100 protein-coding genes, 1 rRNA gene and 1 pseudogene (1 of these 102 running past the window's edge) are annotated in these 114,692 nt (G+C 73.4%); 62 read left to right on the forward strand and 40 right to left on the reverse strand.

Going from position 1 to position 114,692, the window contains the following annotated elements:
• Both rrf and ADK86_RS43625 read left to right on the forward strand, forming a co-directional pair.
• Positions 1-95, forward strand: a 5S ribosomal RNA gene (gene rrf, locus ADK86_RS00005); the annotation flags it as partial.
• Positions 96-1,431: 1,336 nt separating this feature from the next.
• Positions 1,432-2,289, forward strand: a complete 858-nt coding sequence (locus ADK86_RS43625) for a tetratricopeptide repeat protein (protein WP_063788903.1) — start codon at positions 1,432-1,434, stop codon at positions 2,287-2,289.
• A 97-nt stretch (positions 2,290-2,386) separates the two neighbouring features.
• Here the strand turns inward: ADK86_RS43625 and ADK86_RS00015 are convergent, their stop codons facing one another.
• The 5 genes from ADK86_RS00015 to ADK86_RS00035 form a co-directional block, all read right to left on the reverse strand.
• A complete protein-coding gene (locus ADK86_RS00015) occupies positions 2,387-4,210 on the reverse strand; it encodes an IucA/IucC family protein (RefSeq protein WP_053694637.1) in 1,824 nt (607 codons plus the stop codon).
• A complete protein-coding gene (locus ADK86_RS00020) occupies positions 4,204-4,776 on the reverse strand; it encodes a GNAT family N-acetyltransferase (protein ID WP_003984802.1) in 573 nt (190 codons plus the stop codon). The genes ADK86_RS00015 and ADK86_RS00020 overlap by 7 nt, the downstream gene beginning before the upstream one ends.
• The gene (locus ADK86_RS00025; protein WP_053694638.1) at positions 4,773-6,095 is read right to left on the reverse strand and encodes a lysine N(6)-hydroxylase/L-ornithine N(5)-oxygenase family protein; all 1,323 of its coding nucleotides are present in this window, start codon (positions 6,093-6,095) and stop codon (positions 4,773-4,775) included. The genes ADK86_RS00020 and ADK86_RS00025 overlap by 4 nt, the downstream gene beginning before the upstream one ends.
• Before the next feature lie 86 nt (positions 6,096-6,181).
• A complete protein-coding gene (locus ADK86_RS00030) occupies positions 6,182-7,768 on the reverse strand; it encodes a pyridoxal phosphate-dependent decarboxylase family protein (protein ID WP_030604638.1) in 1,587 nt (528 codons plus the stop codon).
• Between the two features lie 227 nt (positions 7,769-7,995).
• On the reverse strand, positions 7,996-9,255 hold the full coding sequence (locus ADK86_RS00035; protein WP_053694639.1) for a DUF1015 family protein: 1,260 nt from the start codon (positions 9,253-9,255) through the stop codon (positions 7,996-7,998).
• Between the two features lie 142 nt (positions 9,256-9,397).
• Here ADK86_RS00035 and ADK86_RS00040 point away from each other — a divergent pair, with 142 nt between their 5' ends.
• Positions 9,398-10,432: an HAD-IIA family hydrolase gene (locus ADK86_RS00040; protein WP_053694640.1), complete on the forward strand. Its 1,035-nt coding sequence runs from the start codon at positions 9,398-9,400 to the stop codon at positions 10,430-10,432.
• A gap of 138 nt (positions 10,433-10,570) precedes the next feature.
• On the opposite strand, the gene ADK86_RS00045 is transcribed toward ADK86_RS00040, so the two are convergent.
• Together ADK86_RS00045 and ADK86_RS00050 are read right to left on the reverse strand one after the other, a co-directional pair.
• Positions 10,571-11,461, reverse strand: a complete 891-nt coding sequence (locus tag ADK86_RS00045; RefSeq protein ID WP_053694641.1) for a siderophore-interacting protein — start codon at positions 11,459-11,461, stop codon at positions 10,571-10,573.
• A gap of 94 nt (positions 11,462-11,555) precedes the next feature.
• The gene (locus ADK86_RS00050; RefSeq protein WP_053694642.1) at positions 11,556-12,581 is read right to left on the reverse strand and encodes an ABC transporter substrate-binding protein; all 1,026 of its coding nucleotides are present in this window, start codon (positions 12,579-12,581) and stop codon (positions 11,556-11,558) included.
• A 185-nt stretch (positions 12,582-12,766) separates the two neighbouring features.
• Here ADK86_RS00050 and ADK86_RS00055 point away from each other — a divergent pair, with 185 nt between their 5' ends.
• The 3 genes from ADK86_RS00055 to ADK86_RS00065 all read left to right on the forward strand — a co-directional run bounded on the left by ADK86_RS00055 (position 12,767) and on the right by ADK86_RS00065 (position 15,811).
• The gene (locus ADK86_RS00055) at positions 12,767-13,810 is read left to right on the forward strand and encodes an iron chelate uptake ABC transporter family permease subunit (protein WP_107088372.1); all 1,044 of its coding nucleotides are present in this window, start codon (positions 12,767-12,769) and stop codon (positions 13,808-13,810) included.
• Positions 13,807-14,913: an iron chelate uptake ABC transporter family permease subunit gene (locus tag ADK86_RS00060; protein ID WP_053694643.1), complete on the forward strand. Its 1,107-nt coding sequence runs from the start codon at positions 13,807-13,809 to the stop codon at positions 14,911-14,913. Before ADK86_RS00055 ends, ADK86_RS00060 begins: the two co-directional genes overlap by 4 nt.
• Positions 14,914-14,995: 82 nt before the next feature.
• Positions 14,996-15,811, forward strand: a complete 816-nt coding sequence (locus tag ADK86_RS00065) for an ABC transporter ATP-binding protein (protein WP_053694644.1) — start codon at positions 14,996-14,998, stop codon at positions 15,809-15,811.
• A gap of 42 nt (positions 15,812-15,853) precedes the next feature.
• Here the strand turns inward: ADK86_RS00065 and ADK86_RS00070 are convergent, their stop codons facing one another.
• Positions 15,854-16,201: a sterol-binding protein gene (locus tag ADK86_RS00070; protein ID WP_030604616.1), complete on the reverse strand. Its 348-nt coding sequence runs from the start codon at positions 16,199-16,201 to the stop codon at positions 15,854-15,856.
• Positions 16,202-16,277: 76 nt separating this feature from the next.
• Between ADK86_RS00070 and ADK86_RS00075 the strand changes: the two genes are divergently transcribed.
• The 3 genes from ADK86_RS00075 to ADK86_RS00085 are packed head-to-tail and all read left to right on the forward strand — an operon-like array spanning position 16,278 to position 18,527.
• Complete coding sequence (locus ADK86_RS00075) at positions 16,278-16,718, forward strand: hypothetical protein (protein ID WP_053694645.1); 441 nt, start codon at positions 16,278-16,280, stop codon at positions 16,716-16,718.
• A gap of 7 nt (positions 16,719-16,725) precedes the next feature.
• On the forward strand, positions 16,726-17,541 hold the full coding sequence (locus tag ADK86_RS00080; RefSeq protein WP_030604610.1) for a TlyA family RNA methyltransferase: 816 nt from the start codon (positions 16,726-16,728) through the stop codon (positions 17,539-17,541).
• Positions 17,538-18,527 (forward strand): NAD kinase, encoded by a 990-nt coding sequence (locus ADK86_RS00085; RefSeq protein ID WP_078951648.1) that lies wholly within the window; start codon positions 17,538-17,540, stop codon positions 18,525-18,527. Before ADK86_RS00080 ends, ADK86_RS00085 begins: the two co-directional genes overlap by 4 nt.
• A 231-nt stretch (positions 18,528-18,758) precedes the next feature.
• On the opposite strand, the pseudogene ADK86_RS45565 reads toward ADK86_RS00085, so the two are convergent.
• The 3 genes and pseudogenes from ADK86_RS45565 to ADK86_RS00100 all read right to left on the reverse strand — a co-directional run.
• A pseudogene (locus ADK86_RS45565) lies at positions 18,759-19,361 on the reverse strand (type II CAAX prenyl endopeptidase Rce1 family protein); the annotation flags it as partial.
• Complete coding sequence (locus tag ADK86_RS00095; protein WP_053694647.1) at positions 19,358-20,776, reverse strand: S41 family peptidase; 1,419 nt, start codon at positions 20,774-20,776, stop codon at positions 19,358-19,360. The pseudogene ADK86_RS45565 and the gene ADK86_RS00095, both read right to left, overlap by 4 nt.
• A gap of 186 nt (positions 20,777-20,962) precedes the next feature.
• Positions 20,963-22,420, reverse strand: a complete 1,458-nt coding sequence (locus ADK86_RS00100; protein WP_053694648.1) for an ABC transporter permease — start codon at positions 22,418-22,420, stop codon at positions 20,963-20,965.
• A 177-nt stretch (positions 22,421-22,597) separates the two neighbouring features.
• Here ADK86_RS00100 and recN point away from each other — a divergent pair, with 177 nt between their 5' ends.
• The 4 genes from recN (at position 22,598) to ADK86_RS00120 (ending at position 27,328) form a co-directional block, all read left to right on the forward strand.
• A complete protein-coding gene (recN, locus tag ADK86_RS00105) occupies positions 22,598-24,325 on the forward strand; it encodes a DNA repair protein RecN (RefSeq protein ID WP_053694649.1) in 1,728 nt (575 codons plus the stop codon).
• Positions 24,326-24,377: 52 nt separating this feature from the next.
• The gene (locus ADK86_RS00110) at positions 24,378-25,160 is read left to right on the forward strand and encodes a hypothetical protein (protein ID WP_053694754.1); all 783 of its coding nucleotides are present in this window, start codon (positions 24,378-24,380) and stop codon (positions 25,158-25,160) included.
• 263 nt (positions 25,161-25,423) lie between these two features.
• Positions 25,424-26,566 (forward strand): glycosyltransferase family 4 protein, encoded by a 1,143-nt coding sequence (locus ADK86_RS00115; RefSeq protein ID WP_053694650.1) that lies wholly within the window; start codon positions 25,424-25,426, stop codon positions 26,564-26,566.
• Between the two features lie 111 nt (positions 26,567-26,677).
• A complete protein-coding gene (locus ADK86_RS00120; RefSeq protein ID WP_053694651.1) occupies positions 26,678-27,328 on the forward strand; it encodes a LysE family translocator in 651 nt (216 codons plus the stop codon).
• A 22-nt stretch (positions 27,329-27,350) separates the two neighbouring features.
• Here the strand turns inward: ADK86_RS00120 and ADK86_RS00125 are convergent, their stop codons facing one another.
• Together ADK86_RS00125 and ADK86_RS00130 are read right to left on the reverse strand one after the other, a co-directional pair.
• Positions 27,351-28,976: a PucR family transcriptional regulator gene (locus ADK86_RS00125; protein WP_053694652.1), complete on the reverse strand. Its 1,626-nt coding sequence runs from the start codon at positions 28,974-28,976 to the stop codon at positions 27,351-27,353.
• A gap of 438 nt (positions 28,977-29,414) precedes the next feature.
• Positions 29,415-30,452 carry a LacI family DNA-binding transcriptional regulator gene (locus ADK86_RS00130; RefSeq protein WP_053694653.1) on the reverse strand — a complete coding sequence of 346 codons (1,038 nt, stop codon included), beginning with the start codon at positions 30,450-30,452 and terminating at the stop codon, positions 29,415-29,417.
• A gap of 174 nt (positions 30,453-30,626) precedes the next feature.
• Between ADK86_RS00130 and ADK86_RS00135 the strand changes: the two genes are divergently transcribed.
• Together ADK86_RS00135 and ADK86_RS00140 are read left to right on the forward strand one after the other, a co-directional pair.
• Entirely contained in the window at positions 30,627-31,592 is a 966-nt protein-coding gene (locus ADK86_RS00135; RefSeq protein WP_053694654.1) for a glycoside hydrolase family 16 protein, read from the forward strand.
• The gene (locus tag ADK86_RS00140) at positions 31,589-32,761 is read left to right on the forward strand and encodes a beta-1,3-glucanase family protein (RefSeq protein ID WP_053694655.1); all 1,173 of its coding nucleotides are present in this window, start codon (positions 31,589-31,591) and stop codon (positions 32,759-32,761) included. Before ADK86_RS00135 ends, ADK86_RS00140 begins: the two co-directional genes overlap by 4 nt.
• A gap of 61 nt (positions 32,762-32,822) precedes the next feature.
• Here the strand turns inward: ADK86_RS00140 and ADK86_RS00145 are convergent, their stop codons facing one another.
• On the reverse strand, positions 32,823-34,634 hold the full coding sequence (locus ADK86_RS00145; RefSeq protein WP_053694656.1) for a glycoside hydrolase family 15 protein: 1,812 nt from the start codon (positions 34,632-34,634) through the stop codon (positions 32,823-32,825).
• Between the two features lie 435 nt (positions 34,635-35,069).
• On the opposite strand from ADK86_RS00145, the gene ADK86_RS00150 reads away from it, so the two are divergent.
• From ADK86_RS00150 to ADK86_RS00200, 11 genes are all read left to right on the forward strand, one after another.
• Entirely contained in the window at positions 35,070-36,749 is a 1,680-nt protein-coding gene (locus tag ADK86_RS00150; RefSeq protein ID WP_053694657.1) for a CTP synthase, read from the forward strand.
• 138 nt (positions 36,750-36,887) lie between these two features.
• Positions 36,888-37,514 (forward strand): NUDIX domain-containing protein, encoded by a 627-nt coding sequence (locus tag ADK86_RS00155; RefSeq protein ID WP_030604276.1) that lies wholly within the window; start codon positions 36,888-36,890, stop codon positions 37,512-37,514.
• A 253-nt stretch (positions 37,515-37,767) separates the two neighbouring features.
• Positions 37,768-39,978, forward strand: a complete 2,211-nt coding sequence (locus ADK86_RS00160) for a tetratricopeptide repeat protein (RefSeq protein ID WP_053694658.1) — start codon at positions 37,768-37,770, stop codon at positions 39,976-39,978.
• A 165-nt stretch (positions 39,979-40,143) separates the two neighbouring features.
• Positions 40,144-41,259: an alanine dehydrogenase gene (gene ald, locus ADK86_RS00165; RefSeq protein ID WP_030604282.1), complete on the forward strand. Its 1,116-nt coding sequence runs from the start codon at positions 40,144-40,146 to the stop codon at positions 41,257-41,259.
• 489 nt (positions 41,260-41,748) lie between these two features.
• Positions 41,749-42,765, forward strand: coding sequence for a ParA family protein (locus ADK86_RS00170; RefSeq protein WP_003987109.1), 1,017 nt, complete (start codon positions 41,749-41,751; stop codon positions 42,763-42,765).
• The gene (locus tag ADK86_RS00175; protein WP_063788901.1) at positions 42,762-43,358 is read left to right on the forward strand and encodes a hypothetical protein; all 597 of its coding nucleotides are present in this window, start codon (positions 42,762-42,764) and stop codon (positions 43,356-43,358) included. The genes ADK86_RS00170 and ADK86_RS00175 overlap by 4 nt, the downstream gene beginning before the upstream one ends.
• A 619-nt stretch (positions 43,359-43,977) precedes the next feature.
• On the forward strand, positions 43,978-44,862 hold the full coding sequence (locus ADK86_RS00180; RefSeq protein ID WP_053694659.1) for a segregation and condensation protein A: 885 nt from the start codon (positions 43,978-43,980) through the stop codon (positions 44,860-44,862).
• A 5-nt stretch (positions 44,863-44,867) separates the two neighbouring features.
• Positions 44,868-45,548, forward strand: coding sequence for an SMC-Scp complex subunit ScpB (scpB, locus tag ADK86_RS00185; RefSeq protein ID WP_053694756.1), 681 nt, complete (start codon positions 44,868-44,870; stop codon positions 45,546-45,548).
• Positions 45,548-46,681, forward strand: coding sequence for a pseudouridine synthase (locus ADK86_RS00190; RefSeq protein WP_053694660.1), 1,134 nt, complete (start codon positions 45,548-45,550; stop codon positions 46,679-46,681). Before scpB ends, ADK86_RS00190 begins: the two co-directional genes overlap by 1 nt.
• A gap of 83 nt (positions 46,682-46,764) precedes the next feature.
• Complete coding sequence (locus ADK86_RS00195) at positions 46,765-47,781, forward strand: ADP-ribosylglycohydrolase family protein (RefSeq protein ID WP_053694661.1); 1,017 nt, start codon at positions 46,765-46,767, stop codon at positions 47,779-47,781.
• A complete protein-coding gene (locus ADK86_RS00200) occupies positions 47,774-48,574 on the forward strand; it encodes a DNA polymerase beta superfamily protein (RefSeq protein ID WP_053694662.1) in 801 nt (266 codons plus the stop codon). Before ADK86_RS00195 ends, ADK86_RS00200 begins: the two co-directional genes overlap by 8 nt.
• Here the strand turns inward: ADK86_RS00200 and ADK86_RS00205 are convergent.
• On the reverse strand, positions 48,527-49,255 hold the full coding sequence (locus tag ADK86_RS00205) for a DNA polymerase beta superfamily protein (RefSeq protein ID WP_053694663.1): 729 nt from the start codon (positions 49,253-49,255) through the stop codon (positions 48,527-48,529). The two genes, ADK86_RS00200 and ADK86_RS00205, sit on opposite strands and share 48 nt — an antisense overlap.
• A gap of 121 nt (positions 49,256-49,376) precedes the next feature.
• Between ADK86_RS00205 and ADK86_RS00210 the strand changes: the two genes are divergently transcribed.
• The 6 genes from ADK86_RS00210 to der all read left to right on the forward strand — a co-directional run bounded on the left by ADK86_RS00210 (position 49,377) and on the right by der (position 54,506).
• Positions 49,377-49,868 carry a YidB family protein gene (locus ADK86_RS00210; protein ID WP_234345607.1) on the forward strand — a complete coding sequence of 164 codons (492 nt, stop codon included), beginning with the start codon at positions 49,377-49,379 and terminating at the stop codon, positions 49,866-49,868.
• Between the two features lie 140 nt (positions 49,869-50,008).
• Positions 50,009-50,371 (forward strand): chorismate mutase, encoded by a 363-nt coding sequence (aroH, locus tag ADK86_RS00215; RefSeq protein WP_030370900.1) that lies wholly within the window; start codon positions 50,009-50,011, stop codon positions 50,369-50,371.
• Entirely contained in the window at positions 50,368-51,453 is a 1,086-nt protein-coding gene (locus tag ADK86_RS00220) for a prephenate dehydrogenase (protein ID WP_053694665.1), read from the forward strand. The genes aroH and ADK86_RS00220 overlap by 4 nt, the downstream gene beginning before the upstream one ends.
• 143 nt (positions 51,454-51,596) lie before the next feature.
• Complete coding sequence (cmk, locus tag ADK86_RS00225; protein WP_234345608.1) at positions 51,597-52,310, forward strand: (d)CMP kinase; 714 nt, start codon at positions 51,597-51,599, stop codon at positions 52,308-52,310.
• Positions 52,259-52,981: a lysophospholipid acyltransferase family protein gene (locus tag ADK86_RS00230; RefSeq protein WP_394297201.1), complete on the forward strand. Its 723-nt coding sequence runs from the start codon at positions 52,259-52,261 to the stop codon at positions 52,979-52,981. The genes cmk and ADK86_RS00230 overlap by 52 nt, the downstream gene beginning before the upstream one ends.
• A gap of 64 nt (positions 52,982-53,045) precedes the next feature.
• Positions 53,046-54,506, forward strand: a complete 1,461-nt coding sequence (gene der / locus ADK86_RS00235) for a ribosome biogenesis GTPase Der (RefSeq protein ID WP_003986579.1) — start codon at positions 53,046-53,048, stop codon at positions 54,504-54,506.
• 96 nt (positions 54,507-54,602) lie between these two features.
• On the opposite strand, the gene ADK86_RS00240 is transcribed toward der, so the two are convergent.
• Together ADK86_RS00240 and ADK86_RS00245 are read right to left on the reverse strand one after the other, a co-directional pair.
• Entirely contained in the window at positions 54,603-55,001 is a 399-nt protein-coding gene (locus ADK86_RS00240) for a hypothetical protein (protein WP_003986580.1), read from the reverse strand.
• Between the two features lie 225 nt (positions 55,002-55,226).
• Positions 55,227-56,057: a hypothetical protein gene (locus tag ADK86_RS00245; RefSeq protein WP_053694667.1), complete on the reverse strand. Its 831-nt coding sequence runs from the start codon at positions 56,055-56,057 to the stop codon at positions 55,227-55,229.
• Between the two features lie 589 nt (positions 56,058-56,646).
• On the opposite strand from ADK86_RS00245, the gene ADK86_RS00250 reads away from it, so the two are divergent.
• Both ADK86_RS00250 and ADK86_RS45365 read left to right on the forward strand, forming a co-directional pair.
• On the forward strand, positions 56,647-57,309 hold the full coding sequence (locus tag ADK86_RS00250) for a transglycosylase family protein (protein ID WP_030590881.1): 663 nt from the start codon (positions 56,647-56,649) through the stop codon (positions 57,307-57,309).
• 177 nt (positions 57,310-57,486) lie between these two features.
• Positions 57,487-57,939: a transglycosylase family protein gene (locus tag ADK86_RS45365; RefSeq protein ID WP_053694668.1), complete on the forward strand. Its 453-nt coding sequence runs from the start codon at positions 57,487-57,489 to the stop codon at positions 57,937-57,939.
• Between the two features lie 3 nt (positions 57,940-57,942).
• On the opposite strand, the gene ADK86_RS00260 is transcribed toward ADK86_RS45365, so the two are convergent.
• The 3 genes from ADK86_RS00260 to ADK86_RS00270 are packed head-to-tail and all read right to left on the reverse strand — an operon-like array spanning position 57,943 to position 61,837.
• The gene (locus ADK86_RS00260; RefSeq protein WP_053694669.1) at positions 57,943-58,623 is read right to left on the reverse strand and encodes an ATP-binding cassette domain-containing protein; all 681 of its coding nucleotides are present in this window, start codon (positions 58,621-58,623) and stop codon (positions 57,943-57,945) included.
• The gene (locus tag ADK86_RS00265; protein WP_053694670.1) at positions 58,620-61,331 is read right to left on the reverse strand and encodes an ABC transporter permease subunit; all 2,712 of its coding nucleotides are present in this window, start codon (positions 61,329-61,331) and stop codon (positions 58,620-58,622) included. The genes ADK86_RS00260 and ADK86_RS00265 overlap by 4 nt, the downstream gene beginning before the upstream one ends.
• Entirely contained in the window at positions 61,328-61,837 is a 510-nt protein-coding gene (locus ADK86_RS00270) for a hypothetical protein (RefSeq protein ID WP_199834320.1), read from the reverse strand. The genes ADK86_RS00265 and ADK86_RS00270 overlap by 4 nt, the downstream gene beginning before the upstream one ends.
• Positions 61,838-61,950: 113 nt before the next feature.
• On the opposite strand from ADK86_RS00270, the gene ADK86_RS00275 reads away from it, so the two are divergent.
• From ADK86_RS00275 to ADK86_RS00295, 5 genes are all read left to right on the forward strand, one after another.
• Positions 61,951-62,502: a hypothetical protein gene (locus tag ADK86_RS00275; RefSeq protein WP_053694758.1), complete on the forward strand. Its 552-nt coding sequence runs from the start codon at positions 61,951-61,953 to the stop codon at positions 62,500-62,502.
• Complete coding sequence (locus ADK86_RS00280; protein WP_053694671.1) at positions 62,480-63,811, forward strand: ABC transporter substrate-binding protein; 1,332 nt, start codon at positions 62,480-62,482, stop codon at positions 63,809-63,811. The genes ADK86_RS00275 and ADK86_RS00280 overlap by 23 nt, the downstream gene beginning before the upstream one ends.
• A 425-nt stretch (positions 63,812-64,236) precedes the next feature.
• Positions 64,237-65,247, forward strand: coding sequence for a hypothetical protein (locus ADK86_RS00285; protein ID WP_234345610.1), 1,011 nt, complete (start codon positions 64,237-64,239; stop codon positions 65,245-65,247).
• A 72-nt stretch (positions 65,248-65,319) separates the two neighbouring features.
• On the forward strand, positions 65,320-65,490 hold the full coding sequence (locus ADK86_RS00290) for a hypothetical protein (RefSeq protein ID WP_053694672.1): 171 nt from the start codon (positions 65,320-65,322) through the stop codon (positions 65,488-65,490).
• 52 nt (positions 65,491-65,542) lie between these two features.
• The gene (locus ADK86_RS00295; RefSeq protein WP_053694673.1) at positions 65,543-66,553 is read left to right on the forward strand and encodes a helix-turn-helix transcriptional regulator; all 1,011 of its coding nucleotides are present in this window, start codon (positions 65,543-65,545) and stop codon (positions 66,551-66,553) included.
• Here the strand turns inward: ADK86_RS00295 and ctaD are convergent.
• The 11 genes from ctaD to ADK86_RS00350 all read right to left on the reverse strand — a co-directional run bounded on the left by ctaD (position 66,471) and on the right by ADK86_RS00350 (position 73,567).
• Positions 66,471-68,192 (reverse strand): cytochrome c oxidase subunit I, encoded by a 1,722-nt coding sequence (ctaD, locus tag ADK86_RS00300; RefSeq protein ID WP_053694674.1) that lies wholly within the window; start codon positions 68,190-68,192, stop codon positions 66,471-66,473. The two genes, ADK86_RS00295 and ctaD, sit on opposite strands and share 83 nt — an antisense overlap.
• 157 nt (positions 68,193-68,349) lie before the next feature.
• Positions 68,350-68,625 (reverse strand): gas vesicle protein K, encoded by a 276-nt coding sequence (locus ADK86_RS00305; protein WP_003986596.1) that lies wholly within the window; start codon positions 68,623-68,625, stop codon positions 68,350-68,352.
• Positions 68,622-68,867: a gas vesicle protein gene (locus tag ADK86_RS00310; RefSeq protein ID WP_050501027.1), complete on the reverse strand. Its 246-nt coding sequence runs from the start codon at positions 68,865-68,867 to the stop codon at positions 68,622-68,624. Before ADK86_RS00310 ends, ADK86_RS00305 begins: the two co-directional genes overlap by 4 nt.
• Positions 68,864-69,694: a GvpL/GvpF family gas vesicle protein gene (locus ADK86_RS00315; protein WP_234345612.1), complete on the reverse strand. Its 831-nt coding sequence runs from the start codon at positions 69,692-69,694 to the stop codon at positions 68,864-68,866. Before ADK86_RS00315 ends, ADK86_RS00310 begins: the two co-directional genes overlap by 4 nt.
• Complete coding sequence (locus ADK86_RS00320) at positions 69,691-70,014, reverse strand: gas vesicle protein (RefSeq protein ID WP_003986599.1); 324 nt, start codon at positions 70,012-70,014, stop codon at positions 69,691-69,693. The genes ADK86_RS00315 and ADK86_RS00320 overlap by 4 nt, the downstream gene beginning before the upstream one ends.
• Positions 70,011-71,144 carry an SRPBCC family protein gene (locus tag ADK86_RS00325; RefSeq protein ID WP_053694675.1) on the reverse strand — a complete coding sequence of 378 codons (1,134 nt, stop codon included), beginning with the start codon at positions 71,142-71,144 and terminating at the stop codon, positions 70,011-70,013. Before ADK86_RS00325 ends, ADK86_RS00320 begins: the two co-directional genes overlap by 4 nt.
• Complete coding sequence (locus tag ADK86_RS42890) at positions 71,137-71,781, reverse strand: hypothetical protein (RefSeq protein ID WP_053694676.1); 645 nt, start codon at positions 71,779-71,781, stop codon at positions 71,137-71,139. The genes ADK86_RS00325 and ADK86_RS42890 overlap by 8 nt, the downstream gene beginning before the upstream one ends.
• A gap of 51 nt (positions 71,782-71,832) precedes the next feature.
• The gene (locus ADK86_RS00335; RefSeq protein WP_053694677.1) at positions 71,833-72,078 is read right to left on the reverse strand and encodes a gas vesicle protein GvpG; all 246 of its coding nucleotides are present in this window, start codon (positions 72,076-72,078) and stop codon (positions 71,833-71,835) included.
• A 3-nt stretch (positions 72,079-72,081) separates the two neighbouring features.
• Positions 72,082-72,822, reverse strand: a complete 741-nt coding sequence (locus ADK86_RS00340; RefSeq protein ID WP_053694678.1) for a GvpL/GvpF family gas vesicle protein — start codon at positions 72,820-72,822, stop codon at positions 72,082-72,084.
• On the reverse strand, positions 72,819-73,250 hold the full coding sequence (locus tag ADK86_RS00345; protein ID WP_003986604.1) for a gas vesicle structural protein GvpA: 432 nt from the start codon (positions 73,248-73,250) through the stop codon (positions 72,819-72,821). Before ADK86_RS00345 ends, ADK86_RS00340 begins: the two co-directional genes overlap by 4 nt.
• Positions 73,247-73,567: a gas vesicle protein gene (locus ADK86_RS00350; protein WP_030590920.1), complete on the reverse strand. Its 321-nt coding sequence runs from the start codon at positions 73,565-73,567 to the stop codon at positions 73,247-73,249. The genes ADK86_RS00345 and ADK86_RS00350 overlap by 4 nt, the downstream gene beginning before the upstream one ends.
• 399 nt (positions 73,568-73,966) lie before the next feature.
• On the opposite strand from ADK86_RS00350, the gene ADK86_RS00355 reads away from it, so the two are divergent.
• Positions 73,967-74,182: an I78 family peptidase inhibitor gene (locus ADK86_RS00355; RefSeq protein WP_030640125.1), complete on the forward strand. Its 216-nt coding sequence runs from the start codon at positions 73,967-73,969 to the stop codon at positions 74,180-74,182.
• Positions 74,183-74,294: 112 nt separating this feature from the next.
• Here ADK86_RS00355 and ADK86_RS00360 read toward each other — a convergent pair whose 3' ends face one another.
• Entirely contained in the window at positions 74,295-75,338 is a 1,044-nt protein-coding gene (locus tag ADK86_RS00360; protein ID WP_053694679.1) for a phosphatase PAP2 family protein, read from the reverse strand.
• Between the two features lie 289 nt (positions 75,339-75,627).
• On the reverse strand, positions 75,628-76,806 hold the full coding sequence (locus ADK86_RS00365; RefSeq protein ID WP_053694680.1) for a hypothetical protein: 1,179 nt from the start codon (positions 76,804-76,806) through the stop codon (positions 75,628-75,630).
• A 212-nt stretch (positions 76,807-77,018) separates the two neighbouring features.
• Here ADK86_RS00365 and ADK86_RS00370 point away from each other — a divergent pair, with 212 nt between their 5' ends.
• On the forward strand, positions 77,019-78,635 hold the full coding sequence (locus tag ADK86_RS00370; protein ID WP_053694681.1) for an MFS transporter: 1,617 nt from the start codon (positions 77,019-77,021) through the stop codon (positions 78,633-78,635).
• 181 nt (positions 78,636-78,816) lie between these two features.
• Positions 78,817-80,013: an acyl-CoA dehydrogenase family protein gene (locus ADK86_RS00375; protein ID WP_053694682.1), complete on the forward strand. Its 1,197-nt coding sequence runs from the start codon at positions 78,817-78,819 to the stop codon at positions 80,011-80,013.
• Between the two features lie 67 nt (positions 80,014-80,080).
• On the opposite strand, the gene ADK86_RS00380 is transcribed toward ADK86_RS00375, so the two are convergent.
• Positions 80,081-80,533, reverse strand: a complete 453-nt coding sequence (locus tag ADK86_RS00380) for a cell division protein SepF (RefSeq protein WP_003984521.1) — start codon at positions 80,531-80,533, stop codon at positions 80,081-80,083.
• Between the two features lie 936 nt (positions 80,534-81,469).
• Between ADK86_RS00380 and ADK86_RS00385 the strand changes: the two genes are divergently transcribed.
• The 10 genes from ADK86_RS00385 (at position 81,470) to ADK86_RS00430 (ending at position 93,385) form a co-directional block, all read left to right on the forward strand.
• Positions 81,470-83,323, forward strand: a complete 1,854-nt coding sequence (locus ADK86_RS00385; RefSeq protein WP_053694683.1) for an FAD/NAD(P)-binding protein — start codon at positions 81,470-81,472, stop codon at positions 83,321-83,323.
• 22 nt (positions 83,324-83,345) lie between these two features.
• Positions 83,346-84,386, forward strand: a complete 1,041-nt coding sequence (locus ADK86_RS00390; protein WP_053694684.1) for an LLM class flavin-dependent oxidoreductase — start codon at positions 83,346-83,348, stop codon at positions 84,384-84,386.
• Positions 84,383-85,729: an NtaA/DmoA family FMN-dependent monooxygenase gene (locus tag ADK86_RS00395; RefSeq protein WP_053694685.1), complete on the forward strand. Its 1,347-nt coding sequence runs from the start codon at positions 84,383-84,385 to the stop codon at positions 85,727-85,729. Before ADK86_RS00390 ends, ADK86_RS00395 begins: the two co-directional genes overlap by 4 nt.
• A gap of 4 nt (positions 85,730-85,733) precedes the next feature.
• The gene (locus ADK86_RS00400; RefSeq protein ID WP_053694686.1) at positions 85,734-86,540 is read left to right on the forward strand and encodes a DUF1684 domain-containing protein; all 807 of its coding nucleotides are present in this window, start codon (positions 85,734-85,736) and stop codon (positions 86,538-86,540) included.
• A 253-nt stretch (positions 86,541-86,793) separates the two neighbouring features.
• Positions 86,794-87,702, forward strand: coding sequence for a S1 family peptidase (locus ADK86_RS00405; protein ID WP_053694687.1), 909 nt, complete (start codon positions 86,794-86,796; stop codon positions 87,700-87,702).
• A gap of 187 nt (positions 87,703-87,889) precedes the next feature.
• On the forward strand, positions 87,890-88,810 hold the full coding sequence (locus ADK86_RS00410; RefSeq protein WP_053694761.1) for a slipin family protein: 921 nt from the start codon (positions 87,890-87,892) through the stop codon (positions 88,808-88,810).
• Positions 88,811-89,256: 446 nt separating this feature from the next.
• Positions 89,257-90,321: a S1 family peptidase gene (locus ADK86_RS00415; protein ID WP_053694688.1), complete on the forward strand. Its 1,065-nt coding sequence runs from the start codon at positions 89,257-89,259 to the stop codon at positions 90,319-90,321.
• An 814-nt stretch (positions 90,322-91,135) separates the two neighbouring features.
• Positions 91,136-91,969, forward strand: a complete 834-nt coding sequence (locus ADK86_RS00420) for a GNAT family N-acetyltransferase (RefSeq protein ID WP_053694689.1) — start codon at positions 91,136-91,138, stop codon at positions 91,967-91,969.
• A complete protein-coding gene (locus ADK86_RS00425; RefSeq protein ID WP_199834321.1) occupies positions 91,966-92,772 on the forward strand; it encodes a lysophospholipid acyltransferase family protein in 807 nt (268 codons plus the stop codon). The genes ADK86_RS00420 and ADK86_RS00425 overlap by 4 nt, the downstream gene beginning before the upstream one ends.
• Entirely contained in the window at positions 92,765-93,385 is a 621-nt protein-coding gene (locus ADK86_RS00430; protein ID WP_053694690.1) for a DedA family protein, read from the forward strand. The genes ADK86_RS00425 and ADK86_RS00430 overlap by 8 nt, the downstream gene beginning before the upstream one ends.
• 128 nt (positions 93,386-93,513) lie before the next feature.
• Here ADK86_RS00430 and ADK86_RS00435 read toward each other — a convergent pair whose 3' ends face one another.
• Complete coding sequence (locus ADK86_RS00435) at positions 93,514-93,939, reverse strand: subtilase-type protease inhibitor (protein WP_030590960.1); 426 nt, start codon at positions 93,937-93,939, stop codon at positions 93,514-93,516.
• A 439-nt stretch (positions 93,940-94,378) separates the two neighbouring features.
• Between ADK86_RS00435 and ADK86_RS00440 the strand changes: the two genes are divergently transcribed.
• Positions 94,379-95,704: a DUF2254 family protein gene (locus ADK86_RS00440; protein ID WP_053694691.1), complete on the forward strand. Its 1,326-nt coding sequence runs from the start codon at positions 94,379-94,381 to the stop codon at positions 95,702-95,704.
• 114 nt (positions 95,705-95,818) lie between these two features.
• On the forward strand, positions 95,819-97,753 hold the full coding sequence (gene htpG, locus ADK86_RS00445; protein ID WP_053694692.1) for a molecular chaperone HtpG: 1,935 nt from the start codon (positions 95,819-95,821) through the stop codon (positions 97,751-97,753).
• A gap of 122 nt (positions 97,754-97,875) precedes the next feature.
• On the opposite strand, the gene ADK86_RS00450 is transcribed toward htpG, so the two are convergent.
• Positions 97,876-98,559 carry a TetR family transcriptional regulator gene (locus tag ADK86_RS00450; protein WP_053694693.1) on the reverse strand — a complete coding sequence of 228 codons (684 nt, stop codon included), beginning with the start codon at positions 98,557-98,559 and terminating at the stop codon, positions 97,876-97,878.
• 128 nt (positions 98,560-98,687) lie between these two features.
• On the opposite strand from ADK86_RS00450, the gene ADK86_RS00455 reads away from it, so the two are divergent.
• Positions 98,688-99,452 carry an SDR family NAD(P)-dependent oxidoreductase gene (locus ADK86_RS00455; RefSeq protein WP_053694694.1) on the forward strand — a complete coding sequence of 255 codons (765 nt, stop codon included), beginning with the start codon at positions 98,688-98,690 and terminating at the stop codon, positions 99,450-99,452.
• 24 nt (positions 99,453-99,476) lie between these two features.
• On the opposite strand, the gene ADK86_RS00460 is transcribed toward ADK86_RS00455, so the two are convergent.
• Positions 99,477-100,556 (reverse strand): ABC transporter permease, encoded by a 1,080-nt coding sequence (locus ADK86_RS00460; RefSeq protein ID WP_053694695.1) that lies wholly within the window; start codon positions 100,554-100,556, stop codon positions 99,477-99,479.
• Between the two features lie 219 nt (positions 100,557-100,775).
• Here ADK86_RS00460 and ADK86_RS00465 point away from each other — a divergent pair, with 219 nt between their 5' ends.
• Positions 100,776-104,486 carry a DNA polymerase III subunit alpha gene (locus tag ADK86_RS00465; protein ID WP_053694696.1) on the forward strand — a complete coding sequence of 1,237 codons (3,711 nt, stop codon included), beginning with the start codon at positions 100,776-100,778 and terminating at the stop codon, positions 104,484-104,486.
• Between the two features lie 5 nt (positions 104,487-104,491).
• On the forward strand, positions 104,492-105,559 hold the full coding sequence (locus ADK86_RS00470) for a helix-hairpin-helix domain-containing protein (RefSeq protein WP_078951665.1): 1,068 nt from the start codon (positions 104,492-104,494) through the stop codon (positions 105,557-105,559).
• Here ADK86_RS00470 and ADK86_RS00475 read toward each other — a convergent pair.
• Together ADK86_RS00475 and ADK86_RS00480 are read right to left on the reverse strand one after the other, a co-directional pair.
• Complete coding sequence (locus tag ADK86_RS00475; RefSeq protein WP_053694697.1) at positions 105,523-106,146, reverse strand: pyridoxamine 5'-phosphate oxidase family protein; 624 nt, start codon at positions 106,144-106,146, stop codon at positions 105,523-105,525. The genes ADK86_RS00470 and ADK86_RS00475 overlap by 37 nt on opposite strands.
• A gap of 138 nt (positions 106,147-106,284) precedes the next feature.
• Entirely contained in the window at positions 106,285-106,869 is a 585-nt protein-coding gene (locus tag ADK86_RS00480) for a TetR/AcrR family transcriptional regulator (RefSeq protein WP_053694764.1), read from the reverse strand.
• Positions 106,870-106,977: 108 nt separating this feature from the next.
• Here ADK86_RS00480 and ADK86_RS00485 point away from each other — a divergent pair, with 108 nt between their 5' ends.
• Entirely contained in the window at positions 106,978-107,520 is a 543-nt protein-coding gene (locus ADK86_RS00485) for a hypothetical protein (protein ID WP_053694698.1), read from the forward strand.
• A gap of 310 nt (positions 107,521-107,830) precedes the next feature.
• Here ADK86_RS00485 and ADK86_RS00490 read toward each other — a convergent pair whose 3' ends face one another.
• Positions 107,831-108,841 (reverse strand): lytic polysaccharide monooxygenase, encoded by a 1,011-nt coding sequence (locus ADK86_RS00490; protein WP_053694699.1) that lies wholly within the window; start codon positions 108,839-108,841, stop codon positions 107,831-107,833.
• Positions 108,842-109,129: 288 nt separating this feature from the next.
• Here ADK86_RS00490 and ADK86_RS00495 point away from each other — a divergent pair, with 288 nt between their 5' ends.
• The 4 genes from ADK86_RS00495 to ADK86_RS00510 all read left to right on the forward strand — a co-directional run.
• Positions 109,130-110,398 carry an ATP-grasp domain-containing protein gene (locus tag ADK86_RS00495; RefSeq protein WP_078951655.1) on the forward strand — a complete coding sequence of 423 codons (1,269 nt, stop codon included), beginning with the start codon at positions 109,130-109,132 and terminating at the stop codon, positions 110,396-110,398.
• Positions 110,399-110,505: 107 nt separating this feature from the next.
• Positions 110,506-112,407 carry an IucA/IucC family protein gene (locus ADK86_RS00500; protein WP_078951667.1) on the forward strand — a complete coding sequence of 634 codons (1,902 nt, stop codon included), beginning with the start codon at positions 110,506-110,508 and terminating at the stop codon, positions 112,405-112,407.
• Positions 112,408-112,485: 78 nt separating this feature from the next.
• Positions 112,486-114,249, forward strand: a complete 1,764-nt coding sequence (locus ADK86_RS00505) for an IucA/IucC family protein (RefSeq protein WP_053694700.1) — start codon at positions 112,486-112,488, stop codon at positions 114,247-114,249.
• A protein-coding gene (locus ADK86_RS00510) for a type III PLP-dependent enzyme (protein WP_053694701.1) crosses the window boundary here: on the forward strand, positions 114,246-114,692 show its start. Its footprint extends 834 nt past the window's final position; only the first 447 of its 1,281 coding nucleotides appear in the window; it begins with the start codon at positions 114,246-114,248; its stop codon lies off the right edge, out of view. Before ADK86_RS00505 ends, ADK86_RS00510 begins: the two co-directional genes overlap by 4 nt.

Below are 114,692 nucleotides of genomic sequence, written 5' to 3' on the forward strand. Positions count from 1 at the left end.
AAACGCCCGGTTACATTTCGAACCCGGAAGCTAAGCCTTTCAGCGCCGATGGTACTGCAGGGGGGACCCTGTGGGAGAGTAGGACGCCGCCGAACAATCTTTGACAGGACCCTTGGTCCCAGCGTTCACGCTGGGACCAAGGGTCCTTTTTGTTTTGCCGAAGCGCGCCGAAGTGGTCGGTGCGCGAGAATGTTCGCAGTACCGAAGACAGGAGTCACGTCGATGTCCCCCAACTCTTCCGACGATCGCTCGGAGCGCCGGCCTCAGCGGCGCGACGGCGGCGATCGTGGCGGCTTCCGGCGTGACGACCGTGGCCCGCGCCGGGACGACCGTGGCGGCCGCTCCTTCGGTGGTGGCTTCGGCGGCGGGCGCCGGGACGACCGTCGTGATGACCGCGGCGGTTTCCGTCGCGACGACCGCGGCCCGCGACGTGACGATGACCGTGGCGGCTTCCGCCGCGACGACCGGCGTGACGACCGCCCGCGCGGCCCGCGTCGCGACGACGACCGCGGCGGCTTCCCGCGCGACGAGCGCGCTCCGCGCCGCGAGGGCGACCGCGGTGGCTTCCGCCGTGACGACCGCCCCGGTTTCTCCCGAGACGACCGCGCACCCCGTGGCCCGCGCCGCGACGACGACCGCGGTGACTTCCGGCGCGACGACCGTGACCGTGGTGGATTCCGCCGGGACGACGACCGTGGTGGTTTCCGCCGCGATGACCGGCGTGACGACCGTCCGCGCGGCCCCCGCCGCGACGACGACCGCGGCAGCTTCCGTCGCGATGACGACCGCGGTCCGCGCCGCGATGACCGCCGCGACGACCGTGGCGGCTTCCGCAGGGACGACCGCGCCCCCCGCCGTGACGACCGTCGCGATGACGACCGCGGTGGTTTCCGGCGTGACAATGACCGCGGTGGCTTCCGTAGGGACGACGACCGTGGCGGCTCTTTCCGCCGTGACGACCGCGCCCCCCGCCGTGACGACCGTCGCGATGACCGCGGCGGCTTCCGCCGGGACGACGACCGCGGCCCGCGCCGTGACGACCGCCGTGACGACCGTGGTGGATTCCGCCGCGATGACCGCCGTGACGACCGTCCGCGCGGCCCGCGCCGTGACGACGACCGCGGCGGCTTCCCGCGCGACGACCGCGCTCCGCGCCGCGAGGGCGACCGTGGTGGCTTCCGCCGTGACGACCGCGCCCCCCGCCGTGACGACCGTCGCGACGACGACCGTGGCGGCTACCGACGCGATGACCGCCGCGACGGTGACCGCGGCGGTTTCCGTCGCGACGACCGTGGCCCCCGCCGTGACGACCGCCGTGACGACCGCGGCGCCCGCCGCCCGTACGGCGCCGGCCGCGGCCGGGACGACCGCGGCGGCTACCGCGACGACCGTCGCGACGACCGCCGGGACGACCGCCGCGACCGCGAGCCGATCAAGCGGCTGCCGATCCCGGAGGACGTCACCGGTGAGGAGGTCGACAAGGATGTACGGCAGGAGCTGCTGAGCCTGCCGAAGACGCTCGCCGACGATGTCGCCCGGAACCTGGTCATGGTGGCCAAGCTGCTCGACGAGGACCCGGAGCAGGCGTACGGCTACTCCCGGGTGGCGCTGCGGCTGGCGTCGCGCGTTCCCTCCGTGCGTGAGGCGGCCGGCTTCGCCGCGTACGCCGTCGCGAAGTACGGCGAGGCGCTGGCCGAGTTCCGGGCGGCGCGGCGGATGACCGGCAGCGTGGAGCTGTGGCCCGTGATGGCCGACTGCGAGCGCGGCCTCGGCCGGCCCGAGAAGGCGCTGGCGATGGCCGGTGAGCCCGAGGTGCAGAAGCTGGACCGTGCGGGCCAGGTCGAGATGCGGCTGGTCGCGGCCGGTGCGCGCCGGGACATGGGCCAGAGCGACGCGGCCGTGGTGACGCTGCAGAGCCCCGAGCTGGCGTCGAACTCCGTACAGCCGTGGACCGCCCGGCTGCGCTACGCGTACGCCGACGCGCTGCTGGAGGTCGGCCGCGAGGACGAGGCGCGCGAGTGGTTCGCCAAGGCGCTGGAGGCCGACCAGGGCGGCACCACGAACGCCTCGGACCGGCTCGCCGAGCTGGACGGCGTGGAGTTCACGGACGTACTGGAAGACGCGGACGAGGACGAGGACGCGGAGGCGGAGACGGACGAGGACGAGCGCAAGGACGAAGCCGTGACCGAGGCCCCGGCCGCGGCGGACGCCGCTCCCTCCGACGATGCGCCGCGCGACGACACGCCGCGCGAGGACACCCCGCGCGACGGCCGTCCCGAGCAGAGCTGATCCACAGCCCGGCTGACGCCACATGACTGAAGGGCGGGACCCCACCGGGGTCCCGCCCTTCAGTCGTACCGGGCCTGCGGTCATACAGGAGCGGAGATCACGCCTTCCCGCCCGGCGCGTACCGGGCGATCGGGTTCTCCAGCGTGCCGATCAGCTGGAGGGCACCCGCCGGGTCCTGGAGGTCCACCATCTCCTTGTTGTTCCGCAGCTGGAGACGGTTCAGGCAGGACAGCGCGAACTCGTCGGCGAACATGTCGTACTGCCGGAACTTGTCCGCGAGCTGCGGGTTGGCCTCCTGGTAGGCGGTCACGCAGTCGGCGACCGTACGCCAGAAAGTGTCCTCGTTCAGCACGTCGTTCGTGACCAGGATGCCGCTCAGGAAGCGGAAGAAGCAGTCGAAGACGTCCGTGAAGAGGGAGAGGAGCTTCTTGTCCTCGGGGACGTCGGCGCGGATGCGCTCGACGGCCGGCGGCAGCACCGCGTCCGGGTCCATCACCGCGATCTCCTCGGCGATGTCCTTGAAGATCGCGCGCTGTACGGTGCCGTCCTCGATGACGAGGATGACGTTCTCGCCGTGCGGCATGAAGACCAGGTCGTAGGCGTAGAACGCGTGCAGGACGGGCGTGAGGTAGGCGTCCACGTAGCGGCGCAGCCAGTCCGCCGGCTCCAGGCCGGACTCCTCGATGAGGGCGGCGGCCAGTGAGCCGCCTTCGGGGTCGGTGTGCAGCAGGGACGCCATGGTGGCGACCCGCTGGCCCGGTTCGAGGGTGGGCACCGGGCTCTCGCGCCACAGGGCGGCGAGCATCTTCAGGTACGGGGAGCCCTTGGCGGTGGCGGCCTCGTACTGGCGGTGGTGGTAGCCGATGGCGGCGCGTTCACGGATGATCGAGAAGCGGGCGGCCCGGAAGGTCTCGTCGCGCTCGATCAAGCCCGCCAGCCAGTCGTTGATGGCGGGGGTGGCCTCCATGTACGCGGCGGACAGGCCGCGCATGAAGCCCATGTTGAGGACCGACAGCGCGGTCTTGACGTAGTGCTTGGCCGGGTCGCTGGTGTTGAAGAACGTACGGATGGACTGCTGCGCCAGGTAGGCGTCGTCACCGGGGCCCAGGCAGACCAGGTGCTGCTGGGCGACCTCGGCCGCGAAGGTGACGGAGAGCTTGTTCCACCACTGCCACGGGTGGACGGGGATCAGGCGGTAGTCGGCCAGGTCCAGGCCGAGGTCGCGCAGGGTCGCGGCGAACCGGTCCAGGGTCGGGCCGCCCAGCTCCTCCGTGATCAGCCGGTCGTAGTCCAGGCCCTCGCCCGCGGTGAACGTGGCGCGGTCGCGGCGCGCGGCCAGCCAGATGAGCTGGACGGGGTTCGCGGCCTCGGGCGCGTAGGAGTGGTATTCGTGCACGCCGAAGCCGAGGCGGCCGTTGTTGGCGACGAAGCAGGGGTGGCCCTCGGACATCCCCGTCTCGATCGTCTGGAAGTCGGCCTTCGCCAGCTCGGCGGCGGACGCGGGCCCGGCGGCCAGCTTGTACGCCGTACCGGAGAGGGTGGAGCTGATCTCCTCCAGGTACACCGGGAGGATGTCGTCGCCGAGGGCGAGCGTGCGGCGCAGTTCGAGGAAGAAGTCGAGCGCGTCGAGGGGGACCTCGGCGCCGTCGCGCCGGCGCGTGATGGCGTCGGCGTCGATGTGCCAGTGGTCCAGGCTCAGCCGGCGGGCGGTGAAGCGGTACTCCACGCGGTCGTCGTCGCTGCGTACGACGTAGTGGCCGTCCTCGGGCAGCCGCTGCGGCGTGAGCAGGCGCTCGTGCGCGAATTCGGCGAGGGCCTTGCGGACGAGGAGGCGGTTGGCGCGCGCCCACAGGTCGGGGGTGAGGTGGCGGACGGCGTCGCGCGCCGCGGTGCCGGAGGGGTCCGCGGTGGGGTTCAGCATGGGTTTTCTCCTCGGGCGGCCAGGAACTGGCCGCGGGTGCAGGTGCTCAGGTACGCCTCGCCCTTGGGCAGCGTGACGGTGCGGACGATCTCGAAGCCGACGGCCTTGTTGAGGGCGTGCACCGCGGTGTTCTGGACGGCCGGTTCGACGACGACGCGCTGGTTGCCGGGCTCGGCGAACAGCATGTCCATGACGGTGGTGATCACGGCGAGGGTGAAGCCGTGCACCGGGGTGTCGGTCGGCGCGGTCAGGAAGTGCATGCCGACGTCGCCGGGCGCGGCCTCGTGGACCTCGGTCACCTCGCGGTGCGCCGGGTCGTAGCGCTCCATCAGGAACGCCGGGACGCCGTTGTGCAGGCCGAGGAAGGCGTCGTGGTACGGGTCGGCGTCGATGCGCGCGAACTCTTTCTCCACGGCTGCGAGGTCCGCGTCCTGCATCATCCAGTAGACGGCTTTGGGGTGGGTGACCCAGCCGTGCAGCAGTTCCGCGTCGCCGGCCGGGTCGACCGGGCGCAGCGCGAACTCGCCGAGCGAGGCGTGGGTGCGGGTGAAGACGGGCGCGGTCATGCGGGGGAGACCTCCACGGGGTGGTGCGGTCCGGCCGGGGCGGCGAACTCCTGGAAGGCGATGGACTTCTCGACCGGGTAGTACTCGCGGCCGAGCAGCTCGCGGATGATGCAGGAGTTGCGGTACGCGGCCATGCCCAGGTCCGGGGTGACGAAGCCGTGGGTGTGCAGTTCGGCGTTCTGCACGAAGATGTCGCGGCCCGCGGTGTCGATGCTGTAGTTGCGCTTCACCGCGTAGCGGCCGGCGTCGTCCCAGGCGATGCGGTCCGTCAGCGGCGCGAGGAACTCCGGTGTGGCGTAGCGGTATCCGGTGGCCAGCACCAGGCCCTGGGTGGCGAGGGTGAAGTCCTGGCCCTGCTCCTCCTGGCGCAGCCGGAGGGTGTACGTGCCGGAGGCCGCGTCGTGAGCGGCGCCGTCGAGCGCGGTGTTGGTCAGCAGCCGGGTGGGGCAGGGGCCGTGCAGGTTCTTCTGGTAGAGCAGGTCGAAGATCTCGTTGATCAGCTCGGAGTCGATGCCCTTGTAGAGGTTCTTGTGCGAGGCGTTGAGCCGGTCGCGGGTGGCCGCGGGCAGCGCGTGGAAGTAGTCCACGTACTCCGGAGAGGTCATCTCCAGCGTGAGCTTGGTGTATTCGAGGGGGAAGAACCGCGGGGAGCGGGTGGCCCAGGTCAGGTGGTAGCCGTGGCTGTCGATGTCCTGGAGGAGGTCGTAGTAGATCTCCGCGGCGCTCTGGCCGCTGCCGACGATGGTGATGGAGTCCTTGGCCTGGAGGGCGGCCTTGTTGTCCAGGTAGTCGGCGTTGTGCAGGAAGTCGCCGCCCAGGCCCTGGCACGCCTCGGGGATGTGCGGCGGGGTGCCGGTGCCGAGGACGAGTTTGCGGGCGCGGTAGGTCTTCTTCTCCCCGCTGGGCAGGTGGTCGGCGTGTACGACGTAGACCTGCCCGGCCTCGTCGTACTCGACGGTGGTGACCTGGTGGCCGAAGCGTACGGTGTCCAGCTTGGCGGCGGCCCAGCGGCAGTAGTCGTTGTACTCGGCACGCAGCGGGTAGAAGCTCTCGCGGATGTAGAAGGAGTACATCCGGCCCGATTCCTTCAGGTAGTTCAGGAAGGAGAACGGCGAGGTCGGGTCGGCGAGGGTGACCAGGTCGGCCATGAAGGGCACCTGGAGGGTGCTGGTCTCCAGCATCATGCCGGGGTGCCAGTCGAAGGACGGTTTGTTGTCCAGGAACAGGCCGTCGAGCTCGTCGATGGGCTCGGTCAGACAGGCGAGGCCGAGGTTGAAGGGCCCGAGGCCGATGGCGATGAAGTCGTGAGGGGCGGACACGTGGGGTCTCCGTTTACGGGGTGTCGGTCGGCCGCGGGGCTGTCGGCTCGTCGGGGACGGGGCCGCTGGGCCGGTCGGCGGGACGGTCAGCTCGCGGCGCTGAGGGCCGGTACGGGGCGCTCGGCGAGGTAGCTGCCGGCGTGCTCGGCGATCAGGTCGAGGACCGTGGCGATGTCGGCCAGCGTGGTCTCGGGGTTGAGCAGGGTGAACTTCAGGTAGTGGCGGCCGTCCACGACGGTGCCCGCGACGATGGCGTCGCCGGAGGCGAACAGCGCTTCCCTGGCGTGCAGGTTGACCTCGTCGCTCAGCACCGGGTCCCGGTCGTCGGGGTACGGCAGGTAGCGGAAGACCAGGGTGCTCAGCTGCGGCTCGACCACGACCTCGAAGCGCGGGTCGTCGTTCAGGAGCTTCCAGGCGTCGGCGGCGCGGTCCACGACCTCGTCGAAGAGTTCGCCGATGCCGTCGGCGCCCATGGTGCGCAGCGTCAGCCACAGTTTGAGCGCGTCGAAGCGCCGGGTGGTCTGGATCGATTTGTCGACCTGGTTGGGGATGCGCCGCTCGGCCATCCGTGCCGGGTTGAGGTAGTCCGCGTGGTACGTGACGTGCCGCAGGGTGGCGTGGTCGCGGACGAGTACGGCGCTGGAGCTGACCGGCTGGAAGAAGGACTTGTGGTAGTCCACCGTCACCGAGTCGGCGCGCTCGATGCCGTCCAGGAGGGCGCGGCGGCGGGAGACCAGCAGGCCGCAGCCGTACGCGGCGTCCACGTGCAGCCAGGTCCCGTACTGCGTGCACAGGTCGGCGATCTCGGGCAGCGGGTCGATGCTGCCGAAGTCGGTGGTGCCGGCGGTGGCGACGACCGCCATCGGGATCAGGCCCTCGGCAGCGCAGCGCGCCAGCTCGTCGGCGAGCGCGTCGGCCCGCATCCGCTTGTCCGGGCCGCACGGCACCGCGATCACGGCTTCCGCGCCGAGGCCGAGCAGGGTGGCCGCCTTCTCGATGCTGAAGTGGCCGACCTGGGAGGCGAGGATGCGCAGGCGGGGCAGGATGTCGGTACGGCGTACCGGAGTTGTGGCGCCTTGCGGGTCGGTGTCCGGATCGTTCTCGCGGGCGAGGGCCGTGCGGCACGCCTCGTCGCGGGCCAGCAGCATGGCCTGGAGGTTGGACTGCGTACCGCCGCTGGTGAAGATGCCGTCGGCGCGCTCGCCGAGGCCGATGCGGCGGGCGGTCCAGTCGATCAGGCGGCGCTCGATGAGGGTGCCGCCGGCGCTCTGGTCCCAGGTGTCCAGCGAGGAGTTGACCGCGGAGAGCACCGCCTCGCCGACCAGGGCGGGGATGACGACCGGGCAGTTGAGGTGCGCGAGGTAGCGCGGGTGGTGGAAGTAGACGGCGTCGCGGAGGTAGACCTCTTCGAGCTCGTCCAGCGCGGCGGCGGGGTCGTGCAGCGGCTGGTCGAGGTCGATGCCGGCCACGGTGGGGGTCAGGCCGTCGACCGTGACGCCGGTGAAGGGGCGTTCGGTACGGGATATTTTGTCGGCTATGCGGTCGACGCCGTCGGCTACGGAGCGGCGGTAGTGCTCGGCGGTGCTGTTGTTGAACAGCTGGGACCGGCTGTCCGGCGTCCCGGTACCTGCGGCGGGTGACGGGTCCTCGGCGGAGCGCGCGAGGGGGCTCATGAACGTGTCCTCCCTGATGCGGACTAGCTCACGTGGGGGGATGCGCATGGAACGCCCGCGCCTGGGCAGGAGACCCGTCGGCGCAGGGGGAACGGCTCCATCCGCTTACGTGATGTGAGGTAAGCCTAACCTAACTTGTGTGGCGCCAGGGAAAGGGGTGCCGAGACGCCGGCGCGGGACACGCGCGCCGGGCCGTCATCGGGCATCAGGGGGCGTACGGCCGCAAATCAGGCTTCTTCGTCCAGGACGCGCAGCACCAGACCGGTGGCCGGCTTGGGGCCGAACGACGTCGACTTGCGCGGCATCGTCACGCCCTTCAGCGCGAGTTGACGCACCGTTTGCTCCGGGACCGGGCGCAGCAGGACGGCCGTACCGCCGTGCTTCGCCGCCTGCTCGACGGCGTCCCCGGCCCGGTGCAGATAGCTGATCTCGGACGGGTGGTCGCGCACCCGCCACACCTCGTCCAGCAGGACCGAGTGCAGCACGGTGGCGTCCAGCTCGCGCCACGCCTCGGGGCGGTCGCGGCGGATCGTACGGTCGAGCAGGTCCGGATCGGGCCGGTCCAGCAGGCAGAACCGCTCCGGGCCCGACGCCAGCAGGAAGGCGCTGCCGGGTGTCTCCGCCAGCTCCGCCAGCGCCGTATCGAGCGGGCCTTCCACCGGCCGGGCGCGGAACGCGCCGCCCAGCCCGGCCAGCGCGTCGTCCAGCGGCAGATGCGGCAGGACGCGGTGGATGGCCCGGACCTGGAGCGGGTGGCGGGCGGAGTCCACGAGCAGCACCAGGCCGCTCGCCCAGGGACTGGCCGCGCCGTTGCCGGAGTGCTCCTGGTGCAGCCGCTGATAGGTGGCCCAGCGGTGGTGTCCGTCGGCGATCAGGGCGTGCCGCAGGGCCAGGTCCTCGTTGACGGTGGCCAGCTCGCCGGGGTCGGTGACCGCCCACAGCCGGTGGGAGAAGCCGTCCTCGGTGGTGGTGGCGAGCAGCGGGGTGGTCAGGACGGTACGTTCGATGACGCCGGTGGCGCCGTTGCCGGTGCCCTGGCCGACGTAGGAGAGCAGCAGCGGCTCGAAGTTGGCGGCGGCCTCGCGCATCAGGGCGGCGCGGTCCTCGACGACCTCGGGGATCACGTCCTCGTGCGGCAGGACCGGCCCGTTCAGTTCGAGGGCGCCGATCAGCCCGCGCTGGAGGAGGCCGCCCTTGCTCTGCTCGTAGACGTAGAGCGCGGGCCGGTCGTCCGTGGCCAGGACGCCCTGCGCGCGCCAGCGGCGCAGTGTCTCGGCGGCCTGGAGGTGCCGGGTGGCGGGGTCGGGTGCCTGCGGGAGGATGAGCCGCACGATGTTGTAGGGGTCGGCGGTTTCCAGGTGGCGCACGCCGTCCGGCCGTACGACGACGTCGTACGGCGGCGAGGTGACGGCCGTGAGGCTGCTGACGCGGTCCGTGGCGTAGCGCAGTCCGCGGAAGGGGTGGAGGCGAAGGCCGTCGGTGGTCATTGGGGAATGCTATGCCGCCTTTCCGAGTGCGGGATGATCGGGGGGAAACCCTTGTCCTGCTGGATATATCGGTATGTGAGGTTCCGCTTCGCGTACCGCTGTTACCCACTTCTGTACCTGTGTGAATAGGGAGCGAAACGGCATGAGCGAGCGGGTGCTGCGGGAGCGGCCCGGACGGTGCGAGCGGGCACTGCGCGAGGCGTACGACACGGCGCTGCTGGACCTGGACGGAGTCGTGTACGCCGGCGGCTCGGCGATCGAGCACGCCGTCGCGTCGCTCGGCACGGCCCGCGACGCCGGGATGCATCTGGCGTATGTGACCAACAACGCGTCCCGGACGCCGGACGCGGTCGCCGATCAGCTCACCGGGTTCGGGCTGCCGACCGCGCCGACGGACGTGATCACCTCGGCGCAGGCGGTCGCCCGGCTGATCGCCGGGCAGGTGCCCGAGGGCGCGCGGGTGCTGGCGGTCGGCGGCGAGGGGCTGCGGGTGGCGCTGCGCGAGCGCGGCCTGGTGCCGGTGGAGTCCGCGGACGACGGCCCGGCGGCGGTGGTGCAGGGCTTCGACCCGAAGCTGAACTGGGAGCGGCTGGCGGAGGCCGCCTACGCCGTGCAGCGCGGCGTGCCCTGGTTCGCCTCCAACACCGACCTGACCATTCCCAAGGAGCGCGGGATCGCGCCGGGCAACGGGGCGCTGGTGGAGGTCGTACGGACCGCCACCGGCGGCGGCAGGCCCCAGGTGGCGGGCAAGCCGGAGACGCCGATGCACCGGGAGACGGTGCTGCGTACCGGCGCGCAGCGGCCGCTGGTGGTGGGCGACCGGCTCGACACGGATATCGAGGGTGCTTACAACGGCGGCGTGGACTCGCTGCTGGTGCTGACCGGCGTGACCACCGCCGCCGAGCTGCTGGCCGCGCCGCCGCAGCACCGCCCGACGTACGTGGACGCGGATCTGCGCGGCGTGCTCGGCCCGCAGCCGGAGGTTTCCGGGGATGCGGAAAGCGGTTTCCGGTGCGGCGGCTGGACGGCGTCCGCACGCGACGACGTACTGGCGCTGGACGGCGAGGGCGCAGCGCTGGACGGCCTGCGGGCGCTGTGCGGCGCGGCCTGGACATTGGCGGGCGACGGCAGCTGCGGCGCGGACGCGGGCAAGGCGCTGGCGCGGCTCGGGCTGTGAAGCGCGCGCGGCACTGCTGACGCGCGAAGACGGGAGGGGCCCCGCTCGATGGGTGAGCGGGGCCCCTTCCTGTGGTGCGGTACGGACCGTCGTACGCGCACGGTATGGGGGCCGGGCCTGGCCGCGGCCCGGACCGGTTCAGTCCTCGTCGGTGGCGGACGCCGTGCCCGCCACGTACTCCGCGAGCAGGTCCTCCTCGCTGGCGCCGCGCCGCCAGTAGCCGGTGAACTTCACGGCCCGGCGGTCGAAGGCGCGCTCCCGCACGAGGTGCCGGCGCAGCAGCTTCACGTTGCCCGCCTCGCCCGCGATCCAGGCGTACGGCGTGCCCTCGGGCAGTTCGGCGGCGCGCACCGCTTCGAGGAGGGCGTCCGCACCGTCCGCCGGGCGCTCGTCGGCGACGAGCCAGGTGATGTCGGCGTCCGCGAAGGTGGGCAGGTCCTGGCGGTCGGCCGCGTGGGCGACGGACAGGAAGACCTTGGCCTGGGTGCCGGGGGAGAGCCAGGCCAGGATGCCGGCCACCGCGGGCAGCGCCGTCTCGTCGCCGGTCAGCAGGATCCAGTCGGTGCCGGGCGGCGGGCGGAAGTCGACACCTCCGTTGTCCTCGACGGCCGGGCCGAGGATCGAGACACGGTCGCCCGGTACGGCGGCCGCCGCCCAGCGGGAGGCCGGGCCGCCGGCCGCGCCGCCCGGGGCGTCCGCGCCGTGCAGCGCGAAGTCCACGTCGACCTCGGCCGGTTCGTGGCGCTGCTCGCGGATCGTGTACGAGCGCATCAGCGGCCGCTCGGCCGGGTCCTGGGCGCGCCAGGCCGGGTACCAGTTCTCGCCCTGGTCGGCGAAGACCGGCTCGGACTGGTGGGCCTGCGGGAGGAACAGTTTGAACCGCTGGTCGCGACCGCCGGAGGCCAGTTCGCCGAGCCGTTCGCCGCCGAAGGTGATCCGGACCATGGAGGGCCCGAGCCGGCGGGTGCGCACGACGTGCACATCGAAGAAGCGGAACGGGGTGGTGGCGGGTGCGGCGGTCGTGGTCATGCGGAGGAACCTCCCGGAACCGTGACTCGGTGACTGGCGGTGGGGGCGGGCGCTCGGCCGGGCCGGCCGGTGCGGCGGCCGGCCCGGCGTCGTGTCAGGCGACCTTCTTGGCGTTCTGGATGGCCTTGGTGAGTTCTTCGATCAGCGGGGCGGCGCCCGCGTAGGAGAAGCGCGGCTCGCTGGACCAGCCGGTGACCTGGCCGGCCTTGACGGCGGGCAGCTTGTTCCAGGCGGGCTTGGCGGCCAGGTCCTTGGGCTGGAGGGCGGAGGTGCGGTTGTCCAGCATCAGCACGTCGGCCGGGTACTTGTCGGCGTTCTCCCAGCTCAGGTTCTCGAAGTAGCCGCCCTTGTCCAGGTTGTCCGGCACGATGATGTCCACGCCGAGCGACTTGTAGTACATGATGTCGGAGTTGATGCCCGGGTTGGAGGCGTAGAAGAGGTCGGCGCTGCCGGAGCAGGCGAGCACCCGTACCGGGTTGGACTTGGCGGCCTTGCGCAGCTCGGCCGCGGCCTTCTCGAAGCGGGCCTTGGCGTCGGTGACCTTCTTGGCCTTCAGATCGGCGCCGAGGGACTGCGCCAGCTCGGCGTACCGCTCGATGATCTTCACCAGCGGGACCCGGGCCGAGGTGATGGCCACCTGCTCGGCCAGCTTGGTGATCTTGTCCTTGCTCTGCTCCGGCACGAACCACAGGGCGCCCGGCTCGTACATGTTGGTGATCAGCAGATCGGGGTTGAGGGCCGCGTACTTCTCGACCGCGAACTGGTTGTACGCGTTGCCGATGATGGTGACCCGGTCCACGTCGATGTCCCCGGCCTGCGGGTCCGGCTTGCCGTTCTTGAGCTTGGTCGGGCCGAAGACGCCGACGACCTGCTTGTCGATGCCGAAGTCGTACAGGGCGGCGGCGGTGCCGGTGAAGGCGACGATGCGCTGCGGCGTGTGGTCGAGGGAGACCTTCTTCTTGCGGTCGTCGGTGAAGGACCAGGCGCCGCCCTTGACGTCGCCCTTGGAGCCCGAGTCCTTGCCGCCTCCGCAGGCGGCCAGCAGGGCGCCGATGCCGACGGCGCCACCGGCGGCGAGGACGCCGCGGCGGGTGAGGGATACGCTTCGGGAGGTGCTCATGGCTGCAGTGCTTCTCTCTGGGCTGGGCCTCGGCACGGCCGGCAAGGCTTGACGGGACTTCAGCCGGTCGTTCACGGTCTTCAGTACGGTTTCGGACGGACGTCAGGACGTACGGCAAAGGGCCGGTAAAAGGCCCTGCAGAACGACTTGATGTCTGATCGTGAGGGTAGGCTAACCTAACTCTCGTGTTGGTTGACAGTCCCCCCGAAGCAGCAAACGCCCCCGTGGCACCGCGACGGCGGCAGATCACTCGCTCGGCGGGGCTCGTCGCCGCCGTCGGCGCGCTCGCCGTCATCACCGTCCTGGGCATCGCCGTGGGCGCGAAACAGGTACCCCTCGACCAGGTGTGGCACGCCCTCTTCCACTACACGGGCAACGACGCCGACGTGGTCGTACGGGACGTCCGCCTGCCGCGCACCCTCCTCGGCCTGCTGGCCGGCGCCGCCCTGGGCCTGGCCGGCACCGTGATGCAGGCGCTCACCCGCAACCCGCTCGCCGACCCCGGCGTCCTCGGCATCAACGCGGGCGCCTCGGCGGCCGTCGTCTCCGCCATCAGCTTCCTGGGGATCACCTCACTGACCGGGTACGTCTGGTTCGCCTTCCTCGGTGCCGCGGTCGTCTCGGTCGCCGTGTACGTGCTCGGCGGCACCCGCAGCGCCACACCCGTACGGCTCGCGCTCGCCGGCACCGCCCTGTCCGCCGCGCTGATCGGGTACATCAACGCCGTCAACATCATGGACACCGCGGCGCTGGACAAGATGCGCTTCTGGACGGTCGGCTCGCTGGCCTCCGCCACCATGACCACGGTGCAGGAGGTCGCGCCCTTCCTCGCGGCCGGCGCGGTCCTCGCGCTCGCCGTCGGACGGCCGCTGAACGCCATCGCGCTCGGCGACGACCAGGCCCGGGCGCTCGGCGCGCGGCTGACCCGCACCCGGGCGCTGGCCATGATCGCCGTCACCCTGCTGTGCGGCGGCGCGACCGCCGCCTGCGGCCCCATCGTCTACGTCGGCCTGATGGTCCCGCACATTGTCCGCGCCGTCACCGGACCCGACCTGCGCTGGATCCTGCCGTACTCCGCGGTGCTCTCGCCGGTCCTGCTGCTCGGCGCGGACGTCCTGGGACGCGTCGTGGCCCGGCCCGGGGAGATCCAGGTCGGCATCGTGACGGCCGTCATCGGCGGCCCGGTCTTCATCTATCTCGTACGGCGTCGGAGGATGGCCCAGCTGTGAGTTCCACCGTCAAGACCGACACCGGCGCGGCATCCGGCACGGACGGCGCGGCGGCCGCGCGGACCGGCGGGCCCCTGCGGGCGGTGCGCACCGCCGGCGGCCTGTCCGTGCGCCTGGACGTGCGTACCCTCCTCGTCACGGTGCTGCTGGCCGTGGTGGCGCTGGCCGCGAGCGTGCTGCTGATCGGCACCGGCGACTTCCCGATGAGCCCCGGCGACGTCCTCGCCACCCTCACCGGCTCCGGCACCACCGCACAGGAGTTCATCGTCAATGACCTGCGGCTGCCGCGGGTCCTGGTCGGGCTGCTGGTCGGCGCCGCGTTCGGAGTGGCCGGCGCGATCTTCCAGGCGGTCTCCCGCAACCCGCTGGGCAGCCCCGACGTCCTCGGCTTCTCCCAGGGCTCGACGGTCGGCGCGCTGCTGATCATCGTCTTCTTCCAGGGCGGCGCCGCCGCCATCGCGGCCGGCTCGGTCGTCGGCGGCGTCGTCACCGGAGTGGTGATCTTCCTGCTGGCCTGGAAGGGCGGCATCCACGGCTACCGCTTCGTGCTCGTCGGCATCGGCGCCGCCGCGATGCTCTACGCGATCGTCCTGTACCTGATGACCAAGGCGAACATCGTCGAGGCGTCCCAGGCCACCACGTGGATGGTCGGCACGCTCAGCGGCCGGGACTGGGACCAGGTGTGGCCGCTGGCCCTGGTGTGCGCCGTGCTGATCCCGCTGGCCCTGGTGTACGGACGGCCGCTGCGCATGCTGGAGATGGGCGACGACGCCGCGTACGCGCTGGGCGTCCCGGTCCAGCGGGTACGCATGGTGCTGCTGGTGGCGGCCGTGGTGCTGGTCGCCGCTTCGACCGCGGCGGCCGGGCCGATCGCCTTCCTCGCGCTGACCGCGCCGCAGCTCGCGCGCCGCCTGACCCGCGCGCCCGGCCCCAACCTGCTGCCCGCAGCCCTCATGGGCGCCGCCCTCCTGGTGAGCGCCGACTGGATCTCGCAGCAGGTCTTCGGCGCCGACCAGCTGCCGGTCGGCGTGCTGACCGGCGTACTCGGCGGCTGCTACCTGCTGTGGCTGCTGGCCTCCGAGCGCAAGGCGGGCCGGATATGAGCCGTACCGTCACCGGCCACCGCGCGCCGCCCGGCGCGCCGCACCGGGCCCCCACGACGCAGACCCGACAAGGAGCAACGCAGTGAGCCGTCTCACGGCCGAGAACGTGACCCTCGCCTACGACCAGCGGGTCATCGCCGAGGACCTCTCGGTGGCCATACCGGACCAGTCCTTCACGGTGATCGTCGGGCCGAACGCCTGCGGCAAGTCCACGCTGCTGCGCGCGCTGTCGCGGATGCTCAAGCCGGCCGCCGGCTCGGTGCTGCTGGACGGCGCGGCCATCTCCTCGCTCCCCGCCAAGAAGGTCGCCCGTACGCTCGGGCTACTGCCGCAGTCCTCCATCGCGCCCGACGGGATCACCGTCGCCGACCTGGTGGCCCGTGGCCGCTACCCGCACCAGGGGCTGCTGCGCCAGTGGTCGGGCGAGGACGAGCGGATCGTACGGGAGTCGATGGACGCGACCGGCGTCGGCGAGCTGGCCGAGCGCTACGTGGACGAACTCTCCGGCGGCCAGCGGCAGCGCGTGTGGATCGCCATGGCGCTCGCCCAGCAGACGCCGCTGCTGCTCCTGGACGAGCCCACCACATACCTGGACATCCAGCACCAGATCGAGGTGCTGGATCTGTGCGCCGAACTGCACGAGGAGCAGGGCCGCACGCTCGTCGCCGTTCTGCACGACCTCAACCACGCCGCGCGCTACGCCACCCACCTGATCGCGATGCGCGGCGGCGAGATCGTCGCCGAGGGAGCGCCGCAGGAGGTCGTCACCGCCGACCTCGTCGAGCGGGTCTTCGGCCTGAAGTGCCAGGTCATCGACGACCCGGAGACGGACACCCCGCTGGTGGTCCCGGCGGCGCGCAAGGCGCGTGCGAAGGAGACGGCCGCGGCGGCGTCCTGAGCCCGCGGCGGACCCGGCCGCCTTACACGGCCGGGCCCGCCGTCACAGCAGCGCCCGCAGGCGCAGCAGGTCGCGGAAGCCCGCCTCCAGCTTGACCCGGCCGCTGCCCCACGCCTTGGCGAAGTGCAGCTCGCCGTCGACCAGGGCCACCAGGTCGTCGCCGCGCATCGACAGACGGATCTGGGCCCGGCCGGGCGGCGGGCCGGGGACGCTGGTGACGTCCTTGAGGGCGCCGTTCGCCAGCCGTCCGACGAAGGTCACGTCCAGGTCGGTGATCCGGCAGCTCAGCGACCGGTCGAGCGCGGCGGCACCGCGCACGTCGCCGTCGGCGGTGGAGAGGTTCTGTGCGAGCCGGCCGAGGGCGGCGCGGCACTCTTCGAGGGTTGCCATCGCGATCGACGATACGCCGCTGCGGGCCGGGCGTCCGGTGGCCCGGACGACGGCCGGTTCGAGGTAGCGTCAAGGCATGGAAGAGCCGAGAGAGCCGGTGGCGGGCGCGGTGCCGGACGGTACGGATGCCGGCCGTACGGAGCCGGGTGTTCCGGATGCGGGTGCTTCGGATGCGGGTGCTCCGGATGCGGGCGGGTCGGGCACGGCCGGGCTGCATCCGGACGGACCGGGACCGGACGGACCGGAGCCGGACCGGCGGGTGCCGGACGGGCCCGCCGCGCCGCAGCCGCTCGGCGTCGCCGTCACGCCCACCGGGAACGCCGACGTCGACGCCCAGCTGCGGCGCCTCGCCGACGCCGACCACCTCGCCGCGAGCGGGCACCTGGAGGTGTACGAGGATGTGCACCGGGGACTGCGCGACGCGCTGGCCGCTCTCGACCAGCGCCCCGGTCCCGCCGGCCCGCCCGGCGCACCCCGGTCCCCGCAGCCGTCCGCAACGTACGACAACAGGAGCTGAACCACAGGTGGCAGGTGTGGCACGACGCCGACTCGACGCGGAGCTGGTGCGTCGCAAGATGGCCCGGTCCCGCGAGCACGCGAGCCAGCTGATCGCCGCGGGGCGGGTGACCGTCGCCGGGGCGACGGCGACCAAGTCCGCCACCCAGGTGGAGACCAGCGCGGCCCTGGTCGTGCGCGCCGACGACAGCGACCCCGACTACGTCTCGCGCGGCGGCCACAAGCTGGCCGGGGCGCTCGCCGCGTTCACCCCCCTCGGCCTGAAGGTGGCCGGCCGCCGCGCGCTGGACGCGGGCGCCTCCACCGGCGGCTTCACGGACGTGCTGCTGCGCGCCGGGGCCGGGCACGTCGTCGCCGTGGACGTCGGGTACGGACAGCTCGCCTGGTCGCTGCAGAGCGACGACCGGGTCACCGTCAAGGACCGTACGAACGTCCGCGAAATGACGCTGGAGCAGATCGACGGCGTACCCGTCGACCTCGTCGTCGGCGACCTGTCCTTCATCCCGCTCGGCCTGGTGCTGCCCGCGCTCGTGCGCTGCGCGGCGCCCGACGCCGACCTGGTGCTGATGGTCAAGCCGCAGTTCGAGGTCGGCAAGGAGCGGCTGGGCAGCGGCGGCGTGGTGCGCAGCGCCGAGCTGCGGGCCGAGGCGGTGCGCGGCGTCGCGGAGCGGGCCGCCGCGCTGGGCCTGGGCGTGGCCGGGGTGACCGCGAGCCCGCTGCCCGGTCCCTCCGGCAATGTCGAGTACTTTCTGTGGCTGCGTGCCGGGGCGGCTGCACTGGACCCGGCGGATGTCGACCGAGCAGTGGCGGAGGGGCCCCGTTGACCAGTTCTGAAACATCCGGAGCGGCCGGGACGGCCGATACGGCCGGCGCGCGTACCGCGGCGTCGGCACACGGCACCGGCCGGACAGCGGCGGACGGGCAGCGCACCGTCTTCCTGCTCGCGCACACCGGCCGCCCCGCGGCCGTGCGCAGCGCCGAACTCGTCGTCCAGGGGCTGCTGCGCAGCGGCATCGGCGTACGGGTGCTGGCCGAGGAAGCGGCCGACCTGCCGCTGCCGGCGTCGGTGGTACGCGTCGAGTCCGAGCAGTGCGCGGCCGAGGGCTGCGAACTGCTCGTCGTCCTCGGCGGCGACGGCACACTGCTGCGCGGCGCGGACTTCGCCCGGACGTCCGGGGTGCCGATGCTCGGCGTCAACCTCGGCCGGGTCGGCTTCCTCGCCGAGGCCGAACGCGACGACCTGGACAAGGTCGTCGACCGGGTCGTCACCCGCTCCTACGAGGTCGAGGAGCGGATGACCCTCGACGTGCTCGTCCGCAACAACGGCAGCATCGCGCACACCGACTGGGCGCTGAACGAGGCGTCGGTGGAGAAGGCCGCGCGCGAACGCATGCTGGAGGTCGTCACGGAGGTCGACGGGCGGCCCGTCTCGCGCTTCGGCGGCGACGGCGTGGTGTGCGCGACACCGACCGGCTCCACCGCCTACGCCTTCTCGGCGGGCGGCCCGGTGGTCTGGCCCGAGGTCGAGGCGCTGCTGATGGTGCCGATCAGCGCCCACGCGCTGTTCGCCAAGCCGCTGGTCACCTCGCCGGACTCGGTGCTGGCGGTGGAGGTGCAGCCCAAGACGCCGCACGGTGTGCTGTGGTGCGACGGCCGCCGCAGCGTCGAACTCCCCGCCGGCGCCCGCGTCGAGGTCCGCCGCGGCGCCGTCCCCGTACGCCTCGCCCGCCTGCACCACGCCTCCTTCACGGACCGTTTGGTCGCCAAGTTCGCCCTGCCGGTGGCGGGGTGGCGGGGGGCACCGCAGTAGGGGGTTTGTGGGCTTCGTCCGGGGCAGGGGCCCGGGTTCACAGCGGTTTGTACGGGTCGTGGTCCTGGGCCTTGCGCGCAGGACCACGGCCACGGCCGCGAGCGTCGCCAGCAGGCCGTAGATCAGTGCAGGCGTGGGCTGTTCCGGGTAGCCGGGGAACAGTGACTGGGCGAGGTTGATCGTGGTGTGTACGACGACCGCGATGAGTACCGTGCCGCCGGCGTTGGCGACCAGCCGGACGATCAGGACCCGCACCGCGACCGACCCGAGCACCTGGCCGGCGATCCACGGGGCCGACCTGCCCGCCTGGACATACGCGACCAGGTGCCAGGCCGCCCATGTCAGCCCGATCACCAGCCCGGCGCCGAGCGCCCCGTAGCGCTCCTGGACGGGCCGCAGGAGGTAGCCCGTCCAGCCCGCCTCCTCGGCCAGTGCGGCGAGGAGGTACAGGGCGAGCAGCAGCGGTATGGACGCGAGCGGGGAATGCGACCCGCTGGGTGGTCTCCCGGTCAGCGTTATCAGCCCGTATGTCACGAGCAGCAGGGCCGGGACCAGGAGGACGGCGGTGACCCAGCAGGCCCGACGCGTGGTTCCGGCTCCGGAGAGGGTCCGCTTCATCAGCCGCCGCACCCCGGCCCCGCCCTCCTCCCGGAAGACGAGGAGCGCGGCCACCGTGACCGGCAGGACGAACTGGAACGCGCTCACCGGCATGCCCATCGGCAGCGAGCCGGTCCGGTCGACGGCAGCCCCGGCCAGCCAGAACGGGACGGAGAGCACGGTCAGCAGCGTGACGAACGCCAGCGGTGCTCTGCCGTTCGCCGGGGTGCTGGTCATGGCTTCGCCGGACGGTCGGCGGACAGCAGGGCGCGAGCCCGCGCGAGGGCCGGATCGCGCCGGGACGCCAGGTCCGCGGGGGCGAAGACCGGCGTGCGGACGGTCGGGGGTATGCCCGTGCCGTCGAAGGTGCGGCCGTCGGCGGTCAGGAACTCCTCATTCGGCAGGGCGAACTTCCAGCCGTTCGGCAGCGTGCGGTCCAGGGTGTCGGAGAAGACGCCTTGGGTGTTCTCGCCGATCCGGGCCGGTGCGGGCGTACGGCCCAGCAGGGACTGGGTGAAGGTCTCGCCCGCGCTGATCGTCAGCGGCCCGGTCAGCAGCGCCAGCGGACCCGTGTAGCGCGGGCCGTCGTGCGGGCGTATCCGCGCGGGCTGGTCGGGGGTGAACTTCCGCGCGTCAGCGGGGTCGTTGCGGGCGTGTTTGCGGTAGGCGAGGTACGAACGGCCGGTCAGCCGGGCGGCGACGCGCAGCCCGAGCCGGTCCGAACCGCCGCCGTTCAGCCGCAGATCGACGACGAGGCCGCGCAGCGCCTTCGGGCCGGAAGTACGGGCTTTGGTGAACACCGCGTCCAACGCGCGGTCCAGCTCCGCCACATCGCTGTCATGATCCTCCCGGTCCGTGTAGCCGTGGAAGGACGTGATGCGCAGATAGCCGAGCCGGTCGGGGAGGTCGGCGTACGAGAGGGCTCCGCCGGCCCATTGCTGACGCGTGACACCCGGGCCGAGCCCGGCGGCGATCGCCGCGTCCACCTGCTTGAGGAACGCCGGGGTGGGGACGGTCGTCCCGGGCCGCGCGCCCGCGTACATCCGGCCGGGGCCCGCGGACAGGCGGGTGTGCCCGTCGTGCAGCGGCGCGATCATTTCGCGCAGGATCGCGAAGAGTTCGTCGTCCGTGGTCCGCGCCGTGACACGCGGCCGGTAGCGGTCGCGGACCGCGGACCAGTCGGTCTTCTTGGCGGCGAAGAACGGGTAGTTCTCGGCGTAGGTGCGCCAGAAGACGTCGAAGACCGTACGCGGGTCCTTCGCCGGGCGCTGGTGGCAGCGGGCGGGCAGCCCGGCGATCCGGTGCAAAGTGCGGTGGCCGACGTTGTCCTGAATGCTCAGACGGGCTGCGTCGCCGCCGCGCGGTACGACCGTGATGCGCGCGCCGTCCGGCACGGCGAAGTCGGCCCGGCCCCTGGCACCCGGCGGGCCCGTACGGACGCCGCGCACGGAGCCGGGGAGGCAGCTGACGGCCGTGGTCTCATACGTACGCAGCTGACGGCCGTCGATCGTGACGAGGGTGCCGTATCCGTCCGTCCGCCATACGCCCTCCAGGGAGGCCGATGCGGGCGGCTGGGCTGAGTGGCCCGGCTGGTCCGTGTGTGCCGAGGCGGGAGGCGTGCAGGCGGCGGTCAGGGTGGTCAGGGCGGTCACGGTTGCCAGGGCGGCGAGGGTGGCTCTGGAGGGCCGTGAGCGGGTGGTGCGGCGGGTGGTCGACCACGTCGGTCCCGGCCGGTGCGGGTGCGGGTGAGAGGGCAGGTGCTGGTGAGTGTGCGGGCGCGTGGCCATGATTGTGTCCCCGATGGTGTTTCGCAGTTCGTCGGTGAGGCGCCGGGCCGGTCAGGCCGCCGCCAGCGTCTCCGTCGCGCGGCGGCGCAGGGTCGCGTGGACCGGGAGGCCGGTGGCGAGCAAGGTCAGCAGGAGTACGCCGCCGGATATGCCGAGGGCCGTCGTCCAGGGGAGGTACGGCAGCGCGCTTCCGTACGCGGACCGCAGGAGCGGGGCCAGGGTGCAGAGCGCGATGGCGGTGCCCAGGAGCAGGGCCGTGGCCGCGACGACGGCCGACTCCCAGGCGGCCATGGACCGCAGCCGCAGCGGATGGGTGCCGATCAGGCGGAGCAGCGCCAGGTCGCGGCGGCGCTCGGTGGTGATCATGGCGAGGGTGTTGGCGGCGGCGATGGCGGCGAAGCCCGCGTACAGACCGGTGACCGCGTAGTCCATCCAGACCGACGGTGCCGGGCCCGCGGAGCCGGTGCGGTGCAGGGCGGTGGTGTGCATCGCGATCTTCGTCGTGCCGAATGCGACGACCAGCACCAGCGGGACCACGGCGGCGGAGAAGCGGCGCGACTGGGTCGTCACGTTCAGCATGGCCAGTTCGGCGGAGCTGCCGAGGCGGCCCGCCGACCGGGCGACCAGCCAGGCCACCGGGCCGATGATGCGGGGCCCGAGCAGGCCGACGCCGAAGCAGAACAGCAGCAGCACGAGGAACGAGCCCTGGCCCGCCTTCTCCGGCCGCCCGGACAGGACCGAGGAGACGACCACGCCGCCCGCCACCGCGGCCAGCCCCAGCGGCAGCCGCAGCAGCCCCAGCTCGCGCCGGCCCGCCGCGGCCTCCTCCAGGGCGCGCGCGGGACGCAGCCCGGCGAAGCGGCTCGCCGCGAGCACGCCCGCGAGGGCCGAGGTGACCGTCGCCACCGCCAGGCACACGGGCAGCGCCACCCAGCTGAACGTGAAGACGACGCCGGGCGGGACCAGGCCGTGGTCCGCCATGCCCGCGAACCACCAGCGCGCCAGCACCCCGCCGAGCGCGAACCCGGCCACCGCCGACGGCACCGCGGCCGCCACGGCCTGCGCCGCGACCGCGCGCCGGATCTGCCACGGCCGGGCGCCGATCGCGCGCAGCATCGCGAATTCGCGGTGCTGCTGGGTGACGGCCGTGCCCATCGTCGAGGCGATCACGAACACCGACAGATAGACCGAGACGATCAGGAAACCGGCGGCCATGATGCCGATCTCGGAGGCGGCCATGGCGCGCCGGGCGGCGGGCGGGACGCCTTCCGCGCCGGTCGCCGCCAGCAGCATGGTCGAGGCGCTGACCACGGTGGCCGCGAACAGGGCCGCGAGCGCCGTGCCGGTGAAGGACGCCCGGTGCCCGCGCAGCGCCGCCCGCGCCAGCCCGCTGGTCGCCCGGCCCTTGGCCGGCGGGCCGGGCCGGTCGGCTCCGGCCCCCGCCCCGCTTCCCGTCCCGGCGCGGAACCCCGCCCCCGCACGGGGTCCCGCCCCACTTCCCCCGGACATCTGCACACCCTTCCGATCGTGTTCTCTTTCCAGCGTGACGGGCGGGGCGGGGGCTCCACCATGAGGTATCCACCCGTTCCTGGGGTGGGGTTTTCCGCAGGACGCAGGGCCGGGGCGAGGGGCGGCCGTCGCGGGGCGGGCCCGGGACCTCGTAAGGTCGTATCCGTGTTGGAGGAGATGCGGATCAGGTCCCTGGGCGTCATTGACGATGCCGTCGTCGAGCTGTCGCCGGGTTTCACGGCGGTGACCGGCGAGACGGGCGCGGGCAAGACCATGGTCGTCACCAGCCTCGGGCTGCTGCTCGGCGGGCGCGCCGACCCCGCCCTGGTGCGGATCGGCGCCAAGTCGGCGGTCGTGGAGGGCCGCATAGCGGTCGGCCCCGCGGCACCGGCCGCGGTGCGCGCCGAGGAGGCGGGCGCCGAGCTGGACGACGGGACGCTGCTGATCAGCCGCACGGTCTCGGCCGAGGGCCGCTCGCGCGCGCACGTCGGCGGGCGTTCCGTACCGGTCGGACTGCTGGGGGAGTTGGCGGACGACCTGGTCGCCGTGCACGGCCAGACCGACCAGCAGGGGCTGCTGCGCCCGGCCCGCCAGCGGCAGGCCCTGGACCGTTACGCGGGCGACGCGGTGTCCCTGCCACTCGCCGAGTACACCGCCGCCTACCGCCGTCTGCGCGCCGTCACCGCCGAGCTGGACGAGCTGACCACCCGGGCCCGTGAGCGCGCGCAGGAGGCCGACCTGCTGCGCTTCGGCCTGGAGGAGATCGCCGCGGCCGGACCGCAGCCCGGCGAGGACACCGAGCTGGCCGCCGAGGCCGAACGGCTCGGCCACGCGGAGTCCCTGGCCTCCGCCGCCGCGGCCGCGCACGCCGCGCTGGCCGGCAACCCCGAGGACCTGGAGGCCGTGGACGCCACCACCCTGGTCGCGGGCGCGCACCGGGCGCTGGGCGCCGTACGCAGCCACGACCCGGCGCTGTCCGCGCTCACCGAGCGGCTGGGCGAGATCGGCATCCTGATGGCGGACGTGGCGGGCGAACTGGCCAGTTATGCGGACGGGCTGGACGCGGACCCCCTGCGGCTGGCGGCCGTGGAGGAGCGCCGCGCCGCCCTCACGCACCTGACGCGCAAGTACGGCGAGGACATCGCCGCCGTGCTGGCCTGGGCCGAGGAGGGCGCGGCCCGCCTCGCCGAACTGGACGGCGACGACGACCGGATCGGCGAGCTGACCGCCGAGCGGGACGAGCTGCGCGCGGAACTGGGCCGCCTGGCGCAGGCGTTGACGGACGCCCGCGAGGCGTCGGCGAAGCGATTCGCCGACGCGGTGACGGCCGAGCTGGCCGAGCTGGCCATGCCGCACGCCCGGGTGAGCGTACGGATCACCCAGACCGAGACCGCCGACGAGGACGACGGCATCGAGGTCGGCGGCCGTACGGTCGCCTTCGGCCCCACCGGCGCCGACGAGGTGGAACTCCTCCTCGCGCCGCACCCCGGCACCCCGCCCCGGCCGATCGCCAAGGGCGCCTCGGGCGGTGAACTCTCCCGCGTGATGCTCGCGGTGGAGGTCGTCTTCGCCGGTTCCGACCCGGTACCGACGTATCTGTTCGACGAGGTGGACGCGGGCGTCGGCGGCAAGGCGGCCGTGGAGGTCGGCCGCCGGCTGGCACGCCTGGCCCGGTCGGCGCAGGTCGTGGTGGTCACCCATCTCCCGCAGGTCGCCGCGTTCGCCGACCGCCAGCTGCTCGTGGAGAAGACCCACGACGGCTCGGTGACGCGCAGCGGCGTCACGGTCCTGGAGGGCGAGGAGCGGGTCCGCGAACTGTCCCGCATGCTCGCGGGCCAGGAGGACTCCGAGACCGCCCGGGCCCATGCGGAGGAACTCCTCGAAACCGCCCGTGCCGGACGCTGAACCGGCAGGGGAAACCATCCCCCTGACCGGTACCGGCCCTAGCCTGACGACCATGATCGCAATGCTGCCCAAGGCCCTTCCCCTCGGTACCGCCGCGGCCGTCACCCGTGCCGCGTACGGCCTGCTCCGGCGCCGGGCGCCCGGCGGGCGTGGACGCTGGGAGCGGACGAACTACGCAGGCCGCACGGTCGACCTGTACAGCGGCCCGGCCGTTGTGCTGGGCACCGCCGCCGCTGCCGTGACCGCGCCGGGGCTGCCCGCCCGTACGCGCGGCGCGGCGGCGCTGGCCGTCCTGGCGGCGGGCGGCTGCGGCCTGTACGACGACCTCGCCGGGGCGGGCGACCCGCGGCGCGGCTTCCGGGCGCATGTGTCGGCCCTGCGCGACGGGGAGTTGACCAGCGGTGCGGTGAAGCTGTTCGGCATCGGCGCGGCCGGGCTGGCCGCCGGGGCGCTGCTCAAGGACCGGCCGCTGGACAAGGTGCTGGCGGGAGTGGTGATCGCGGGCGCCGCGCACTTCGTGAACCTGGTGGACGTACGGCCGGGCCGGGCGCCCGCCGCCACGCTCGCCGCCGCGGCGCCGGGTCTGCTGCGCAGCGGACCGGCCGGGGCCCTGTCCGCCGCCCCGGCAGGGGCCGCGGCCGCGGTCCTCGCGGACGACCTGGGGGAGCGCATCATGATCGGCGACGCGGGCGCCCACGCGCTGGGCGCGGGCCTCGGCCTCGCCATCGCCGCCGGATACGGCCGTACGGGGCTGGCCGCGCACGCCGCCGCCCTGGTCGTGGCCGCCGCGGCCGGTGACCGGATCAGCCGGGCGGCGGGTGCCGCCGGCGCGTAACGGCCGGACCCCGCACCAGGTCACTGCCGCTGGGCCAGAGGAGTGGCCGGTTTGTCGCCCATATGGGTGGTCGCGTGAGTGTATGGGCGATGTGCGCCTTTGGAACGGCCCGTCGGCGGTGCCGCATTCACGGCCGGGGCTGGCATCCTGGGCCCAGCGTGTGCGGCGCACGGCCGCGCGCCGCCCCCCACGGGCCTCGCCCCGGGCGGCGGCGGGCCCCGCGGCGCCGCCCGACCTGCCACCGATCCTGGAGCCCCGCCCACGTGACCAGTACCCCGGCCCCGCCGCACGGACAGTCGCCGCTGCGCACGGTTCAGGTGCTGGGCCGCGGCGGCGCGGGCAGCGCCGCCCACGTCCGTTCGCTGGCCGCCGGGCTGGTGGCCCGTGGGGTCAGGGTGACGGTGTGCGCCCCGCCCGATACGGATGGCGCGTACGACTACACCGACGCGGGTGCCCGGTTCGTGCCCGTACCGCCGCGCGCCGACCCGGCGAGCGTCACCTCGCTGCGCGCCGCCTGCGGGGACGCCGACCTGGTGCACGCGCACGGCCTCCGGGCGGGCCTGCACGCGTCGTTGGCCCTCCAGGGCACGCGGGGCCGCCAGGTGCCCCTCGTGGTCACCTGGCACACCAAGGCACCCACGGACGGGCCGGGTGCCCGCCTCGTCCGCCTGCTGGAACGGCGCGTGGCGCGGGCCGCCGCGGTCGTCCTGGGCGCCTGCTCCGACTTGGTGGACCGGGCGCGCGAGCGCGGCGCCCGGGACGCGCGCCTGGCGCCCGTCGCCATTCCGGCGCCCCGTCCGGGCGGCCGCCCGCTCACCGCAGAGGACCGCCCGGCCCACAAGCTGCGTGCCGAACTGGGCGCCGTCGACCGCCCCTTGGTCCTCGTCGTCGGCCGCCTGGAGACGCATCAGGGACACGACCTGCTGCTGGACGCGGCGCACGCCTGGTGCGCCCTGGACCCGCAGCCGATGGTCGTGGTCGCGGGGGAGGGCGGGCTGCGGGCGTCGCTCCAGCGGCGTATCGACGTCGAGGGGCTGCCGGTACGCCTGCTGGGCCGCCGCGACGACGTGCCCGAACTCCTCGCCGCCGCCGACCTGCTGGTGCTGCCGAGCCGCTGGGAGGCCCGCTCGCTGATCGCCCAGGAGGCGCTGCGGGCCGGGGTCCCGCTGGTCGCCACCGATGTCGGCGGCACCCGCGAACTGGTCGGCCGCGCCGCCGAACTGGTCCCGTACGGAGACGCCGCCGCGCTGGCCCGTACGGTCCTCGGCCTGCTCGCCGACCCCGCCCGCCGGGACGCGCTCGCCGCGGCCGGACGCGCGCAGGCGGCGGGCTGGCCGACCGAGGATGCGACGGTCGCGCAGGTGTTGAGTGTGTATGACGAGTTGATGCAGCGGCGGGAGGGCTGAGTGCCCGCGAAAAACGGGGCGCCCCCGCAGGGCGGCGGTGGGTAGAGTCGCCCGGCACCGCGGGTGATCATCGGCCGCGGTCCGGTACATCCCGTACGACAGGAGGCCCCAGTGACCGCCGCTCTTCTCGGCTTCGCGCTCTTCGCCCTGCTGGTGTCGATGGCCCCCGGGCCGGACACCCTGCTGGTGTTGCGCAACTGCCTGCGCGGCGGCAGACGGGCCGGGGCGGCCTCCGCGCTCGGTTCCGCGGCGGGCTCGCTGGTCTGGGCGGCCACCGCGGCGGCCGGGCTGGCGGCGGCGCTGCAACGCTGGGACGCGGCCTTCATGGCCGTACGGCTGGTGGGTGCGGCCTACCTGGTGGTGCTGGGTGCGCAGGCTCTGTGGACGTACCGGAAGGCGGCCACGGGCGCGACGGAGGCGATGAGGGAGCACACCGGAGGCGACGCGGCGGCGCTCGGCCCGCTGCGCGCGTTCCGGCTGGGGCTCTTCGGCTGCCTGCTCAACCCGAAGGTCGGGATCTTCTTCGTCGCCGCCGTCCCCCAGTTCCTGCCGGAGGGGCACTCGGCGTTCGCGGTGACGCTCCTCTTCGGAGCGGTCGACGCCGTGATCGCGGGGACTTGGCTGCTGCTGGTCGCCGTGTGCGCCGGACGGCTGCTGGAGTGGCTGCGGCGGCCCAAGGTGCACCGCAACCTGGAGCGCGGCACCGGCGGCGTCCTGCTGGCGCTGGGCATCGGCACGGCGGCCGAGACGCTGCGGGCCTGAGCGGGCGCCTTACGGGACGCCCTCACCCCCGGTCCGTATGGCGCCGCGCCCGCAGCGCCAGCCGCAGCCCGAGGACCGTCTGCGGGTCGTCCAGGTCCGTGCCCAGCAGTTGGGCGATCCGGGCCAGCCGGTCGTAGAGCGTCTGCCGGTTGACGTTGAGGTCGCGGGCCGTCTCCGCCTTGCGCCCGGCGCTGGCCAGGTACGCCTCCAGCGTCGGCAGCAGCGGCTGGCGGGCGGACCGGTCGTGGAGCAGCAGCGGGCCGATGGCACGGTCCACGAAGTCCGTCAGCACGCCCTGTTCACCGTGTTCGCGCATCCGCCAGAGCAGCAGCTCGATGTCCAGCCGGCGCGCGTCGTACCAGGGCTGCTCCGGCAGGCCCTGCGCGGCGGCCGACGCCTCCGTCGCGTGCGCGAGCCCCGGGCCCGCCGCCGCCCAGTCGCCCGCCGCGCCGACCACGACCACCGGGCGCCGCGCCGCCGGGCGGTCGGCCCCGGCCCGTACGACACCTGCGCGCAGCGCCTCGGCGACCCGGTCGGCGACGGCCGTACGGTCCTGGCCCGCGCGCGGCGCCACGAGCAGCGGCACCCGGCCCTCCACCGGACGCACCCCGAGCAGGACGGGCACGCCCAGGGCGGACAGTTCCTCGCGCAGGGCGCGGGCCAGCACCGCCCAGCTGCCCGGCGCGGGCAGCTGTGAAGGCAGCCGCATGACCACGGGCACGATCGGTTCACCACCCGGCCGGAAGCCCAGCAGACGGGCCTGCGCCGGGGCCTCGCCCGCGGTGATCCGGCCCTCCGCCAGGTCGGCCAGGAAGTCGCCGCGTCCGCGCGCCGCCAGCATCTCTTCCTGCCGGGACTGGAGCATCACGACGGCGAGCAGGTCGGCCAGGCGTTCGGCGGCGATCCGGTGCACCGGCGCCACGGGCCCGTTGACGGGCAGCAGGACCAGCCGGGCCCGTACGGCGTCCGGGCCGGGCCCGCCACCGGGCACGTCCACCCGCAGGCCGGTCTCCCGCAGCCCCTCCCACGCCTGGAGGGGATCGGCGTCCGCGGCTCCGCCGTCGTCCGGGCCCGCCGCGTAAAGGGGGCTGCCATCGGGGGCCTCCAGGCAGAGCGGGTTGCCCGTGAAGGCGGCCAGCCGCCGCAGCACCTCGGGGGCGCCGCCGCCGCGCAGCAGCACGTCCGTACAGCTGCGCAGCAGCTCGTCGGCCTGGCGCAGCAGCAGGTAGTGGCTGTTGACCAGCTCGGTGTGGATCTCCTCGGTGACGACGACGTACGGCACCTCGCGGTGCAGCTGCACCAGGGGCAGGCCGCAGGCCCGCGCGCTGTCGACGACGGCGGACGGCAGCGCGTCGAAGCGGGAGCCCAGCTCCACCACGAGGGCGGCGATCTCGCGGTCGGCCAGCTCGCGGACGAAGGCACGCTGCTCGGAGGGACGGGCGCCCAGGCCGAGGCCGGTGGTCAGCAGCAGCTCACCGCCCTTGAGCAGCGAGGCGATGTGCGGCACCTCGCCCGCGTGCACCCAGCGCACGGCGCGGTCCAGGCGGTCCTCACCGGCCAGCACCTCGGGCAGCCCACGCCGCAGCGCGGGCAGCTCCAGCGCCCTGCGCACCGTGATCACCGCTTCGATCTTCGCTTCCGGCCCCATGGCGTCGAACGGTACCCGCAGCCCGCTATCCGGACGTACCGAGCCGCGGACGACCCGGCCGGCGCCCCGGGTCCCGCCCCGTCCCCCACCCCCGGTCTCCGGCTTACCCGGACTCCCGCACCACCAGCGTCGCCGCTGTGACCACCGGGGCTGGCTCGTCCCGTGCGGCTCCCGGCCCGGCTCCAGGCGGCGCAGCAGTAGCCGTGCCATCAGGCGGCCCTCGCCCCCGGTCTCCAGCTCACCCCGACTCCCGCACCACGAGTGTCGCCGCCGTGACCACCGGGGCCAGCTCGCCCCGCGAACCCCCGGGCCCGGCGCCAGGCGGCTGCCATCATCCGGCCCATCACCTCCACGTCCTGGCGCACAGTGATCAGCGGTGGGTCCGCTACCCGGACGTACCAAGCCGCGGACGGCCCGGCCCCCGCCCCCACCCCCAGCTCACCCCGACTCCCGCACCACCAGCGTCGCCGGAGTGACCACCGGAGCCAGCTCGGCCCGCGCAGCCCCCGGCCCCGGCGCCAGACGCCGCAGCAGCAGCCGTGCCATCAGCCGCCCCATCTCCTCCACGTCCTGGCGCACGGTGGTCAGCGGCGGGTCCGTCCACGCCGCGGGGTCCAGGTCGTCGTACCCGACCACGCCCACGTCCTCCGGCACCCGCCGTCCGTGCGCCCGCAGTGTCCGCAGGGCGCCGGAGGCCATCAGGTCGGAGCAGACGAAGACGCCGTCCAGGTCCGGGGCCGCGGCGAGCAGTTCGGCCATGGCGCGCTCGCCGCCCTGTGCGGTGAAGCCGCCGTCCGCGATCAGCCGGGGGTCGGCCGCGGCGGGGGCCAGGGCGTCGCGGTAGCCGTCCAGGCGGTCCTGGGCGGAGGTCTGGTCGAGCGGGCCGGTGATCACGGCGATCCGGCGGCGGCCGCGGGCGCGCAGATGGCGTACGGCCTGCCGGGCGCCGTCGCGGTTGTCGGTGTCCACGTACAGCGCGTCCTCGGCGCCCGCCCAGCCGGGGCGGCCGCCGTAGACCGTGGGCAGGCCGGACGCCTCGGCCATGGCGGGCAGCGGGTCGTCGCGGTGCAGCGAGAACATCAGCACGCCGTCGGCGTGCCCGGCGGACAGGTAGCGGCCGGTGCGCTCGTGGTCGGCGCGGGTCTCCTGGAGGAGGAGCAGCAGCTGGGTGTCGGCGGCGGACAGTTCCCGGCTGATGCCGCGCAGTTGGCGGCCGAAAAACGGGTCGGCGAAGACCCGGGTCTCCGGTTCGGCGATCACCACGGCGACCGCGCCGGTACGCCGGGTCACCAGTGAGCGGGCCGCGCTGTTCGGTACGTATCCCAGGTCGGTGACCGCGCGCCGGACCCGTTCGCGCACCTCACCGCGTACGCCGGCACCGCCGTTGACCACGCGTGAGACCGTGGCGCGCGAGACGCCGGCCCGGGCGGCGACGGCTTCCAGCGTCGGCCGCCGCCCATTTGATGCGTGCACCATTCAACCCCCGAAGTCGGAATCGGGCCAACTCCTGCGACGATGCCAAGCCTTGACGGCTCGCCGGGAAGTCGGCACTGTGTGCCCCTACACGGCGTGAGAGCGCTCTCAATCCTTTCAGGCCGCGTGCGTGAACGGAACTCCTCATCACCCCCACCCCGTCGAGGAGCACATGTCATGAACACGAAAATACCGACAGGGAGGCGGCTGCGGGCGAGAACCGCGGCAGTGCTCGGTTCGCTCGGCGCCGCCCTCGCCCTCGTCGTCGCCTGGCCCACCGCCCAGCCCACCGCCACGGCCGGCGAGCCGGCGGCCAAGTTCGCGGAAGTCTGGCGCACCGATTTCAACGGCCCGGCCGGCTCCCGCCCGTCGTCCGGTGACTGGATCACCGACACCGGCACCGGCTACCCGGGCGGCCCCGCCAACTGGGGCACCGGCGAACGCCAGACCTACACCGACCGCCCCGAGAACCTCCAACTCGACGGCGCCGGGCATCTGAAGATCACCGCCCTGAAGAAGAACGGCGCCTGGACCTCGGGCCGCATCGAGACCCGCCGCAGCGACTTCGCCGCCCCGGCCCGCGGCAAACTGCGCATCGAGGCGCGCATCAAGATGCCGGACGTCTCCGGCGACGCGGCCCTCGGCTACTGGCCGGCGTTCTGGACGCTCGGCGACAAGTTCCGCGGCAACTACTGGAACTGGCCGGGCATCGGCGAGTACGACATCATGGAGAACGTCAACGGGCACAACCGCGTCTGGGGCGTGCTGCACTGCGGCGTCAACCCCGGCGGCCCCTGCAACGAGTCGCAGGGCAAGGGCAATTCCCGCGTCTGCCCGGGCGCCTCCTGCCAGGCCGGTTTCCACACCTACGCCCTGGAACTGGACCGCACCGGCCCCACCGAATACCTGCACTGGTCCGTGGACGGGCAGCGCTTCCACACCGTCAGCTCCGCCGACATGGACGCCGGCACCTGGGCGAAGACCACCCACCACGGCCACTTCATCCTGCTCAACCTCGCGATGGGCGGCGCCTTCCCGGACGGCGTCGCGGGCCGCGCCACCCCCACCGACGCGACACGCCCCGGCGGCTCCCTGCTCGTCGACCACGTGTCCGTCTCCGTACAGCAAGGAGCCACCGCATGATCTCCCGTCGTACCCTGCTCGGCGGCCTCGCCGCGAGCGCCGCCGCCGGAGCGGGCGCAAGCGTCCTCCTGAACAGCACCGCCGGGGCCGCACCGGTCATCGGCGCGGCGGCGGCCGGACTGCCGCTGCATGTCGTCAACCGGACCGGCCGTTACGCCAACAACGCCATCTGGATCTACATCGTCGGCAACACCGGTGGCCAGCAGGTACGGGTCACCGCGAACGGCGACATCAAGCCCATCGCCCTGTCGGACAACCGCCCGGACGGCTTCACCGACTACGGCATACCGCTCGCCGCGAACGGCGACACCACCCTGCGCATCCCGCGGATGTCCGGCCGCATCTACGCGTCGCTCGGCAGCAAGCTCAAGTTCAAGGCCGTAAAGGACGGCAACGGCCGGCCCGCGCTGGCCTACCCGGCCGGCTGGGTGTCCGGCGACCCCAACTACCAGATCGTGCACGACTGCGCGGAGTTCACGTACGACCAGGCCGGCATGCACTGCAACACCACGGCCGTCGACATGTTCAGCGTCCCGATGTCCATCCGCCTCGTCGGCGCCCGGGACCAGACGGCCGGGGCGCTCAAGGCCGGTGCCCGCTCCCGCATCTTCTCCGAGATCGGCCGCACGCCGGGCTTCGGCAAGCTCGTCGTCGGCGACAAGCGCGTCATCGCTCCCAGCCACGGCCTGGACGCCGGGCTGTTCGACGGGAACTACTTCGCGTCGTACATCGACCGCTCCTGGAACGCCTACACGTCCAAGGACCTGAAGGTCACCACCAACAGGGGCACCTTCACCGGCCGGGTCAGCGGCAACCAGTTCACCTTCCGCGGCCCCGCCCAGTTCTCCATCGCCAAGCCCTCCACCCGCGATGTGCTCTTCTGCCACGGCGCCCTGCAAGCCCCCAACGACGGACTGCGCGGCCCGGTCGCCGCGGTGCTCGGCGCCGCCCTCAACCGCGCCACCCTCGCCGACCACGCGGCCCAGCCCACCACCAACCCGGGCACCTTCTACAAGGGCCGGCTCGCCAACCACTACGCGCGCGTACTGCACGAGCAGTCCGCCGACGGCAAGGCGTACGGCTTCGCCTTCGACGACGTGGGCAACTTCGCCTCGTACATCGAGGACGGCGCCCCGCGCGAGATGACGCTCACGCTGACGGCGTTCTGACCGGCGCGAATACGCGAAGAGGGGTCACGGCCGGTGCCGTGACCCCTCGTCCGTGCGCCGGCTACCCCCCGTACGCCCCACTGGCCGTCAGCCGCAGCGCCGTGTCGATCAGCGGAACGTGGCTGAACGCCTGCGGGAAGTTGCCCACCTGCCGCTGGAGGCGGGAGTCCCACTCCTCGGCCAGCAGACCCAGGTCGTTGCGGAGCGAGAGCAGCTTCTCGAAGAGGATGCGTGCCTCCTCGACGCGGCCGATCATCGCCAGGTCGTCGGCCAGCCAGAACGAGCACGCCAGGAACGCGCCCTCGTCGCCCTCCAGGCCGTCCACGCCCGCGTCCTCGCCCGAGGTCGGGTAGCGCAGGACGAAGCCGTCCTCGGTGCCCAGCTCCCGCTGGATGGCCTCGATGGTGCCGATCACCCGCTTGTCGTCCGGCGGCAGGAAGCCCATCTGCGGGATCAGCAGCAGCGAGGCGTCCAGCTCCTTGGAGCCGTAGGACTGGGTGAAGGTGTTGCGCTCCGGGTCGTAGCCCTTCTCGCACACCTCGCGGTGGATCGTGTCGCGCAGCCGCCTCCAGCGGTCCAGCGGGCCGTCCACGTCACCGGACTCGATCAGCTTGATCGTGCGGTCCACCGCGACCCAGGTCATCACCTTGGAGTGCACGAAGTGCCGGCGCGGCCCGCGCACCTCCCAGATGCCCTCGTCCGGCTCGTCCCAGTGCTTCTCCACCCACTGGATCAGCTTCAGCTGGAGCAGCGAGGCGTAGTCGTTGCGGGCCAGGCCGGTGTTGTGCGCCAGGTGCAGCGCCTCGGTGACCTCGCCGTACACGTCGAGCTGGAGCTGTCCGGCGGCGCCGTTGCCGACCCGGACCGGCCGCGAGTCCTCGTACCCGGTCAGCCAGGTCAGCTCGTTCTCGCCGAGCTCCCGCTCGCCCGCGATCCCGTACATGATCTGAAGGTTCTCCGGGTCGCCGGCCACCGCGCGCAGCAGCCACTCGCGCCAGGCGCGGGCCTCTTCCCGGTAGCCGGTGCGCAGCAGCGAGGACAGGGTGATCGCCGCGTCGCGCAGCCAGGTGAAACGGTAGTCCCAGTTGCGCGAGCCGCCGATGTCCTCGGGCAGCGAGGTGGTGGGCGCGGCGACGATGCCGCCGGTCGGCGCGTACGTGAGCGCCTTGAGCGTGATCAGCGAGCGCACCACCGCGTCCCGGTACGGGCCGTGGTACGTGCAGTGGTCCACCCACTCGCGCCAGAAGTCCTCGGTCGCCTCCAGCGCCGCCTCCGGCTCCGGCACGTGCGGCGGGCGGCTGTGCGAGGGCTGCCAGCTGATCGTGAAGGCGATCCGCTCGCCGGGCCCGACGGTGAAGTCCGCGTACGTCGTCAGGTCCTTGCCGTACGTCTCGGCGTCCGTGTCCAGCCACACCGAGTCGGGCCCGGCGACCGCGACGGTGCGCTCGTCCACCTTGTGCACCCACGGCACCACCCAGCCGTACGAGAACCGCATGCGCAGCGCCGAGCGCATCGGCACCCGCCCGCTGACGCCCTCGACGATACGGATCAGCTGCGGCGTCGCGTCCTCGCGCGGCGGCATGAAGTCGATCACCCGCACCGTGCCGCGCGGGGTGTCCCACTCGGACTCCAGGACGAGCGAGTCGCCCCGGTAGCGGCGGCGGTCGGCGGGCACCGGCGCGCCGTCGGGGCCGTGCGCGGGCCCCATCCGCCAGAAGCCGTTCTCTTCCGTGCCCAGCAGTCCTGCGAAGACCGCGGGTGAGTCGAAGCGGGGCAGGCACAGCCAATCCACCGTGCCGTCCCGGCACACAAGAGCGGCGGTCTGCATATCGCCGATGAGTGCGTAGTCCTCGATGCGCCCGGCCACGTGCATCTCCCGTCGAACTGGAGTGACGCCCCCCATGGGACGTGTGATCTTGTCCGTCCTGCCCATGAAACTCCGCCGAGCAGCGAGTCCGGAAATCGGGCGGGGGTGGTGCCTTGCCGGACGGCCCTAGCGAGTGTCCGAGCAGGATACGACGGAGGACAGTGATCCGCTTGCCGCTGCGGGAGAACGGCACTGCGCCGAACGGGTGGCCTCGGTCACGTGGGGCGCCGTGAACCCCGCGGTGAGCGGCGCGGCCCGTGCGCCGCGAGCGTCGCCGGGCGCGACCATGCCCGGTCGCTGATAGCCTGGTACCCCGTGGACCGGTGGGCCCGGCGCAAGTCACACGGCACCCCCGACCGCAGCGAAGGCACCCCTGACCAGCGCAGGGCGCGGCCGACTCGCACCTCTTCACCACGCGACCACGGGAGCCCCCTCTTGGCCATGCCGCCCAAATCCACGACGACCAAGCACCTCTTCGTCACCGGGGGCGTCGCCTCCTCGCTCGGCAAGGGCCTGACCGCCTCCAGCCTGGGTGCGCTGCTCAAGGCGCGGGGCCTTCGGGTCACCATGCAGAAGCTCGACCCGTACCTGAACGTCGACCCCGGCACGATGAACCCGTTCCAGCACGGTGAGGTGTTCGTCACCAACGACGGCGCCGAGACCGACCTGGACATCGGCCACTACGAGCGCTTCCTGGACGTCGACCTCGACGGCTCCGCGAACGTCACCACCGGCCAGGTCTACAACACCGTGATCGCCAAGGAGCGGCGCGGCGAGTACCTGGGCGACACCGTGCAGGTCATCCCGCACATCACCAACGAGATCAAGCACCGCATCCGCCGGCTGGCCCACGAGGACGTCGACGTCGTCATCACCGAGGTCGGCGGCACCGTCGGCGACATCGAGTCGCTGCCGTTCCTGGAGACCGTCCGCCAGGTCCGCCACGAGGTCGGCCGGGACAACGTCTTCGTCGTGCACATCTCGCTGCTGCCCTACATCGGCCCCTCCGGTGAGCTGAAGACCAAGCCGACCCAGCACTCGGTCGCGGCGCTGCGCAACATCGGCATCCAGCCGGACGCCATCGTGCTGCGCGCCGACCGCGAGGTGCCCACCGCCATCAAGCGCAAGATCTCGCTGATGTGCGACGTGGACGAGGCCGCCGTCATCGCCTGCCCGGACGCCCCCTCCATCTACGACATCCCCAAGGTCGTGCACGCCGAGGGCCTGGACGCCTACGTCGTGCGCAAGCTCGACCTGCCGTTCCGCGACGTGGACTGGACCGTGTGGGCCGACCTGCTGGACCGGGTGCACAACCCGGACCACGAGGTGAAGGTCGCGCTGGTCGGCAAGTACATCGACCTGCCCGACGCCTACCTGTCGGTCACCGAGGCGCTGCGCGCCGGCGGCTTCGCCAACAAGGCCCGCGTGAAGATCAAGTGGGTCACCTCCGACGACTGCAAGACCCCGGCCGGCGCCAAGCAGCAGCTCGCCGACTGCGACGCGGTCTGCATCCCCGGCGGCTTCGGCGACCGCGGCGTGGACGGCAAGGTCGGCGCCATCACCTACGCCCGCGAGAACAAGCTGCCGCTGCTGGGCCTGTGCCTGGGCCTGCAGTGCGTGGTCATCGAGGCGGCCCGCAACCTGGCCGGCATCGAGGGCGCGAACTCCACCGAGTTCGACCCGGCCGCCGCCGACCCGGTCATCTCCACCATGGCCGAGCAGATGGACATCGTCGCCGGCGAGGGCGACATGGGCGGCACCATGCGGCTGGGCATGTACCCGGCCAAGCTGGCCGAGGGCTCGATCGTGCGCGAGGTCTACGACGACCAGCCGTACGTCGAGGAGCGCCACCGCCACCGCTACGAGGTCAACAACGCCTACCGCGGCGAGCTGGAGAAGAAGGCCGGTCTGCTGTTCTCCGGCACCTCCCCGGACAACAAGCTGGTCGAGTACGTCGAGTACCCGCGCGAGGTGCACCCCTACCTGGTCGCCACCCAGGCGCACCCGGAGCTGCGCTCCCGCCCGACCCGCCCGCACCCGCTCTTCGCCGGCCTGGTGAAGGCGGCCGTCGAGCGCAAGACCGGCGCCGCCGCCGGCAAGAAGGGCGCCGCCACGGCGTGACCCAAGGGCGATCGGCCCTCCCACCTGCGGACGGGCACGGATGAGCCGATCGCCGGCGGGTACCGTTGACCGGGGTACGTGGTCCGATTACGGGCCGGGTACCCCGGTCGACTGCTTTGCGGAAGGACATCCACGTACATGGCCATCCAGGACACCCCGGAAGCGTGGCGGGTCACCTCGACCGCGACGCCCTTCACCGGCAAGAAGACCAGCATGCGCACGGACCGGGTCGTCATGCCGGACGGCTCCACCGTCTCCCGCGACTACCAGGTCCACCCCGGCTCGGTGGCCGTCGTCGCGCTCGACGAGGAGGACCGGGTGCTGGTCCTGCGCCAGTACCGCCACCCCGTCCGCCACAAGCTCTGGGAGATCCCCGCCGGGCTGCTGGACGTCCCCGGCGAGCACCCGCTGCGCGCGGTCCAGCGCGAGCTGTACGAGGAAGCGCATGTCAAGGCCGAGGACTGGCGGGTGCTGACCGACGTCTACACCACCCCCGGGGGCTGCGACGAGGCCGTACGGATCTTCCTGGCCCGCGATCTGTCCGAGGTCGAGGGCGAGCGCTTCGAGGCGTCCGAGGAAGAGGCCGACATGGAGCTGGCGCGGGTCCCGGTCGCCGACCTGGTCCGCGGCGCGCTCGCCGGCGAACTGCACAACAACTGCCTGGTGGTCGGGGTGCTCGCGCTGGCCGCCGCCCGCGCGGGGGAGGGCCTGGACGCCCTGCGCCCGGCCGACGCGCCGTGGCCGGCCCGCCCGTTCGAGGCATAGTCCGGAACAGACGCCCGGGGCCGGACGCACGCTCGGGGCCCGCCGCTCCCACCCGTCCGCACCCCCGCGGTCCGATCATGATCTGATCCGGACGGGTGACCCCACCGCCGTGCTCCACCCGGCGCGTGACGGGTCGTGAACTACGCTCGACAGCGTTCCCGTTGGCGACCGCGGCGGGCTCGGCAGAGCCTGTGTCCAAAACCCGGTCGGGGTTCAGGCACAGACTCTTCGCGCAGGTGGACGGGAGCGACCCGTGACGGATCAGGCGGTGGGCGGGGGACACGTCCCGCCGGGGAAGGCGGGCGGGCCCGCGACGGCGGCACGGCAGCGGCCGGGACCGGACGCGGACGGCGCGGCCGCTGACGACGGCGCGCGCGCCGCCGCCGGCCGCCCCGGCACCCGCCGCCCGCCCACCCGCCGGACCGTGCCGCCCGCCGCCACCGCGCCCGGCGGCTTCGTCGGCCGCCGCCGCGAACTGAAGGCCCTGCGCGCCGACATCGCCCGTACCGGCCTGGACACCCTCTCCGGCCGCCGGGGCGCCCGCAGCCGCGTCCTGCTGATCGCCGGGCGGCCCGGTTCCGGACGCAGCGCCCTCGCCGCCGAACTGGCCCGGCAACTCGCCGACGATTACCCCGACGGCGTACTGCGCGCCGCGCTGACCAACCCCGGCGGCGGCCCCGTCCCCCTCGACCTCGTCGCCCGCGACCTGCTCACCGAACTCGGCGCCCCGGTCCAGCCCGGCGCCGCCGAGGACGAACTGACCGAGGCACTGCGCGCGGCCCTCGCCGAGCGCCGCGCGCTGCTCCTGCTGGACGACGCGGCCGGTGCCGAGCAGGTCGAGCCGCTGCTGCCGGACGCCGCCGGCTGCCTCGTCGTCGCGGTCTCCGAAGGCCCGCTCACCGGCATCACGGACGTCCGGCCGTGCACCCTGGGCGGCCTGGACAACGCGTCCGCCGTTGCCCTGCTCAGCCGATACGCCGGCCCCACCCGCATCACCGTCGACCCGCGCTCCGCCGACGCCGTCGCCGAGGAGTGCGGCGGCCGTCCCGCCGCGCTGGTGCTGGCGGGCGGCTGGCTCGCCGAACGGCCCAAGTCCTCCGTCGCCGACCTGCTCCAGGCGCTGCGCGAGGTGCCGGAACAGGCCGGCGAACCGACCGGCGGCCGTCCCCTGGCCCGCGCGTTCCGCCTCGTCTACGACTCCCTGTCGCCGGTCGCCGCCCGTACGCTACGGCTGCTCAGCCTCGCCCCGGCCGGTCTGGCGGACGCGCATATCGCCTCCGCCCTGGCCGGCTGCTCGGTCGCCGCCGCCGAAGCGGCCCTGCGGGACTTCGCGGCCCGGGGCCTGATGCGGCCGGTTCAGGAGGACGGGGCGGAAGCCGCGGAGCCCGACCCGCGCGGGCACGGCTCCGGGTACGCCGGGAGCGCCGGACTCCAGGCGCAGTACGCGATGCCCGGCTGCCTGGCGCCGCTCGTGCGCGCCGCGCTCGACGCGAAGGAACGGCCCGCCGAGATCCAGCTCGCCCGTGCGCGGATGCTGGAGCGCACCGTACGGCTGCTCCAGTCCTGCCGGGCGCTCGGGGAGCCCGCCGGATCACCGGCCCGGCAGAAGGTCGCCGGACTGCCGCGCTCGCTGCGCTTCGCCTCCGCCGCGTCCGCCGCCGCCTGGCTGCGCAGCCGCCGGCCCGCCCTTCTGGAGGCGGCCCGGATCGCCGTCGAGGAAGGCGAGCTGGACACCCTGGACCGGCGGCTGATGGCCGCCATCGTCCGTACGCTCATCGCCCACCAGGGCGCCGAGGCCGCCGCCCCCGATCTCTACGGGCTGCACGGGCTGGTCCTGGAGGTCGCCGAGCGGCGCGGGCTGGCGCGGGAACAGGCCGCCGCGCTGCTCAACCTCGGCGACCTCGACGCGCAGGCCGGGCGGACCACGGACGCGATGGCCCGCTACCGGGGCGCGCTCAGCGCGGCGCGCGAGGTCAGGGACCCCATCGCGACCGTACGGGCACTGGAATCGCTGGGCGGCACCTACACGGAGCTGGGGGACTGGCAGCGGGCCGCCGACTGGTACGGGCGCGCGCTGGAGCTGCGGCTGACCCGCGGCGAGAACGCGGACGGGGCGCGGCTGCACGGCCGCATCGGCGCGGTGCACACCTACGCGGCCCGGTGGGGCGCGGCACTCAAGGAATGGCGGGCCGCCTACGGGGCGTACCGGCGGCTCGGGGATGTGGCGGGCCAGGCACGCGCGCTGGGGGAGGTCGCGCGGGTGCAGGAGTACGCGGGACGGCCCGAGGAATCGCTGCGGACCTGCACCGCGGCCCTGTCCCTGGCCGCGGAGGCCCGGGACGGCCGCCTGGAGGCGGCCCTCCAGCTGCGGATCGCGGACACCCTCGACCGGCTCGGCGACCCGGCCGCCGCCCGGCTGCATCGGGCCATAGGGGAACGTCTCCTCTCAGATCACCCACAGTGACCTACGAAATCGGTGGTGCTCCTCTCAGTAATGGATGCTTTGCAAGGCTAGACAACAGAGAATCCTTAAATAGACTGGCCAGGCCGCGGACACCGCGGTCAGTCCCGGCATGCCTCGCATGCATGGATTTTTCCTGCAAGCTCTCTTACAAGGACCGTGATCGACGTGAAGGTCGGCATCCCCCGCGAGGTCAAGAACAACGAGTTCCGGGTGGCGATCACGCCTGCCGGTGTGCACGAGCTGGTCCGCAACGGCCACCAGGTCTTCATCGAGAAGGACGCCGGCCTCGGCTCCGCCATCCCGAACGAGGAGTACGTCTCGGCCGGCGCCGAGATCCTCGGCACCGCCGACGAGGTCTGGGCCACCGCCGACCTGCTCCTGAAGGTCAAGGAGCCGATCGCGGAGGAGTACCACCGCCTCCGCAAGGACCAGACGCTCTTCACCTACCTGCACCTGGCCGCCTCCCGCGAGTGCACCGACGCCCTCCTGGAGTCCGGCACCACCGCCATCGCCTACGAGACGGTGGAGACCGCGGGCCGCCAGCTGCCGCTGCTCGCCCCGATGTCCGAGGTCGCGGGCCGTATCGCCCCGCAGGTCGGCGCGTACCACCTGATGCGCCAGGCCGGCGGCCGCGGTGTGCTGCCGGGCGGTGTGCCGGGCGTGGCCGCCGGCAAGGCCGTCGTCATCGGCGGCGGCGTCTCCGGCTGGAACGCCGTGCAGATCGCCGTGGGCCTCGGCTTCCACGTCACCCTGCTCGACAAGGACATCAACAAGCTGCGCGAGGCGGACCGGATCTTCGGCACCAAGGTGCAGACGATCGTCTCCAACGCCTACGAGCTGGAGAAGGCCGTCGTCGAGGCCGACCTCGTCGTGGGCGCGGTGCTCATCCCGGGCGCCAAGGCCCCGAAGCTGGTCACCAACGAGCTGGTCGCCAAGATGAAGCCCGGAAGTGTCCTTGTCGACATCGCCATCGACCAGGGCGGCTGCTTCGAGGACTCCCGTCCCACCACCCACGCCGAGCCGACCTTCCAGGTCCACAACTCGGTCTTCTACTGCGTGGCCAACATGCCCGGCGCGGTGCCCAGCACCTCCACCTACGCGCTGACCAACGCCACGCTGCCGTACATCGTGTCGCTGGCCAACAACGGCTGGGTCGAGGCGCTGCGCCGCGACGCCGCCCTCGCCAAGGGCCTGAACACCCACGACGGCAAGGTCGTCTACGGTCCGGTCGCCGAGGCGCACGGCCTGGAGGCCACCGACCTGACCACGCTCCTCGGCTGAGACGTCAATAGCGCGCGTCAATGACGCACTGCCGGCCGGGCCTTGTCCTCAAGGCCCGGCCGCGGCCGTTCGCCGACACGCCGCACGCCCGAAACCGCACGGGCGGTCCTCAACTCGCCGAGAACGTAACCGTTTAACCGATTCGCACACCCTCGAAACCTTGCGCTGATACCGCTTGCACCCTTGACATCGGCATGTTCGATTGCCGACACATCGGGCCGGGTCCGGCGGATTGTGTTGCTGCGAACGCCCGACACGCCATAGAGTCGCCAACCGTCGGCATAGTGCCACGCTGACCTATCGATAAGTTTCCTGGTCACATCCAAGGAGGTAAGACGACTTGTGAATGAGTCGACATTTACTCCCGGAGGTGGTCGACCAGGAGCGGTTGCACGGGGCCAGGGTCCCTCGGGGCTCCAGGCTGTCGGCTCCGTCGCTGTCCACACCTTCGCGACCCAACAGAGCACCACGACGACAGCCCACCAGAGCATGGACGGCCATCACGTGAACGCCATGGCCGGCGACCGGGGCGGCTCCGAACCCACCCGGCTCGCCGACTACGACGACCTGCCCGAGGGGCACTTCTACGACCCGGACGCGGAGTACGAGCCGGACCCCGAATACGCGGCCACGCTCGCGCCGGACGCCGCCCGGCAGCGCCGCGAGCGCGTCGGCCCCACGGGACGCCCGCTTCCCTACTTCCCGATTCCAGGACCGTTGACGGACCACGGACCCGCCAAAATCATCGCGATGTGCAACCAGAAAGGCGGGGTGGGAAAGACCACCTCGACCATCAATCTGGGCGCCGCACTCGCCGAATACGGACGACGGGTCCTGCTCGTCGACTTCGACCCCCAGGGCGCGCTGTCCGTCGGGCTCGGCGTCAACCCGATGGAACTCGACCTGACGGTCTACAACCTGCTCATGGAGCGGGGCATGTCGGCCGACGAGGTGCTGCTGAAGACCGCGGTCCCGAACATGGACCTGCTCCCCAGCAATATCGATTTGTCAGCCGCCGAGGTGCAGCTGGTCAGCGAGGTCGCACGCGAGTCGACCCTCCAGCGTGCGCTGAAGCCGCTGATGGCCGACTACGACTACATCGTCATCGACTGTCAGCCGTCCCTCGGCCTGCTGACCGTCAATGCGCTGACGGCCGCTCACAAGGTCATCGTCCCGCTGGAATGCGAGTTCTTCGCCCTGCGCGGTGTGGCGCTGCTCACCGAGACGATCGAGAAGGTCCAGGAACGGCTCAACCCCGACCTGGAACTCGACGGCATCCTGGCGACCATGTACGACTCGCGGACCGTACACAGCCGAGAGGTCCTGGCGCGCGTCGTCGAAGCCTTCGACAACCACGTCTACCACACCGTCATCGGCCGTACGGTGCGCTTCCCCGAGACCACCGTCGCGGGTGAACCCATCACCACGTACGCGTCCAACTCCGTCGGTGCCGCCGCCTACCGTCAACTGGCCAGGGAGGTGCTCGCCCGGTGTCACGCCGAGTGAGTCTGCCCGGAGCCGACGAATTGTTCCGCACGACCGGGGGGTCGGGGCTGCAGTCCCCGACGCCCCGCAAGACCAGTGGGCCGGCCGCGGCCGGGGGCGGTCCTGGGGCCGCCGTCAACGGGGATGCGCCGCGGGTGCCTGCGCCGGGCGGGCCCGTGGGGCCCGCGGAGACCACGGAGCCCTCGGAACCCTCGCGGGTCGAGGAAACGAACCCGCGGCGGGGTGAGCCGGATGGTTCGGCGCCGGCCGAGCACGGTGGCCGCGGTGCGGAGGCGGCTGCCCCGAAGGGGCGCCGCCGGCAGGAATCCGCGTCCGCCGACGCGGCCGATGGCGGTGCGGTGCCGGCTCGGCGCCGGGGGCGTGGTGCGAACCGTCGTCCCAGTGGGCGTGAGCGGCACGACGAGAAGATCACGGTGTACGTGTCCGCCGAGGAGCTGATGGACCTGGAGCATGCCCGCCTCGTTCTTCGTGGTGAGCATGGGCTTGCGGTCGATCGTGGGCGGATCGTTCGGGAGGCGGTGGCCGTGGTGCTGGCGGATCTGGAGTCTCGGGGGGATGCGAGTATTTTGGTGCGGCGGTTGCGGGGCCGCTGATCGCGGCGAAGCCGCGGGTTTTGGGGGGCCTGGCCCGCGCTTCGCGCGGATACGCATTGGCTGGTCTGTGGGGCGGGGGTGCCCAGGGGGCCATCTCCTCGGCGCCTGGAGCGGCCGTCATGTATGGACGCAACCGGGGCTTCGGTCGCCTGCGGGGAGTGTCCCCCTGCACACCCCCTCCCGTCGGTTTGGCGAGTGCGGGCCGGTGGGGGGAGGGGGTAAAGAAGCCGGGTGCGCGCCCCCCATGTGGTGACGCTCGCCTGGCGTAGGCGCAGGGCCCCGGGCGGCTCCGCCTCGTGCGTAAGGCGCCGCCGGGGTCTGTAAGGACCCCCGCCACGGTGGCGGGAAAGTCGCCTACGGCGCGGGCTCGGGGACACGTAGGGGTCTCCCCGCAGGCGACCGAAGCCCCGGTTGCGTCCAGACTATTCGGCCGCTCCAGGCAACGAGGAGAGACCCCTGCGGGGCCCCGAGCCCCCACCACCGAACCCCGAGCGTCAAGGCGCACCCCCACCGGGGCAACCGCAAACCCACCGGCCAGAACCGCGCGCGCCTTGAGATTCGGCTGCCCCCCGGGAGGGCTACGCTTTGGGGGCTCGTCCGAACCCTTCCCTGGACCATGATGACCACCACCGAAGACCATGCCCCGTCGCTCGCGGACGGTGAGGCCGGTGACGGGAAGTTCACTGTTCGGCTGGAGAACTTCGAGGGGCCGTTCGATCTGCTGCTTCAGTTGATCTCGAAGCACAAGATGGATGTCACCGAGGTTGCCCTGTCCAAGGTGACGGACGAGTTCATGGCGCACATCCGGGCGATGGGGCCGGACTGGGATCTCGATCAGACCACCGAGTTCCTGGTCGTCGCGGCGACGCTGCTCGACCTCAAGGCGGCCCGGCTGCTGCCCGCGGCGGAGGTGGAGGACGAGGCGGATCTCGCGTTGCTGGAGGCGCGTGACCTGTTGTTCGCGCGGCTGCTGCAGTACCGGGCGTACAAGCGCATCGCGGACATCTTCAGCGAGCGGCTGGAGGACGAGGGGCGCCGCTATCCGCGTACCGTCGGACTGGAGCCGCACCACGCCGAGCTGCTGCCCGAGGTCGTGATCAGTATCGGGGCCGAGGGGTTCGCCGGGCTGGCCGTGAAGGCCATGCAGCCGCGGGCGAAGCCGCAGGTGTATGTGGATCACATTCACGCGCCGCTGGTGAGCGTCAGGGAGCAGGCGGAGATGCTGGTGGCGCGGTTGCGTGCGGCCGGTTCGGCCGTGTTCGCGGAGTTGACGGAGGACGCGCCGGACACGCTCACCGTCGTCGCGCGGTTCCTCGCGCTGCTGGAGCTGTACCGGGAGCGGGTGGTGGAGCTGGACCAGGAGCAGGCCCTGGGGGCGCTGACGGTCCGGTGGACGGGTGGTGCGGAGGCCGAGCCGGTGGTCACGGACGAGTTCGACCGGGGGCCGGAACAGCGGGACACGCGGACCGGTGAGAGCGAGGGAGAGCAGGTGGAGCCGGGGTGAGCGGCGTGGAGCAGGAGAGCACGACCGAGGCCGGGTCGGCTGCGGCCCGTCCGGCCGAGGACACGGCGCCGGTGGGCGCGCTCGGCGTCGCGGAGCTGGAGCTGCGGCCCGCGCTGGAGGCGGTGCTCATGGTCGTGGACGAGCCTGCGACGGAGGAGCACCTGGCCAGGGTGCTGGAGCGGCCCCGCCGCGAGGTGGCCCTGGCGCTGCGGGAGCTGTCGGAGGAGTACACGCGGCAGGGGCGCGGGTTCGACCTGCGGCTGGTGGCGGGGGGCTGGCGGTTCTACAGCCGGGGCGCCTACGCGGACGCCGTGGAGAGCTTTGTGCTGGACGGGCAGCAGGCCCGGCTGACGCAGGCCGCGCTGGAGACTCTGGCCGTGGTCGCGTACCGTCAGCCGGTCAGCCGTTCCCGTGTTTCGGCCGTACGTGGTGTGAACTGTGACGGCGTGATGCGCACCCTCCTTCAGCGGGGTCTGGTGGAGGAGGCGGGGACGGAACCCGAAACAGGTGCGATCCTGTACAGGACGACGAACTACTTTCTGGAGCGGATGGGCCTGCGCGGCCTGGACGAGCTCCCGGAGCTCGCTCCTTTCCTCCCGGAGGCGGAGGCGGTCGAGGGGGACTCCCGGGAAGGTGTTCCGTCGTTCGACGTAGACGACAGCGGCGACTCTCAGACGGATCATTGATGCGAAGCAGCGGCAGGAACAACAGGGACGCCGGTAGGGGCAACTACCGGGGTGCGGGCAACAAGAAGGACGAGAAGCAGCAGCGCGCCGGCCGGCCCCGTCCCGAGGAGCGCCGCTACGACGTGGGCGAGGGCGCGGGCCGGGGCGGCTCGGGCGGCCAGGGCGGCTCCGGCGGCCGCGGCGGCTCCGGCGCCCCCGAGCGCAAGGGCCGCGGCGCGGCGGCCCGCGGCGGCGCCAAGGGCGGTCCCCGTACGAGTCCGAAGGGCGGCGGCAAGCCCGGCGGCAAGGGCCAGCAGCGCGGTCGGGGGCAGGCTCCGGCGCGGCCCCGTGAGTACGACGCGCAGGTGGAGGAGCGTAATCGCGCCCGGCACAACAAGCCGCAGATCAAGACGCCGAAGACATTCGGCGACCAGGAGGGGGAGCGCCTGCAGAAGGTGCTGGCCCGGGCCGGTATGGGCTCGCGCCGCGCGTGCGAGGAGCTGATCGACCAGGCGCGTGTCGAGGTCAACGGGCAGATCGTCACCGAGCAGGGGGTGCGGGTCGACCCGGAGAAGGACGAGGTCAAGGTGGACGGCCTGACGGTCGCCACGCAGTCGTACCTCTTCTTCGCGCTGAACAAGCCGGCCGGCGTGGTCTCGACCATGGAGGACCCGGACGGGCGGCAGTGCCTGGGCGACTACGTGACCAACCGCGAGACGCGGCTGTTCCACGTGGGGCGGCTGGACACCGAGACCGAGGGCATCATCCTGCTCACCAACCACGGTGAGCTGGCCCACCGGCTGACCCACCCGCGCTACGGCGTGCAGAAGACGTACCTGGCCGCGATCCAGGGCCCGCTCCCGCGCGACCTGGGCAAGCAGCTGAAGGACGGCATCCAGCTGGAGGACGGCTACGCGCGCGCGGACCACTTCCGCGTGGTGCAGCAGACCGGCAAGAACTACCTGGTCGAGGTGACCCTCCACGAGGGCCGCAAGCACATCGTGCGCCGCATGCTGGCCGAGGCGGGCTTCCCGGTGGAGAAGCTGGTGCGGACGAGCTTCGGGCCGATCTCGCTGGGCGACCAGAAGTCGGGCTGGCTGCGCCGGATGACGAACACCGAGGTCGGGATGCTGATGCGGGAGGTCGATCTGTAGGCGCCGGACGCCTGGCACCGGCCTTGCGAGGTCGTCGGACCACCCCTTATTGTCACTGTGACGATTAAGGGGTGGTTCTTTTCATGGCGTCCGCCGCTACCGGATCGCTCATCGGGCTCGCGCTCGGTGACGCGCTCGGGTATCCGACCGAGTTCCTGGATGTGTCCGCGATCGAGGCCATGTGCGGCCCGTGGCGGGAGATGGCGCTGCCATCGCCCGCGTACGTGACCGACGACACGCAGATGACGATCGCCCTCGGGCTCGGCCTGCGGAAGGCCGCGGCGGGCGCGGGCGGCGCCGGCCGGCTGGACGCCGCGCATCTCGTTCCGCCCGTACGGGAGAAGTACGTCGAGTGGTGGCGTTCCCCGGACAACAACCGGGCGCCGGGCAACACCTGCCTCAGGGCGTGTCAGCTGCTCAGTGACCCCGCGCGGCCGTGGGTGGAGGCCGCCCAGGTCGGTTCGAAGGGGTGCGGTGCGAACATGCGGGTGGCGCCGGTCGGGCTGGTGCCGGAGCTGGGCCCGGAGCAGCGTTCCGGTGCGGCGCAGCTCCAGTCCGCGCTCACGCACGGGCACCCGACCGCGCTCGCGGCCGGCGACCTCACCGCGTACGCCGTACAGCTGCTCGCGGAGGGCGCCCGGCCCGAGGAATTGCCCGGTCTGCTGCGCTCGTACGCGGTCGGCAGCCGTACGGTCTACCGGGGCGACTGGCTGGGGGAGCTGTGGCGCCACGCCCAGGACCCGTCCCCGGAGCACTTCATCGCGCGCGGCTGGGACGACTGCCTCGGCGTGCTGGACCGGCTGGACGCCGCGCTGCGCGCCCCCGACCCGGAGGCCGACCCCTGCCTGGCCACCGGCGCCGGCTGGATCGCCGAGGAGGCGCTCGCCACCGGGCTGCTGTGCTTCCTGCTCTTCCCCGGCGAGCCGCTGACCGCGCTGCGCCGCGCCGCCTGCTCGTCCGGCGACTCCGACTCGATCGCCTGCCTCACCGGCGCCTTCGCGGGCGCCCACCTGGGGGCCGGGGCGTGGCCCGAGGAGTGGGCGGGCCGGATCGAGTACCGCGACGAGCTGCTGGCGCTGGGGAAGGTGTGGGATGTCTGACGGGGCGCGGGGCGGTGCGGTGCTGCGGGCGGCCGGGCTGCCCGATCTGGATCTGGGCGAGGTGACGGACGGGGAGGGCGATCCGCTGGTCTTCGCGACGGTCTCCGGCGCGCACCTGTACGGCTTTCCGTCCTGCGACTCGGACGTGGACCTGCGCGGGGCGCACCTGCTGCCCGCCGCCGCGCTGGTCGGCTTGCGGGAGCCGGACGAGACGCGCTCCTGGATGGCGGACCGGGACGGTGTCGAGGTCGATCTCGTCACCCACGATCTGCGCAAGTTCGCGCGGCTGATGCTGCGGCGCAACGGCTATGTGCTGGAGCAGCTGCTGTCGCCGCTGGTGGTGCGCACGAGCGCGCTGCACGAGGAACTGCTCGCGCTGGCGCCCGCCGTTCTCACCAGCCATCACGCCCACCACTACCGGGGCTTCGCGAACACGCAGTGGCGCCTCTTCGAGAAGACCGGGGAGCTGAAGCCGCTGCTGTACACACTGCGGGTGCTGCTGACCGGCATTCACCTGATGGGCAGTGGGCAGGTGCTGGCCCATCTGCCCACGTTGACCGAGCTGGTGGCGGCGCCCGCGTACGTACCGGAGCTGATCGCGGCCAAGGCCGAGGCGGAGCACGGGTCCGCCGCCGAGCTGGTGGACCCGGAGCGGCTGCGGGCGGACGTGGCGGAGCTGCACGGGCGGCTGGACGCGGCGCAGGCCGCCTCCGCGCTGCCGGACGCCCCCGGCGGCCACGACGCGCTACACGACCTCCTCGTACGCGCCCGCCTCGGCGCAGCGGAGCGCTGACGCGCGCCGGGTCCGGAACAGGAAGTCCTCGACGCGGCGGCGGTCCGGCTCCGGCGGCAGCGGGGAGCCGGGCTCGGCCGCCGCGGCCTGCTCGGCCAGTACGGTCATCCGGCGCTCGACCTCGGGCCAGGGGACCTCGCCGCGCTTGACCGCGAGCAGGTCCTCGCGCGCCTCACCGACGTCCAGCGTCAGTACGCCGGTACGCAGCAGGTCGCGGACGCCGTGCAGGAGCCGCAGCAGGTGCATGGCGTGCTTCCAGCGGGGCGCGCCGTGCTGCCGTACGTCCGCCTCCAGCTTCTTGAGCTGGCCGGCCGCGTAACCGGTGAAGGTGCGGTGCACCTCGCGGGAGAGGAACGCGCCGCGCAGCGCGAGGAGTTCGCGGCCGGTGGCGTCGGCGTGCTCGACGAGCGGGGAGTGGAGGCACTCCAGGATGTTCGGGTTGGCGCGCAGCGCCAGCTCGCAGAAGCGTTCCAGCTCCCAGGAGAACTCCTCCTCGCGCGGTCCTTCCACATGGGTCGGCGGCTTTTCGAAGCGCCAGAACAGCGGGGTGGGCGCGAGGTAGACGCCGCGCCGGTCGGTGTCGCTGGCGCCGGTGGCGAGTCCGAAGGCGCGCGAGCCCATGACACAGGCGTAGACGGTGTGTCCTGTGACCAGGGCGTGGCCTGCGGCGGAGGTCGGCATGCAGGGGATTGTGGCTGGTGGGAGAGGTCGGCGCCAGTCGGTTTCGGGTGGCGGAAACCCCGGGCGTCGGTACGTTTGAATGAAGTCACTCGTCGCGCGGTCCTCATCGACATTGCCGGTCATGCGCAAGGCGAAAGGCAGCATGGACATGACGAGATCACCAGACCTCGGGAGACTGATGGGCGGGCTGCCCGGCGGCGGCCAGGGCGGAGCGGGAGGAGACCTCGTCGGATCGCTGCTGGGAGCGCTCGGCGGCACCGGCCCGGGAGGGTACGGCGGCCCCGGCCACGGAACCGGCCCCGGCGGCCGGGGCGGCATACAGGCCGTGCTCGGCACGCTCCTGCAAGGAGAACTGGGACGGCAGGCGCACTCCTGGGTGGGGCGCGGCGCCAACGAGCCGGTCACCCCCGAACAGGTCGAGAAGGCCCTGCCCGACGAGACGCTGAAGCGGATAGCGGACGAGAACGGCGTCAGCGCCCAGGAAGCGGCGGAGCAGCTCGCGCACGCGCTGCCGCAAGCCGTGGACCGGCTGACGCCCGACGGCGAGATACCGCAGGACCCGCTGTTCCAGGACCTCGTCGCCCGCCGCTCCCGGGCCGTCGGGCGGCCCTGAGCACAGGCGTCCACGTCCCACCACCGGCCGGTCCGTGTCTCGCGGACCGGTCGGCTTCGTGATCGCTGCCCGGATCTGGCTAGGCTTGCGCCCAGGAGTCGGCGGCGGACGCCGCAGGTGGAACCCAGGGGAGCGGTGACGTGGCGGTACGAGCGGTGCGCGGAGCCGTGCAGCTGGAACGGGACGAAGCGGGGCATATGCATGAGCAGGTGTCCGCGCTGCTGACCGCCGTTCTGGAGCGCAACGGGCTGACCCCGGACGACCTGATCAGCATGTGGTTCACCGCCACCCCCGACCTGCACAGCGACTTCCCCGCGGTCGCCGCCCGGCAGCTCGGCATCACCGACGTGCCGCTGCTGTGCGCGCAGGAGCTCGACATCGCGGGCGCCATGCCGCGCGTGGTGCGCGTCCTGGCGCACGTCGCGACCGAGCGCACCAAGGCCGAGATCGCGCACGTCTACCTCGGTGCCGCCGGTGCCCTGCGGAAGGACATCGCCCAGTGAGGACCGCGCTCGTCATCGGCACCGGCCTGATCGGTACCTCCATCGCCCTCGCGCTGCAGTCCCGCGGCATCCAGGTGTACCTGGCCGACCACGACCCGGCGCAGGCCGAGACCGCCGCCGCGCTCGGCGCCGGCACGGCCGAGGAGCCGCCGGGCCCGGTCGACCTGGCGGTGGCTGCGGTGCCGCCCGCCCACGTCGCGCCGACGCTGGCCGCGGCGATCCGGCGCGGCTGCGCCCGCGCCTACCTCGACGTGGCCAGCGTCAAGGGCGGCCCGCGCCGCGAGCTGGAGGCGATGGGCTGCGACCTGTCGGCGTACCTCGGCACCCACCCGATGGCGGGCAAGGAGCGTTCCGGGCCGCTCGCCGCGACCGCCGAGCTGTTCGAGGGCCGGCCCTGGGTCCTCACGTCGGCCGAGGGCGGCGACACCGAGGTCCTCAACATAGCTCTGGAGCTGGTGGCGCTGTGCCGCGCGGTGCCCGTCGTCATGGAGGCGGACGCGCACGACCGGGCCGTCGCCCTGGTCTCGCACACCCCGCAGCTGGTCTCCAGCCTGGTCGCCGCCCGCCTCCAGGGCGCCGACGAGACCGCCGTACGGCTGTGCGGGCAGGGCATCAGGGACGTGACCCGGATCGCCGCGTCCGCGCCCCGGATGTGGATGGACATCCTCGCCGCCAACCCGGGCCCGGTCGCCGACGTGCTCAGCGAGGTCTCGGCCGATCTGGAGCGCACGGTGGCGGCGCTCCGCGCGCTGGAGGCCGCCGACGACGAGGAGCGTGCCGCGGGCGCCCGCGGCGTCGAGGACGTGCTGCGGCGCGGCAACGCCGGCCGCGAACGGGTGCCGGGCAAGCACGGCGCCGCCCCGGCCGCGTACGAGATCGTCTCGGTGCACATCGGCGACCAGCCCGGCGAGCTGGCCCGGATCTTCGCGGACGCCGGCCGGGCCGCGGTCAACATCGAGGACGTACGGATCGAGCACGCCACCGGCCAGCAGGCGGGCTTCATCCAGCTCATGGTCGAGCCGCAGGCGGCGCCGGTGCTCGCCGCCGAGCTGCGCGAGCGGGGCTGGTCGATACGGCAGTAGGGTCCGCCGTCCGCGCCCCGGGCCCGCTTCCCGGGCAGGGGCGTACGGGCTGCACGGGGCGCCCCTGCTTGCCAGTAACCTTGTGCGGGGCCCCGTGCGGCGGCCCCCGTCCAGCCCCGTGATCGAGGAAGGTGCCCGACACCGTGGAAACCCCCGCCCGGACCGCCCCGGCCGCAGTGATTGTCGCCATCGACGGCCCCGCAGGCACGGGCAAGTCCAGCACCTCGAAGGCCGTCGCCGCCAAGCTCGGGCTGGGCTACCTGGACACCGGGGCCCAGTACCGCGCGATCACCTGGTGGATGCTGAACAACGGCGTCGACGTGAACGACGCCGTCGCCGTGGCGGACGCCTCCGCCAAGCCCGTGATCGTCTCCGGCACCGACCCGGCCGCGCCCACCATCACCGTGGACGGCCTGGACGCCGCGGGCCCCATCCGTACCCAGCAGGTCACCTCGGCGGTCAGCGCCGTCAGCGCCGTCCCCGAGGTACGCACCCGCATCACCGAGCTGCAGCGCGAGATCGCCGCCGCGGCCCCGCACGGCATCGTCGTCGAGGGCCGGGACATCGGCAGCACCGTACTGCCCGACGCCGACCTGAAGGTCTTCCTCACCGCGTCGCCGCAGGCCCGCGCCGCCCGCCGCAGCGGCGAGCTGACCGGCAAGGACGCCGCCGACCTGGCGGCCACCCAGGCAGCCCTGATCAAGCGGGACGCGGCCGACTCCTCCCGGAAGACCTCGCCGCTGGCCAAGGCGGACGACGCGGTCGAGGTGGACACCACCGACCTGACACTGGACCAGGTCGTCGAGTGCGTGGTCACCCTCACCGAGGCGGCGATGGCCGCGAAGGCGGCGCGGTGACGCGCAGCGGACGGGCGGCGGACGGCGACCGGACGCCGAGCGCGGCCGGTGCCGCGGTCGGGCGGCGGATCGGCATCGGCCTGATGTACGGGCTGTGGAAGCCGCGGGTGCTGGGCGCCTGGCGGGTCCCGGCCACCGGGCCGGTGATCCTCGCGGTCAACCACACCCACGGTCTGGACGGCCCGATGCTGATGGGCACCGCGCCCCGGCCGGTGCACTTCCTGATCAAGAAGGAAGCGTTCGTCGGCCCGCTGGACCCGTTCCTGCACGGTATCGGCCAGGTGAAGGTGGACCGCTCCGGCACCGACCGCAAGGCCGTCACCGACGCGCTGACCGTGCTGAAGAACGACGGCGTGCTGGGGATCTTCCCGGAGGGCACCCGGGGCGAGGGCGACTTCGCCTCGCTGCGCGCCGGCCTGGCGTACTTCGCGGTGCGCTCCGGCGCCCCGGTGGTGCCGGTGGCCGTGCTGGGCAGCGCGGAGCGCCGCAGCCGCGTCGTCAAGGCGGTGCCGCCGCTGCGCAGCCGCGTGGACGTGGTCTTCGGCGACGCGTTCGCGGCCGGTGACGGCAGCGGCCGGCGCACCCGTACGGCGCTGGACGCGGCGACGACGCGCATACAGGAGCGGCTGACCGCTCACCTTGCCCAGGCCAGGCGCCTGACCGGGCACTGAACGAGACTTGTAGGGCGCCCGCGCACCAGCGGGCGCCGTTGACGGAGAACGAGGAACGGACTTCATGAACGACCAGATCCCGACCGGCGACGAGCACGGTGCGCTTGGTGACGCCGAGTACACGGAGTTCATGGAGCTCGCCGCGCAGGAGGGCTTCGACCTGGAGGAGGTCGAGGGCGACATCGCCGCGGCCGGGCACGGCCCGCTGCCCGTCCTCGCCGTCGTCGGCCGCCCCAATGTCGGCAAGTCGACCCTGGTGAACCGCATGATCGGCCGCCGTGAGGCGGTCGTCGAGGACAAGCCGGGCGTCACCCGCGACCGGGTCACCTACGAGGCCGAGTGGAACGGCCGCCGCTTCAAGGTCGTCGACACCGGCGGCTGGGAGCAGGACGTCCTCGGCATCGACGCGTCGGTGGCCGCCCAGGCCGAGTTCGCGATCGAGGCCGCCGACGCGGTGGTCTTCGTGGTGGACGCCAAGGTCGGCGCCACCGACACCGACGAGGCCGTGGTCAAGCTGCTGCGCCGGGCCGGCAAGCCGGTCGTGCTGGTCGCCAACAAGGTGGACGGGCCGTCCGGCGAGGCCGACGCCGCCATGCTGTGGTCGCTGGGCCTGGGCGAGCCGCACCCGATCTCCGCGCTGCACGGCCGCGGCACCGGCGACATGCTCGACGCCGCCCTCGAAGCGCTGCCCGAGGCGCCCGAGCAGCTCTTCGGCACCCCGCTCGGCGGGCCGCGCCGGATCGCGCTGATCGGCCGCCCGAACGTCGGCAAGTCCTCGCTGCTGAACAAGCTCGCCGGCGAGGAGCGGGTGGTCGTCAACGAGATGGCGGGCACCACCCGCGACCCGGTCGACGAGCTGATCGAGCTGGGCGGCAAGACCTGGAAGTTCGTGGACACCGCGGGCATCCGCAAGCGCGTCCACCTCCAGGCGGGCGCCGACTACTACGCCTCGCTGCGCACCGCGGCCGCCGTGGAGAAGGCCGAGGTCGCGATCGTCCTGATCGACGCGAGCGAGTCCATCAGCGTCCAGGACCAGCGGATCATCACGATGGCCGTGGAGGCGGGCCGCGCGCTGGTCATCGCGTACAACAAGTGGGACCAGCTCGACGAGGAGCGCCGCTTCTACCTGGAGCGGGAGATCGAGCGGGACCTCGTGCAGATCCCGTGGGCGATGCGGGTCAATGTCTCGGCGCGCACCGGCCGCCACATGGACAAGCTGGTCCCGGCGATCGAGACGGCGATCGAGGGCTGGGAGACCCGGGTGCCCACCGGCCGTCTGAACGCCTTCCTCGGTGAGATCGTCGCCGCCCACCCGCACCCGATCCGGGGCGGCAAGCAGCCGCGCATCCTCTTCGGCACCCAGGCGGGCACCAAGCCGCCGCGCTTCGTGCTCTTCGCCTCCGGCTTCCTGGAGGCCGGCTACCGCCGCTTCGTCGAGCGCCGGCTGCGCGAGGAGTTCGGCTTCGAGGGGACGCCGATCCACATCTCGGTGCGGGTGCGCGAGAAGCGCAGCAAGAAGAAGTAACAGCGGCACGAAGAAGGCGGGGCGGCTCTTGCGGGCCGCCCCGCCATCGTTTCCGCGTACGGGCGTGGGGTCACGCCTGCCGTACGGAGGGACCGGTCAGTGCCCGTGCGGCCGGTACTCGCGGGGTGCCGGCGGCAGCGCCGGGGGGAAGTGGCCGCGCGCGGGGCCGCCCGCGTGCTGCGGGTGGCCGTGGTACTGCTGGCGGGCGGCGGGCTCCCAGTGGCCGGCCGACGGGAGGTGGCCGGTCGCGGTGGTCGTACGGCCCCAGATGCTCCGCATCGCCTCGGCGCTCAGCCCTTCCTCGCCCGAACGGTCCCCCGGCAGCGCCCGGAAGGAGCGGCGGTACTCGGCGTACAGCGAGTCGTAGATCGGCGTGGCCGACACGGGGGCGGCGTGGGGGGCCGTCACGGTCGCCGTGGTCGCGTCGTGCGACGGGCGCATGCCGGGGATCTGGTAGGGATACGGGACGCGGGTGGACGGGTCGTATGGATGCACGTCTGTGCCAACGACCCCGATGCTCCCGGGATGCGGCCTTGGCGAAGAATCGGCTGATCGGCGGGGAGCGCGCGACCGGCTCACCACCGGCTCGCCGGGCGGCGCCCGGCCGGACCGGCGGCCGCCACATGCCGGAAGGCCGCCCCGCGCCGCTCGGTACGAGCACGGCACGGGACGGCCTTCCGGTGCGGCCGCCCACCAGGACCGCCGGGAGAGGGCTTCGGATCAGGTGCCCGCCAGCGGCATCGCGGCGGCCACCAGCTTGCCTTCGGCGGCGGCCTTCTCCATGGCCTCGCGCATCAGGTCCTCGCGCGGCTGGTGGCCGATGGCGCCGACCGGTGCCGCGTACACCAGCACGGTCTGCGCCTTGCCGGCCGCGGTGCGCCAGCCGTCCGAGACGGGCAGCGGCTGGTGCGCCTGCCACCAGGAGACGGGCTGGCCGCCGTCGGTGCCGGGCTGGAGGATGGCGTGCAGCCGGCCGGCGGCCAGCAGCACCGACCAGCCCGGGTTGGCCGCGGGCAGTACGGACATGTCCGTGACCGGCGCGAAGCCGTGCTCCAGGAGCAGCGGGAGGAACGCGTCGCCCGGTTCGGTGGAGCCGGGGCGGGCGATGGCGCCGGCGGGCTCGACGACCAGGGCGGGGCGCAGGTCGTTCTCGACCAGGACCAGACCGCAGGTGACACCGAGTGTCGCCTGCCGGGGCTCGCCCGGGAGCGCGGCGAACGGGGTGGCGGGCGGTCGGCCCGAGGGCGCGGCCTCCGTCCCGTCCGCGCCGCCGTCCGCGCCGGTGATGGAGCGCACCGCGCCCTGGAGCTGCTCCTCCGAGACCGGCACGACCTGCGAGGGAATGCACGACGCGTGCGCGAACGCGAGCACCGCGGTCTCCTCGCCCACGAACAGGACGGTGCTGGTGCGCTCCTGGTCGCTGTCGCCGGGGGTGCGGCAGGAGGTGCAGTCGTAGTTGCCGGGGGCGTTGCCACCGGCCAGCAGGCGGTCGGCTTCTTCGTCACCGATCTCGGCGCGTACGTCGTCACTGACGTCGAGCATGCGCGGCACGGATGGCTCCTCGATCGTTGCGCGGGCTTGCCGGGCGGTCCCCGGCTCGTACAGGGACAACGGGCGATCTGTGGCCGGGGTCACGCGTGGCGGGGCGCGCGATCGAACCGTTCGAAGCGCAGCGTGAGATGCGGCCCGGAACCGCTCACTCCCTGCCATCCGGTGCGGGGGGCACGGAAGTTCCGGTGGTGAACTGGGTCACAGATCGCCGGAGCGGCTGGCGGATATATGCGGAAATCGGCGAATCAAGTGGGTGGCCTAAATTGGCCGATACCTCCGGTAACGCCCGACTGGCCAGGCGGGACGGCGGCGCGGTTGATAACGGGGCGTCAGCCTTCCTACATTCTCCGGCCGTGTGCACCGAGCACCACCCGGGGACGCCCGCCGTCCGCTTCCACCACCGGCCCGCACCACGGCCGGTACGCCGAGCACGACACGGCGCCAGAGCCGCGTCGTGTGGCACCGGATGCATCACACGCAGCACCACCGAGCACCACCCCGCGGCGGGCGGGGTGCCGCGGACCGCGGGCGCCGGACGCGCCGGCACCGCGGCATCCGGGGGAGACCCGGGGCCGTGGAGAGGGAATCCATGCCTTTCACGAAGGGCGTCATACGTCGTGACATCGCCGCGCTGGCAGGGGCGGCACTGATCGCCCCGCTCGCGCTGGTGGCCGCCACCGCCGGACCGGCGCAGGCGGCGGACGCCGGAGTGTGGGACCGCATCGCCCGCTGCGAGAGCGGCGGCAACTGGCACATCAACACCGGCAACGGCTTCTCGGGCGGCCTGCAGTTCACCCACAGCACCTGGCGCGCGCACGGCGGTACGGCCTACGCGCCGACCGCCGCCCAGGCCAGCCGCGCCCAGCAGATCGCCGTGGCCTCCCGGGTCCAGGCCAACCAGGGCTGGGGAGCCTGGCCCACCTGCGCCGCCCGCGCCGGGGCCCACGGCAGCGCCCCCAAGGCGCCGAAGGCACACCGGTCGGGCAAGAACAGCAGCCGGCAGTACGTGCGCAAGGACGTCCGCCGCGACGTACGCGCCAAGGTCGGCAAGAAGGCACGCGGTACGGGCGGGTACGCCGACCGCGGCCGGATCCGGGCCGCCGCCGGCGGCTACACGGTGCGGCAGGGCGACACGCTCAGCTCGATCGCGGCCGCGCACAACATGGGCTGGCAGCGGCTCTACGCGGCGAACCGGGCCGCCATCGGCGGCAACCCGCATCTGATCGTCCCGGGGCAGCGGCTCAGCGTCTGAGCCGTGGGGGACGCGGCCCGGTTCCCGTGGGCGCCCGCGGGAACCGGCACGGCCCCGCCCCCCGCCCCTGTACAGGAGCCGAACGCCCCGTCCGGTCGTCCACCGACCGGGTGGGGCGTCGCGCTGTCGGCGGCACAGCGGAGGCGACACGCCCGGACCCGTGCCTAGCGTGAGCCGATGTCCCGTACTTTTCGAACGCTGAAGCCCGAGCGTCTCGGGAAAGCAGGCCGCCTCAGAGCGGCCGTCCTGTCCTTCGTCCCGGCCGTCGTCCTGCTGTGCGTGCCCGCCGGCGCGCAGGCGCGGGACACGGAGCAGCACCTGCCGTCCCCGGCCGGCTGTTCCCTGTCCCGGGGAGTGTGGAACTGCATCGCCGAGTGCGAGAGCGGTGGCGACTGGCGCAAGAACACCGGAAACACCTACTTCGGCGGACTGCAGTTCCGGCAGTCGACCTGGAAGGAGCACGGCGGTCTGGCCTACGCGCCGCGCGCCGACCTCGCCACCCGCGAGCAGCAGATCGCCGTCGCACGGCGGGTGCAGCGCGTGCAGGGCTGGTCGGCCTGGCCGTACTGCGCCAAGCGGTACGGGCTCGGCAAGCGGAGCCCGGCCCCCGGCGGATCACCGCCGGGGTGAGGGCTACGGACCGCCGGTCCCCGGGAAGCGGGCGGCCTCGGCCGGCTCGCCGCTGAAGGCGACGCCGCCGCGCCGCAGGACGTACGCCACGGTGGCCGCCCGGCACAGGCCGGGCGGCAGCGCCTGCTCGGCGACCAGGACCGTGCGCCCGGCGGCTGCCAGGCCGGCGAACAGCGCGTACGTACGTGCCGTGGCATCCGGTGACATGCCCTGCGTGGGCTCGTCCAGGAGGAGCAGCCGGGCGGTGCCGACGAGCGCGCGGGCCACGGCGAGCATCCGCTGCTCGCCGCCGGACAGCGTGCCCGCCCGGCGGCCGAGCAGCGCGCGCAGCGCCGGGTAGGCGTCCAGGGCCGGGCCGATCGCTCCGTCCGGCGCGGCGAGTTCGAGCTGTTCGGCGACGGAGAGCGAACCGAACACCGCGCCGCGGTCGGGGACCAGGGTGAGTCCGCGGCGCGCGCGGGCGTGCGCGGGGACCCGGGTGATGTCCGTACCGCGCCACATGACGCGCCCGGCGGTGAGCGGCACGGTGCCCGCCAGCGCGCGCAGGGCCGTGGTGCGGCCCGAGCCGTTGCGCCCGAGCAGCACCGTGACGTGCGCCGCCGGAACGAGCAGGTCGATGCCGTGCAGCGCCTCCAGCGAGCCGTAACGGACGCGCGCTGCGTACAGGGCGGCCTCGACACTCATGTGCCCGGCTCCGCCAGTCCCGCTGATCTGCCCCGCTCCGCCAGGACCTGGTGGGCAGGGCCGCGGGCCACGATCCGGCCGGCCGCCATCGCGTACACCGTGTCGGCCAGTCCGGCGACGAGGTCGAGATCGTGCTCGACGACGAGCAGCGCGGTGCCCTCGGCCGCCAGGGCACGCAACACATCGGCCAGCGCCGCGACTTCCGCACTGTCCAGACCCGCCGCGGGCTCGTCCAGCAGCAGCGTGCGCGGACGGCCCGCGACGGCGCGCGCCAGTTCGACGCGGCGCAGCGTGCCGGTGTCCAGCCCGGCGACGGGCGTGGTGCGCAGTGGCCCGTCCAGGGAAAGCAGGTCCAGCGCGCGCGTGGTGGCGGCGGCCGGGTCGAGCACACCGCTCTGCTCGGCGCCCACCCGTACGTTTTCGGTCACGCTCAGCCCTTCGAACACGGCGAGCTGCTGGAAGGTCCGGGCGAGCCCGAGGCGGGCCCGCGCGTGGGCGGACCTGCGGGTGATGTCGACGCCGTCGAGCAGCACCCGCCCGCCGGCCGGGCGCAGGGTGCCGCACAGGCAGTGGAACAGGGTGCTCTTGCCCGCGCCGTTGGGCCCGATGAGCGCGGTGATCCGGCCGGGAGCGACGGTCAGGTCCACCCCGTCCAGCGCGGTGAAGCCGTCGTAGCGGGCCCGGACGGCGCGGGCGGTGAGGCGGCCGGCGGGGGTGGGGGAGACGGGCGAGGGCGCGGTACGGGGCAGGCGGCGGCGCGGAGTCGGGGCGCGGGGCTCGGGGGTGCGGTGTTCGGACGTCCTCCCCTCGGTCCCCGTACGTACCGGCCCCCGCGCCAGCGCCAACCGCTCCCGCACCCGCGCGCCCAGCGGAGTCAGCCGTACTTCCGGAACGGCGAACAGGCGGGCAGCGGCGCCGCGCAGGGCCGCGTACGGGCCGTGCGGAAGGCGGCCGGCGAGTACGGCGAGCACGCCGATCACCGCGGCGGCGGCACCGCCTGCGGCCCCCGCGTCCAGGCCGACCAGCAGGACCGCGGCGGTGAGCGCGCCCAGCAGGCTGTCGGCGCCGAGGACGACCACGGCCGCGAACCATAGCAGGCCGCGCACCGGGTCGTAGGACGCGGCGTCGAAGGTGCGCAGCGCCATGCCGAGCATGCCGCCGCCCAGGGCGGCCAGTGCGGCGCCCACCACAAAGGCCGCCAGTTTCAGGGCCGGTACGGGCACTCCGGCAGCGGCCGCCCCCGGCTCGTGGTCGCGCATCGCGGCCAGCGCGCGCCCGGTGCGGCCGCGGCGCAGCGCTGCCACGGCGAGCAGCGCGAGGCCCAGCAGCACCAGTTCCAGGACGTAGTAGGCGCGGTCGGCGGTGAAGCCGGCGGGACGGTCGAGGGTGAGGCCCGCGGTGGCGTACGGCTGGTCGAAGACGAACCGGCTGACCGCGACACCGAAGGCGAGGGTGGCCAGGGCCGTTGCCAGGCCGTGCCCGCGCAGTGCGGGCCGCCCGGTGAGCAGGCCGAGCGGCGCGGTCAGCAGAACGGCCAGCAGCAGCGCGAGCAGCCCGGGGACGGCCGGTACACCCGGGAAGCGGCCGGCCGCGAGCAGCGCGGTGAACAGGGCGCCCAGCCCGGCGTACGCGGCCTGCCCCAGTGAGATCTGGCCGCCGCGCCCGGTGACCACGACCAGGGAGAGCAGCACCACGCCGAGCGCCGGTACCTGGACGGCGGTGCGCAGATCGCCGCCCGCGAAGCCGAGGGGCAGCAGGAAGAGGATGCCGCAGACCAGCCAGGCGCGGCCGTCGTGGTCGGGCAGCGGGCCGGTGCGCAGGGCGGCGCCGTCGGACGCGGCCGGCGCGGTACGGGCGGGGCCGAGGCCGCGCAGGGCCGGGGCCGCGACGAGCAGCGCCACCACGAACAGGTTGGCGCCCACGGCCTGCACCAGCGGCTCCAGGCTGCCGCCGGGGTGCAGCCGGGTGAGCTGGCTCTGTGCGACGCCGATGCCCAGCGCGACGGCCACCGCCACCGGCAGGCTGCGCAGCCCGGCGGCCACCGCGACCGCCATCACCTCCATGACCAGCAGCGGCAGCCCGTACGGGTCCAGGCGCAGCAGCGGGGCCAGCAGGATGCCGGTCAGCCCGGCGGTGAAGGAGCCGAAGGCCCAGCCGGCGGCGGCGACCCGGTCGGCGTCGATGCCGCCGAGGACGGCGAGCGGCCGGTTGTCGACGACGGCGCGCAGCTCGCGCCCGAAGCGGGTCCAGCGGGTGACGGCGGCGACCCCGGCGGCCAGCGTGACGGCGGTGCCCAGCTGCACCCAGGGGTCGTCGGGCAGCAGCGCGGGCGCGTCCGCGCGCGCCCCCGGCCCCCACAGCAGGCCCGCCCCGCCGACGAGGAGGACGAAGACGCCGAGCGAGGCGACCAGGGTGCGGGCCGGTCCCGCGCCGCTGACGGCCAGCGGGCGGAAGACGGCCCGGTCCAGCGCGAGCCCGACGCCGGGCGCGACGAGGAGGAGGGTGACGGCGGCGGCGAGCGGCAGCGGCCAGTGCCAGCCGACCGCCAGCTGCCGCAGGACGTAGGCGCACACCATGGCGACCGCGCCGTGCGCGAAGTTCAGCACGCCGGTGGCCCGGTAGGTGACGATCAGTCCGATGCCGGTGAGCGCGGCGGCGCTGCCCACCGCGAGCCCCGCCAGGGTGAGGTCGTACGAGAGCGAGCTCACCGCCGGGCGCCGGGGCGCGGGCCGCCGGGCTCACAGACGGGGCAGGGCGCCAGCGGTCCCGCGGCCGGCGCTTCCGGCGGCCCGTCCACGGGCCGGGCGTCCGGGCGGCCCGCCACGAGCGGGCAGCCGGGCCGGTGCAGGAGCGTTCCGCCGGGTACGGCGAGCGGCGGACCGGCATCGTCCGGTACGGCCTCCCGCGCGGCCGGGGACCCGTACGCGCCGGGCGGCGTCCCGTCGGCCCCGTACGCGACCAGCAGCCCGTACAACTCCTCGACCCGGGCCGCCGCCAGGCCCGTCTCGCCCCGCGCCACCAGCACCGCGCCCGCGACGATCAGCGCGGCGCCCGGGATCGAGCAGGACGCCAGGAACGGGATCTGGCGCTCGGCGAACCGCTCGCCGGAGACGCCGTACCAGCCGACCGCGCACAGCACCGCCCCGCCCGCCAGCGCCGCCCAGCCGCCCCACGGCACCAGGCGCGCGCCGGACCGTGTCCGCGCGTTGCGCATCACGCCCCCTCGCGACTTTCGGCGAATAGCGCCACTATGCCCTGTGGGAACAGCACCCAGAAGGCTTGTGCCAGACCGGCTCGGAGTGGTCGCGACGACAGGCGGTGGTGTACATGACGTTCCGTGGGGGGACAGTGCGGCGGGTTCCGGCGCTGGTGGCGGCGGTGCTGCTGGTGGCGGCCGGTACCGCGGGGTGCGGGGACGCCGACGACGGCGGGCAGCCCGCGCCGAGCGGCGCGTCCTCGGGCCCGGGGACATCGACCACGGGCACGATCACCCCCGGCACGCCGTCCTCGGGCAGCGCTCCGGCCGACCCTGCCGCCGCCGAGCGGGAGATCAAGGAGAACTGGCAGAAGTTCTTCGACCCGAACCTGTCCAACGCGGAGAAGGCCAAGTACCTCCAGAACGGCGAGCAACTGCGCCTGCTGCTGGAGGCGTTCAACGGCGACCAGCGGGGCCGGCAGGTCGGGGCGCAGGTGTCCGCCGTACGGTTCACCTCCGCGACCGAGGCCGATGTGACGTACAGCCTCACCCTCAAGAAGGCCACCGCGCTGCCGAACGCCAAGGGCGTCTCCGTCTACCAGGACAAGGTGTGGAAGGTCTCCCTCAAGACCCTGTGCGCGCTGGTGGGCATGAGCGGCAATGCGAGCGCGCCGGGCTGCTGAGGCGGCCGGCGCCGCCGGAGCCGCGCTGCTGCTCGCGCTGACCGCGGCCTGTGGCAGCCGGCTCCCGGAGAGCGCCTTCGAGGACCGCAGGGGCGCGCCCGCGACCGGACCGGCCCGCGAGCCGGTCACCGTCGGGATCATCACCAGCACGACGAGCCCGGTGGGCGGCGAGGCGTTCACCGGGCCGCGGGACGGCGCGCTGGCGTACTTCGCCGCGCTCAACCGGAAAGGCGGCCTCAACGGGCGGCCGGTACGCCCGGTCACCTGCGACGACGGGGGCAGCGGCGTCGGCAACGACGAGTGCGTGCGCAAACTGCTCACCGACGAGAAGGTGTTCGCGCTGGTCGCGACCACCGCGCTGGACTACGCGGGCGCGCCCCGGGTCTCCGCCGCCGGCGTCCCCGACATCGGCGGGCAGCCGGTCGGCGCCGCGTACGACACGTACCCGCACCTGTACGGGATCTACGGCAGCCAGGCGCCGCGGGACGGCAAGGCGCCGGGCTGGGGCGGCACGCTGTACGGCGGCACGGAGGTCTACCGCTACTTCAAGCGCGTGCAGAAGGCCCGCAGCGCCGCCGTGGTCTCCTACAACCAGGCGGCGTCCGCCGCGTACGCCCGGCTGATCGTGCGCGGTCTGGAGGCCGAGGGGTACGACGTGACCACCGAGCAGGTGGACTTCGCGCTGCCCAACTTCCCGGCGGTCGCCGCCGGGCTGCGCGACCGGGGCGCCGACCTGGTCTTCGACGCGCTGGACACGCACGGCAACGCGCGGCTGTGCGAGGCGATGGACGCGGCGGGCGTCCGGCCCACCGCCAAGGTGACGAATGTGCAGAACTGGTCGGACGCGGTGGCCGAGGACTACAAGGACTCGCCGGGCTGCCGCAACGCTCTGTGGGCCACCGGCGCCAGCCGCAACTACGACGATCAGGGGAGCGGACCGGGCAGCGCGGCGGTACGGGAATTCCGCGCCGGGATGGCCCGCCACGCCAAGGGCCGGCCGCTGTCGCAGTGGCAGCTGGAGGGCTGGGCGGCGGCGATGTGGTTCGCGGACGCTGCGCGCTCGTGCGGGGCGGAGCTCACCCGCGCGTGCGTGGAGCGCTTCATCGCCGACGGTCCGCCGTACACCGCCCGCGGCCTGCTGCTTCCCGCCTCGTTCCGGCCCCGGCCCGAGCCGCCGGCCACCGACCGGACCTGTCTGTCGGTCGCCCGCTGGCGGGACGGGGCCCGCGGCGGCAAGGGCGGCTGGGTCACCCAGGGCGACATGGACACCACCTGCTTCACCGTGCCGCAGCTGCCGTACCGGCCCTGAGCGCCCGGGCGGTGGCGCGCGGCACGGCGTGCCAAGTTGAACGGTGCACACCTCGTGACGGGACGCCCCGGGACGGCCTAGCTTGTGGCGTTACAGCACGGCACGGAAACGACGATCAGTGATCCAGGAAAGTTCCGTGATGTCGCTACCGATGTCCTAACTCTTTCGGAACAAGTTGGCCAAAGCCCTCAACCCGGAACCCGGGCCCGTGGTCTACCCGTTCAAGGGGCGGACGAACCGGACTCGTCCGCCGATGATCGAGGGACACGGGGACGGAAGACAGGACGGATGCACAGCTCATTCCTGTTTCACCAGGCCAACGGCATCGCAGGGACGGTCCGGACGACGTACAACCCGGCTCCGGGGCACGGGGCGTACGCAACCAAGGACGCGGCGCGAGCCGCTGCGAGAGGGGTGCGGACGGTATGAACGCGTCGACGCAACTGCCCGCGACGGGCGCCGGTCCGGCCGGCACCGAAGCCGTCGCTCCCGTGATGAGCGAGACCCCGGCCGCCGGTCCCGCGGCCCCGGACACCCCGGCGGCCGAGCACGGCGCGGGCGATGCGGCCCCGGCCGCCCAGCCGCTGCGCGCCGACTGCATAGCGGACTCCGCCGGCGGTCTGACCTTCGACATCACCGCGCCCCAGGGCACCCGCCCGGTCTGGAGTGCGGCGCTCGTGCTGCGCCCGCGCGGCGACGGCGCGGCCCACGAGGAGCTGCGGCTGCCGCTCGGCCCGAACGGCTCCGGGCGGCTGCGCGCCGTCCTGCCGAGCACCGTCGCGCTGCCCGAAGGGCACTGGAACGTTTACGCGGACCTCGGCGACGGCCGCGATCCGCAGCGGCTGCTGCCCGGCGACAACGACCTGCGCTCGCTGGTGGACCGCCGCCCGCTGGCCGGCATCGGCCGGCTCGGTGTGCGCATCCCGTACACCACCCGGTCCGGCAGCCTCGCGCTGCGCAGCTGGCTGCGCGGCCCGCACGCGGAGGCCGCCGACATCGTCGTCGACGCCGGCGGCACGACGGTCACCGGCCGGCTGTACGGCGCCGTCCTCGGGCCGGGCGCATGCGCCGAGGCCAGGCTCCGCGGCGGCGCCACGGAAGGGTACGAGACGGCCCCCGTCGTCACGGTCCCGCTCACCGGCGACGGCTGCGAGTTCACCTTCACGCTGCCGTACGTGCCGCTCGCGGAGCGCTGGGAAGGCGGCGACGCGCGCTGGGACCTGTGGCTGCGCGCGGCCGAGGGCGCCGAGCCGGTCCGTATCGCCCGGCTGCTGGACGACGTGCCGGAGAAGAAGGCGGTCTTCGTGCACCCCGCGCTGCCCGTCGGCTGCCCCGCCGGACAGCTGCGCATCGGGCCGTACTACACGCTCGACAACGATCTGACGATCCGGGTCACGGACGACGGGCCGGACGGGCGGGACCGCACCGGCTGTTGACCGGCTCCCGTCAGGCAGGGACGCATAACACCGCACGCCGGGGGCACTCGGAGCAGCGGAGGTGCGAAACACATGGTTCCTGTTATTTTGGTACTGCTTCTGGCCTTGATCCTGTTCGGCGCGGGTTTCGCGCTCAAGGCCCTGTGGTGGCTGGCCGTCGCGGTGCTGGTCGTGTGGCTGCTCGGCTTCCTGTTCCGTACGACGAGCGCGGGCGGGGGACGTACACGCTGGTACCGGTGGTAGCCCCCTGACATGCGGACCGTAGCTGTCCGCATGGGCTGCCAGACTGTCCGGCATGTTGGAGACCTCGGCACGACTGCTCCGTCTGCTCTCCCTGCTGCAGGCACACCGCGCGTGGACGGGCGCGGATCTCGCCGACCGGCTCGGCGTGACCCCGCGCACCGTCCGCCGCGACGTCGACCGCCTGCGCGAACTGGGCTACCCCGTCCACTCGGCCCCCGGCACCGCCGGGGGCTATCAACTGGGCGCGGGCGCCGACCTGCCACCGCTGCTCCTCGACGACGAGGAGGCGGTGGCAGTCGCCGTGGGGCTGCGCACCGCGGCCGTCGGCGGCGTCGAGGGCATCGAGGAGACCTCCGTACGGGCCCTGGCCAAGCTGGAACAGGTGCTGCCGAACCGGCTGCGCCGCCGCGTCAGCGCCCTCACCACCTTCACCGTCCCCATGCTCGGCGCCGCGGGCGGGCCCCGGGTCGAGGCGTCGGTCCTCACCGAACTGGCCAACGCCTGCCGGGACAGCGAGCGGCTGCGCTTCGACTACGCGGCACACGACGGTACGGTCAGCCGCCGCACCGTCGAGCCGCACCGCCTGGTGTCGGCGCAGCGCCGCTGGTACCTCGTCGCCTGGGACGTGGACCGCGCGGACTGGCGGACGTTCCGCGCCGACCGCATCCCCCCCCCCCCCCCGCACGGCCCGCGCTTCGCCCCGCGCCCGGCCCCCGCCGACGACCTCGCCGCCTACGTCTCGCAGGGCGTGTCCATCCGCGCCTACGCCGAGCGGGCCACCATCGTGCTGCACGCCCCCGCCGAGGAGGCCGCTCAGCGCATCACCCCGGCCGACGGCGTCATCGAACCACTCGACGACCACCGCTGCCTGCTGCGCACCGGCGCGCACAGCCTGGACGTGCTGGTGATCCACATCGTCCTGATGGGCTTCGACTTCGAGGTCCGCGATCCGCCCGAACTGGCCGGGCGGATCGCGGAGATCAGGGACCGGCTGTCCCGGGCGCTGAACCCGGCTCCGTCTCCCGCGGGGACTCCTCCGGCGCCGGCGTGTCCGGCGGAGTGAGCCGGGCGATCTCCGGGTGGTGCAGGTCGAAGGCGGGCGACTCCGAGCGGATGCGCGGAATGGTCAGGAAGTTGTGGCGCGGCGGGGGACAGGAGGTCGCCCACTCCAGCGAACGGCCGAAGCCCCAGGGGTCGTCCGCCTCGACCTTCGTGCCGTACTTCGTCGTCTTCCAGACGTTGTAGAGGAACGGCAGCGTGGACAGGCCGAGCAGGAAGGCGCCGATGGTCGACAGGGTGTTCAGCGCGGTGAAGCCGTCGGCCGCCAGGTAGTCGGAGATCCGGCGCGGCATCCCCGCCACGCCCAGCCAGTGCTGGACGAGGAAGGTGGTGTGGAAGCCGATGAACAGCGTCCAGAAGTGCAGCTTGCCCAGCCGCTCGTCGAGCATCTTCCCGGTGAACTTCGGCCACCAGAAGTAGAAGCCGGCGAACATCGCGAAGACGACCGTGCCGAAGACGACGTAGTGGAAGTGGGCGACGACGAAGTAGGTGTCGGTGACCTGGAAGTCCAGCGGCGGCGAGGCCAGGATCACGCCGGTCAGCCCGCCGAACAGGAAGCTCACCAGGAAGCCGGTGGCCCACAGCATCGGCGTCTCGAAGGACAGCGAGCCGTGCCACATCGTGCCGATCCAGTTGAAGAACTTCACCCCGGTCGGCACCGCGATCAGGAACGACATGAACGAGAAGAACGGCAGCAGCACCGCGCCGGTGGCGAACATGTGGTGCGCCCATACCACCACCGACAGCCCGGTGATCGCCATGGTCGCGCCGATCAGCATCACGTAACCGAAGATGGGCTTGCGCGAGAAGACCGGGATGACCTCGGTGATGATGCCGAAGAACGGCAGCGCGATGATGTAGACCTCGGGGTGCCCGAAGAACCAGAACAGGTGCTGCCACAGCAGCGCCCCGCCCCACTCGGCCTCGAAGACCATCGACCCGAAGCGCCGGTCCGCCTCCAGCACCAGCAGCGAGGCCGCCAGCACCGGGAAGGCGATCAGCACGAGGATCGAGGTGAACAGCACGTTCCAGGTGAAGACCGGCATCCGGAACATCGTCATGCCGGGCGCGCGCATGCCGATGATGGTGGTGAGGAAGTTGACCGAGCCGAGGATGGTGCCGAAGCCGGACAGCGCCAGACCCATGATCCACATGTCGGCGCCGATGCCCGGGGAGCGCACCATCGAGCTGAGCGGCGCGTAGGCGGTCCAGCCGAAGTTCGCGCCGCCGGTCGGCGTCAGCAGGCTGGCCAGCACGATCAGGCCGCCGAAGAGGAACAGCCAGTACGAGAGCATGTTCAACCGGGGGAAGGCCACGTCCGGTGAGCCGATCTGCAGCGGCATGATCTCGTTGGCGAAGCCCGCGAAGGCCGGGGTGGCGAACAGCAGCAGCATGATCGTGCCGTGCATCGTGAACGCCTGGTTGAACTCCTCGTTCGTCAGGATCTGGAGCCCGGGGCGGGCCAGTTCGGCGCGCATCAGCAGCGCCAGCAGGCCGCCGACCAGGAAGAAGCCGAACGCGGTGACCAGATAGAGATGGCCGATCTTCTTGTGGTCGGTGGTGGTCAGCCAGTCCACCAGCACTGCGCCGGGCCGTCGGGCCCGTACCGGTTCCGGGCTCGCCGCCACGGTGTCCGTACCCATCTGCGCCACCTCGTTCGCCAAGAAGCAACCGGCTGAGCCGGTAAGGGACGTGCTCGGGCTCTGGCGGCCATGATGGCCGCCCGCCCCGCGTCACGCGAGGGGGCGTACACAGCCCGGCCGGATCATTGCGGCACCCGCCCGTCGCGCGCCGCGGCCCTCACTCCCGGGGCAGCAGGGGACCCAACGGGCCCAGGTCCAGATTCAGTTCGTCCTTGCCGATGCCGTAGCGCTCGCACAGCTCGCCCATCCGCCGCTCCAGCAGCATCAGCGTCAGACCGATCCGCTCCTCCTGGTCCTCGGTCAGATCGCCCTGGTCCACACGGCGCAGCGCCTGCCGCTCCATGAGCTGGTGCAGCAGTTCCACCACCGTCAGCACGAGCCGCACCAGGTCGCGTTCGACGGTGTCCTCGTCCAGTTCGACGCGCCGGGTCACGGCGCCACCTCCTCCTCGGCGTCCGGCCCCAGTTCCTCGAAGGGCGACGGAATGTTGGCGTTGACCGAGCTGATCAGGGCCCGCAGGTCGATACGGACGAGGTCCACCTCGGCGATGCGCAGCGTGAGGTCGCCCGCGATGACCGCGCCGCCCGCCAGCAGCCGGTCCAGCAGGTCGACCAGCGCGATCTGCCGGTCGGCCAGCGGATGGCCCGGCTCGGAGGCGGGCACCGGAGCGGTCATCCGGCACCGCCGGAACCGGATTCCCCGCCCGCCTCCGGCGGCTGCGGCGCCTGTGTGAAGGAGTACGGGGCCCACGGCCCGGTCAGCTCGATCCGTACGCCGGGGCTGCGGTCCGCCAGCTCGCCGACCAGGCCCGCGAACGCGCCCGCCTGGTCGCGGGGGATCAGATACGCGCCGTTGAGCACATTGCGCCCGCCGACCCCGGACAGCCGGGGGTCCTGGGGGCGGTGCAGCCGGCTGCGCTCGGCGAACTTGTCCAGCGCCTCGTGGGCGGCGCCGGCCAGCTCGTCGGCGCGCCGCTGGCTCTGCTCCTGGGCCTGCCGGTGGGCGAGCCGCCGGCGCAGGAAGTCGCGCCCCGAGCCGCCGGCCGGCGCCTGACGGGCCGAACCGCTCGCGGGCACGGGCGGTTTGGCGGTCCCGGGGTCCTCGACGTACGCCTTGACACCCCACTCCATCCGGCCGTCCAGGCTCACCAGCGCGCTCAGGAACTCCTCGGTGCGCTGCGCCAGCACCTGCCGCACCCCGCGCGCGTCGCGGTGGACGGTCACCAGGCGCAGCGGCAGTACGCAGAACTCCGCGGCGGCGGTGTCCACCACGCTGCGGTGCGCGCGGGCGGTCCGCTCCAGCCACGCCATGTCCTCCAGGTGCGCGCGCAGTGCCTCCTCGTCGAAGTCGGCGGCCGGCACCCGGGAGACCAGGGCGGCCAGCGCGCCCTCCGTGACGGTCTCCACGGGTGCGTCCGCGACGCCGAGCAGCCCGTCCGGCGGACGGCAGCCGGCCCGTGCGACGGCGTAGGTGTACATCAGCTCGGCGCCGTGCGTGCTCAAGTGATCTCCTCTCGCGGCTCCTGCTCCTCCAGGGCGGCGATCCGCTCGCGCAGCCGCTCGTTCTCCCGGGCGAGTTCCCGGCGCCGGGCGCCGGAGGACAGCGACGGATCGTCCCGCCACCAGTCGATGCCCATCTCCTCGGCCCGCTCCACCGAGGCCACGATCAGCCGCAGCTTGATCGTGAGCAGTTCGATGTCGAGCAGGTTGATGCGGATGTCACCGGCGATCACCACGCCCTTGTCCAGGACGCGTTCGAGGATGTCGGCGAGGTTGGCGCCGCCGTTGGAGGATCCGTAGGGGGAGGGGACCTGGGAACTCATCGGGCCGGCTCCGGCTCGCGCTCGTCCTCCTCCTCGTCCGCCGGCTCCTCCTCGTACGTGTCCTCGGCGTCCTCCTCTTCGTCTTCGTCGTAGGCGTCCTCGGGTTCGTCCTCGGCCCCCTCTGCCCCTTCTTCTTCGTCCTCGTACGCGGCGTCGGCGTCTTCCTCGCCCTCGGCGTCCTCGTCCTCGTACGCGTCCTCCGGCTCGTCGTCGTCGGACTCCCCGGAGTCGCGGGCGTCGTCGGCCTCCTCCTCGTACGCGTCCTCGGACGGCTTGCCCGCGCCCTCGGTGTCCCGCTCCTCGCGGTCCTGCTCCTCGCGTTCCACGGCCTCGTCGTGGCCGGTGACGACCTCGCCGTCGCGGATCTCACCGCGCCACTCGCCGGTCGCCTCGCCGCGCATCATCACGAAGCGGCGGAAGTTCTTGAGGTCGAGCCGCGCCCGGCGGCCCTGCGCGCGCCAGATGTTGCCGGTCTTCTCGAACAGGCCCTTGGGGTGGTACTCGATGACCAGCAGCACCCGGGTCAGGCTCTCGGCCAGCTCGTGGAAGGTGACCACGCCCTTGAGCGTGCCCTTGGCGCCCTCCGAGGTCCAGGCGATGCGCTCGTCCGGGACCTGCTCGGTGGTGTGCGCCTTCCAGCTGCGGGTGGACCAGAAGATCTTCGCGCGCCAGTTGGAGTCGGTGTCGTCCGTGGACTCCACCCCCTGCACCCCCTTGGCGAAGGTGCTGAACTCCTGGAACTGCGTCCACTGGTTGTACGCCTCGCGGAGCGGCACGCCGACGTCGACGTCCTCGCTGATCGTGACGAACTTGCCCTTGCCGCCGCCGCCCTTGCGCTTGCCGGTGAGCTTGCCGACGGCGCCCTTGACGGTGTTCTTGGCGGTGTCCTTGACCGCGCCCTTGAGCGTGTCCTTGATGACCGGGCCGATCAGGCTGTCGCTGCGGCCCTCCGCCACGTCGGTCAGCCGGGTCGTGGCCTCGCCGAGCCGCTTGCCGGTGGCCACCAGCAGCCGCTGGGCCTGCGCCGCGGCGAACGAGACGGCCTCCTCCTTGAGGCGGTCGACGGCCGGGTTGCCCGCCACGCTCTCCTTGACGGCGGCCACCGGGCCGCCGGACTTCGACTCAGCCACGGCTGTCACCTCCGCTGCGGCGGGTGGTGGACCGGGCCGTCTTCTTCGCGGCCGACGCGGTCTTCTTCGGCGCGGCGGCGGCCTGCTTCGCGGGCCGCTTGCGCTTGTCCGAAGCGGACTTGGCGCCGGACGCGCCCGCCTTCGCAGAGCGCGCGGCCGTCTTCTTGGCGGTGCCGCGCCCCTCGCCCGCGGACTTCCGTGAGCCGCCGCGGTTCCCCGCGGTCTCCTCGTCCTCGGCTTCCTCCGCCGTGTCGTCGCCGTCCCGTCCGCCGCCGGTCACCCCGCGTACGGTGTCCGCCGCCTTGCCGCCGGCCCCGCCCGCGTCGAGCTGGTCGCGTACGTTCAGGGTCCGTTCGTGCAGGCTGTCCGCCAGGGAGTCGAGGCGCTTGGTGACCAGCGCGCCGGTCGCCGCCTTGCCCACCCCCTTCAGGTCGCCGCGCAGCTGCTCGGGCAACTCCTTGAGCTGCGGGTTGGCGGCTATCTGGTCGTTGACCAGAGAGATCAGCTGCTGCGGGCTCAGGTTCAGCCGCTTGCCCAGGACCATGCTGCCGATACCGATGGCGAGCTTGGCCTTCTTCGTACGGCCGAGCAGATAGCCTCCGGCGACGGCCAGCACCAGTGCCGGCCGGTTCTTCATCTCGGGATTCTCCTCAATGTCTGTTGCGCATGGGTACGGCGGGCCGCGCCGCTACGCCCCGGGGGAGCGCTGCCGCAGCTCCTCCAGCCGGTCCAGCAGCGCGTCCTCGCGCCGGTCGAACTCGGCCTCGTCGATCTCCCCGCGGTCCAGCTGTTCCGACAGTTCGCGCAGTTCGCGCTGGACCACGGACGGGTCGTAGTACTGCCGTTCCGCCTCGGTGAGGACCTGCCGCAGCACCCAGCCCGTCCCGCGCACGGGAGCGGCCGGGAGCAGCAGCAGTTCCTTGAGCAGGCCCACCGCTCACTCCGCCGCCGCAGACTCCAGCGGCCGTACGAAGCTGTACGGCGGCAGCGGTCCGTTGACCAGCAGTTCCAGGTGGGGGTGGTCGGTGCCGAGCCGGTCGGCGGCCTCCAGGAACGCGGCCGCGTCCTCGCGCCGCATCAGGAAGGACAGGTTGACCAGCCAGCCGGCGCCCTCGGGACCGGGCCGGGACTGCTCGGCCCGCGGCGTGAGCGCCGCCTCCACCGTGTGCGCGTCGCTGACCTCGCGGGCCCGCACGGCGTTGGCGATCAGCTCGCCGAGGCGCAGCTTGTCCTGGTAGGCACCGCCGCCGGACGCCTGGTTGGCCTCGTTGAGGGCCCGGATCTCCGGCTCCTCCGCGAGGACCCGGCGCAGCACGTCCTCTTCGCGGTGCGCGGCCTTCACGTTGTACTCGACGCGGCCGTTGAGGTCGTCCAGCTGTGCCTTGTAGTGCTCGGCGTGCTCGGCCAGCACCTCCTGGACCGCCTCGTCGCTTTCCGACAGCGAGCCGAAGCGCAGCGGCAGGACCGCTCCGTCCGCGCCCGCCTCGGTCAGTACGTGCTGGTGGGCGAGCAGGTCGCGGCGCTTGGGCCGGAGCCGGTCGGGGCAGTCGCTGACGATGGCCGCCAGGTCGCCGCCGCGTACGACGCGGACCGGGCGCGGCGGATCGCCGATGCCCAGGATCTCCTGCCCGGGTTCGGGGTGGCCGGCGCGGGCGATGCCGTAGACGTACGTGCTCACTCGCTCTCCTCCTTCTTGCGGGAGGCGGTGCGCCGCGGCCTGCGCTGCGACTCGCTCTCGGCCTCGGCCTTGTCCCGCCCCTGCCCGATGGCGTCGGCGAAGGTCTCGGCCGCGCCGGAGAGCGCGCCCTTGGACTTGCCCTTGGCGCCGGACTCGGTGACCTGGCCGACCACGTCGGGCAGGCCGGGGCTCTTGTTGGCGCCGGTCTCCAGGTCGAGCCGGTTGCAGGCTTCGGCGAACCGCAGGTAGGTGTCGACGCTGGCCACCACCACCCGGACATCGATCTTGAGGATCTCGATGCCGACCAGTGAGACGCGGACGAACGCGTCGATCACCAGGCCGCGGTCGAGGATCAGCTCCAGGACGTCGTAGAGGCCACTGGTGCCACCCCCGCCCCCGGACTGCTGTTGTGCCGGGACAACGGTCATGTCTGTGGTCTTCCTCTCGCGCGCTCGTAGCGGCTGACGCGCCGGTAGCCCGTGAGCATGCCGTCCGGGTCGAGCGAGACCTCGTACAACGCCATGAGGCTCATCGTCTCGGGGACCCGGGCGAGCTCCAGCACCTCGGTCTCCAGGACCCAGCCGTCCTCGGTCCGTTCGAACCGGGACACCGTCTCGGGGGTCAGACCCGTCAGCTCGGCGAGCTGTTCCCGGGCCGACCGCAGGAGTTCCGGTGCGCTGGGGCGGGCGGACGCCGCTCGGTGGTTGCTGCTTCTGTCCGGTGTGTTCGCTGTGTTGTCTCCCATGGGACTCCTCGGCAACAGCGAGTACCGCACGGCGGTGGACCCAAACCCGCCGCCGGCCGCCATGCCCGCGAAATATGCGCGGGCGGCGCTCCGGCGGCCGATTTCCGGACGCCGGACGACGGGAAATGGAAGGAATAAACGGAGACTGACGGGGAATTAATTGCGGCCGGTCCGCGGGCGTCCCGCGGCGGTCCCCGGACGACGATCAAGGCCGAAATCCGGCCGACCTCGATTCCCACCCGGTTGGTGCAGTGCCGGGCTCGTTCGGGTGACGGAAAACGAACCGGACACGCGCCGTGGTCCTGTGACAGAAGTGTGACGAACGCAGGACCGGCCCGGTACCCGACGGTGGCACCCCGGCCCTTCCACCCCTGTCGGCGGCCGCCTACGGTGGCTGCCATGGCACCCGTACCGAAGTCCCCTTTCGAACCCGATGACGACCCCGAGACCTACGTCGGGATGGCGCGGCGGACCGCCGAGGAGCGCGCCCGCGAGCGCGGCTGGAGCACCGTGCGCTCCCTCGCGCCGGGCACGATCATCACCATGGAATACCTGGGGGGCCGCCTGAACTTCGAGGTCAAGGACGAGGTGGTGACCCGCAGCTGGAAGGGCTGAACCGCCGCGGCGGCAGCGCGCAAAGCCGACGGCCCCGGGCTCCAGGAGGAGCGGCCGGGGCCGTCGGCTGCGGGGGAGAGGCTGTGCGTACCGTCCCCGCGGGTTTCGCGGTTCAGCTGCCGCCGGTACGGCCGCGGGCCGGGGCCGGGGCGAGCGGCGCGGTGCGCGGCGCGCGGTCGGCGTGCGGCGGGCGCCGGGGGCCGGTCGGCGTGACCGGGGTGCGTTCCGAGCGGGTCGTGTGCGGGCGCGGCGGGTGGTGCGGCCGGGGGTCCGCGGTGCGGGGCGGAGTGTCCGCGGTGCGCACCGCGGTGCCGGTACGGGTGGGGCCGGCGGCTTCCCGAACGAGCACCTCGTCCTCGGGCGCGTGGCGCGGCGCGGACAGCCCGGAGCGGGCGGCCGCCGGGGCGAGCGGCGCGGGGACGTGCGGCCGGCCGGTCCGCAGCCGTATCCACAGGGCCGTCAGCCGGGCCTCGGCCCATTCCACGGCGGGCTCGAACCAGGGCAGCGCGAGGAGGACCAGGAGCCCCGCCGCCCAGCCGAGCAGCACATCGCTGACCCAGTGGGTACCGAGGTAGACCGTGGTCATGCCCACGCCGAGGGCGCCGAGGGCGGCGATCACCGACAGTGCCCGGCGGCGCAGCGGCGTGGTTGCCAGGTAAGCCAGGACACCCCAGGTGACCACGGCGTTCGCGGTGTGGCCCGAAGGAAATATATCGCCGCCGAGCCACATCTCGTTGGCGCCGATGGTGGTCGCGTAGTGCGGGCCGAGGCGGCCCATGCCGAGCTTGGCGGCGCCCGCGGTGATGTTGAGCAGCAGCAGTGAAGTGCCCAGGACCAGCAGCGGGTGGAGGTTCTTCGTCCGCCAGCAGCGCCAGCCCAGCCAGGCCGCCACGGCGACCGCGGTGGGGCCGCGCTGGCCCAGCACGACGAAGTAGTCGAGGAAGGCGTGGATCTCCGGCCACTGCTTGTAGGGCCGGAAGAGCATCGCCTGCCAGTCGAACGTGACCAGCCATGAGGTGGCGAGCACGCCGGCCACGATCGCCACGTACACCGCGAGCGTGCCCCCGAACAGCCACCAGCGGGTCCGGGTCATGCGTGACGGTGGGCGATCGGCCGGGCGCTCCTCCATCTGGTCGAGCTTGTCATCGGTACGCACTCAATCGACGTTACCGCGTGTGATGTCGGTGCCTGGTCAAACTGTGAGCTTTGTAATGACGATGTGATGTGCAATCTGTCTCAAACGCGACTTTGGCCAGTGCTTTTCCGGAGGAATTCCCCGGTCGTCGGATTACCTCTCGGAGCGCTCCCGGAAGTCGCTCCGGGTGAGCTCTTTCCCATTCGCCGGAGAAGTTTATCGCCGATTCGTACGGGTGTCGCGGTACGTTTCCCCGGGAGGCCGTGCGCGGAGGGGAATGTTCCGTTCGGCGCGGGCGCGGCCGGCCGGCTCAGGGCGGCCCCGAACCGTTCAGCCACACCGCCCCGTACACCGCCGACCCCGCGCTGACCAGGGCCGTCACCGTCCAGGCCGCCGCCGGACGCCACCGCGCCAGCCCGGCCGCGAGCGGCAGCAGCAGCGGATACGCGGGCATCATCAGCCGCGGCTTGGACCCGAAGTACCCCTTGGCGGTCAGCGCCAGCAGCAGGACGACGCCGCCGTAGACGAGCAGCGGCAGCGGCTGCCCGCGGCGCGCGCCCAGTACGTACAGCCAGACCACCAGCGCCACCCCGGCCAGCAGTCCGAGGCCCGCCGGAAAACCGAGGTCCCACAGGAACGCGGCGAAGGCCCGGCCCCCGTCGAAGCCGTTGCCCCAGCCGCCCTGGACGTCCAGATACGCGGTGAGGCTGCCCTGCTCGGCGGCCACCCACAGGAAATAGCCGCACCAGCCCAGCGGCGCCAGCAGCGCACCGAGCAGCATCCGCCGGTGGCGGCCCCACCGCGGGGCGCCACCGGCCGGCCGGTCCCGCCACAGCGTCACCGCCGCCGTCAGCCACACCGCCGCGACCACCGCGGCCCCCACCGGCCGGGTCAGCCCCGCCAGCGAGGCCAGCACCCCCGCGGTCACCCACCGCCCGGTCAGTACGCCGTACACGCCCCACGCGGCGAGCGCGGTGAACAGCGACTCCGAGTACGCCATCGACTGCACGATCCCCACCGGCAGTGCTGCCCACAGCGCGGCCAGCGCGACGCCGGCCCGCGGCCCGTACAGCCGCTCGCCGGTCAGGTACAGCGCCCAGGCCGCGGCGAGCGACGCGAGCCAGGACACGGCGAGCCCGGCGTCGGCGGCCGACAGCGGGGTCACCGCGGACAGCCCCCGCTCCAGCCACGGCAGCAGCGGGAAGAACGCCAGGTTCGAATGCACGTCCCCATTGGCGAGCTGGACGCTGTAGCCGTAGCCCTGCTCGGCGACGCGGGTGTACCAGAGAGAGTCCCAGCGGGCGGTGAGCAGGGTGTGCCAGCTCTTGCCGTGCGCCGCGGACCAGGCGGCCAGGACGAGCACCCCCAGCGCCCGGATCGCGGCGTACGCCAGCAATGCCGGGGCGGCCCGGCGCAGAACGGCGCGCACGGGGCGGCCGTCGCCGGGGCCGGTCGGCTCCGGGGCGCGAAAGGGGGCAAGATCGTTCATCCGGCCGATTATCCCGTGGCCGGAGTCCGCCGCCCGTCAGCGGGTATGGGAACCGCCGAGCCCTGCGACGAGCGTCTCATCGTGGGGTGAGCCACGCGTCACGTCACGCGACTCGCGTAGTCTGACGTCTCAACTCGCCCGTGCCGCCGGTTCTGCCGGAGCGCCTTCGCGCCCCGGCACGCGGCCGCGAGAGCATGACAGGAGGTACGCGAATGTCCGGGACGACCACGTCCGGCGACGAGCGGGCGGCGGGTGTTCCCCGGCATGGAGGCGGCGGCGCGGGCCGCTGGACCGTTCTGGTCGTGCTCTGCGTCAGCCTGCTGTTCGTCGCGCTGGACACCACCATCCTGTACGTGGCGGTGCCCTCGGTCACCGAGGACCTGCGCCCGGGGCCGGTGGAACTGCTGTGGATCGTGGACATCTACCCGCTGATCGCGGCGTCGCTGCTCATCCTCTTCGGCACGCTCGGCGACCGGGTGGGCCGCCGCCGCATCCTGCTGATGGGATACGGGCTGTTCGGCGCGGCCTCGGCCGCCGCCGCGCTGGCCCCCAACCCGCAGATCCTGATGACCGCCCGCGGGCTGCTCGGTATCGGCGGCGCGATGATCATGCCGGCCACGCTGTCCATCCTGCGCCAGGTCTTCCCCGACCGGCGCGAGCGGGCGGTCGCCATCGGCGTGTGGAGCGCGGTGGCCGCGGTGGGCGCCGCGGTCGGGCCGGTCCTCGGCGGCTTCCTCGTCGAGAACTTCTGGTGGGGCTCGGTCTTCCTGATCAACATCCCGATGATGGCGGTCATGGCCCTGATCGGCCGCTGGCTGCTGCCGGAGTCGCGGGGCGAGCGCAACGGGCCCTGGGACACCGTCGGCGCGGTGGTCGCGGCGCTCGGCGTGCTCGGCGTCGTCCTCGGCGTCAAGCGCATCGGCAGCGGCGAGGCGCTGATCGGCCCGACCACGCTGGGCTCCATCCTCGCCGGCACCGTGCTGCTGATCGTCTTCGTACGGCGCCAGCGAAAGCGCGAGCACCCGCTGATCGACATGCGGCTGTTCGCCCGCCCGGCCTTCGGCACCTCCGTGGGCTGCATCGTGCTGGCGATGCTCGCCCTCGTCGGGCTCCAGCTGATAGCGGTGCAGTACCTCCAGCTCGTGCTGGGCCTGAGCCCCCTGGAGACCGGGCTGCGGATGCTGCCGCTGGTCTTCTCCGCGATGGCCGCCGGGCTGACCGGTTCCAAGGTCCTCCAGGCCATCGGGCCCAAGGTGATGGTCTCGCTGGGCTTCGTGCTCACCGCGGCGGCCGTGCTCTGTCTGACCGCGATGGACGAGACGGACCGCCCCTGGCTGCTCGTCCTGGGCTTCGTGCTGCTCGGCTTCGGCTTCCAGAGCACGCTTTTCGGCGCCTACGAGTCGATGCTCAACGAGGCCCCCGCCGACCAGGCGGGCGGCGCGGCGGCCATCGGCGAGACCTCGTACCAGCTCGGCGCCGGCATCGGCGTGGCCCTGCTCGGCAGCGTCATGAACGCCGCCTACGCACCCGGGCTGTCCCATGTGGCCGGCGTCCCGGAAGGGGCCGCCGCCTCGGCCGCGCACTCCCTGGGGGAGGCATACAAGGTCGCCTCGACACTCGGCGGCCGGGCCCAGTCCGTACTGCGCGACGCCGCGCAGGGCGCCTTCGTCCACGGCCTGCACGTCACGCTCGTCGCCAGCGCCGTGCTGCTGCTGACCGGCGCGCTGATCGCGCTGCGGCTGCCGCGCCGGGCGGCGGACTCGGGGGACCGGACCGACGGGGACGCGCTCCGCGACGCGGAGCCCGCGCCCGCGAACACCGGGCGGTGAGCGGCGCGGGGGCGTACGGTCCTGACCGGGACCGTGCGCCACGACGCGGGCGTACGCCGCTGACCGGGGCGTTCCCGGGCGGCGGTGGCCCTTGCCGCCGCGCCGCGGGCGGCCGTACCGTCGGAACCGGATAACTACCACCGCTAGTTTTCGGGTTCGCGCAGCCACCGGAGGCCCCGCCATGTCCGCACCCCCGTCCCCGCAGCTCCCGCCCTTCGACCCGGCCGACCCGCTGGGCATCGACGACCTGCTCTCCGACGAGGACCGGGCGGTCCGCGCGACCGTCCGCCGCTGGGCCGGCGACCGGGTGCTGCCGCACATCGCCGAGTGGTACGAGCGCGGCGAGCTGCCCGGCATCCGGGACCTCGCCCGCGAACTGGGCTCCCTCGGCGCCCTGGGCATGGCGCTGACCGGCTACGGCTGCGCGGGCGCCTCACACGTCCAGTACGGCCTGGCCTGCCTGGAGCTGGAGGCCGCCGACTCCGGCATCCGCTCGCTGGTCTCCGTACAGGGCTCGCTCGCCATGTACGCGATCTGGCGCTTCGGCTCCGAGGAGCAGAAGCAGCGCTGGCTGCCGGACATGGCGTCCGGCGAGATCATCGGCTGCTTCGGCCTGACCGAGCCGGACCACGGCTCCGACCCCGGCAACATGCGCACCCACGCCAAGCGGGACGGCACCGACTGGGTGCTGACCGGCCGCAAGATGTGGATCACCAATGGGTCGGTGGCCGGGGTCGCGGTGGTCTGGGCGCAGACCGACGACGGCATCCGCGGCTTCCTCGTCCCGGCCGGCACCCCCGGCTTCTCCGCGCCCGAGATCACTCATAAGTGGTCCCTGCGCGCCTCGGTCACCAGCGAACTCGTCCTGGACGAGGTACGGCTGCCGGCCGACGCGGTCCTGCCCGGCGCCAAGGGGCTGGGCGGCCCGCTGCGCTGTCTGGGCCACGCCCGGTACGGGATCGTATGGGGCTCGATGGGCGCCGCGCGGGCCAGCTTCGAGGCGGCGCTGGACTACTCCCGTAGCCGCGAGCAGTTCGGCCGGCCCATCGGCGGCTTCCAGCTCACCCAGGCCAAGCTGGCCGACATGGCCGTGGAACTGCACAAGGGCCTGCTGCTCGCCCACCATCTGGGGCGGCGCTTCGACGCGGGGCGGCTGCGGCCGGAGCAGATCAGCTTCGGCAAGCTCAACAACGTACGGGAAGCGATCGAGATCTGCCGGACGGCCCGGACGATCCTGGGCGCGAACGGGATTTCGCTGGAGTACCCCGTCATGCGGCACGCGACGAACCTGGAATCGGTGCTCACCTACGAGGGCACCGTCGAGATGCACCAGCTCGTGCTGGGCAAGGCGCTCACCGGGCTCGACGCGTTCCGGTGAGCGGAGCCGACCGGGGCCGGCGGGCTGCACGGCGCCCGCCGGCCCGTGGCCGGACCGGGCTCCCGGGTCAGCTCTGGTTGAAGAAGCCGCCCTCGGCGCGGCGCCGGCCGGGCTCGCCGTTGAGGATCCGGTAGTCGGCCGGGGTGAGCAGGAAGACGCGCGTGGCGACCCGCTCGATGGAGCCGCGCAGCCCGAACGTCAGCCCGGCCGCGAAGTCCACCACCCGCTTGGCGTCGGCGGAATCCATCGCGGTCAGGTTGACGATGACGGGGATGCCCTCGCGGAACAGCTCCCCGATGCCGCGGGCGTCCCGGAAGCCGTCCGGGGTGACGGTGGCGATGCGGGTGCCCTGGTCCTGGGCGCTCTCCTCGGCGACCTGGACGCGGGGGTCGGTCACCCAGGGGGTGTTCCCGGTGCTGCCGGGCTCGGACCCCTCGGCGTAGTCGTCGTCGTAGTAGCGCTCGTCATCGTTGTCGTCGACGAGGCCCAGCCAGGCGCTTGCCTTGCGTACCGATCCCATTGACGCCTCCTCTCACCCGCGGTCCGTGTGTCCGCACCTCTATCGTCGTCCATGATGCGGATGCTCTGCCAAGTGGATAGCCGCCGCACGGGGGGTTCGTGACACATCTGGTGCAAAGAGGGTGGCATGGCGTCAGAACCGGGGGGAGTCGCGGGAACTGACCGTGTGAAGGCTGTCACATGGAGTGTCGGAACGTCCAGTGCCGGTCCGGTACCCGATCGTTTCCCGTCGCAAACCGGACGGAATGCAAAGAGGCCGGGCACGGGCGGCAACCCGGTCGGCCCCGTACGGGGGGTCGGATGAACCCGGTCGGCCGCTTGCCGGGGGCGCGGTGTTGACCGGCGTACCGGGGCGGGGTGCGGCCCGAGGTGATTTATCGACAATCCAGGGTTCCGGGTCGTGACGACCCGAGGGTGCTGCGGCGGTGCCGAGGTGCTGCGAGGGGAGGGTGCGCCGACGGGCGCGGGTGTGTGAAGGCGCGGCGGACGGAAGGCGGCGCGCCGCGGGCCCGGCCGGGACGGCGGCGGGCCGGGCAGGGTGTCAGCTCAACAGGAGGACGACCACACACGACCGAAGTCGATGTGGTCGCGCGTGACCAGCCGCTGCCGTGAGTCCATGCGGCCAAGTGGAACAGGCATCCGGTTTCCCGTCAACCGCCATGAGACGCGCTGCCCACGATCCGGACAGCCTTGACAGGCGGGGCAGTTGGCCGCATAGCCTCAAGGACCGGCTGCGCTGAGGGGTGCGGCCCGTGACCGGCCCCGGCCGGTGTGTGAAGGCGCTCGACTCCCCGAGTGGGATCACCGCATCCACGGAGCCTTCACGCATGCCTGCGAACCACCGCGCGGTGGACGCCCCGCCGTCCCCGCGCCCCCTGCACCGTCACCCGCTTCCCCCGGCCGCCCCCGCGCGGCGCCGTACCCGGCCCGGTGTCCGGTGAGACCCGCCGTCGTGCTCGTCGGCGCGGGCCCGCGCGGCACCGGCCTGGTCGAACGCCTCGCCGCCAACGCCCCCGAGCTGTACGGCGCCGAAGCGCTCGACCTGCACCTGGTCGACCCCCACCCGCCCGGCGGCGGACGCGTCTGGCGCCGCGACCAGTCCCCGCTGCTGTGGATGAACTCCATGGCCGAGGACGTCACGATGTTCACCGACACGTCGGTCGAGCAGGAGGGGCCGGTGCGGACCGGGCCCTCGCTCGCCGAATGGGCCGCCCGGGTACGTACGGGGGAGATCCCCGCAGAGCCGGAACTGCGCCCGAACATCGCCGGGTTAGGGCCGCAGGACTTCGCCGGGCGGCAGGTGCAGAGCGCCTACCTGGAGTGGGTGTACGAGCAGGCGGTGGCCGCGCTGCCGCCCGGCGTCACCGTCCACGTGCACCGCCGCCGCGCGGTACGCGTCACGGGCCCGCGCGACGGACGGCAGCAGGTGTGGCTGGAGGAAAGCCCCACACCGCTCGTCGCCGACCTCGTCGTCCTCGCCCTCGGACACCTCGACGCCCAGCCCCCGCCGGAACAGCGCGCGCTGGCCGCCTTCGCCGCGCGCCACCAACTGACGTACCTTCCGGCCGACTTCACGGCCGACACGGACCTGACCGGGCTCGCCCCCGGCGAGCCGGTGATCGTGCGCGGCTTCGGGCTGGCCTTCGTCGACCTGATGGTGCTGCTCACCGAGGGGCGCGGCGGCTCGTACGTACGGGGTTCCGACGGTGAGCCGGTGTACCGGCCGTCCGGCAGGGAACCGGTGCTGTACGCCGGTTCGCGGCGCGGCGTCCCGTACCACGCCAAGCTCGGCTACACCTGGCAGGGCGAACGGCCGCCGCTGCCCCGCTTCTTCGGCCCCGCGCAGGTCGACGCGCTGCTCGCCCGCCCCGGCGGCTTCGACTTCCGGCGCGACGCCTGGCCGCTCATCGACAAGGAACTGGGCTTCGCCCACTACCACCGCCTCTTCACCGCCCACCCGGAGCGCGTACGCGCCGACTGGACCGCGTTCGAGGAGAAGTACGCCGCCGCCGAACCGCTCGGCGCGGAACAGCGGGAGCTGGTCGCCGCCGCCGTACCCGACCCGGCGGACCGCCTCGACCTGGCCGCCCTGGACCGGCCCCTCGACGGCGTCCGCTACCGGGACGCGGACGCCCTCCAGGAGGGCCTGCGCTCCTACATCGAGGCCGACCTCGCCCGCCGTCACGACCCCGCGCACAGCCCCGACCTGGCGGTCTTCCTCGCCCTGCTGTCGGTGTACGGCCAGCTCACCCGCGTCGGGGACCACGGCCCCTGGTGGCACGGCTTCTTCAGCTACCTGGCCTCCGGGCCGCCGGGGCCGCGGCTGCGGCAGCTGCTGGCGCTGTCCCGGGCCGGTGTGGTGCGCTTCCTCGGCGCCGGACTCACCGTCACCGCCGACCCGGAGCGCGGTGTGTTCCGGGCCCGCGGCAGCAGTGCGCCGGGCGTGCTCGCCGAGGCCCGCGCGCTGGTGGAGGCACGGCTTCCGGAACCCACCGTGGCGGACACGAAGGACGCCCTGCTGCGCGGCCTGTACGACGACGGCGCCGCCTCCACCGGCACCGGCCTGCTCGCCGTCGATCCCCGTGACGGCCGGGTGCTGGACCGCGCCGGGCGGCCGCACCCGCGCCGCTTCGCGCTCGGCCCGTACACCGACGCCCGCGCTTCCGGCGCGTTCGCCCGGCCCGGTACGAACGCGCCCGCCTTCCGGCAGAACGACGCCACCGCCCGCGCCCTGCTCCGGTTCCTGACCGGCCGCGCCGCACGGCACCCGGCACCACCCCACCGTCTCTGAGCAGCGACGAAAGGCCCCTGACATGTCCGTATCCCCGTGCGCCCTGCGCCCCCTCCACCTCGCCTTCGCGCTCGACGGCCCAATCCGCAGGGCCCGCCGCGGCCGGGAGGCGTACGACCCGGAGCACTACGTCCGGCTGGCCCGGCTCGCCGAACGCGGCACCCTGGACTTCGTCACGCTCGGCGACTCCTTCGCCCGGCCCGGGCCCGACGCGCTCGCCGTACTGGCCCGGGTCGCGCCCCGGACCGGACGCATCGGCCTGGTGCCGGCCGTCACCACCACCCACACCGAGCCGTTCCACGTCTCGACCGCGGTGAACACCCTGGACTGGGTCAGCCGCGGCCGGGCGGGCTGGACGGTGGAGGTGTCCCGGTCCCGCGCCGAGGCCCGGCTCTTCGGCCGCCGGGACGCCGCGCCCGCCGACGCGCTGTGGCGGGAGGCCGGCGAGGCCGCCGAGGTGAGCGCCCGGCTGTGGGACAGCTGGGAGGACGACGCGGAGATCCGCGACGCGGCCACCGGCCGGTTCGTCGACCGCGGCCGGCTCCACCACGTGGACTTCCGCGGCACGACCTTCTCCGTGCGCGGCCCCTCCATCACGCCCCGGCCGCCCCAGGGCCACCCGGTGATCGTGGTCGACGCGACCACACGGGCCGCCCGGGAGGTGGCCGCCGCGCACGCGGACGTGGCCCTCGTACGGGCCGAGGACCCGGCCACGGCCGGTGACGCCCGGGCCGGCCTGCGCGCACGCGCCCGCGCCCTGGGCCGGGACCCGGACCGGCTGCGGGTGCTGGCGTCGCTGCCCGTCGAGCTGTACTGCTCGGGCGACGCCGTCGGGCTCGCCGACCTGATCGGCGACTGGCACGCGGACGGCGCGTGCGACGGCTTCCACCTGCGGCCCGCCGACCCGCAGCGGGACCTCGCCCGGCTCGTCGACGGCACCGTCCCGGTCCTCCAGCACCGCTGCCTGCTCCGCCGCTTCTACCCGGGCGCGACCCTGCGCGAGCACCTCGGCCTGCCGCGCCCGGCCAACCGCTACGCCGCCGCCCGGAAGGTCCCGTCATGACCACGACCACCGCACCGTCCCGCACCCCGTCCGCCCCGCCGGGCCCCCGGCGCATGCATCTGGCCGCCCACTTCCCCGGCGTCAACAACACCACGGTCTGGACCGGCGACCCCGTCGGCTCCCAGATCGACTTCGCCTCCTTCGAGCACCTGGCGCACACCGCCGAGCGCGGCCGCTTCGACTTCTTCTTCCTCGCGGAGGGGCTGCGGCTGCGCGAGCACAAGGGGCGGATCCACGACCTCGACGTCATGGGCCGTCCGGAGGCGATCACCGTGCTGAGCGCGCTGGCGGCGGTCACCGACCGGCTGGGCCTGGCCGCCACCGTCAGCGCCACCTTCAACGAGCCGTACGAACTCGCCCGGCGGCTGTCCACCCTGGACCACCTCAGCGGGGGCCGCGCCGCCTGGAACGTGGTCACCACCTCGGATGCGTTCACCGGCGAGAACTTCCGCCGCGGCGGCTTCCTCGACCGCGCCGACCGCTATGTACGGGCCGCCGAGTTCGTCGCCACGGCCCGCGCGCTCTGGGACTCCTGGCCGGCGGACGGCACCGCGCGGCCGGTCGCGCACCAGGGCCCGCATTTCACCGTCCGGGGCGAGTTCACGCTGCCGCGCAGCCCGCAGGGCCACCCCGTCATCATCCAGGCCGGTGACTCCGCCGAGGGCCGCGACTTCGCCGCCGCCACCGCCGACGTGATCTTCAGTCGGCACAGCACCCTGGCGGCGGGCCAGGAGTTCTACGCCGACGTGAAGGGGCGGCTGCCCGCGCACGGCCGCGACGCCGACTCCCTCAAGATCATGCCGGGCGTCACCTTCGTCCTCGGCGACACCGCGGCCGACGCCCAGGAACGCGCCGCCACGATCCGCCGCCAACAGGTCTCGCCGCAGAACGCGCTGGTCGCCCTGGAACAGGTCTGGGGCGTGGACCTGTCCGCGTACGACCCGGACGGGCCGCTGCCGGACTTCGACCCGGTCCCGGACCCGGAGCTGGCCCAGGGCCGTGTCCGGATCGGCGACCCCAAGGCGGTCGCCGACCGCTGGCGGGCGCTGTCCGAGGCCAAGGGCCTGTCGATCCGGGAGACCGTGATCGAGACGACCGGGCGGCAGTCCTTCGTCGGCACGCCCGCGGCCGTCGCCGAGGAGATGGCCGCCTTCGTGGCCGCCCGCGCCGCCGACGGCTTCATCCTCATACCGCACCTGACCCCCGGCGGCCTCGACGACTTCGTGGACCGGGTGGTGCCGCTGCTCCAGGAGCGCGGTGTCCTCCGTACGGAATACGAGGGCGCCACGCTGCGCTCTCATCTGGGGCTGCCGGAACCGGCACGTCCCGCAGGAAAGGGCTGATGCCATGAGCACCACCACCAGCAGCACCGGCATGCAGGCGGAGCAGGACTGGAGGGCCTGGCACGACGAGCGTGTCGCCGAGGTCTCCCGGCCGTACGGTCCGCTCGCGCTGACGGGCACGCACTGGCTCGCCGATGCCCCGGACGGCCGACTGGACGGCGTACCGGGCCACTGGAGCGCGGACGGCGCGGCGGTGGTCCTGCGCGCGACCGCCGTCGACGGGCTCACCGTCGACGGGTCCCCGCTCGACGGCACCGTACGGCTCGACGCCGACGGCAGCCCCGCGACGGCCCGGGCCGCACACGACGGCCGACGGCTGCCGGTGCTGCACCGGGAGGGGGAGTGGGCCGTCCGCGTCTTCGACCCCGGCTCCGAGGCCCGGCGGGCCTTCGGCGGCATCGACGTCTTCCCGTACGACGCGGGCTGGGTGCGGCCCGGGCTCTTCCGGCCGTACCGCACGGGGCGCACGGTCGAGGTGCCCAACGCCGACGGGCAGCGGCGCGGCCTCGGCCTCGGCGGCGAACTGGCCTTCACGCTGGACGGCGACGAGCACACGCTCCAGGTCGCCGTCGAGGCGGACGGCTCGCTGTGGGCCGTCCTCGCCGACGCCACCAGCGGCACGGACAGCTACCGCTTCCGCTTCCTGCGGACCCCGGCCCCGGCGGCGGACGGCACCGTACCGGTGGACCTGAACCGCACCCTGCTGCCGCCCTGCGCCTTCGCCGACCACTTCATCTGCCCGTTCCCGCCGCCCGGCAACACACTGCCCTTCGCGTTGCGCGCCGGCGAGCGGAACCGCATCCCTGGCTGAGCCGTCACAGCACCGACCGAGGGGGTCAACTTCCGCCCCGGCAGCGCCTGTTGCTGCCGGGGCGGGCGTGTGTACGGCCGTCGGGCGGGCGTCCGAAAGCCCCCCTTGCGCCCACGGGCCCGGCCCCCGAAACTCCCGAGCAGCGCTGTCCGGGGCATGCGCGAACGGGACGTGCGGAGTCCCGCGTGCCCGCCGGGCGGTGCCGTACGGACCTGCCCACAGGCGGGTCCTTCCGATCCCCTCGGAGGTAGCAGTGAGACACGAGCGCACTACCCCCCGAAGCGGCGCGGCCAGACGCGGCCGGCTGATCGCCGTGGCGTCCGGGCTGGTCGCGATCGGCGCCATGACCCTGCCCACCGCCCACGCGGGCGAGCCCGCGCCGCCCGCCACGTTCAGCGCCTCCCAGCTCGCCGCTGTCAGCGACGCCGTACGCTCCGCGGACGTCGCGGGCACCGCCTGGGTCGTGGACCCGAAGACCCACCAGGTCGTCGTCCAGGCCGACAGCCGGGTGACCGACGCCCAGCTCGACCGGATCAAGCAGCGCGCGGGCGCGGGCGCCGGCGCGCTGAAGGTGGAGCGCGTCCCCGGTGTCATGCGCAAACTGATCTCCGGCGGCGACGCCGTCTACGCGACCAGCTGGCGCTGCTCCCTCGGCTTCAACGTCAAGAAGGGCAGCACGTACTACTTCCTGACGGCCGGGCACTGCACCGAAGGCAACCCGCCCTGGTACACCAACTCCTCGCACAGCAAGAGCATCGGCCCGACCGCCGGTTCCAGCTTCCCGGGCAACGACTACGGCCTGGTCCGCTACAGCAACAGCAGCGTCTCGCACGAGGGAACGGTCGGTGGCCAGGACATCACCAAGGCCGGCAACGCCACCGTCGGCCAGACGGTCACCCGCCGCGGCTCGACCACCGGCACCCACAGCGGCAAGGTCACCGGTCTGAACGCCACCGTCAACTACGGCAACGGCGACATCGTGTACGGCATGATCAAGACCACCGTCTGCGCCGAGCCCGGCGACAGCGGCGGCCCGCTCTACGCCGGCAGCACGGCGCTCGGCCTGACCTCCGGCGGCAGCGGCAACTGCTCCTCCGGCGGCACCACCTACTTCCAGCCCGTCACCGAAGCGATCAGCGCGTACGGCGTCAGCATCTACTGACCCGCCCCCACGCAGCCGGCAGCGTTGTGGGCCCCCGGCCGCACCCGCGGCCGGGGGCCCTTCGCCGGTGCGCGGCGCGGCGTACGGCCGACACGGACCCTCGACCGTTCCACGGACCGGTCATACCGTGGTGAGGGCGCACGATCCGGACGCGGTGCGCGGGCAGATCGGACGGCAGGGGGCCGTGATGGTCGAGGAACTCGTGATAGCCGGGATCTCGCTGGCCTCGGCGGGCGCGGTGTACGTGATGGCGGCCGCACGGGTGGTCAAGCAGTACGAACGGGGCGTCGTGCTGCGGCTGGGGAAGCTGACCTCGCCCGCGCGCGGGCCCGGGTTCACCATGATCATTCCGGGCGTCGACCGGATGCGCAAGGTCAACATGCAGATCGTCACCATGCCGGTGCCCGCCCAGGAGGGCATCACCCACGACAATGTGACGGTCCGGGTGGACGCGGTGGTCTACTTCAAGGTCGTGGACGCCGCCGACGCGGTGGTCAAGGTCGAGGACTACCGCTTCGCGGTCTCCCAGGTCGCCCAGACCTCGCTGCGCTCCATCATCGGCAAGAGCGACCTGGACGACCTGCTCTCCAACCGCGAGAAGCTCAACCAGGGGCTCGAAGTGATGATCGACAGCCCGGCGCTGGGCTGGGGCGTGCAGATCGACCGGGTCGAGATCAAGGACGTGTCGCTGCCGGAGACCATGAAGCGGTCGATGGCGCGCCAGGCGGAGGCCACCCGCGACCGGCGGGCCCGCGTCATCAACGCCGACGCCGAACTCCAGGCGTCCAAGAAGCTGGCCGAGGCCGCGCAGGCGATGTCCGACCAGCCGGCCGCCCTGCAACTGCGCCTGCTCCAGACCGTCGTCGCGGTCGCCGCCGAGAAGAACTCCACGCTCGTCCTGCCGTTCCCGGTCGAGCTGCTGCGCTTCCTGGAGCGCTCCGGCCTCCAGGCGCAGGCGCAGACGGAGGCGTACGAGAAGCGGGAGTCCGCCGCCGTGCCGGCCGCCGCCCGGCCGGAAGACGTGCGGGACGCCCGGCCGGAAGCCGCGCCGCACACCGAAGCGGCGGCCGGCCTGGAGCAGTTGCCGGAGGCGGAGCAGCTGCCCTGATACGGGAGCGGCGGCCCCCGGGGAGGCGGAAAACCGTCCTGGTGTGCGAAGGAAGTCCCCTGAAGGGCTGAATCTTCTGTACGTTCTGCCGCCGCCGGTGAGCGAAGTCCGGCCTGGGGCATCGATTTTTGGACAGGTGCAGACCTCGCCGGAGGCCGGTTCCGGCCACTCCAAAGTGTTCGTTTGGTGTCCGCACAGGGAAACGACGTGCGCGGATATCGGAACGCGTGGCGAACGGCCGGTGGAACGTGTTCCGTTCTCCAGACCGGATCTCGGTCTTGTGCGCGAGCCGCGTTAATCGGAATACTCGACACCGCGCATTGGCATGGACGCGACTTCCTGCGGCAGGCTGCGCAGGCGACTCCCGTTCCGTGTCTGTTCCTCACGTCCTCCGGGCACGCGGCCCCCCACACACCGCGGCCCATCCCCCCACGGGAGGCTTTGAGTTGAAGCACCGACGGATTACTCAGCGGCGCGCGGTCCTGGCCGGCGCGGGAGCCCTGGCTCTCGCGACCACCGCCACCCTCTCCCTGGCCAGCGCCAACGCGGCGGACGGCCCGGCCGTGAAGCAGCTGACGCCCGCCGCGGCCACCGCGCTCGCATCCCAGCTCAGCGGTCACGCAGCCGGTTCGTACTACGACGCACGGGCCAAGAAGCTGGTGGTCAACGTCGTCGACCGGAAGGCGGCCGACGCCGTACGGGCCAAGGGCGCCGAGGCCAGAATGGTCCGGCACAGCCTCGCCCAGCTCGACGCGGCCCGCGCGACGCTCAAGCAGCGGGCCACCATCCCCGGCACCGCCTGGGCCATGGACCCGCGGGCCAACAAGGTCGTCGTCACCGCCGACCGCACGGTCTCGGGCGCCAAGTTCGACAAACTGAACAAGGTCGTCAAGAGCCTCGGCAGCAAGGCCGAGCTGCGCCGCACCGCGGCGAAGTTCACCCCGTTCATCGCCGGCGGCGACGCGATCTGGGGGAGCAGCTCGCGCTGCTCGCTCGGCTTCAACGTCACCAAGGGCGGCCAGCCGTACTTCCTGACGGCCGGCCACTGCGGCAACGCCGTCAAGTCCTGGTCCGACAAGCAGGGCGGCCAGGAGATCGCCGGCACCGAGGACTCCAAGTTCCCGGGCAGCGACTACGCCATTGCCAAGTACACCGCGGACATCGCCCACCCGAGCGAGGTGAACACCTACGGCGGCAGCCCGCAGAAGATCACCAAGGCGGCCGAGGCCACCGTCGGCCAGAAGGTCAAGCGCAGCGGCAGCACCACCCAGGTGCACGACGGCACGGTCAAGGCGCTCAACGCCAGCGTCAACTACCAGGAAGGCACGGTCGAAGGGCTGATCCAGACCGATGTCTGCGCCGAGCCCGGCGACAGCGGAGGCGCGCTGTACGACGGCGACTCGGCGCTGGGGCTGACCTCGGGCGGCAGCGGCAACTGCTCCTCGGGCGGCGAGACCTACTTCCAGCCGGTCCCGGCGGCCCTGAAGGCGGTCGGCGCGCAGATCGGCTAGGCCGCCCGCCGGCCGAGGCCGACGTGGCAGGCACCGCCATTTTGTAACGGAACGGTCCCCGGACGCAATTGCTGCCGGGGGCCGTTTCTGTTTTCCGGACGCGGTCGGCAAAAGAATAGGAAAGAAGTCTGTGTAAATACCGGCGGCTTGGTGCCGGCGGTCCGGTTCCACCGGCCGGGACGGAGTGCGGGACGGGTGGCGGGTGTCGCGTCAGCCCGTCGGCGGCCTCCGGGGAATCGTTTTCACGATACCGGTACAGGCCGTTGAAATGTTGACGGGAATGTGATCCGACCCGCCCTTTCCAAGGAGGTGTGAGGCACCTCTCAGGGATGCCGTCTTTCGGGGAAACAGCTGGCAAATGTCCGGTATGATCCCGATTTCGCGGTGCGGGTCGTGACGACTTCAGGAAGTCGGGAGCCCGTTGCCGAATTGCCGTACCGGCTTTTCCCGTTCGGCGGCCGGAACGGATTTGCCAAGCCCGTTGCGGCTGGCTCTAATGATGCATCAGCCCCGTGGCCGAAAAGAATCCGGCAGGTACCGGTGAGCCGAGCGCCGTGCTGTTCCGGCGGGCGGCGCGAGGGCGTCCGCGCTGCCGTCCCGTGGAGGGGGCGGGGCGGCAGCGCGGGCCGCGGGCCCGGGCGGACGACGGGACTTCGCGGAAGCGCCCGCGGGCCGGCCCCGCGGAGTTCATCCGATGGACCGCGGGGGCCCGACGAAAGCAAGGGGTCGCGAATGACTTTCGGGGAATGTGCGGGCGGGGCGGGATTCCTAGCGTCGTAGGCGACCGGTTCCCGTACGAGGACAGGACCCCGCCATGCTGCCGACCGCTTCACCCGCCCCGGCGCCGACCACCGCCCGGCCTCCCGCCGTCACCACCCCCGCGGACGGCCGCCCCGCCTACGTCACCACCCTCGCCGAAACGCCCGCCGAGGTCCGGGCCGCGCAGCGGCTGCGGTACGCGGTCTTCGCCGAGGAGTTGGGCGCCGCGCTCCGTACGCCCCTGCCGGGACACGACATGGACGACTTCGACGACCTGGCGGACCACCTCATCGTCACCGAGACGGCCACCGGCGACGTGGTCGGCACCTACCGCCTGCTCCCGCCCGGACGCACCGAACGCTCCTACTCCGCGACCGAGTTCGACCTGCGCGCCCTGCACGGCCTGCGGGCGAAGACGGTCGAGGCGGGCCGCTCGTGCGTCCACCCCGGCCACCGCTCCGGTGCGGTCGTCAACCAGATGTGGGCGGCGCTCGCGCGCTACGTCACACTGTCCGGGCACCGCTACCTGGCGGGCTGCGCCTCCGTACCGCTCGACGACGGCGGTCGCGCCGCCGCCGACGCCTGGCTGCTCGGCTCCACCCGGCACGCGTCGCCGCCGGACCTGCGCGTCCACCCGCGGCGGCCGTGGATACCCGGACCGCCCGACGAGCAGGCGCCACGGGCCGGTGCGCCGGACGCGGAGCGCGTGGGCGGTCCGAGCTACGCGCGGCTGCCCCCGCTGCTGCGCGGCTACCTCCGCATCGGCGCCTGGATGTGCGGGGCCCCGGCCCACGACCCGGAGTTCGGCGTCGCGGACTTCTTCGTCCTCCTGGACATGGAGCGGCTGAACGACCGCTACCGCCGCTTCTTTCTCGGGGAGTCCCGGTGAACGCCTGGGCCGCGACCTCGTCCTGCACCCCGCGCTGCGCCCGGCACACCGCCCCGCGGGTGTCCGCACCGCGCCTCGCCTGCCGTTATGCCGCGCTGGTCGGGTCGCTGGCCGCGGGAGCCGCCGCGGGGGAGCGGCTCGCCGACCGGCGGACCATGCGGCTCCGGGCCGCGGCGGTGCTGCGGGCCCTGGGGATACGCGTGACGTTGACCGTGCCGGGGGCGGCCGCGCTCAGCGCGCCGCGTCCGCCGGGCGGCCCGGGGACACTGATCGTCGCCGACCACATCTCCTGGCTGGACGTGCTGACGCTGCTGGCCGTGGAGCCGGTGACGGTGCTGGCCAAGCGGGAGGTCGGCCGGTGGCCGCTGCTGGGGCCGCTCGCCAGGAAGGCGGGCACCCGGTTCATCGACCGGGAGGGCCTGCGCGCCCTGCCGCACGTGGTGGCGGAACTGGCGGGGCTGCTGCGCGAAGGGCGTTCCGTGCTGGTCTTCCCGCAGGGCACCACCTGGTGTTCGGCGGCGGCCGGCCGGTTCCGGCGGGCGACCTTCCAGGCGGCGGTCGACGCGGGCGCTCCCGTACGGCCGGTGACGGTCACCTACGCCCAGCACGGCATACCGAGCACGGTCGCGGCCTTCCTCGGCGACGAGGGCTTCGGCCGTTCGCTGCACCGGGTGGCCGCGGCCGGCGGGCTCACCGTACGAGTGACCGTCCACCCGCCGCTGGAGCCCGCCGTGGACCGGCGCGCCCTGGCCGAGCGGGCCCAGCGGGTGATCCGCGCGGGGGAGCCGCCCGCCCATGGGTGAGGTGCTGAACCAGGCGGTGGAGCTGCTGCGGGCGCAGCTGGACTCGCCGTGGCTGTGGGCCATCGTGTTCGGGGTGGCCGGACTGGACGCGCTGCTGCCGTTCATGCCGAGCGAGACCACCGTGGTGATGGTGGCGGTGCTGCTCGGCGCCGACCTGCCGCGGCTCGCGGCGCTCGCCGCGGTGGCGGCGGCGGGCGCGCTGTGCGGAGACTGTCTGAGCCATGCGGTCGGGCGGTGGGGCGGCCCGCGGCTGACCGCGCGGCTGCTGCGCGGGGAGCGCGGCCGAAGACGCTACGCCTGGGCGTGCGCGGCGGTCGAACGGCACGGCACCTCCCTGGTGGTGACGGCGCGGTTCCTGCCCGGCGGTCGGGTGGCGGCGGGCCTGTCCACGGGCGCCCTGCGCTTCCCGGTACGGCGGTTCGTCCTGCTGGATGCGGCCGGCGCGAGCCTGTGGGCGGTGTCGAGCACGGCGATCGGCGCGGTGGGCGGGGCCCGTTTCGCCGAAGAGCCGGTCAAGGGGCTGCTGCTGGCGTTCGCGCTAGCCCTCGGGCTGGTCGCGGCGGTGGAGGGGGCCCGCAGGGTCCGGGCCGCGCGGACCGCCTCGGCGCGCTGACGGCCCGTCGGGAGGCCGGGCGGGAACGGGACCGGCCCCCGGACATCCGCTGTGGATGCCCGGGGGCCGGTGGCGCGGTACGGCCGCGAGGCCGTGACGGCCGGACCGCTCAGGGGATCACCGCCCGGTCAGAACTCGAAGACCAGGCCCTTGCCGGCCTCCATCGCACAGGGGTTGGCGAAGGTGTGCTCGTACGCGACGCGGCGGCCCTGCCAGACGCCGTTCGCCGTCACCACGACGGGGTTGTACTCCTTGGTGCACATACGGTCCGAGGCGGCCTTGGTGATCTTGTCGAAGTCGCCGTTCGCGGTCCGGAGTTCGGCACAGGCGGCGCGCGCCATGGGGTGCGAGCCGCTGCCGGCCGAGCTACAGCTCAGCGACACCGCACGCTGGATGGAGGCCGTCGCGGCGGTGTCCCCGTACCCGACGGTGAGCACCAACTCGGAGGGCGCGTACAGGCTCTTCGGCGTCGCGGGCTGGGCCTGGGCCGTGGTGGCCAGACCGCCGAGTGCGAGCGCCGCGCCGAGCGCGATCCCTCCAGTGATGTACCGCATTTTCGAACTCTCCTTCGGTTGTCGTCTCGAATGCCGGACATCGAGGAGTCTGGCCGAGGCGCATCAGGAAAGCACATCGATCGGTGACTTCCAGTCGTTGGTTGAAAACTCAGCGTGGTGGCGTGAAGTCGAGTGGTGGGCGTTTCGGTACGCGATGTGTGCTATGCCGTGCGGTCAGCGGGAACATGTGGGGCGCCGGGTTCCGGACGGGCCGGGCGTGCGACGAAAAGCAGCCAACTCCTGTGGTTCGAGGGGGTGCAGGGGGCTCGTGCGGGTTCGCCGCTAATGGCCGAAGAGCGGCTGCCGAGGGGGGTGTTGGGAGGGGTTGGGCGGCTGTCGGTGGCGACGGCATGCCGTGTCCCGGCGTGCGAACGGCGTGCCGTATGCCCCATTAGGGTAACTTTGCGGCACTTGTTCGCGGCGCGAGGAGAGAACCGTCATGGGCGGATGGCGCTGGTACCGCACGCGCCGCAGACTGCGCACCCACCGGGTGTGGAAGCTGCCGGTCGCCCTGCTGCTCGTCGGCCTCTTCCTGTCCTGGCTGCTGCCGGCGGCCGACCGCGAGTTCACCCATCTCCAGCGGGACGTGGGCGAGCAGTTCTTCCCGCATCTGGACTCCGGGTCGATGTCCACCCTGCTCGGCGCCGTCGCGGGCGGCATGATCACCCTGACCGGCCTGGTCTTCACCGCGCTCACGCTCGCCATGCAGTTCGGCGCGGCCCAGCTGTCCGTCCGCGTGGTGCCGATCCTCCAGCAGGAAGCCGTCATGCGCTGGGCCATGGGCACCTTCATGGCGACCTTCGTCTACACCCTGATGGTGTCGGTGCGGCTGGCGGTCCGTGAGGAGGACTACCGGCCCGTCCTGTCGATGCTGTTCGCCATCGGGCTCTCGGTCGTCTGCGCGGTGCTGTTCTTCGCGCTGGTGGCGCGGGTGAGCGGCGTACTGAACTCCGGTGCACTGCTGCGCACGCTGGCCGCCGAGGGGCGGCGGGCGGTGTTCCGTACCCACCCGTCCGGCCCGCCCGCGACCGGCGGCCCCTCCCCGGAGGGCGGCGTGCAAGCGGACGGCGAACCCGAGGTGGTGCGGCTGGGCGCGCCGCCGCGGAGCGGTCAGGTGCTGCTGGCCTTCGACGCGCGGCGGCTGGAGCGGCTGGCCCGGAGGTGGGGCGTGCGCGTCGAACTCGTCCCCGTGGTGGGGGACTTCGTGGCGCTGGAGGCGCCGCTGTTCGCCGTGTACGGGCCCGGCGGCCGGGCCCGCCGCCGGGCACTGCTGCGCTGCCTGCTGTTCGGCGAGACGCAGAGCGTGTCCGGCGACCCGGCCGGAGCGTTGCGCGCCCTGGTGGACATCGCCCTCAAAGCACTGTCCCCGGCCGTCAACGACCCCGGCCGGGCCGTACAGGTACTGGACCACGTCGAAGACCTGCTGGTGCTGCTCGCCCCGCGGACGGCCCCCGCGCCCGCCGCCAGGACGGCGGCCTTCACCCACCGCACCCGCTCCTGGGCCGACTACGTGTGCATCGGCACGGACGAGATCCGCCACTTCGGCGCCGCCTCGGTGCAGGTCCAGCGGCGGCTGCGCGCCCTGTACGCCACGGTGGTGCCGCTCTGCGGGCCACAACGGGCCGGGCCGGTCGACGCGCGGCTGGCGACGATGGACGCGGAAGCCCTCCGGCAGTGGCCCCAGGAACTGGACCGCCGCCTCGCCGGCCGCCCGGACCCGCAGGGCCTGGGAACGGAGAGCGGCAGCGAACCGCCCGCGCCCTGACCGCGGCGGACGTCCGGCCCACGGCTGCCGGGAAGCGCGTACCCGGCCCGACCGGCTGATCTAAAGTTCTCCGGTAGGCCCGTCACCTGGTGACACGAGAAGGAAACCACGAATATGCCGACCGAGACGTTCGAGTTCCAGGTAGAAGCACGCCAGCTCCTGCAGATGATGATCCACTCGATCTACTCGAACAAGGACGTTTTCCTGCGCGAGCTGATCTCCAACGCCTCCGACGCGCTGGACAAACTGCGGCTCGAAGCGCTGCGCGACGACACCCTCGACGCCGACGTGTCCGACCTGCACATCGACATCGAGACCGATGCCGAGGCGCGTACCCTCACCGTCCGCGACAACGGCATCGGCATGTCGCACGACGAGGTGGTCCAGCTCATCGGGACCATCGCCAACTCCGGGACCGCCAAGTTCCTCCAGGAGCTGAAGCAGGCCAAGGACGAGGCCACCGCGGAAGGGCTCATCGGGCAGTTCGGCGTCGGCTTCTACGCGGCGTTCATGGTCGCGGACAAGGTCACACTGGTGACCCGGCGCGCGGGCCGGAGCGAGGGCACGCGCTGGTCGTCCACCGGCGAGGGCACGTACACCGTCGAGCCGGTCGAGGACGCGCCGCAGGGCACGGCCGTCACGCTGCACCTCAAGCCGGTGGACCAGGAGGACCAGCTCTTCGACTACACCTCCCGCTGGAAGATCCGGGAGATCGTCAAGCGGTACTCCGACTTCATCACCTGGCCGGTCCGGATGGCCGCCGAGGCCCCGGCCGGGCAGAAGGAGAAGGAGGAGGGGGACGGCGAGGAGGCGAAGGCCACGCCCGAGCCCGAGACGCTCAACTCGATGAAGGCGCTGTGGGCGCGCTCCCGGGACGAGGTGAGCGACGAGGAGTACCACGAGCTGTACAAGCACATCAGCCACGACTGGACCGACCCGCTCGAAACCCTGCGCATGCAGGCGGAGGGCACGTTCGAGTACCAGGCGCTGCTGTTCCTGCCCTCCCGCGCGCCCCAGGACCTGTTCGCGCGGGACCACAAGCGCGGTGTGCAGCTCTATGTGAAGCGCGTTTTCATCATGGACCACTGTGAAGCGCTGCTGCCCGAGTACCTGCGCTTCGTCAAGGGTGTCGTCGACGCCCAGGACCTGTCGCTGAACGTCTCCCGCGAGATCCTCCAGCAGGACCGGCAGATCCAGCTCATGCACCGCCGGCTGGTGAAGAAGGTGCTGTCCACGGTCAAGGAGATGATGACGCAGCGCCCGGAGAACTACGCCACGTTCTGGCGGGAGTTCGGCCGCGTCGTCAAGGAGGGCCTGCTCAGCGACCACGAGAACCGCGACGCCATCCTGCGCATCGCCTCTTTCGCCACCACCCACGACGAGGAGAAGCCGGCCACCCTCCAGCAGTACGTCGAGCGCATGAAGGAGGGCCAGGAGCACATCTACTTCATGACCGGCGAGTCCCGCACCGCCATCGAGAACTCGCCGCACATGGAAGCCTTCCGGGACAAGGGCTACGAGGTGCTGCTGCTGACCGACCCGGTCGACGAGGTGTGGGTCGAGACCGTCCCCGAGTTCGAGGGCAAGGAACTGCGGTCGATCGCCAAGGGCGAGGCCGGCCTCGACGAGGAGGAGACCGAGGAGGCCAAGGCCGAGCGGGAGAAGCGGCAGGAGGACTTCGCGGGGCTGCTGTCCTGGATGACGGAGCGGCTCGGCGAGCAGGTCAAGGAGGTACGGCTGTCCTCCCGCCTGACCGTCTCGCCGGCCTGCATCGTCTCGGACACCGACGATGTGACCCCGGCGCTGCGCAACATGTACCGCGCCATGGGCCAGGAACTGCCCGAGGCCAAGCGCATCCTGGAGCTCAACCCCGGCCACCCGCTGGTCGAGGGGCTGCGCAAGGCCCAGGCCGAGCGCCCGGACGACGCGGACCTCGCCGGGACGGCCGAGCTGCTGCACGGCATGGCGCTGCTCGCCGAGGGCGGCGAACTGAGCGACCCGGCCCGCTTCACCAAGCTGATGGCGGAGCGCCTGGAGCGCGCGCTGTAAGCGCTTGGGCGAGGCTCGCTCCGTAAGCAAGCGCTTCGGCGAGGCCCGCCCCGTACGACTGCCGCCGGGTCCTCCGTGGGCCCGGCGGTGTCATATCCGCGTCTTGTCCGGTGCCGCCGACGTCATGCCCGGCGCCGGTCCAGCTCCGGCAGTCCGGCCGTCAGCGCGCGCATCCCGCGCGCCACCAGCTCGGCGGGGTCCGCCGCCCGTGCGTCCGCCCCGTCGTCCGCCGAGGCCCAGGTCTCCACCGCGACCCGCATCGCCGTGTTGGCGGCCGCCGCCGCGAGCCGTACCTCCAGCGGGCCGCCGTCCGTCACTTCGGCGAGGACGGGGACCAGCGCCTCCTCGGAGTCGTGGTGCACGCGGTGCCAGACCGAGCGCAGCGCCGGGTCGTCCCGCATCACCCGCAGCAGCCCGCGCGTCCAGCGCAGCGCCTCGGCGGCCCGCTCGTCGGACGGCGTCAGCGCCTGCCGCGCCGCCCGCTCCAGCACCTCCCGTACGGACCGCCCGTCGGCCTCCCCGGCCAGCCGGCGCAGTTCCGCGAGCCACTGCCGTACCCCGACGGCGAGCAGCGGCGCGACCGCGTCCTCCTTGGTGCGGAAGTAGCGGTAGAAGGTCCGCAGGGCGACGCCGGCGGCGCGGGCGATGTCGTCGGCGGTGACGGCGGAGCCGCGCTCGGCGAACAGCGCCGCCGCGGCGCGCGCGATCTCCAGCTCGGTCGCCGCCTTGCGCCGCTCGGTCAGGGAGGGGGCGGCGGACGGCGGGGGCGCGGTGGCCGGTGCGGTGGGGCGCGGTGCGGTGGGCATGGGGCGAGCTTACGACGCCCGTACGGCGAGGTGGCACAGCGCGCGGAGGTGGCACAACGTGCCACCAAGGCGTACGGTGCCGGTGTCGTCCGCGGCGGACGCGGACACCGAGAGCGGGAGAGAGCCACATGGAGCGCTTCGACGGACGCCGCGTCCTGATCACCGGGGCCGGGTCGGGCATCGGGCAGGCCACCGTGCACCGGGTGCTGGCCGAGGGCGGCCGGGTGGTGGCCGCCGACATCAGCGAGACGGGGCTGAAGGCCACCGCCGGGCGGGCCGCGGCGGACGGCCACGCCGACCGGCTGAGCACCGCGGTGCTGGACATCGCGGACGAGGCCGCGGTGCGCGCGGGCGTCGCCGCCGCCGTCGAGGAGCTGGGCGGGCTGGACGTCCTGGTCAACGCGGCGGGCATCCTGCGCGCCTCGCACACCCACGAGACCACCCTGGACGCCTTCGAGCGGATCATCGCGGTCAACCTGACCGGCACCTTCCTGATGATCCGCGAGGCGCTGCCCGCGCTGCTGGAGGGCCGGGCGCCGGTGGTGGTCAACTTCAGCTCCACCTCCGCCGCGTTCGCGCACCCCTACATGGCGGCGTACGCGGCCAGCAAGGGCGGCATCCAGTCCATGACGCACGCCATCGCGAGCGAGTACGCCAAGCAGGGGCTGCGCGCGGTGTGTGTGGCGCCGGGGTCGGTGCGGTCCGGCATGACCGCGGACCCGGGCCTGCCCGCGGACGCCGACATGAGCCTGTTCGGGAAGCTGCTGCCGGCCATCGGCGAGGGCTTCGCGCCCCCGGAGACGGTCGCGGGCGTCATCGCGATGCTCGCCTCCGAGGACGGCGCGTTCATCACCGGTACGGAGATACGGATCGACGGCGGCACCCACATGTGAGGCAGGGGCGCACGGGCGGCGCCGTCACTGCCGCACCTCGCTGCGGTTGATCATCGTCCGGCCCTTGGTGAGGGCGGCGAAGACCAGCGTCAGGACGGTGCCCGCGACGGCCCAGGCGGACAGCACCAGCAGCGGGCCGGTCACCGCGTTGCCGTGGAAGTACGCGATGGAGCGGGACGCCCAGGTGCCCGCGCCCGGCGGCAGCGCGGGGCCGATCGCCCGCCAGAAGTCCGGCAGCAGGGGGTAGGGGTAGGCGCCGCCCGCGCTGGGGTTGCCGGCGATCACCACCACGAGGATGGTCAGGCCGATGCCGATGATCCCGGCGATGGCCTGGAAGGCGAAGGTGGTGGCGCCCACCGCGAACACGATCAGGGCGCCCAGGCCCCACAGTCCGTAGAGGCTGCCGGGCAGGGCCCCCAGGATGGGGCCGATGACGACGGCCCCGGCCAGGCCGGTGAGGACCGAGTAGACGGCGAGCGCGGCCAGCCGGATGACCGCCCGCTTGAGGTTGGTGGGGCGGGCGCCGAAGCTGATCGCGAGGATCGCGGCGCACAGATAGCCGCCCACGCACCAGCCGACCACCAGGTAGAACGAGGACAGGCCGCGGGTGTCGTCCTTGTCGGCGGGGGCGATGTCCTGAACCTGTACGGTGCGCTTCTGCGCCTTCTCGGCCTGGGTGACCACCTGCTCGACGGCTTGCGAGAGCGAGGCCCCGGAGCCGCTGGCCACCAGCAGTTTGTCGGTGCTGCCGCGCGGGTCGACGATCAGCGCGCCGTCGATGTCCCGCTCCTTGAGCTGCCGCTCCGCGTCCGCCTCGGAGGAGGCCGCGCGCGGGTCGAGGGGGGAGCCCGGCAGCTTGTCGAGCCGTTCGACGAGCTGCCCGCTCATCTGCTGGGGGGCGACGACCGCGAACGCCACGTCCTTGGGCTTGGGGGAGTGGAAGGCGCCCGCGTACGACGCGATGAACAGGGCCGTCAGGGCCAGCACGCCGATCATCAGCAGCGCGGCCCGGGCGGAGACCGCGTCCTTCACCTCCCCGAGGAAGCTGCCGCCGTGGGTGTCCTGGTCCCGGATGCCGCGGGTGCCGTCGTCCGCCGTGGCCATGTGCCACTCCCTCGCCCTGTCGTGCCGAGCAGTTCGTTGTCACCTTTTGCCCCATATCTTCCGTTCCATTGCGGAAATCCGCAGGCCGGGCGGGCTGATCGGGGGCGAAGGGCGGGCGCCGTTCGATTTTCGTACGACTGTTCGAGAAAAGCGTTATGGTGGGAACGCGACGGGGGACGCGGAACAGGTCAGGGGGTGCACGAGCGGTAGGAGGCGCGGATGCCACGGTTCACGCATCTGCACACCGCCTCGGGCTTCTCCCTGCGGTACGGCGCCGCCCACCCCGAACGCCTCGTCGAGCGCGCCGCCGAACGCGGCATGGACGCCCTCGCGCTGACCGACCGGGACGGCCTCGCCGGAGCCGTCCGCTTCGCCAAGGCGGCGGCCGCGGCCGGCGTCCGCCCGCTGTTCGGCACCGAACTGGCGGTGACCCCGCCCGAGGGCGGCCACCCGGCGCCGGGCGCCGCCCCGGGGACGGCCCGGCGGCGCGGCCCGGTGCGCGGCGGCGCGTTCATCGACGAGTCCGCGGCCCGCGCCGTCTTCCTCGCCCGGGACGGCGCGGCCGGCTGGGCCATGCTCTGCCGCCTGGTCACGGCCGCCCACGCCGCCACCCTGCCGGGAGACACCACCCGGCCCGTACTGACCTGGGCCGCCCTCACGGAAGCGGTGCGCGCCGGGGCGCCGGACGCGGTGACCGTCCTGCTCGGCCCGGACTCCGAACCCGGCCGCGCGCTGGCCGCCGGGCGCCCCGACCGCGCCGCCCGGCTCCTCGCCCCCTGGCGCGAACTGTTCGGCGACGCGCTGCGCCTGGAGGTCGTCGACCACGGCCGTACCGGCACCGGCCCCGGCTCGCTGCGCCTCGCCGCCCGTACCCTCGGCTTCGCCGTCGACCACGGCGTCCGGGCCGTGCTGACCAACGCCGTCCGCTACGCCGACCCCGGCCAGGGCCCCGTCGCCGACGTCCTGGACTCCGCCCGCCGCCTGGTCCCGGTGGACCGGCACCGCCCGGAGGCCCGGGACAGCGGCGAGCGATGGCTCAAGGACGCGCACACGATGGCCCGTACGGCCGAGCGGATCGCCGAGGCGGCCGGTCTCGGGCCCGGCACCGCGCGGCGGCTGCTGGAGATGACCGAGGAGACGGCCGCCCGCTGCCGGGTCGACCCGGAGGACGGCCTCGGGCTGGGCACCGTCCACTTCCCCGAACCGCACCTGGTGGGCGCCGCGCGCCGCACCGCCGGACGGGTGCTGCGCTCGCGCTGCGCCGCCGGGATGGTGCTGCGCGGCTACGACCGGCGCCGCACGTACTGGGAGCGGATGGACCACGAGCTGGACATCATCGAGCACCACGGCTTCGCCTCGTACTTCCTGACCGTCGCCCAGGTCGTCCAGGACACCCGGGAGCTGGGCATCCGGGTCACCGCGCGCGGCTCGGGCGCGGGCTCGCTGGTCAACCACCTGCTGGGCATCGCGCACGCCGACCCGGTCGAACAGCACCTGCTGATGGAGCGCTTCTTGTCCAAGCGCCGCGCGGTGCTGCCCGACATCGACATCGACGTGGAGTCCGCGCGCCGTCTGGAGGTCTACCGCGCGATCTTCGACCGGTTCGGCACCGAGCGGGTCGCCACCGTCGCCATGCCCGAGACCTACCGGGTGCGGCACGCCGTACGGGACGTGGGCGCCGCGCTGGGCATGGACCCGGCCGAGGTGGACCGGCTGGCCAAGGCGTTCCCGCACATCCGGGCCCGGGACGCCCGCGCGGCCCTCGCCGAACTGCCCGAGCTGCGCGGTGTGGAGGCGGAGCGGTACGGGCCGATGTGGGACCTGGTCGAGGCGCTGGACGCGCTGCCGCGCGGTATGGCCATGCACCCGTGCGGGGTGCTGCTCTCGGACGCCTCGCTGCTGTCCCGTACGCCCGTCGTGCCGACCCGCGGCGAGATCCCGCACCGGGACGGCGAGGGCGGCTCCCCGCTGCCGATGTCGCAGTTCGACAAGGACGACGTGGAGGAGATGGGGCTGCTCAAGCTGGACGTGCTGGGCGTGCGGATGCAGTCCGCGATGGCGCACGCGACCGCCGAGATCGGGCGGGCCACCGGCCGCACCGTCGATCTCGACGACCCGGCGCAGGTGCCGCCCGGCGATCCCGCCACCTACGGCCTGATCCGCTCCACCGAGACGCTCGGCTGCTTCCAGATCGAGTCGCCGGGCCAGCGCGACCTGGTCGGGCGGCTCCAGCCCGCCACCTTCCACGACCTGGTGGTCGACATCTCGCTGTTCCGCCCCGGGCCGGTCTCGGCCGACATGGTGCGGCCCTTCATCGAGGCCCGGCACGGCCGCCGTCCCGCCCGCTATCCGCACCCGGACCTGGAGGAACCGCTGCGCGAGACCTACGGTGTGGTCGTCTTCCACGAGCAGGTCATCGAGATCCTGCGGATCATGACCGGCTGCGACCGGGGCGAGGCGGACGAGAAGCGGCGCGCCCTGTCGAAGCCGGAGGTCCAGGGGCAGGTGCGGGCCTGGTTCACGGAGCGGGCCGCCCGCCGGGGGTACGCGCCCGAGGTGGTCGAGCGCACCTGGGAGATCGTCGAGGCGTTCGGCTCGTACGGCTTCTGCAAGGCGCACGCGGTGGCCTTCGCGGTGCCGACGTACCAGTCCGCCTGGCTCAAGGCGCACCACCCGGCGGCCTTCTACGCCGGGCTGCTCACCCACGACCCGGGGATGTACCCGAAGCGGCTGCTGCTGGCGGACGCGCGGCGGCGGGGGGTGCCGGTGCTGCCGCTGGATGTGAACCGGTCGGCGGTCGCTCATCGAATCGAACTGGTGTCCGGTGAGGCGGAGGGGGCGGGCCCCGGGTCCGGACCGGCCGTCTGGGGCCTGCGGCTCGCCCTGTCCGATGTGCACGGCATGAGCGAGGCCGAGGCGCGCCGCATCGAGGAGGGGCAGCCGTACTCCTCGCTCCCCGACCTGTGGCGGCGGGCCCGCCCCAGCCGTCCGGTGGCCGAACGCCTCGCCCGCGTCGGCGCGCTGGACGCCTTCGGCGCCAACCGCCGCGACCTGCTGCTGCACCTGGCCGAACTGCACGGACAGCAGCGGGGCGTGGCCGCGGGGCAGCTGCCCCTGGACGCGGGGGACGGCGCCGCCGGGTCCGTCGAGGCGGTCGAGCCGGCCGGGCTGCCCGACCTGAGCGACGTCGAACGGCTCAGCGCCGAGCTGGGCGTCCTCGGCATGGACACCACCCGGCACCTGATGAGCGACCACCGGGAGTTCCTCGCGGAGCTGGGGGCGGTGCCGGCCAAGCGGCTGCGCGAGGTGGAGCACGGGGAGACGGTGCTGGTCGCCGGGGCCAAGGCGGCCACCCAGACGCCGCCGATCCGCTCCGGCCGCCGGGTCATCTTCACCACCCTCGACGACAGTACGGGCCTGGTCGACTGCGCCTTCTTCGACGACAGTCACGAGGCGTGCGCGCACACCGTTTTCCACTCCTGGCTGCTGCTCGTACGCGGCACGGTCCAGCGGCGCGGGCCGCGCAGCTTCAGCGTGGTCGGCGCCGCCGCCTGGAACCTGGCCGAGCTGGCCGAACTGCGGCGCGAAGGCGGCCTGGAGGCGGTCACCGCGCGCCTCGCGGAAGGGGGACCGGCGGTGGACCCGGCCGCGCCGGTGGACGGCGGCACGGTGGACGGCGGCACGGTGCCGCGCCGGGTGCACAGCGAGCCGGGCCGCGCGGGCTCGGCCGCGGCCGAGGCGACCTGGGCGGCGGACCAGGTCCCGGCCGCCGCTGCCGGGGCCGGAACCGGGGCCGGTCCGGCGGCCGGCCGCACCATCCGGCTGGAGACCGGCTACGAGCTGCACCCCTGGGCCGACCTCCGCCCGGCGGGTGAAGGCTCCGCCACCGGAAGGAAGTTGTGGCACGCCAGCCCGGGGAGCGCGGGATGACGCCGATGAGAGGAACGGCCGGCAGGTCCGGAGCGCCTGCCGAGGTGCTGTACGTACGGTTCCGCGCCGCCGGGGACGGTGGTGCGGAAGGGGGCCAGGGCGCCCCGCTCGGCGAGGAGACCTACGGTCATCTCCTGCGGCTGCTCGGCCAGTTCACGCCGGTGGTCGAGGCGCTGCCGCCGGACGCCGCGCTGGCCGACGTACGCGGAGCGCTGCGCTACTTCGAACGGGACGCCGCGGGCATCGCCGAGCTGATCCGGCTGCGGGCGCTGGCCTGGTACGGGGTGCGGTGCACCATCGGCATTGCCGGCAACCCGCTGCTCGCGCGGATGGCGGCGCAGGGCGCGGCGCCCGGCGAGGTGCGCCAGGTCCCCGGCGACGCCGTCGCGGACTTCCTCGACCGCAAACCGGCCGCCGCGCTGCACGGCGTCGGGCCGGCGACCGCGCGCGCCCTGTGTGCGTACGGACTGGACAGCGTCGGCCGGATCGCCGCCGCGCCGCCCGCGACCCTGCAGCGCATCCTCGGCGCGAAGACCGGCCGGGCGGTGCACGACAAGGCCCGCGGGCTCGACCCGAGCCCGGTCACCCCGAACGCCGCCGCGCGCTCGATCGGCGCCGAACACCGCTTCGCGCACGACGAACTGGACCCGGACCGGCGGCGCCGCGCGCTGCTCTCGCTCGCGGACGACCTCGGCGCCCGGCTGCGCGGCAGCGGCCGGGCGGCCCGCGCGCTCACCCTCACCGTCCGCTACGCCGACCGCTCCACGACGACCCGCGCCCGGCGGCTGCCCGAACCGACCGCGCACGGACCGGCGCTGACGGACGCGGCGTACGCGCTGCACGCGGCGCTCGGGCTGCAACGGGCGCGCGTACGGTCCGTGGCGCTGCGGGCGGAGGACCTGTGCCGGGCCGAACTCGCCACCCGGCAGCTGACGTTCGACCCGGCCGAGGACAAGGCGCGCCGCATCGAGGCGGCCGTGGACCGGGCGCGGGCCCGCTTCGGCGAGGCGGCGGCCCGGCCGGCGGCGAAGCTGGCTCAGCTGTACAGCCGGTCGCCGTACCGCGGGCCGTAGTGCTCCTCCAACTGCTCCAGCGGGGTGTCGGGGACCTCGACACCCTTGGCTATCCGGGCCCGCACGGGCAGCGCATCGGGCTGCCAGCTCTCCGGCTTCCAGAGCCCGGAGCGCAGGAACGCCTTGGCGCAGTGGTAGAAGACCTCGTCGATCTCCACGAGCAGCGCCAGCCGGGGGCGGTGGCCCTTGACGACCATGGCGTCGAAGAACGGCGCGTCGCGCAAAATGCGGGCGCGGCCGTTGACGCGCAGGGTGTCACCGCGGCCCGGAACGACGTAGTCCAGGCCGACCTGAGGGTTGGCGAGGATGTTGCGGAAGCCGTCCACGCGCCGGTTGCCGGGGCGGTCCGGTATCGCGATCGTCGTGTCGTCCAGCACCAGCGTGAAACCGGCCGGGTCGCCCTTGGGCGAGACATCGCACCGGCCCTCGGCGTCCGAGGTGGCCACGTAGCAGAACGGCGAGCACGCCAGCCACTGCCGGTCCAGGTCGTGCAGCCGGTCGCGCACCTTGTGCAGCGCGTGGTCGCTCGGCTCGCCGACCAGCTCGCGCAGCTCCCGCTCGGACGTGATCTCCGCGACCCCGGACATGACCTCCGTGGCCTGCCGGGACGCCGTCCCTGCTCTCGCTGCTTGCTCCGCTGTCGCCATGGCGCTCCCCCTTCGTGCGCAAGGTCAACTCACTTGCGACTGTACGGCACCCCACTGACATCGGCCCGGTGAGACCGCTCACCCCGCCAACAGCGCGGCCGTGCACCGCTCGGCCAGGTCCTCGGCGTGTTCGGGCAGCGGGACGCCGCCGCGTGCGTGGCGGCGCACCAGGGACAGCGGTACGTCGATGACCGCGAGGAAGACCCGCTCGGTGTCCTGCGGGGAGCGCGCCCCCAGGTCCCGCGCGAGAGCGCCGACCGCGTCCCGTACCCGCCGGTGGCCCCGGTCGGCCCGCTCGGCGTACGCGGCCGGCCAGCTGTCCCGGCCGAAGTCCCGCGCCCCGTACAGCAGGAGCGCCGCCTCCTCGGGGTGGGCGCGGCTCCACGCGACGATGTGCCGGGCCGCCGCCGCGCCCGCGGCCCGTGGGTCCGGCGCCGACCGGAGGGCCGCGAAGTACCCCTCCTGGAACCGTTCGACCGTACGCAGCCACACCTCGGCCAGGAGGGCGGGCCGCCCGGCGAAGCGGTGGTAGACCGATCCGCTCGGCGCGCCGACGGCCGCGGCGACCGCGGACATGGTCACCCCCGCCGGGCCCGCCTCGGCGGCCAGCCGGACGGCGGCGTCCAGGAGCAGCGATGTCTCGAAGAGCGGTGGTCTCGCCATGTTCTGGAGGGTACTCTCCAGAACGTATTGGAGGGTGTCCTCCAATAGGGCTCGGTGTGGGGCGGGCCTGCCCTGCCGACGGCCCGCTGTCCTCGGAGGTGGACGGACATGGGGATCTGCAATGTGCACGAACGTGAACTGCCGGTGCCGCCGGCCACCGTCGGCGCGCTGATCGACGGCCTGGCGAGCGCGCACGATCCGCTGTGGCCGGGCCGCGACTGGCCGCCGATGCGGCTCGACCGCCCGCTCGGCGAGGGCGCGGCCGGCGGCCACGGTCCGGTCCGCTACACGGTTGTCGCCCATGTCCCGGGCACCTGGGTGCGGTTCGCCTTCAGGGGGCCGCGTGGTTTCGACGGCTTCCACGAATACACCGTGCATTCCCTCGGGGAGCGGCGGTCGGTGCTGCGGCACACCTTGGCGATGCGGGCCCGCGGCCCGGCCCGGCTCAGCTGGCCGCTGGTCTACCGGCCGCTGCACGACGCGGTCCTGGAAGACAGCCTGGACCGTGCCGAGTTCGCCTGTACGGGAACGGTCGCACGTCCCGCCCGCTGGAGCCCGTACGTACGCCTGCTGCGGCGCCTGGCCGGGAATTCGCGGGATTCTTCCGCCGGAACGGGAATCTCCACCGTGCCGCGGCGCGCTGAGAGATGACACGACGTGAGCGGACCACGGCACGGCGCGCGCCCGGCCCGCTCCCCCGCCGCACCACAGGGGAGTGCGGCGCGGGAGCGGGGCGCGCGGAGCGGCGCCGCCGCCCCCTGAGGTGAAGGGAAGGGGACGGCGGCGCCAGTGTGGGGGGTGAAGCCCCGTGAGGCCAGTGGGGGATGACCTCACGGGGCAAGCCCTGTGGGGTCAGTGGGGGTGACCTCACCAGGGGGCCTGCGGGGCCAGTGGGGGATGACCTCGCAGGGTGGGCCCTCATGGATGTGGGGGGAAGGGCCCTGCGGGAAAAGCGGATGGGTCAGCCGCGCTGCCGGACGGCCTTGCGGCGTGCGCTCGCGAACAGCACCGAGGCGCCCAGTGCCAGGACGGCCGCGCCGCCGATGGCGATCGGCGCGGTCGCGCTGTTGCCGCCGGTCTCGGCGAGGTGGTTCCCGGCCGCCTGCCGGCCACCGGCCTGCTTGGGGTCCACCTCCTTGGCCGCGCCGCCGTTGGGGTGCGCCGCGTTGCCCGCGGCGCCGCTGTCCTGCGCCTTGCCGTCGGTCCCGGCGGCCGGGGCGCCGCCGTGCGCGCCGTGGTGCATGTGGTCGATGGTCGACTTGTCCGCCCCCGCCGCGATCTGCCGGTCGCTCGGCGCGGCGGCGGCCGGGGCGGCGCCCTTGCCCGCGCCGCCGCTGTCCTTGCCGAAGACCACGTCGGAGCAGGTGTAGAACGCCTCGGGGCTGTCCGAGCGCTGCCAGATGCTGTAGACCAGGTGGCGTCCCGACCTGGCGGGCACCTTGCCGCTGAAGACGTAGTCGCCGCCGGTCAGCTTCGGGTTGGTGACCTTGGCGAAGGGCTTGGCCTCCAGGTCGGACCACTTGAGCGGCTTGGCGGGGTCGTAGCCGTCCTTGGTGAGGTACAGCTCGAAGGAGCCGCGGTGCGGGGCGGTCGCCTTGTAGTGGAACGTGTGGTTCCCCGCCCGGAGCTTGGTGGCCGGCCAGTCGGCCCGCGGCAGGTCCAGGCCCTTGTACTCGGCGCTGTTGGCGCTGCACAGCTTGCCGTCCGGGATGCGCTTCCTGGACTGCCCGCCGGCGTTGCCGTCCCGTACGCCGTTCCAGTCGTACAGGGCCTGGGTGCCGCCGGCCGCGACCATCGCCTTGCAGGCCGCGGACTTCGGGTGTTCGGGGCCTTCGGCGAAGCAGGCGGAGATCCGGCTGACCGGGTCGGTCATCGAGCCGTGGGCGACCGCGGGGGTCGCGGAGAGCGCGGTGAACACCAGCGGGGCGATACCGGTCAGCGCGATACCGGCGGCCTTGCGGCGAGCGGTCATCGTGGGGGTCTCCTTCGTCGGGTCGGGGGGAGCGCACCGGCGGGAGCGCCTGATCCCGCCGGTGCGATCAGCACGCTAGCCCCGCTGAGCAGCGGATTCGGGCCCGGAAGCCGGTTCTCGGCGATCTTTATGGCCCGCTTAAGGAAGACCTGAGGGCGGATTAAGTCCTCGGGACGGACCGTGGTGGAGGCAATCCGGAACGCGCAGGGGAGGGGGTGGGAAGGGTGTCGAGGCGCCGATGCGACGCGAGTTGACAAAGTTAGGTATGCCTAACCTAATCTTCGGCGTGTGAACGAGGCCGCACCCCCGAACGACGCCCGCGCGGGCCTGATCCTCCTGGCCCGCAACCCCACCGACTCCGTCACGGAAGGCTTCCTGCCGGCCGCGGCCCGCCTCGGCCTGCCCGTGGCGCTGCTGACCGACCAGCCGGACGCCCACCGGGAGGCGTACGGACGGTACGCGCGCGAGCGGGGCGGTGGCGGCCCGCTGCCCGGCGAGCTGGACATCGTACCGTGCGACGTGTCGGACTTCCGTGCCGTGATCGCGCGAATCGCCGCCGGAATCAGCCGAGTTGGAGCGCCCGCCGCGGTCTTCACCAACAGCGACCACCTCCAGGCCCAGGCCGCCCTGGCCGCCGACTACTTCGGGCTGCCCGGCAAGGACTGGCGGGCCGCGCTCCGCACGAAGAACAAGGCCGAGCTGCGGCGCGCCCTGGCCGCCGCCGGGCTGGACGCCGTGCGGTCCGCCGAAGTGGCGCCGGACGACGACCCGGCCGGGCACGGCATCCCGTATCCCTGCGTCCTCAAACCACGTGAAGGGGTCGCCGGCGAGGACGTCTTCCTGGTCGCGGACGACGCGGAACTGGCCGCCCGCTGCCGCGAGATCCGTTCCCGGCGGCCCGGCGCCGCGCTGGTCCTGGAGGAGTACCTGGACGGCGCCCTGTACACCCTGGAAACCCTCGGCGACGGCCACACCCTGCACCCGCTCGCCTCCTTCCGTACGGACATCTCACCGCCGCCGCACTTCATCGAGGAACGGCTGCGCCTGCTCCCCGAACCGCCCCGGCCCGGCGCGGACCAGGTGCTGGACCAACTGCGCGCGCTCGGCGTCGGCTTCGGTGCCTGCCACACCGAATACGTGGACCAGGGCGGCCGGGCCCGCATCATCGAGGTCAACTACCGCGCCATCGGCGACCAGTGCGACCTGGTCCTCGCCGAGGCACTGGACCTCCCGCTCTTCGAGCTGATCCTCGGTACGCACCTGGGGGAGCGGCTGCCGCGGACCCTGGAGGCGCGGCGCGGCGTGCGGGTGCGCATGGAGTACGTGTGCGCCGGCCGGGACGGGGTGCTGAAGGCGGCCCCGGACGCGCACCTGAGAGAAGCGGACGGCGTCCGGCTCGACTACCGGCCCTTACGCGAGGTGGGCGAGCGGCACCCGCTGTACCGCACCAACCGCGACTTCCTGGGGGTGCTGCGGGCCACCGGACGCGACGAGGAACGTATCGACGCGGCCGTACGGGAGTTCCTGGCCGCCCACCGTTGGGAGATCGTGCCGTGACGGCGGTGACGGGAGACGGCGTACCGGACACGCTGCGCGGTGCGGAGCCCGAGAACTTCACGAGCGGACCCCTCGGTGGTCCGGAGGACGGCGCGGAGGAAGAGCTGATGCGGCGCGTGCTGAGCACGCTGCTGCGCGAGGACGCGTACGGGCTGCGCGGCGCCGCCGGCACGCTGCGCGGCACGGACGGCGACCGGCTGCGGCTGCCCCTCCCCGACGGCCCGGTCCTGGTCCCGGTGGAGGCCGACGGCTTCCAGTGCGAGATCGCCGCCCGTACGGGAGCGCTGGAGCGCCCCGACGGCACACGGGTGACCGGCATCGACGCCATCATGGGCCTGCTGCGCACCGCGGTGCCGCCCGAGGACCGGCCGGGCTTCGACGCCTTCGTCGGCGAGTGTCACCAGGCGCTGGCCACGGCCCGGATGCAGGCCGTGGAGCGCGCGGCGGTGGTCGGCCGGCTCGGCCCGCACGCGGGCGGCGGCGCGTACGGCGGGAACAGCGGGCCGGCGGCCGGCGCGCGCGGCGGGGGCCGGGGCGCGGCACCGGGCGCGCACGCCGTGCCGCCCGGCACGACCGGCGCGTACGACGGCGACCGGGCCTGGTGCGGCCCCGGTGGCGCCCTCGACTACGACACCCTCGCCGCCTACCGCGACCACCCCGTCTACCCCACCGGCCGGGCCCGCATCGGCCTGGACGTCGGCCAGGTGCGCGCCTACGCGCCCGAGTTCGCGCCCGGTTTCGCGCTGCGCTGGCTGGCCCTCCCGTACGAGCACGTCAACGGCGACCCGGCGGCGCTGCCCCACTGGTGGCCCACCCCGGCGGACCTGGGCCTGCCCCGGCTGGACGGCAGCCACCTCGCCCTGCCCGTCCACCCGCTCACCGCCGACGGGCCGCTGGCCGAAGCGCTGCGCGTCCGCGGCCTGGAGGGCGCGGCGCGGCTCGCGGACCGCGCGTGGCTGCGGGTGCGGCCCACCCTGTCGATGCGGACCGTCGCCGTCACCGACGACCCGTACACCCACCTCAAACTGCCGCTCGCCACCGCCACACTGGGCCGCCTCAACCGGCGCGGCATGAAACCGGGCACCCTCGTGGACGGCGCGGTGGGCCAGCGCCTCCTGGAGACCGTCGTCGCCCGCCACCCGCGCTTCGCCGAGACCGTGCTCCTCGCCGACGAGACCACTCACCTGGACGCCGGGCACGACCTGCTGGCCACTCTGGTGCGCCGCTACCCCCGGGGCAGCGGCGGCACGGCGGCCGTGTGCGGGAGCGGCGGTCCGGCCGCCGCGCGGAGCCTGCGCGGCCTGCGCGGTTCCAGCGGTCTGCGCGGCGCGCGGGTGGTGCCGGTGGCCGCGCTCGCGGCCCGGATGCCGGACGGGTCCCTGGTCGCCGACGACCTCGCCCGCCGCTTCTACGGCGGCGACCTGCTCGCCCTCCTCGACGCCTACCTGACCCTCCTGCTGGACTGGCACACCACCCTCTTCGCGTACGGCATCGCGCTGGAGTCCCACCAGCAGAACACCTCGCTCGTCCTGGACGAGGTCGCCGGACGCCCACGTCTGCGCCTGCTGCTCAAGGACAACGACGGGCCGCGGGTGAACACCGTCCGGCTGGCCGCCGTGCTCGGCGGGGACGCCGCCGACCTGTGCGGCTTCGCCGACCGCCGCATCCTGGTGGGCAGCGACGCCCCGGTCGCGGACGTGTTCACCACCATCACCGTCCACCTGTGCGCCGGCGCCCTCGCCTTCGAACTGGCGCGGCTCGGCCGCGCGCCGCTGCCGGTGCTGCTCGGGCAGCTCCGCGCGCGCCTGACGGAGGCCGTGGACCGGCTGGACGCCGCCCCCGGAGCGGCTGCCGCCGTGCTGCGCACCCGTGTCCTGGACGCCGACCGGCTGCCGGTCAAGGCCATGGTCACGGTGGGCAGCCTGCTCACGAAGCGGCGGTCGGGCGCGTCGGACATCAACAAGCACTACGTCACCGGGCCGAACTACCTGACCCCACCGGGCCGGTGACCGCCACCCCCACAGGCACCGTGACCGGACCGCCCACCGCTCGGGCCCCTCTCCCCACCCCTCGTTGGAGTCCCCGCAATGCCCCTCGCCCCCTCCCGCACGGCCGGACCGGACCGCACCGTCCCGCGCTCGGCCGACGAACCCGTCGCCCACACCCTCCTGAACTGCCTGGTGCGCGAGATCTGCAGCCCGGAACGGCAGACCGCCGTGGCCGGTGACCACCTGCTGCTGCGCCTGCCGCGCTGCGGCGAACTGCTGCGGATCGGACTGCGCCGCACCTCGCTGACCGGGGCCCACCGCTTCCGCGGCCCCGCCGGGCAGTGGCGCGACGGCGGCTGGCACGAACTGGGCTGGCAGGAGCTGGCCGCGTGCGCACAGCGCGAGCTGGAGTTGCGTACCGGCGTACGGAACGAGGAGTTCCGCGCGCAGGTCGCGTCCAGCCACGCGGGCGTCACCGCCGCCCTGCGCCGCGCCGCGGCCCCGGCACCGCCCGCGGACCACGACGCCCGCGACACCGGGCCGCACGCCCGCTACCTGCGCTCCGAACAGTCGCTGCTCTTCGGGCACCGCTTCCACCCGACGCCCAAGTCCCGTACGGGCAGCGCCGCCGACTGGGCCCGCTACGCGCCCGAGGCCGGGGCCCGCTTCCAGCTGCGGCACCTGGCCGTACGCGCCGAGTGCGTACGTGAGGAGGCCGCCACGCCCACCGCGCTCCAGGCCCTGGACCGGCAGGGCGAGGTGCCCGACGGCTACCGGCTGCTGCCCGCGCACCCCTGGCAGTACGCGATGCTCGGCGCCCACCCCGCCCTGCGGGACGCCGTACGGCGCGGGGACCTGCTCGACCTGGGGGAGCGCGGCGATGCGTTCGCGCCCACCGCGTCCGTCCGCACGCTCTACGACGGCCGCGCCTTCCTCAAGTTCAGCCTCAACACCCGCATCACCAACTGCGTCCGCAAGAACGCCGACTACGAACTGCGCGGCGCCGTCGCCCTCACCCGCCACCTGGAACCGGTCGCCACCGCCCTCGCCGCGCGCTTCTCGGGCTGCGACCTGCTGCGCGAACCCGGCTACCGCACCGTGGACGTGGGCGACCGCGAACTGGCCGAGGGGCTCGGCGTCATCGTGCGGGAGGGGCTGGAGGAGCGGCTGCGGCCCGGCGTCACCCCGCTGCTGGCCGCCGCCGTGGCCGATGAACACCCCACCAGTGACGCCCAGTTCGGGACACTGCTGCCCGATTCCGGGCCGGTGGCGGCGCTCGGCTGGTGGGACGCGTACCTGTCGCTGCTCGTACCGCCCGTGCTGGCCGCCTACTTCGACCACGGCGTCGTCCTCGAACCGCACCTCCAGAACGTCGTGCTCGGCGTCGACGCCCACGGCATGCCCGCGCAGATCCTCTTCCGCGACCTGGAAGGCACCAAACTGCTGCCCGGCGGCCCGCACGCGGCGTTCCTCGCCGGGCTGCCGGGGGAGGTGGCGCGGCCCCTGGTGTACGACCGGGAGCGCGGCTGGGACCGCGTCGTCTACTGCCTGCTCGTCAACCACCTCGCCGAGACGGCCGCCGCGGTCGCCGACCGGCACCCGGCGCTGGAGGGCGAGCTGTGGCGGGCCGTACGGGGCGTGCTGCGCGAGCGGAGCGCCGCGCACGGCGAGCCGGACGAACTGCGCGCCCTGCTGGCCGGCGCGCCCCTGCCCGCCAAGGCCAACCTGCTGACGCGGTGGGGGCGCGCGGCGGACCGGGAGGCGGAATACGTCCGTATCGCCTCACCGGTCGCGCCCGGTGCCGCGGACGGCGTCCCGCCTGTGCCCACGGCCACCCTCGTCTGCCCCCGGAGCACCGCATGATCACGGAGCTGGCCGCGCGCCAGGTGGACGCCCTCACCGCCGGACACCAAGGCCCCGGCGACACGCTCGACGGCCCGCTGCCCGCCTACGTCTACGACCTGGCCGACCTCGCCGCCCACGCCGCGTCCGTACGGGCCGCCCTGCCGCCCCGCGTCGACCTGTACTACGCGGCCAAGGCCAACCCGGACCCGCGCCTGCTGCGGACGCTCGCCCCGTACATCGACGGCTGCGAGGTCTCCTCCGGGGGCGAGGCCGCGCATGTGCGCGCGGCGGAGCCCGCGCTGCCGCTGGCCTTCGGCGGGCCGGGCAAGACGGAGGCGGAACTGCGCGCCGCCCTGGACCTGGGCGTCGAGCGCTTCCACCTGGAGAGCGAGCACGAGCTGCGGATGCTCTCCGCCCTCGCCCGGGCAGCCGGGCGGGAGGCGGACGTCCTGCTCCGCGTC

The sequence above is a fragment of the Streptomyces sp. NRRL F-5755 genome (assembly GCF_001279365.1).
GTDB classification, from domain to species: Bacteria; Actinomycetota; Actinomycetes; order Streptomycetales; family Streptomycetaceae; genus Streptomyces; species Streptomyces rimosus.

Coding starts and splice junctions, on each gene's coding strand:
- ADK86_RS00015 (WP_053694637.1), bottom strand. CDS start 4,210: ATGCTGAACCCCACCGCGGACCCCTCCGGCACCGCGGCGCGCGACGCC.
- ADK86_RS00020 (WP_003984802.1), bottom strand. CDS start 4,776: ATGACCGCGCCCGTCTTCACCCGCACCCACGCCTCGCTCGGCGAGTTC.
- ADK86_RS00030 (WP_030604638.1), bottom strand. CDS start 7,768: ATGAGCCCCCTCGCGCGCTCCGCCGAGGACCCGTCACCCGCCGCAGGT.
- ADK86_RS00035 (WP_053694639.1), bottom strand. CDS start 9,255: ATGACCACCGACGGCCTTCGCCTCCACCCCTTCCGCGGACTGCGCTAC.
- ADK86_RS00040 (WP_053694640.1), top strand. CDS start 9,398: ATGAGCGAGCGGGTGCTGCGGGAGCGGCCCGGACGGTGCGAGCGGGCA.
- ADK86_RS00045 (WP_053694641.1), bottom strand. CDS start 11,461: ATGACCACGACCGCCGCACCCGCCACCACCCCGTTCCGCTTCTTCGAT.
- ADK86_RS00050 (WP_053694642.1), bottom strand. CDS start 12,581: ATGAGCACCTCCCGAAGCGTATCCCTCACCCGCCGCGGCGTCCTCGCC.
- ADK86_RS00070 (WP_030604616.1), bottom strand. CDS start 16,201: ATGGCAACCCTCGAAGAGTGCCGCGCCGCCCTCGGCCGGCTCGCACAG.
- ADK86_RS00075 (WP_053694645.1), top strand. CDS start 16,278: ATGGAAGAGCCGAGAGAGCCGGTGGCGGGCGCGGTGCCGGACGGTACG.
- ADK86_RS00100 (WP_053694648.1), bottom strand. CDS start 22,420: ATGTCCGGGGGAAGTGGGGCGGGACCCCGTGCGGGGGCGGGGTTCCGC.
- recN (WP_053694649.1), top strand. CDS start 22,598: ATGCGGATCAGGTCCCTGGGCGTCATTGACGATGCCGTCGTCGAGCTG.
- ADK86_RS00110 (WP_053694754.1), top strand. CDS start 24,378: ATGATCGCAATGCTGCCCAAGGCCCTTCCCCTCGGTACCGCCGCGGCC.
- ADK86_RS00125 (WP_053694652.1), bottom strand. CDS start 28,976: ATGGGGCCGGAAGCGAAGATCGAAGCGGTGATCACGGTGCGCAGGGCG.
- ADK86_RS00130 (WP_053694653.1), bottom strand. CDS start 30,452: ATGGTGCACGCATCAAATGGGCGGCGGCCGACGCTGGAAGCCGTCGCC.
- ADK86_RS00135 (WP_053694654.1), top strand. CDS start 30,627: ATGAACACGAAAATACCGACAGGGAGGCGGCTGCGGGCGAGAACCGCG.
- ADK86_RS00140 (WP_053694655.1), top strand. CDS start 31,589: ATGATCTCCCGTCGTACCCTGCTCGGCGGCCTCGCCGCGAGCGCCGCC.
- ADK86_RS00145 (WP_053694656.1), bottom strand. CDS start 34,634: ATGCACGTGGCCGGGCGCATCGAGGACTACGCACTCATCGGCGATATG.
- ADK86_RS00150 (WP_053694657.1), top strand. CDS start 35,070: ATGCCGCCCAAATCCACGACGACCAAGCACCTCTTCGTCACCGGGGGC.
- ADK86_RS00155 (WP_030604276.1), top strand. CDS start 36,888: ATGGCCATCCAGGACACCCCGGAAGCGTGGCGGGTCACCTCGACCGCG.
- ADK86_RS00170 (WP_003987109.1), top strand. CDS start 41,749: ATGGACGGCCATCACGTGAACGCCATGGCCGGCGACCGGGGCGGCTCC.
- ADK86_RS00180 (WP_053694659.1), top strand. CDS start 43,978: ATGACCACCACCGAAGACCATGCCCCGTCGCTCGCGGACGGTGAGGCC.
- ADK86_RS00190 (WP_053694660.1), top strand. CDS start 45,548: ATGCGAAGCAGCGGCAGGAACAACAGGGACGCCGGTAGGGGCAACTAC.
- ADK86_RS00195 (WP_053694661.1), top strand. CDS start 46,765: ATGGCGTCCGCCGCTACCGGATCGCTCATCGGGCTCGCGCTCGGTGAC.
- ADK86_RS00200 (WP_053694662.1), top strand. CDS start 47,774: ATGTCTGACGGGGCGCGGGGCGGTGCGGTGCTGCGGGCGGCCGGGCTG.
- ADK86_RS00205 (WP_053694663.1), bottom strand. CDS start 49,255: ATGCCGACCTCCGCCGCAGGCCACGCCCTGGTCACAGGACACACCGTC.
- ADK86_RS00210 (WP_234345607.1), top strand. CDS start 49,377: ATGCGCAAGGCGAAAGGCAGCATGGACATGACGAGATCACCAGACCTC.
- der (WP_003986579.1), top strand. CDS start 53,046: ATGAACGACCAGATCCCGACCGGCGACGAGCACGGTGCGCTTGGTGAC.
- ADK86_RS00250 (WP_030590881.1), top strand. CDS start 56,647: ATGCCTTTCACGAAGGGCGTCATACGTCGTGACATCGCCGCGCTGGCA.
- ADK86_RS45365 (WP_053694668.1), top strand. CDS start 57,487: ATGTCCCGTACTTTTCGAACGCTGAAGCCCGAGCGTCTCGGGAAAGCA.
- ADK86_RS00260 (WP_053694669.1), bottom strand. CDS start 58,623: ATGAGTGTCGAGGCCGCCCTGTACGCAGCGCGCGTCCGTTACGGCTCG.
- ADK86_RS00270 (WP_199834320.1), bottom strand. CDS start 61,837: ATGCGCAACGCGCGGACACGGTCCGGCGCGCGCCTGGTGCCGTGGGGC.
- ADK86_RS00275 (WP_053694758.1), top strand. CDS start 61,951: ATGACGTTCCGTGGGGGGACAGTGCGGCGGGTTCCGGCGCTGGTGGCG.
- ADK86_RS00280 (WP_053694671.1), top strand. CDS start 62,480: ATGCGAGCGCGCCGGGCTGCTGAGGCGGCCGGCGCCGCCGGAGCCGCG.
- ADK86_RS00285 (WP_234345610.1), top strand. CDS start 64,237: ATGAACGCGTCGACGCAACTGCCCGCGACGGGCGCCGGTCCGGCCGGC.
- ADK86_RS00290 (WP_053694672.1), top strand. CDS start 65,320: ATGGTTCCTGTTATTTTGGTACTGCTTCTGGCCTTGATCCTGTTCGGC.
- ADK86_RS00295 (WP_053694673.1), top strand. CDS start 65,543: ATGTTGGAGACCTCGGCACGACTGCTCCGTCTGCTCTCCCTGCTGCAG.
- ctaD (WP_053694674.1), bottom strand. CDS start 68,192: ATGGGTACGGACACCGTGGCGGCGAGCCCGGAACCGGTACGGGCCCGA.
- ADK86_RS00310 (WP_050501027.1), bottom strand. CDS start 68,867: ATGACCGCTCCGGTGCCCGCCTCCGAGCCGGGCCATCCGCTGGCCGAC.
- ADK86_RS00320 (WP_003986599.1), bottom strand. CDS start 70,014: ATGAGTTCCCAGGTCCCCTCCCCCTACGGATCCTCCAACGGCGGCGCC.
- ADK86_RS42890 (WP_053694676.1), bottom strand. CDS start 71,781: ATGAAGAACCGGCCGGCACTGGTGCTGGCCGTCGCCGGAGGCTATCTG.
- ADK86_RS00345 (WP_003986604.1), bottom strand. CDS start 73,250: ATGACCGTTGTCCCGGCACAACAGCAGTCCGGGGGCGGGGGTGGCACC.
- ADK86_RS00350 (WP_030590920.1), bottom strand. CDS start 73,567: ATGGGAGACAACACAGCGAACACACCGGACAGAAGCAGCAACCACCGA.
- ADK86_RS00355 (WP_030640125.1), top strand. CDS start 73,967: ATGGCACCCGTACCGAAGTCCCCTTTCGAACCCGATGACGACCCCGAG.
- ADK86_RS00365 (WP_053694680.1), bottom strand. CDS start 76,806: ATGAACGATCTTGCCCCCTTTCGCGCCCCGGAGCCGACCGGCCCCGGC.
- ADK86_RS00370 (WP_053694681.1), top strand. CDS start 77,019: ATGTCCGGGACGACCACGTCCGGCGACGAGCGGGCGGCGGGTGTTCCC.
- ADK86_RS00375 (WP_053694682.1), top strand. CDS start 78,817: ATGTCCGCACCCCCGTCCCCGCAGCTCCCGCCCTTCGACCCGGCCGAC.
- ADK86_RS00380 (WP_003984521.1), bottom strand. CDS start 80,533: ATGGGATCGGTACGCAAGGCAAGCGCCTGGCTGGGCCTCGTCGACGAC.
- ADK86_RS00390 (WP_053694684.1), top strand. CDS start 83,346: ATGTCCGTATCCCCGTGCGCCCTGCGCCCCCTCCACCTCGCCTTCGCG.
- ADK86_RS00395 (WP_053694685.1), top strand. CDS start 84,383: ATGACCACGACCACCGCACCGTCCCGCACCCCGTCCGCCCCGCCGGGC.
- ADK86_RS00400 (WP_053694686.1), top strand. CDS start 85,734: ATGAGCACCACCACCAGCAGCACCGGCATGCAGGCGGAGCAGGACTGG.
- ADK86_RS00410 (WP_053694761.1), top strand. CDS start 87,890: ATGGTCGAGGAACTCGTGATAGCCGGGATCTCGCTGGCCTCGGCGGGC.
- ADK86_RS00420 (WP_053694689.1), top strand. CDS start 91,136: ATGCTGCCGACCGCTTCACCCGCCCCGGCGCCGACCACCGCCCGGCCT.
- ADK86_RS00430 (WP_053694690.1), top strand. CDS start 92,765: ATGGGTGAGGTGCTGAACCAGGCGGTGGAGCTGCTGCGGGCGCAGCTG.
- ADK86_RS00435 (WP_030590960.1), bottom strand. CDS start 93,939: ATGCGGTACATCACTGGAGGGATCGCGCTCGGCGCGGCGCTCGCACTC.
- ADK86_RS00440 (WP_053694691.1), top strand. CDS start 94,379: ATGGGCGGATGGCGCTGGTACCGCACGCGCCGCAGACTGCGCACCCAC.
- htpG (WP_053694692.1), top strand. CDS start 95,819: ATGCCGACCGAGACGTTCGAGTTCCAGGTAGAAGCACGCCAGCTCCTG.
- ADK86_RS00450 (WP_053694693.1), bottom strand. CDS start 98,559: ATGCCCACCGCACCGCGCCCCACCGCACCGGCCACCGCGCCCCCGCCG.
- ADK86_RS00455 (WP_053694694.1), top strand. CDS start 98,688: ATGGAGCGCTTCGACGGACGCCGCGTCCTGATCACCGGGGCCGGGTCG.
- ADK86_RS00460 (WP_053694695.1), bottom strand. CDS start 100,556: ATGGCCACGGCGGACGACGGCACCCGCGGCATCCGGGACCAGGACACC.
- ADK86_RS00465 (WP_053694696.1), top strand. CDS start 100,776: ATGCCACGGTTCACGCATCTGCACACCGCCTCGGGCTTCTCCCTGCGG.
- ADK86_RS00470 (WP_078951665.1), top strand. CDS start 104,492: ATGAGAGGAACGGCCGGCAGGTCCGGAGCGCCTGCCGAGGTGCTGTAC.
- ADK86_RS00475 (WP_053694697.1), bottom strand. CDS start 106,146: ATGTCCGGGGTCGCGGAGATCACGTCCGAGCGGGAGCTGCGCGAGCTG.
- ADK86_RS00480 (WP_053694764.1), bottom strand. CDS start 106,869: ATGGCGAGACCACCGCTCTTCGAGACATCGCTGCTCCTGGACGCCGCC.
- ADK86_RS00485 (WP_053694698.1), top strand. CDS start 106,978: ATGGGGATCTGCAATGTGCACGAACGTGAACTGCCGGTGCCGCCGGCC.
- ADK86_RS00490 (WP_053694699.1), bottom strand. CDS start 108,841: ATGACCGCTCGCCGCAAGGCCGCCGGTATCGCGCTGACCGGTATCGCC.
- ADK86_RS00500 (WP_078951667.1), top strand. CDS start 110,506: ATGCGGCGCGTGCTGAGCACGCTGCTGCGCGAGGACGCGTACGGGCTG.
- ADK86_RS00505 (WP_053694700.1), top strand. CDS start 112,486: ATGCCCCTCGCCCCCTCCCGCACGGCCGGACCGGACCGCACCGTCCCG.